The organism is Rhodovulum visakhapatnamense (assembly GCF_004365965.1).
Taxonomy (GTDB): Bacteria; Pseudomonadota; Alphaproteobacteria; order Rhodobacterales; family Rhodobacteraceae; genus Rhodovulum; species Rhodovulum visakhapatnamense.
Genome location: NZ_SOEB01000011.1, coordinates 54496 through 137071 on the forward strand (window position 1 = coordinate 54496; position 82576 = coordinate 137071).

The window sequence follows — 82576 nt, forward strand, 5'->3', positions numbered from 1 at the left end:
GCCGGGCCGGGCGTGCGGCGCTCGACCGGCTGGCAGAGCGGGCCGGGGGGGACCCGAAGCTGGCCGAACAGCTTGCGGCGCTGGACGCCGCCGAGACCCGCGCCGATTTCGAACTGGCGCGGCGCGGCGCGGATAGTGCGGCCGACCGGGCCGCTCTGGCCCGGACGCTGCCGGTGCGCCCGGCCGGGGCGGCCTTGCCCGAGGGGTTCCTGTCGAGCCTGCGGTCCTGGGAGCTGCAGCAGATCGGCAAGGCCTGCAAGGCGCGCACGCCCCAGGGCAACCCGGCCTGCGTCGCGCTGCTGGCCGATCTTTCCCAGGACCGGCCCGGCGACGAGATCGTCATTCTGGCGCAAGGCCCGGGCGAGGGTCCCTTGCTGCGCGCCTATTTCGCCGATGGCGACAGTTTTTCGATGCGCAGTCCCGATTATGTCGGCGGCGACGATCTTTACCGCGACGCGGCGGCGGCCATCGACGCCCTGCTGGCGGGGCGCTACGACCTGCGGCCGATGCGCCTGAACGCGGTCGAGGTCGAGGGCCGGACCCTGTTTTTCGGTCGTTAAGTCCAGGTGCCGCAGCGGCAGTTCGGTTTCATTTGCCATTTCTTAAGGCGGCGCGCTGAGGATCGCCCAGGCCAATCATCCAGGAGTGGGCCAGTTCGTATGCACGGGCTGATCAATCGCGCTATTCATTTCTTTCTTGCCGACACCTACGGCCGTCAGGTGTGGGGAGAGATTGTGCGCGATGCCGGGCTGGAACGCCATGCCTTCGAGTCGATGCTGAGCTATGACGACAAGACCACCGATGCGCTTCTGATCGCGGCCAGCGCCCGGCTGTGTCTGCCGCGCGCCATGCTGCTGGAAGACCTGGGTACCTATCTCGTGTCGCATCGCGCGCTGGAACCGGTCCGCCGCCTGCTGCGCTTCGGCGGCGAGACATTTCTCGAGTTCCTGTTCTCGCTCGAGGACTTGCCCGACCGCGCCCGGCTGGCGGTGCCCGATCTCGACCTGCCCGAGCTGCGCCTGGCCGAAGACGTCTCGGACGGGTTCAAGCTCGACTGTCGCGGCGGCTGGCCCGAGGCCTTCTATATCCTGCAGGGCCTGTTGCGGGCGATGGCGGACGATTACGGCGCGCTGGTCCTGCTCGACCCGCTGGAAGAGCGGCCCGATGGCGGGCTTCTCGGGGTGCGCCTGCTGGATACCTCCTTCTCGGCCGGGCGCAGTTTCTCGCTGAAAGGGCCGATGGCATGAACCTGCCGCTCGATCCCCGGCCGCGCGACCGCGTGCTGGGCTTGCCCGGGGCCTCGCTCGACCGGCTGATGCCGATGCATGTCTGGATCAGCGCCACCGGCGATGTGGTCCGCACCGGACCGACCCTGCCGCGGCTGGCCGGAGGGCCGGTGACCCTGCGGCCCTGGACCGAGGTCGTGACCCTGCGCCGGCCGCGCCCGACGATGCGGCTGGAAGAGCTGTTGCGGATGCAGGGGGTGGCGCTGAAATTCACCCTGAACGCGGTGCCCGAGATCGCCCTGAAGGGGCTGGTGGTGCCCTTGCCCGGCGGGGCGGCGCTTTTGAACCTGTCGCTCGGGATCTCGCTGATCGAGGCGGTCGGGCGGTTCGACCTGACCCTGTCCGATTTCGCACCGACCGACCTGGCGGTCGAGCTCTTGTATCTCAACGAGGCCAAGACCGCCGTCGCGGGCGAATTGCGGCGGCTGGCGCTGCGGCTGAACGGGGCCCGCGTCACCGCCGAGGTGGAGGCCGCGACCGACACGCTGACCGGGCTGGCCAACCGGCGCGCCTTCGACGAGGCGCTGATGCGGCTTTCGGCCAGCGGGCTGCCCTTTGCGCTGCTGCAGCTGGACCTCGATCTGTTCAAGGCGGTCAATGACAGCCATGGCCATGCCGCGGGCGATGCCGTGCTGCGGGCGGTGGCCGCGGTGCTGCGCGGCCATTGCCGCGGCCGCGATGTGGTGGCGCGGGTCGGCGGCGACGAATTCGTGATCCTGATGGTCGATTTCACCGACAGGGCGAAGCTGTCGGACAATGCCGCGCGGCTGATCGCGCGGCTCGAACAGCCGATGCAGGTGCAGGAGACCGAATGCCGGATCTCGGCCAGCATCGGAATCGCGCTGGCGACCCGGCAACGCCATCCCTCGCCCGAGGTGCTGCTGCAGGAAGCCGATATCGCGCTTTACGAATCCAAGCGCCGGGGCCGGGGCCGCGTGACCTTCTACGACGACTGGCTGGAACGGCGCCGGTCGGCCAACGGCGACACCGGCTGACCGGACGGGTCGGACCGGTTCCCGGCCCATGAAAAAACGTCCGGTCCTGCGGCCGGGCGTTTCGTTGTCCTGGGGGCGGGCGCGCCGCTACTTGGCCATCTTGCCCCCGGCGATCTTGCGGATCGCGGTATAGAAGAGCGGCACGAAGAGCACCCCGAGGATGGTCGCGCTGAGCGTCCCGCCCAGAACCCCCGAGCCGATGGCGTTGCGCCCGCCCGAGCCCGCGCCCGAGCTCAGCACCAGCGGCAGGACGCCGAGGCTGAAGGCCATCGAGGTCATGATGATCGGGCGGAACCGCTGTTGCGCGGCCTGAACGATGGCCTCGAACAGGCTGTCGCCCGCCTCCTGCCGGTCGCGCGCGAATTCCACGATCAGGATCGCGTTCTTGCCGGTCAGGCCGATCACCGTCAGCAGCGCCACCTGGAAGAACACTCCGTTCTCGAAATGCCCGAGCCAGGCCCCCAGAAGCGCCCCCAGAACCCCGATCGGCATGGCCAGCATCACCGCGAAGGGGATCGCCCAGCTTTCGTAAAGCGCGGCGAGGCACAAAAACACCGCCGCCAGCGACAGCGTGTAAAGCAAGGGCGCCTGACTGCCGGATTCGCGCTCTTCCAGCGAGAGCCCGGTCCAGGCGATGGCAAAGCCCGGCGGCAGCTGGCTGGCCAGCCGCTCCATCTCGGCCATGGCCTCGCCGGTGGTCACGCCCTCGGCGGGCGAGCCCTGCAGCTGCATCGAGGGCATGCCGTTATAGCGGTTCAGGCCCTGGGGGCCGAAATCCCAGCTGGCAGTCGAGATGTTCGAGAAGGGCACCAGCCCGCCCGAGTCGTTGCGCACCCGCCACAGCTCGATGTCCTCGGGCGTCGCCCGGGCATCGGGCTCGCCCTGGACATAGACCCGCTTGATCCGTCCGCGGTCGACGAAATCGTTGACGTATTGCCCCGCCCAGGCGACCGAGAGCAGATTGCCCACATCGGTCGCCGACAGCCCCATCGCACCGGCTGCGCGCCAATCTATATCCAGATTGAACTGGGCCGCATCCTCCAGCCCGTTGGGCCGGATCGATCCGATCAGCGGGCTTTGCGCGGCCATGCCCAGCAGCTGGTTGCGCGCGGCCAGCAATTCCTCGTGGCTCTGGCCGCTGCGGGCCTGCAGGTAGAAGTCGAAGCCCGAGACGTTGCCAAGCTCGATCACCGAGGGCGGCACGATCGGGAACACCATCGCGTCCTGGATCTGGCTGAAGGCGCCGAAGGCACGCCCGGCGATGGCCTGCACGCTTTGCGACGGGTCCTGCCGGTCGTCCCAGTCCTTGAGCTGGACGAAGCCGATCCCCATGTTCTGCCCTTGGCCTGCGAAGGAGAAGCCGACGACCGTGAAGACCGAGTCGACGTTGTCGGCCTCGGCGGTCAGGAAGTGGTTCTGGATCTGCCTGGCAACCTCCTCGGTGCGCTGGGCGCTGGCACCGGTCGGTCCCTGGACCAGCGTGAAGAGGATGCCCTGATCCTCGTCGGGCAGAAAGCCGGTCGGCGTCCGGACGAAGAGCAGCGCCATCACCGCGGCCAGCGCGAGATAGACCACCCCCACCCGCAGCGGCCGCCGCACGATCCAGCCCACGGTGGACCCGTAGCCTCCGGCGAGCTTCTCGAAGAAGATGTTGAACCAGCCGAACGGGCCGCGATGGGTGTGGACCGCATCCTTCGAGCGCAGGATCGAGGCGCAAAGCGCGGGCGTCAGGGTCAGCGCGACCAGCACCGACAGACCCATTGCCGAGACGATGGTCACCGAGAATTGCTGGTAGATGACCCCGGTCGAGCCGCCGAAGAAGGCCATCGGAATGAACACCGCCGACAGCACCAGCGCAATGCCGACCAGCGCGCCGGTGATCTGGCCCATCGACTTGCGCGTGGCCTCGCGCGGCGTCAGGCCCTCTTCCTCGATGATCCGTTCCACGTTCTCGACCACGACGATGGCGTCATCGACCAGAAGCCCGATGGCCAGCACCATGGCCAGCATGGTCAGCGTGTTGATCGAATAGCCGAAGATCGACAGGATGCCGAACGTGCCCAGCAGCACCACCGGCACCGCAAGCGTGGGGATCAGCGTGGCCCGGATGTTCTGCAGGAACAGCAGCATCACCAGGAACACGAGGATGATCGCCTCGAACAGCGTCTTGACCACCTCTTCGATCGAGATCTTCACGAAGGGGGTGGTGTCGAAGGGGATCACATATTCGACGTTTTCGGGAAAGAACTCGGAGAATTCCTCGATCTTCGCCTTGACCCGTTCGGCGGTGTCGAGCGCGTTGGCGCCCGAGGCCAGCCGGATCGCCATGCCCGCCGCGGGCTGGCCGTTGCGGTTGGCGATGGTCGAGTAGTCCTCGGCACCGATTTCGACCCGGGCGACATCCTTCAGTAAAACAAGTCCCCCGTCGGTTTCGGCGCGCAGCACGATCTGTTCGAAATCCTCGGGCGTCGACAGAAGCGACTGCGCGGTGATCGTGGCGTTCAGCTGCTGGCCTTCGGGCGCGGGCAGTTCGCCGAAGGCGCCGGCCGAGATCTGCGCGTTTTCCGCCGAGACTGCCGAGACCACGTCCCCGGGCGTCATGTCATAGGCGGCCAGCTTGGACGGGTCGAGCCAGATCCGCATCGCGTATTGCGCGCCGAACACCTGGACCTCGCCCACGCCCTGGATCCGGGCGAATTCGTCGACGAGGTTCGATTCCATGTAGTCCGACAGATCGACCTGTTCGAGCGACCCGTCCTTGGAAATCAGCGCGACCACCATCAGGAAGCTGGCCGAGGACTTGCGCACCGTCACGCCCTGGCGCTGCACCGTGTCGGGCAGCAGCGCGGTGGCCTGCGACAGCTTGTTCTGGACCTGCACCTGGGCGATGTCGGGGTCGGTGCCGGTCTCGAAGGTCAGATCGATCGAGGAGGTTCCGGCCGAGGTCGAGGAGGACGAGATGTAGCGCAGCCCGTCGAGGCCGGTCATCTGCTGTTCGATCACCTGGGTCACGGTGTTGGCGACGGTCTCGGCCGAGGCGCCGGGATAGGTGGCCGACACCGTCACGTTCGGCGGCGCGATCTGCGGATACTGCGCGATCGGCAGCGACGAGATCGACAGCAGGCCGATCCCCATGATCAGGATCGCGATGACCCAGGCGAAGACCGGGCGGTCGATGAAGAAACGGGCCATGACTTGGGTTCCCTGCCGATCAGTTGCCTTGGGCCGGCTGGCCCTGGTCGTTCTGGCCGTCGCCGCCCTCGGGCGCGGCGCCGCGTTCCTGCGGGGTCACCGGCACACCGGGCTGGACCTTCTGCAGCCCCGCGACGATCACCCGGTCGCCATCGGCCACGCCGTCTGTCACGATCCAGTCCGTGCCGCTGTCGCGCAGCACGGTCAGGACGCGGGATTCGACCACGTTGTCGGGGGTGACGACCAGCGCGGTCGGGCGGCCGCGCGTGTCGCGGCCGACGGCTTCCTGCGGCACCAGGATCGCGTTCGGCACGACGCCCTGGGGCATTTCGGCCTGCACATACATGCCGGGCAGCAGCAGCCCCTCGGGGTTCGAGAAGTTCATCCTGAGCAGGATCACGCCGGTCTGTTCGTCGACATGGGGCTCGGCCGCGGTCAGCATGCCCTCATGTTCATAAGCGCTGCCATCGGGCAGGCTGAGCTGAACCGATACATCGGCATCGGCCAGCGCGGTCTCGGTATGTCCGCGGCGCCAGCGCACCAGTTCGGCCGCGGACATCGTCACGTCGACATAAACGGGGTCGAGCGTGCGGATCACCGCCAGCGGGGTGGACTGACCGGCGGTCACAAGCGAGCCCCGGGTGGTCAGCGACCGGCCGACCGTGCCCGACAGCGGCGCCTTGATCGTCGTCCGTTCCAGATCGATCTGCGCGGTCAGAAGCTGGGCCTCGGCCACCTGCAGCGCGGCCGCCGCCGAGTCGCGCTGGGCGACCGCGTCGTCCACCGTCTGTTCGCTGGCGACATTGCGATTGAGCAGCGCCTCGACCCGGCTCGCGTCCTTCTCGGCCGCCTTCAGATTGGCCTGGGCCTGGGCCACCGAGGCCTTGGCCGCGGCGACCTGCGCCTCGTAGGAGGCCGGGTCGATGGTATAAAGCGCGTCGCCCAGTTTGACCTCGGCGCCTTCCTCGAAGAGCCGGTCGATGATGATGCCGGCCACCTGCGGGCGCACCTCGGCCACGCCTGAGGCCACCACGCGTCCGGGCAGCCGGGTTCTGAGCGTGACGTCGCTGGCATGCAGCGTCACCACGGTCACCGCCGGCGGCGGGCGGTCGCCGCCGCCTCCGGGGGCCTGCGCCTGTGCCGCGGCCGCGCCGAGCGCCAGCACCACGGCAAGAAGGGGAAAGACGGCCCGGACGGGTCGCGGACAGGATCGCGGCATGGCGGAGCTCCTCTCGGGGCTGTGGAATTCTGTCGGACGGATTTACAAAACCTGCGAGTTTCGGTATTTGCTTCCGCGCGTTTCTGCAACATCAAACTGCAATGCCGATATGACAGGAACCTTAATCCGGGGACAGTGCCCTTGAACCGATGCGAAGATGCACCAAAGCGGGGCCGCCCGCTGCAGATGACCGCTCTCGAACGCGAGACGGTGATTCTGGATGCGGCCGAACGGGTGCTGCTGGAGCAGGGGCTGACCGGCACGACGATGGCCGCGGTGGCGGGCGCCGCCGGCATGTCGAAGCGGACGCTTTATGCGGTCTTCGACGGGCGGACCGCGCTGTTCGCGGGGGTGCTGCGGCGGCTCCGGGTCCGGGTGGTCCGGCCGCTCGATCCGCCGGATCTGGGGCTGCCGCTGCCGGATCGCCTGCGTCGGCTGCTGGGGCCGGATCTGGCGCCGGGCATCTGTGCGGCCCCGCTGGAATTGCTGCGCGCGACCCTTGCCGAGGCGACCAGTGACTCCGATCTGGTCGAATTGCTGCTGGAGGAGGGGCCGCGCACCTTCCGCCGCGAGATCCGCAAGGAACTCGACCGCGCCGTCAAGCGCGGCGAGATCCGGCTGAGCGATACCGGAAAGGCGGCCGAACTGCTGCTGGACATGGCGCTGCCCTGCACGCTGGAAGACCTGCTGTGCAAGGGCTGCGGCGTGGCCGACGAGGTCGGCAGCATCCGCGAGCGGATCGACCTCGCGGTCGATGTCTTCCTCTCGGGCGCGGACGGTCGCGTCTGAGCGCGCGGCGCCGGGTTTCCCCTGTCTCTTCCTGTCCTGCCGGTTTGGCGATAGCACTTGGTTAACGAATGCAGGACGCAAGGAGGCAAACGCGATGAAGCATATCCTGGCCATCGATCAGGGCACGACCTCGAGCCGGGCCATCCTGTTCGGCACGGATCTTTCCGTCACCGCCACCGCTCAGGAGGAATTCGAGCAGCATTACCCGGCCAGCGGCTGGGTCGAGCACGATGCCGACGATCTCTGGACCTCGACCGCGGGGACCAGCCGCGAGGTGATCGAGCGCGCCGGACTGGGGCCGGAGGATATCGCCGCCATCGGCATCACCAACCAGCGCGAGACGACGCTGGTCTGGGACCGCACCACCGGCCGCCCGGTGCATAATGCCATCGTCTGGCAGGACCGCCGCACCGCCGATCTGTGCCGGGACCTGCGCGAGCAGGGCTGCGCGGCGCAGGTGACCGAGATCACCGGGCTGCTGCTCGACCCGTATTTCTCGGCCACCAAGCTCAAATGGATCCTCGACACTGTCGAGGGCGCGCGGGCCCGGGCCGAGGCGGGCGAACTGGCCTTCGGCACCGTCGACAGCTGGCTGGTGTGGCGGCTGACCGGGGGCAGGGTGCATGTGACCGACGCCACCAACGCGGCGCGCACGATGCTGTTCGACATCCGCAAGGGGGTCTGGTCCGAGGACATGTGCCGGATGCTCGACATCCCGATGTCGATGCTGCCCGAGGTGCGCGACTGCGCCAGCGACTTCGGCATGACCCGGCCCGATCTTTTCGGCCGCGAGATCCCGATCCTGGGGATCGCGGGCGACCAGCAGGCGGCGACCATCGGTCAGGCTTGTTTCGCGCCCGGCATGCTGAAATCGACCTATGGCACAGGCTGTTTCGCGCTGCTGAACACGGGCGACGCGCCGGTCGTCTCGAAGAACCGGCTGCTGACCACCATCGCCTATCAGATGGACGGCAAGCGCACCTATGCGCTGGAAGGCTCGATCTTCATCGCGGGCGCGGTGGTGCAATGGCTGCGCGACGGGCTGCAGGTGATCCGCTCGGCGGCCGAGACGCAGGGGCTCGCGGAACGGGCCGATCCCGGTCAGGACCTGGTGCTGGTGCCCGCCTTCACGGGCCTCGGCGCGCCCTACTGGAACGCCGATTGCCGGGGCGGGGTCTTCGGACTGACCCGCAATTCGGGGCCTGCCGAATTCGCCCGGGCCGCGCTTGAATCGGTCGGCTACCAGACCCGCGACCTGCTGGAGGCGATGCGGGCCGACTGGTCGGCCGAGGGCGATACCGCGCTGCGCGTCGATGGCGGCATGAGCGCGTCGGACTGGGCGATGCAGTTCCTGGCCGACATTCTGGGCGCCCCGGTCGACCGGCCGAAGGTGCTGGAGACGACGGCGATGGGCGCGGCCTGGCTCGCGGGCCAGCGCGCGGGGCTTTACCCGGCGATGGCCGAGTTCGGCGAGACCTGGGCGCTGGACCGGAGCTTCACCCCGGCGATGGAAGCAGACGAGCGCGAGGCGCGCTACGGCCGCTGGAAACGCGCGGTCGCGGCCGTTCAGGCGGTCTGAGCGTGGCGGGTTTCGACTTCGCCGCGCCGGGGCGCATCGTTTTCGGCCGGGGCCGGGCGGCCGAGGCGGTGCCCGCGCTTCTGGGCTGGGGGCGGCGCATCCTTCTGGTGCGCGGCGGGTCGGTGGCCTTTGCCGACCGGCTCGCGGCCGATCTGGCCGGGGCGGGCGCCACGGTCTGCCAGATCCGCGGCCGGGGCGAACCCGATCTGCCGGGGCTTGAGGCGGCGCTGGCCGAGGCGCGGGCCTTCGCGCCCGAGGCGGTGGTGGCCATCGGCGGCGGTGCGGTGATCGATCTGGGCAAGGCGCTGGCGGCGCTGGTGCCCTCGGACCGGCCGGTGCTCGACCATCTCGAGGTGGTGGGCGCGGGCCTGCCGCTGCCGCGCGCGCCCTTGCCCTTGGCGGCCCTGCCCAGCACGGCGGGCACCGGGTCCGAGGCCACGCGCAACGCGGTGATCGGGGTGCCCGGGGCGGGTCGCAAGGTCAGCCTGCGCGATATCCGCATGCTGCCCCGTCTGGCGCTGGTCGATCCGGCCCTGACCGACGGCTGCCCGCGTGCGGTGACGCTGGCCTCGGGGCTCGATGCCATCGTGCAGGTGATCGAGCCCTATCTGTCCTGCCGCGCGACGCCCCTGACCGATGCGCTGTGCGCCGCGGCGATCCCCGAGGGGCTGGCGGCGCTGCCGCGGCTGATGACGGCCGAGGACCCGGCGGCGCGGGACGCGATGGCGCGGGTCAGCCTCACCGGCGGGCTGGCGCTGGCCAATGCCGGGCTTGGCGCGGTGCACGGGCTTGCGGGCGTGATCGGCGGGCGGACCGGGGCGGCCCATGGCGCGATCTGCGGCCGCTTGCTGGTGCCGGTTTTGCGCGCCAACCGCGCGGCGCTGGCCGGGGCCGGGGGCGATCCCGCCCGGATCGAACGGGTCCTGGACTGGATCGGCGCGGCCTTCGGCGGGCAGGGCGCGGAGGCGCTGGACCGGTTCGGGGACTGGATCGCGGCCTCGGGCCTGCCGCCCTTGCCAGAGATGGACCGCGCGGCGGTGGCGGCCGAGGCGCTGGGCTCGTCCTCGATGAAGGGCAATCCGGTGCCACTTTCGGCGGCGACGCTGGCCGCGGTGTTGGCCGAGGCCTGAGCGGGTCCGGGGCGGCCGGGGCAAGCCGGTCTGTTCGGGCCGGTCTGTTCGGTCCGGTCGGGTCTGGCCGATTGGTCCGGGGCGACTGGTGCGGGGCGGTCGGGTCTAGCCGGTCCGCCAATCTGTCGCCCGGGCAGTCTTGCGAACAGGACGTCCGGCGAACGGCACGTCCGGTGATCAGGCGGTCGGCCGGTCAGGCGGTCTGGCGCGTCTGATCCAGCGCGTAGGTCACCAGATCGGCCTCGCTCAGCGGGCGGGCGAACAGATAGCCCTGCAGCACGTTGCAGCCGATGCCGCGCAGGATGTCGGCATGGGCCTGGGTCTCGACGCCCTCGGCCACGGTGCCGATGCCCAGCGTTTCGGCGATCTCGACAATGGCGCGCACGAGGTTGCGGGCCTGCGGGTCGCGCGCGGCGGGCGAGACGATGCGCCGGTCGATCTTCAGCGCCGAGGGGCGGATCTGCATCACCCCGATGATCGAGGCATGGCCCGAGCCGAAATCGTCGATCTCGATATCGATCCCGGCCTCGCGGATCTTTTCGAGATGGAAGCGGAAGGCGTCGCTTTCCTCCTCGACCAGAATCGATTCCAGCAATTCGAAGGTCACCCGCGTGTCGGTGGCGGCGATGTCGAGCGCGCCCGAGACCAGATCGGGGTCATGCATCCGCCCGGAACTGACGTTGAAGCTGATCTTGGGAACCCTGAGCCCCTGCGCCTGCCAGCGATCGAGCGCGCCGCGTGCCTTCTGCATCATGATGCGGTCGATCTCGGGCACGATCCTGAGCTGTTCGGCCACATGCATGAAGGCGTCGGGCGCCAGCAGACCCTTGTGGGGATGGCGCCAGCGCAAGAGCGTCTCGACGCCCACCAGACGCCCGTCCTCGGCCGACACCTGGGGCTGGAAGAAGGGCACGAACTCGTCGTGCTCGAGCCCCTCCTGGATCTCGGCCGCAAGGCGCCGGTCGTTCAGGATCGACTGGTGCAGGTCGGAGGTGAAGAATTCCATCCGGTTCCGGCCCGCCTCCTTGGCGCGGTACAGCGCGGCATCGGCGAACAGCGACAGCTCGGCCCCGGTCTCGCGCAGATCCTCGGTATGGGCGATGCCGAAGCTCGCGCCGAAGCGGCAATGCCGCCCGCCATACATCAGCGGTGCGGCCAGCCGCGCCTGGATGCGTTCGACCGCCTCGCGCGCCTGGGCCGGCGTGACCCCGGCCCCGAGCAGGATCGAAAACTCGTCGCCGCCGATCCGCGCGGCGAAATCCGCGGGCCGCAGCGCGTAGCGCAGGACCTCGGCCACCCGGATCAGCACCTGGTCGCCTGCCTCGTGGCCCAGGGTGTCGTTGACATATTTGAAATGATCCAGATCCATGCGGATCAGCACCCCGTCGCGCGGGCCCCGGCCTTCGGCGGCGCCGCGCAGGCGGGCCGCCAGCTGCTGGTCGTAGGCGCGGCGGTTGGGCAGGCCGGTCAGCCCGTCATGCATCGCCTGATGCTCGTTCTCGCGGCGCATCCTGTCGGCCAGCAGATGCGCCGATTTCAGTTCGTTCTCGCGCTGCACGTCGCGGGTCACGTCCAGCAGCAGGCCGGTGAAGCAGACCGACCCGTCGGGCTCGCGCCGGGGCGTGGCCGAGCCCGACAGCCAGCGCTGGCCGTGCCGGACCGTCCGGATCCGGAACCGCCGACGCCAGGCGGTCAGCCGCCGGGCGCTTTCGTGGATGCTGGCGATGAAGGCCGGGCGATCCTCGGGGTCGATCTGCTCGAAGGCCATCGCCCGGGCATGGCCGGCCCGGGTCACCGGCGTATCGACCAGCTCGTCGAACTGGCCGCTGGTATACAGGAACTCGCTGCGCCCGTCGGGCAGCAGGCGGTATTCGAAGATCCCGCCGGGGGTGTTGTCGGCGATCGAGCGCAGCCGCTCATGGGCGTCGCGCACGGCCCGGGCGGCATCGGCGGCGCGGGTCGCGGCCTCCATGTTGTCGGTCACGTCCATCAGGTTGCCGAACCAGCTTTCGGTGCCGTCGGGCGCCTGGAAGCGCACCGCCGAGACCAGGATCCAGCGCATGCCGTGCCGGGGATGCAGCAGCCGGAACCGGTCTTCGAACCGGCTTTTGTCGCCATCGGCATCGTCGGCGCGGCGGCGTTCGCGGATGCGGTCGCGATCCTCGGGGTGGATGCGGGCATAGATGCACTCGCCATCGGCAGAGATCTCTGTCCGGGTCACGCCCATCAGCTCGGGCAGGCGGGCGCTGAAGTAGGGAAACCGGATCCGCCCGTCCGGCCCCTGCCGCCGCTCGTAAAGCGCGCCGGGCAGGTTGTCGGCGAGGGTCTGCAACAGCGCCCCGGCCTGGCGCGCGCTGGCGGCGGCCTCGGCCAGCATGCGCTCGCGCTCCTTGGTCTCGTCGATCAGGATCATCGCGCCCGCGATCAGATCGGCCAGCCCGCGGGCCGAGCGGTCGATCTTGCGCGCCACCGACCGGTACCAGTGATAGCTGCCGTCGCCATGGCGCTTGCGGTGATCGTGGACCAGCGTGTCGGTCCGCCCGGCCAGCATGTCGTCGAAGGCCGCCACGGCGCCCGGGCGGTCCGCGGGATGGACCAGCGCGTGCCAGTTCTCGACGGTCGAGGCAAAGGCCCAGGGCGCGTAGTTCAGCAGACGGTAGGTTTCGGCCGGGGCCCAGCCGGTCTGTTCGGCCGGGCAGACCGCCCAATGGCCGATCCCGCCCGAGCAGGCCGAGGTGCGCAGCATTTCCTCGCGCTCCCAGGCGGCATTGCGCGAGGCCTCGGCCTCGGCCAGCGCCTCGGCCAGACGCTGTTCGTTCCGTTTGCGCGCGGTGATGTCCTTGAGGCTGCCGCAGATCACCGGCGGGCGGCCCGGGCCTGCGGTGCGCACCGGGCGGGCGCTCGATTCGCACCAGATCCACGAGCCGTCGCGGTGGCGGACCCGGAAATCGGCATGATAGCTTTCGCGCCGCCCGGCGATCAGGTCGTCGATCCCGGCGATGGCGGCGGCGCGGTCCTCGGGATGCACGAGGCTCAGAAAGCTGTCCTGCGCGTCGGCAAGATCGCTGCGTTCGAGACCGAGGATGCGGTAGAAATGGTCGCTGCGGGTTTCGAGCCGCGTCTGGGGGTCCAGCATCCAGGGGCCGATGCCGCCGCTTTCGGTCGCGGCCCGGTGCAGCGCCACGGTGCGTTGCAGCATCCCACGGGCGGATTCGGCCTCGGACAGCGCCTCGGCCAGGTCGGCCGCCGCAGCCTTGTGCGCGGTGATGTCGATCAGGCTGCCGCAGATCATGGCGGGCACGGCCGGATCCTCGGCCCGGTAGCTCTGGGCGGTGACCTCGACCCATTTCCACGAATTGTCGCGGCAGCGCAGCCGGTAGCGCAGGCGGATCTGCGGCACCTCGGCGGCCACCAGGCGGTCGAAGGCCGCCACCGCCGCATCGAGATCGGCGGGATGGATGCGGGCGCGCACCCAGGCCGAGTCGAGCGCGACCGCGCCGGGGTCGAAGCCGAGCATCCGGTAATAGGGGTCGGTGGCCCACATCCGGCGCCGTTCCAGATCGAAATAGAACTGACCCACTCCGGCGGTTTCGGCGGCGATCTGAAGGACGCGGGCGTGATGGTCGGGGGGGATGCCCTCGCCGGTCGCCGGGCGCGGTGGCGGCGTGTCGGCCAGCGCGGGCCGGTCCGGGGCGGCGGCTTCGAGAATGATCGCCTCGATCCCGCCGGTGGCGTCGGGGACCGGGCGCAGGCAACAGTCGAAGACCCGTTCGGTTCCGTCGGCCGCCCGGAACCCCAAGCGCGCCCGCAGCCGTTCGGTGCCGGGCCGCTGCAGCGCCGCGCAGGCTTCGGTCAGGCGGGGCGCGTCCTGCGCGCAGACCAGCCCGTCGGCCCGGACCGGGGCAAGCGGGCGGTGCGGCTGGCCGAGGGCCAGCGCCATCGCCGGGTTGCCAGCCAGGACCCGCCCGTCCGGTGCGATCAGGAGCGCGGGGGCTGCGGCGTTTCCAAACAACCGGTGAAACGAGTTACGCGTCGAATCCATACGCCGTTCCGGAACCTGGGCATGGGGTGCCCTCGGATACGGTCTACGAAGCGAACCCCTAACAAGATCCTTAACGGCTCTGGTTCGGTCGCATTCGAAACGTTTTTCGGGCCGGTTCGGGGCGGTGTGCCACACTTCGCGCCGCGCGTGGCGCCCCCCCCGATCATGCGCAGGTCCGCTTGGGCGCCGAGGGGGGGGGGAGAAAAAGCCTCAGCCCGCGACCGGGGCCGGGGGCTCGTCCGAAATCCACAGGCGGGCTGCCGCCGCCAACACCGCGATGGTTCCGGTCAGCGAGAGGGTCGCGAGGGCCACCAGCCAGGACTGCGTCAGCAGAAGGGCCAGTCCCGCGCAGGCATACCCGACGGCCATTCCGACAAAGACCAGACCCAGCATGCCCGTTTCCCTTTCCCCTGCGGCGATTGTCACAGAAAAGGTGGGACTCGGGGCGAAAATAGGGCGGGGTCGGGGCGTTTTCGGTGCGGGGCCGCCGGTCTCAGACCGAGACGGCGCGGATCAGGCGGTCCTTTTCCAACTCGGCCTTGGGGCCCGACAGCGTGACCGCGCCGCGCTCCATCACGTAGAAGCGGTCGGCAAGGCCATAGGCGAATTCGAAATACTGCTCGACCAGCACGATGGCCATCCGGCCCTGGTCGCGCAGGTATTCGATCACCCGGCCGATCTGCTGGATGATGTTGGGCTGGATGCCCTCGGTCGGTTCGTCCAGCAACAGAAGCTTGGGCTTGGTGATCATCGCCCGGGCGATGGCCAGTTGCTGTTGCTGGCCGCCCGACAGATCGCCGCCGCGCCGGTGCGCCATGTCCCCGAGCACCGGGAAGAGTTCATAGATCTCGTCCGGCACGACGCGGTCGGGGCGGGGCAGGCAGGCGAACCCGGTTTCCAGATTCTCGCGCACGGTCAGCAGCGGGAAGATCATCCGCCCCTGCGGCACGTAGCCCACGCCGCGATGGGCCATGCCCTGGGCCGTAACCCGGCCGACGGCGGCGCCGTCCAGCTCGATCCGGCCGCCCGAGCGCGGATGGGTGCCCGAAATGGCCTTCAGCAGGCTGGTCTTGCCCACGCCATTGGTGCCCATGACGCAGGTCACCTCGCCCGCGCGGGCCTCGATATCGACCCCGTGCAGGATCTGCGAGCCGCCGTAATGCAGCGTCAGGCCGGTTGTTTTCAGCATCGCTCAGCGCCCCAGATAGACATCGATCACCTGCTGGTTCTTGGTGACATGGTCGAGACTGCCCTCGGCCAGGACCGACCCCTCATGCAGCACCGTCACCTTGCAGTCGAGCCGCCGCACGAAGTCCATGTCATGTTCGACGACCACCACGGCGCGGGTCTTCGCGGCCTCTTTCAGAAGGTCGGTGGTATGCTCGCGCTCTGCCAGGGTCATCCCGGCGGCGGGCTCGTCGACCAGCAGCAGCCGCGGCTCCTGCGCCAGCAGCATGCCGATTTCCAGCCATTGCTTCTGGCCGTGGCTCAGTTCGCCCGACTTGCGGTGAAGCTGGTCGCCAAGGCCGATTTCGTCGGCCAGCTCGGCCACCCGGGCGCGGTCCTCGGCGCTCTGGCGATAGGCCAGCACCTTCCAGGGCGCGCGGTCCTTCCGCAGCGCCATCAGCAGGTTGTCGAAGACCGACTGGTCCTCGAACACGGTCGGGCGCTGGAATTTGCGGCCCACGCCCGCGCGGGCGATCTGGCTTTCGCTCATCTTCAGAAGCGAGACCGAGCGTTCGCCCCAGAGCACCCGGCCGCTGTCGGGGCGGGTCTTGCCGGTGACGATGTCCATGAAGGTGGTCTTGCCGGCACCATTGGGGCCGATGATGGCGCGCAGCTCGGCATGACCGATCTCGAACGAGAGGTTGTTGATGGCGCGGAACCCGTCGAAACTGACCGAGACGCCCGAGACCTCGAGAAGGGCGGTCATTGCTCGGCCTCCTTCTCGCGGAACGACCCGGTATCGGGGCCAAGATCGGCGCCATGGCGCGCGGGCGCGCGGCGGCCCGAGACCAGATCGAAAAGCCCGCCGATGCCCTTCGGTGCGAACAGCGTGACCAGAACGAAGCCGAGGCCCAGCAGCACCTGCCACCAGTCGACCCATTTGATCGTGTAGATCCCCAGCGGCAGGTCGGGCACCTGCCCGCCGGTGAACCAGGTCGACAGAAGCGACACGACGCCCGCGCCGATCACGGCCCCGTAAAGCCGCCCGCGCCCGCCGATGGCGACCCAGACCGCCAGGTAGATCGAGGCGATGGGCGCCATTTCGGCGGGGTTGATGATGCCCGCCTGCGGATAGTACAGCGCGCCCGCGATGCCCGCGATCACCGCCGTCAGGGTGAAGACGAACAGCTTGTAGGACTCGACCGAATAGCCAAGGAACCGCACCCGGGCCTCGTCGTCGCGGATGCCCCGGATCACCGAGCCGAACTTGCCCGAGACGACGAAGGCCGCGATCACGTAGCCCAGCGCCAGTGCGGCGGCCGACCCCCAGAAGAACCAGATCGACAGCAGCGATTGCGGCACATCCGCCGCACCGGGGATGTTCTGCAGCCCCGAGAGGCCGTTATTGCCGCGCAGCCCGCTGTCGTTCTGGAACAGATACAGCGACAGCGCCAGCGTCATCGCCTGGGTCAGGATCGACAGATAGACGCCTGTCACGCGGCTTCGGAAGGCGAGCCAGCCGAAGACCAGCGCCAGCAGACCCGGCACCAGCACCACAAGGGCCAGTTGCAGCGGCAGCGAATGGGCGAAGGCCCAGATCGCCGGGAAGTCGGACCCGCCGACCACGCCGAAGATCTGGGTGCCGATGGCGTCGCGGATTTCCTGCGGCGTGGGCGGGATTTCGGCCTGGGCCAGCGAGGCGGCGACGATGGTTTCGGTCCGGGCATACATCAGCCACATGCCGATCATGTAGCCGCCAAGGCCGAAGAAGGCGAAATGGCCAAGCGACAGGATGCCGGTATAGCCCCAGACCAGATCCATCGCGATGGCGATCAGGCACAGGCACAGCGTCTTGCCCAGCGTCTTGACGAAGCTGGTCGAGATCAGGCCCATGCCGACGCCCTCGCCAAGGACCGTGACGGCGGCCACGAACGCCGCAAGCAGCCCGAGGAAGATCAGCACCGAGGGATTTCGGGCGAAGAGGCTGTCTTTCATGCGCGTGCCTCCATCGGGGTGACGGATTTCGGGGCGAGGGACTTGGTGTAATAGGCGCTGTGCGGGTCGAGCCGGTAGGCGCCGAACGGGCCGCAGGGATGGAAGCCCTGCCGTTCGTAAAGCGCGCGGGCCGCCGCGAAGGGCGCGGTCGCGCCGGTTTCCAGCCAGAGCGAGAGATAGCCCCGGGCCCGGGCCTCGGTCTGGATCGCGGCCAGCAGCGCCGCGCCGACCCCTTGCCCGCGGTGGGCGGCGGCGGTGTGCATCGACTTGATCTCGCCCGCTTCGGGCGAGAGCGCCTTCAGCGCGCCGATGCCTGCAAGCTCGGGGCCGTCCCAGGCGGCCCAGACCGTGACCTCGGGGACGTCGAGCCCCTCGAGGGGCAGGAAATGACAGCTTTCAGGCGGGCTCGTCGCCGCGCAGAACGCGGCATGGGTGGCCAGAAGGCCGCGGATCGCCGGGTCGCACAGGTCGGCCAGAGCGATGCGAAGGGCCATGGTGTCAGTCTCCTGCCGCGCGGCCCCGCAGCGCGATGATGCCGCGCGGCCGGACCTGGATGAAGAGGATGATGAAAAGGATCATGTAGGTCTGGGCGGCCAGCGTGTTGCTGGGGTTCAGCCACTCGATGCCCTTCTGCAGGAAACCGATCAGCGTGGCGCCCAGCAGCGTGCCCCAGATGTTGCCGACGCCGCCCACCACGACGGTCATGAAGCTCTGCACGATATAGTCCTGCCCCAGTTCCGAGGTGACCTTGGCGTAAAGCCCGATGGCGACGCCCGCGACGCCCGCGATCCCCGATCCCAGTCCGAAGGTCAGCATGTTGATGCGGTCGGGATTGATCCCCATCGAGGCCGCCATGCGCGGGTTCTGGGTCACCGCGCGCACCTCGAGCCCGAGCCGGGTCCGGCGCATGATGAAGACGAAGAGCGCGAGGAACAGAAGCGCCAGCACGAAGATCGCGATCCGGATATAGCTGATCGAGACCACGTCGTTGAGTTGCAGCGCGCCGTCGAGCCAGGAGGGCGAGGTCAGCGGCCGGGCCTGGGTGCCGAAGATGTTCTTGGCCAATTGCTGCAGCGCGATCGAGATGCCGAAGGTTGCAAGCAGCGTTTCCAGCGGCCGGTTGTAGAGCCAGCGGATCACCAGTCGCTCCATCGCGACGCCGGCCGCGAAGGTGACGGCAAAGGCCAGCGGCAGCGCGATCAGGATCGAGACGGTGTAGTTCGGCACGATCTGCTGGACCACATAGCCGGTATAGGCGCCCATCATGATGAATTCGCCATGGGCCATGTTGATCACCCCCATCACCCCGAAGGTGATGGCCAGCCCGATGGCGGCAAGGAAATAGATCGAGGCCAGCGACAGCGCGTCGAGCGAAAGATCGGCGACCTGGTTCAGCCCCACCTTGAAGGCGATGGCGTCCAGCGCGTCCTCGGCCGCCGCGGTCACCGCCGGGTCGGGTTCGGCATAGCGGTCGTAGAAGCTGTGGGCGTCAAGAGCCGCCTGCACCCCTTGGGCGGTGGCGGTGGGCGGCACGAGGCCCCGGGCCGCAAGCGCCGCATAGGCACGGTCGCGGGCCTCGTCGCTGTTCAGGTCTTCCAGCGGAATGCCCGCGACGGTGCCGTTCTCGATATGGGCCGCCAGCGCGTTGCGCTTGTCGGCGGGGCTGATGCGGGGCCGGGCCAGACCGGCCGCGACCAGCAGACGGTAGGCCTCGGCCTCGGGCAGGGCGTCGCTGCCGGGGGTCAGGCGGCGGGCGACATTCTCGCCCTCGGGCGGCGTGCCGGGGGCGACCGCGCGGGTGGTGGCGACCAGCGGGTTCAGCGCGGCGCGCACGTCGACGCCCAGATCGCCCGCGAAGCTGTCGATGGCCGCGATACGCGCCGCGGGGTCGGGATCGTAGGCGATGGTCAGCAGCCGTTCGAGCCGCGCCTTGCGGGCCTTCAGCCCCGGATCGGTCTCGGACGCGATGGCGCCGCGCAGCGCCTGCAGATGATCGGGCTCGGCGTCCCGCCCGATGGCATCGAGCGCCGCCGCGCGCCGCGCCGGGTCGGGATCGGACAGCTGGAACTGCACCAGCGCCGCGCCGATCAGCCCGCGGATGCCGCTGTTGGGCTTGAGCTGGTCGACCTCGTCGCGCGCGGCCTCGCCGGTCGCCTCGCCGGTCGCGATGTCGATCAGCCGAAGAGTGCCGCCGTCCGCGGGCTCGGCAAAGAAGAACAGCCCGTCGGACTTGCGCTGGTAAAGCGCCTTGTCCTGCCATTTCTCCAGCACGCTCTGGGCGGCGGGCAGGCCGCTGTCGCGCAGCGCCGCGATGGCGGGTCCTATGGTTCTGCGCGAACTTTTCTCGATAAGTTCTCGGTTTTCCTGAAGAATGCTCTGGATCGGGCTGGTCTGGTCCGGGCCAGATTCGACCTCGGCCCCGACCGGGCCGGACTGCGCCAGCGCGGGTCCCGCGTCCAGAGCCGCGAAAACCACCGAAACCACCACAAGGCAGGCGAAAAAGACGGAGAAAAGGCGCATGGGGGACCCTGCTCGGAGAGGAAGGGGGGCGGACAGGCCCGCCCCCGGTCCGGATCAGTAGTTCGACTTGATCTGCACGCAGGTCTTGGTTTCGGTGTTGTACATGCCGCAGTCGAGGTCCTTCCAGTCCGAGGTCAGGACCGCCGATTCCGGCAGGTAGTCGGTCCAGGCGTCGCCCGGCACCGGATCGGTCTCGCTGATGATGTCGAACTGGCCGTCGGCGCGGATCTCGCCGATCAGCACCGGTTTGGTCAGGTGGTGGTTCGGCAGCATCTCGGCGGTCGAGCCGGTGAGGTTGGGATGGGTCTGCCCGATCATCGCGTCCGAGACCGCGCCGACGTCGGTGGTCCCGGCCTCTTCGACCGCATCCACCCACATGTTGAAGCCGATATAGGTCGCTTCCATCGGGTCGTTGGTCACCCGGTCCTGACCCATCCGTTCCTTCCACTTGGCCACGAAGGCCTCGTTTTCAGGCGACTCGGCGGATTCGAAGTAGTTCCAGGCCGCGAGGTGGCCGACCAGGTTCGAGGTGTCGAGGCCCGACAGTTCCTCCTCGCCGACCGAGAAGGCCACCACGGGGATGTCCTCGGCCGAGATGCCCTGCGCCGCCAGTTCCTTGTAGAAGCCGATATTGGCATCGCCGTTGATGGTCGAGATCACGCCGACCTTCTTGCCGTCGGCGCCCAGCGCCTTGACGTCCGAGACGATCTTCGACCAGTCGGAATGGCCGAAGGGGGTGTAGTTGATGAAGATGTCGCTTTCCGGGATTCCCTTCGATTTCAGATAGGCCTGCAGGATGTTGTTCGTGGTGCGCGGATAGACATAGTCGGTGCCCAGAAGCGCGAATTTCTCGACCCCCAGCTCGTCGAGGAAATAGTCGGTCGCGGGGATCGCCTGCTGGTTCGGCGCGGCGCCGGTATAGAAGACGTTCTTCGAGCTTTCCTCGCCCTCGTACTGCACCGGATAGAACAGCAGCCCGTTCAGTTCCTCGATCACCGGCAGCACCGATTTGCGGCTGACCGAGGTCCAGCAGCCGAAGATCACGTCGACATCCTGCACCGTCAGCAGCTCGCGCGCCTTTTCGGCGAACAGCGGCCAGTCGGAGGCCGGGTCGACCACGACCGCCTCAAGCTGCTTGCCCAGCAGCCCGCCCTTGGCGTTCTGTTCGTCGATCATCATCAGGACCGTGTCCTTCAGCGTCGTTTCCGAAATCGCCATCGTCCCCGACAGCGAATGCAGCACGCCCACCTTGATCGTGTCCTGGGCCCAGGCGGGCAGCGAGAACGCGCTGGCCGCGACCGCGCCAAGCAGGATTTTCTTCATGGATGTCATGGTCTACCTCCGGACGTCCCCGGCCCGCGCCCGGCCCTGCGCCTGACGCGCGGGCGGCTCTGGCCTGATCGCCACCTCTGTTGTTGCGTCCCGCGCGGCGCCTTCGGTCTGTCCGTCCCCCAGGCCGCCGCACACCCGCCTCGATCGACCCCGGTCGCCGGTGTGGGCGAGCGAAGGTTTTCCTCGGGCAGGCGGACTCGCAATCGCGACCCCGGGGCCGGGCGGAGAATTCCCCGGTGGACGTGGAGAACAGCCCAGGAAACGGGCTCTATCGAAGTTGGTGATTAAATTTTGGGCTTAACAATATCCGCCTCCTTGGCTCGCGCCGAAAATCCGTGCAGAGCGGGCGGGGATGCGGGAAAAACCGGGCGGACAGGATGCACGCTTCGGGAAGGGGCAGGGACATCGCCTTTCATGACCCATCGGCCGCGGGCTTCGCGTCGGCCTCCGCGCCTTGCGCGCCGTCCCAGCCGCGCGCCCAGGGCGAGGTGCGGCTGTCGTCCAAGCCCGGCCCGCGCGGATCGGTCCTGGCCGGGCTACGGCAAAGCGGGGCCTTCAAGGCGGTGTTTCCGCGCCCGGCGCCCTTGCCCGGCGGCCCGCCGCTTGACGCGGTGCTGGTCAACACCGCGGGCGGGATCACCGGCGGCGACCGGTTTTCCTGCACACTCGAGGCCGGGGCGGGCAGCCATCTGCGCGTCACCACCCAGGCGGCCGAGCGCGGCTATCGCGCCCAGCCGGGCGAGACCGGGTGGGTCGCGAACCGGCTGACGGTCGCCGCGGGCGCGCGGCTCGACTGGCTGCCGCAGGAAACGATCCTGTTCGAGGGCTGCTGTCTGGACCGGAGCCTTGTCGCCGATCTTGCCCCCGGCGCCCGGCTTTTGCTGGTCGAGCCGCTGGTCTTCGGCCGCGCCGCGATGGGCGAGACCCTGCGTGCCGCGCGCTTCCGCGACCGGATCGAGATCCGGCGGGATGGCGTGCCGCTTTATCTCGATGCGCTGCGCTTCGAGGGCGATGTGGCCGCGCAGCTGGCCCGTCCGGCGGTCGCGGCGGGGGCCGGGGCGCTGGCCAGCCTCGTTCTGGTCGCGCCCGAGGCGGCGGCGCATCTGGCGCCGATCCGCGCGCTGCTGCCCGCAACCGGCGGCGCCAGCCTGCTGGCCGAGGATGTATTGGCATTGCGTCTGCTGGCGCCCGACAGTTACCACATGCGCAAGGTGCTGATCCCGGTGCTGACGCGCCTGACCGAAGCCCTGCCAAGATCATGGATGACCTGACATGCAACTGACACCCCGCGAAAAAGACAAGCTTCTGATCGCCATGGCCGCCGAGGTCGCGCGCAAGCGCCTGGCGCGCGGCGTCAAGCTGAACCATCCCGAGGCGATCGCCCTGATCACCGATGCCGTGGTCGAAGGCGCCCGCGACGGCCGCTCGGTCGCCGACATGATGGAGGCGGGCGCCCAGGTCGTGACTCGGGATCAATGCATGGAAGGCGTGCCCGAGATGATCCACGAGGTGCAGGTCGAGGCCACTTTCCCCGATGGCACCAAGCTTGTCACCGTCCACAACCCGATCCGCTGAGGTGCGCCGATGATCCCCGGAGAGATTTTTCCCGCCGAAGGCGAGCTGACCTTGAATGACGGCCGCGAGTCGCTCACCCTGATGGTGGCGAATACCGGCGACCGGCCGGTCCAGGTCGGCAGCCACTATCATTTCGCCGAGACCAACCCCGCGCTCGATTTCGACCGGGACGCCGCGCGGGGCCTGCGGCTCGATATCGCCGCGGGCACCGCGGTTCGGTTCGAGCCCGGCCAGCGCCGGGAGGTGCGGCTGATCCCGATCTCGGGACAGCGGCGCATCTTTGGCTTCAATCAGAAGGTGATGGGCGCCCTTTGAGACGCGCCCGCATCGAACGCCCCATCAGAAGGAAGTGTTGCGATGACTTTCACATCCCCGGCCTTTTCCGCCGCCAATCCGTTCCTGGCGGCGACTGTGATGTTCGATCAGCAGATGCGCCTTTATCAGGCCGCCACCGACATGATGCTGCGCGCCAACCCCTGGCTGGCGATGATGATGCGGACCAGCGGGTTCGACCCACTGACCGCGGATTCGGGGCTCAGCGCGGCCGACAGCGTCGATGAGATGCCGCTCGATGCCGGGGTGGCGTCCGAGACCGCTCCGGCGGCCATGTCGGGTCCGGCAGCCACGGCCAAGCTCGCACCCGCAAGGCCTGCGCCCGAACCTGCGCCCGAACCTGCGCCCGAACCTGCGCCGCAGCCCGCCGAGGCCGCCACCGTGACGGCCTTCGCGCCCGCCGCACCCGAGGCCGCGCCCAAGCGTTCGCCGGCGCCCTCCGAGGCGAAACCGGAGGCCGCGCCCGCCCCGGCCGCCGCCGCATCCGGGCCGAAATCCGCGGCGAAATCCGCGCCGAAATCCGGGGGGGCTCCCGCCGACAAGCCCGCCTCAAGACCCGCATCGGCCGCGCCCCGCACGGCCCGGTCCGCGCGTCCGGCGACGCCCGGGCGGGCCCGCCGCAAACCATCGGCGCCGCCCGCCCCGCCCTCGGGCGGCGATGCGCCCGAGGGCGGATCGTGACGGCGCGTGGCGCGGTGGCGGTCCTGCTGATCGCCGCGGCTCTGCCCGGGCTGGCAGGCGCCGCCTGTCCGGGCAATACCCAGATCGAGATGAACGACTGTGCCGCCTCGGCCTATCGCAATGCGGACGCCCAGCTGAACGCGGTCTGGCCTGCGGCCCGGGCGGCGGCGGCCAGCTGGGGCGGCGACGGGATGCTGCTTGATGCGCAACGCAAGTGGATCGCCTTTCGCGATGCCGCCTGCGCTGTCGAAGCCGCCCAGTATCAGGGAGGCAGCATCCAGCCGCTGGTTCATGCCGAGTGTCTTCGTCGCCTGACCGAACGGCGCACGGCCGACCTGCGCGGGGTGTTGCCGCAATGACCGCCCCCGCTCTCCGGCGCATGGCGCGGTGCTGCGGCCGCGCCGGGGACTGCGGGCGTCTGCGTTCTTTCCCAGTTCCCGGCGGCGCACCCGGCGCCGCCCCCCTGTCCATCCGCAAGAGGTTCTAGATGCCTGCCACGATTTCCCGCGCGGACTATGCCGCGATGTTCGGCCCGACCACCGGCGACAAGCTGCGTCTGGCCGATACCGACCTGATCATCGAGGTCGAACGCGATCTGATCGCCGAGCGGGCAGGCGCGGCCGGTAACGGGCCGGTCTATGGCGAAGAGGTCAAGTTCGGCGGCGGCAAGGTCATTCGCGACGGCATGGGCCAGTCGCAGGCGACCCGCGCCGAGGGCGCGGTCGATACCGTCATCACCAATGCGCTGATCCTCGACTGGACCGGCATCTACAAGGCCGATGTGGGCCTCCGGGATGGCCGGATCGCGAAGATCGGCAAGGCCGGCAATCCCGACACCCAGCCCGGCGTCGACATCATCGTCGGCCCCGGCACCGAGGCCATCGCGGGCGAGGGCAAGATCCTGACCGCGGGCGGCTTCGACAGCCATATCCACTACATCTGTCCGCAACAGATCGAGGATGCGCTGCATTCGGGCCTGACGACCATGCTGGGCGGCGGCACCGGGCCTGCCCATGGGACGCTGGCCACCACCTGCACCCCGGGCGCCTGGCATCTGGGGCGGATGCTGCAGGCGGCCGATGCCTTCCCGATGAACCTCGCCTTCGCGGGCAAGGGCAACGCCTCGCTGCCCGCAGCACTTGAGGAACAGATCAAGGCCGGCGCCTGCGCGCTGAAGCTGCACGAGGACTGGGGCACCACGCCCGCCGCCATCGACTGTTGCCTGTCGGTCGCCGATGCGATGGACGTGCAGGTGATGATCCATACCGACACGCTGAACGAATCGGGCTTCGTCGAACACACCGTCGCCGCCATGAAGGGCCGGACTATCCACGCCTTCCATACCGAGGGCGCGGGCGGCGGCCATGCCCCCGACATCATCAAGGTTTGCGGCGAGGAATTCGTGCTGCCCTCGTCCACCAATCCGACGCGGCCCTTCACGGTCAACACGCTCGAGGAACATCTCGACATGCTGATGGTCTGCCACCATCTCGACAAATCGATCCCCGAGGATGTGGCCTTCGCCGAAAGCCGGATCCGGCGCGAGACCATCGCCGCCGAGGACATCCTGCATGACATGGGCGCCTTCTCGATCATCGCGTCCGACAGCCAGGCCATGGGCCGGGTCGGCGAGGTGATCATCCGCACCTGGCAGACCGCCCACAAGATGAAGGTCCAGCGCGGCCGCCTGGCCGAGGAACAGGGCGCGAACGACAACCTGCGGGTCCGCCGCTATGTCGCGAAATACACCATCAACCCGGCCATCGCCCACGGGATCAGCCACGAGATCGGGTCGATCGAAGAGGGCAAGCGCGCCGATCTGGTGTTGTGGAGCCCCGCCTTCTTCGGGGTGAAGCCGGAAATGGTGCTGATGGGCGGCACCATCGTCTGTGCGCAGATGGGCGACCCGAATGCCTCGATCCCGACGCCGCAGCCGGTCTATACGCGGCCGATGTGGGGCGCCTATGGCCGCTCGGTCGAACAGTCGGCCGTCACCTTCGTCTCGGAGGCGGCTCTCGCCGACGGCATTCGCAGCAAGCTGGGCCTTGCCAAACAGACCGTCGCGGTCCGCCATACCCGCGGCATCGGCAAGCGCGACCTGAAACTGAACGACGCGATGCCCAAGGTCGAGGTGAACCCCGAGACCTACGAGGTCCGCGCCGATGGCGAGCTGCTGACCTGCGCGCCCGCCGAGGTGCTGCCGATGGCGCAACGCTATTTCATGTTCTGAGGCGAGAATGATCAAAGTGCCGGTTTGCGCTGCAATGCAGCAAAATAAGGGCGCCCGGGCATTGAATGCTCTGGGGCGGGCCGTATGTAAGCCCTATTTTAAGGGGAAAGGGGGGAAACCATGCCTGTGGACACAGACGGAGGTTTCCGATGGCGACTCCATTCATGACGGTCAAGTCCGTGCCCGGCGGCATGGCGGAACGGCTGGACCTGTTCTTCGCGGGCCTCGGTCTGGGGGTGAATCCCTATGGGCTCCGGCGCGCGCGGATGCGGGAGATCCAGAACCTGAATGCCTGTTCCGACGCGCAGCTGGCCAAGCTTGGCATCACCCGGGACGAGATCCCGCGCTATGTCTTTCGCGACCTCTTCAACTAGGGGATTGCGCACCGGAGGCGGCGGCATGAGCGGGCTTCCGGTGGCGCTTGAGATCCGGCCCGGCGCAGGCGCGGGTGCGGACAGCGTGACGCTTGACTATGATGCGCGGTTCCTGCGCCGCAAGCGGCTGGTCAGCGATGGCGGGCTCGCCTTCCTGCTGGATCTGGCCCATACGACCTCGCTGGCCGAGGGCGATCTGATCGTGCTGGAAGACGGGCGCGGCATTGTCGTGAAGGCCGCGGCCGAACCCTTGCTGGAGGTCACGGGCACCGATCTGGCCCGGCTCGCCTGGCATATCGGCAACCGTCACACGCCCTGCCAGGTCGAAGAGGCGCGGCTTTTGATCCAGCGCGATCACGTGCTTCTGGACATGCTGGGCCGGATCGGCGCGACCGTGCGCGAGGTGGTCGAGCCCTTCACGCCCGAAGGCGGCGCCTATGGCCACGGCCGCACCCATGGCCATTCCCATGGCGACGCCCATGGGCATTCGCACGACCAAGGCCACGGGCACGATCATGACCACGGGCATGACCACGGGCATGACCACCACCACGCGCATGACCACGATCATGGGCATGACCACGACCACCGCGACGGGCACGATCACCCCCATCACCACGACCATGGCCACGCCCACGACCATACCCACGGGGCGGCGGACCATCTGCACGCGCATGACCCCGACCACGACCATGGGGCCGAAGGCTGCTGCGGCGGGTCGGGGCAGGGCGGCTGCGGCTGCGGCGGTCACGATCATGGCCCCCATGGGTCCGCGTCCGGACGCAGGACGGGCGGCTGCGGAGGCGGGGGCTGCTGCGGGCATGGCCACTGACGGCCAGATCCTGCGACTGGCGCAATGGCTTTCGCCCGCCTATCCGGTGGGGGCCTTCGCCTATAGCCACGGGCTGGAATCGGCGGTCGCGACCGGCGCGGTCGCGGACGGCGCCGCGCTGACGGACTGGCTGGCCGATATCCTGCGCTTCGGTGCCGGGCGGTCCGACACGATCTTCCTCAGGGCCGCCTATGAGGCGCCGCCCGAGGACCTGCCCCGGATCGACGCGCTGGCCTGCGCTTTCCAGCCTTCGGCCGAACGGCGGACCGAGACCACGGCCCAGGGCGCGGCCTTCGCCCGGGTCACCGCCGCGGTCTGGCCGGACGATCTGCCCGATTTCACCTATCCGGTGGCGCTTGGCCGCGCCGCGCGGTTGCACGATTTGCCGCTCGGGCTGACCGCGCGGATGTATCTGCAGGCGTTCGTGTCAAACCTCGTCTCGGCGGGCATCCGTCTGATCCCCATCGGCCAGACCGAGGGGCAGAGGGTCCTGACCGCGCTGCAGCCGCTCTGCGAAGAGGTGGCCGGACTGGCGCTGAGCGAAACGCTCGACGATCTTGCCGGGACGAGTTTCCTGGCCGATATCGCGTCGATGACGCATGAAACCCAGTATTCGAGGCTTTTCCGCACATGACTTCCCCGCATGGCCCCCTTCGCATCGGCATCGGCGGCCCCGTCGGCGCCGGCAAGACCACGCTGACCGCAGCGCTGGCCCGCGCCTTTTCGAAGACCCACTCGATCGCGGTTGTCACCAACGACATCTACACCCAGGAAGATGCCGAGGCGCTGATGCGGATGCAGGTGCTGCCCTCGGACCGGATCAAGGGGGTCGAGACCGGCGGCTGTCCGCATACCGCGATCCGCGAGGATGCCTCGATCAACCTCGCGGCCATTGCCGAACTGACCGCCCGCTTTCCCGATCTGGAAATCGTGTTGATCGAGTCGGGCGGCGACAATCTTTCGGCGACCTTCAGCCCCGAGCTGGCCGATGTGACGGTCTATGTGATCGACGTCGCCGCAGGCGAGGAGATCCCCCGAAAAGGCGGGCCCGCGATTACCAAGTCCGATCTGCTGGTCATCAACAAGACCGACCTCGCGCCTTATGTCGGCGCCGATCTGGGGGTGATGGATCGCGACGCCAAGCGCATGCGCGGACCGCAGCCGACCGTTTTTGCCGCGCTGAAACAGGGCGAGGGCGTCGGGGCCATCGTCCGGCTGCTGTGCGAAATCGGCGGTCTGACCGAACCGGCCTAGGCCTCGCCCTGCATCCGGAACGGCCCGGCGCGTCGGCTTGGGCCGATGCCGCAGGCGCTGCCCGCGTTTCCGTGGTCATGGCCGCCGCAGCCGCACCCGCCCTGCCGACCGGCTTGCCCGCCATGGCCGCCGCAACCGCCCTGCGCCTGCCCGCCGTGACCATGACCGCCGCAGCCGCAACCGTGACCATTCCCGTGCCCGTGCCCGTGCCCGTGCCCGTGCCCGTGCCCATGCCCGTGGCCGCCCGCATTGAAGACCGGGTTGATGACCGGGCCGCGCAGGCTGGGGATATAGCCGAGCAGGAACAGCCCCCAGCCCGCGCAGAAGGCAACGGCCGTGGCATCGAGAAGCGGCTCGTACAGCGAGGGAACCGCAGGGGCTGCGAGCCGCAGCCAGACCGCGCCCCAGATCAGCGCAAAGCCTGCCTTGTGGACCGGACCGATGCGCAGGAGCCTCCCCGCGCGCCGGGCCGCCGCCCGGGCCGCGATCGAGAAGGCAAGCCCCGACATCGCGCCCATCATCAGCGCGTGCACCGCGTCGGCCTCGCGCCAGGGCAGGGGCACCAGCGCCGCCAGCCCGGTCAGCGCCAGTCCCAAGGGCGCCCAGGCGAAGGCCAGCACCAGCATCAGCGCGGGTGCGTAGCCGAAGGCCGAGACGCTCCGCCAGTGCCGCATCCGCCAGAGCTGCGCCGCCCCCGCCGCGATCAGCAGCGCCGATCCGGCGGTCACCGCGCCGCCCAGCGTCAGTGCTATCGCGGCCAGCATCAGGACAAGCCCCGCGCGGCTGGCCATCGGATCGACCTCGGGCAGGCGGCCGCCCGTGCGCCCGACCCAGCCCGCGATGAAGGCGGGGGCCATGGTGCCTGCGATGATCGAGACCTTGATCGCGAAGAACAGCACCAGCACCCGGGTCATGGCGGCGTCGCCCGGAAAGCTCAGATACCCCAGCGCGGTTGCAAGGAAGGCCGCATCGGCCAGCCCCAGAAAGGCGATGGCGGCCGGGATGGCCCAGCGGTCCCAGCGCCTTTGCGAGACCACGGCGCGGGTATAGGCGGCCGTGAACAGCGCATAGAAGGCCAGGCCCGGCGCCAGCACCACCGCCAGCGGCAGCACCTGTCCCAGGGCGGCCGCCAGCCGCGCCAGCGCCCAGAGCCCGGCCAGCCCCATCAGCCCCCGCCCGGTCACCCGCCGCGCCCCGGTCCAGTTGGGCATCGCGGTGAGGAAATAGGCCGCCATCGCCGCGCCGCCGACGCCCACCGTCATTTCATGCGCGTGCCAGAGCGTCGTCGTCCCGAGCGCCGGGACCGGCAGCCCGATCCGGTCGCCAAACCGCCACCAGACCACCGCCAGCACCGCCCAGAGCGCCGAAAGCGCAAAGAACGGCCGGTGCGGCGACAGCCAGACATCGCGGACAAGCCGCCCTGTGGCGATCTCGGTCAGGGACGCGCCCCGGCCGCCGCGCCTGCGGGGCCGGATCTCGGGGACGGCATCGGTCATGGCAGAGTCCTCGGCTGGAATAAAGGTGAGTCTTGCGCTCAGGTTTACGCCCGACACGGCGCATGGGGCAAGAGGCCCGGATCAGGCCAAGGCTCAGGCCAAGGCTCAGGCCGGGGCGATGGCGACCGAAACATCGGCAGGCTTGGCGTAATAGGGCGAGGATGTGACCAGAACCTGCATGCCGGTCGCGGCATAGGCGGCGGCATTGGCGGCAGTGATGCCCCCGGCCGCGGCCAGACAACCGGTCCAGCCCGCCAGCGCGCGGGCGGCGGCGGCAGCCTCGTCGGGGGTGAATTTCTCTAGCTGAAGCACATCGGCCCCGGCCTCGGCGGCGGCCTCGGCCTCGGTCAGGGTCTTGACCTCGACCACCACGCGGCGCTCGGGGCAGGCGGCGCGCAGCCGGGCGATCTGGGACGCCAGCGCGTCCGGGCCGCCGAAGGCGCGGTGTTCGGGAAACAGCAGCACCGTGTCCGACAGCCCGGTGCGGTGGATCTCGGCGCCGCCCGCCACGACCGCCTTCAACGACAGCGCGCGGGTGCCGGGCACGGCCTTGCGGGTGCAGGCGATGCCGATGCCGGGGGTCACGGCGCGGGCCGCGCCGACCAGGGCAGCGGTGGCGCTGGCTATGCCCGAGGCCCATTCGGTCAGGGTCTGCGCGACCTTCCAGCCCAGAAACAGCGCTAGGGCCGGGCCGGTGGCTTCGGCAAGCAGCGTGCCTGCCGCGACCGCTGTGCCGCTTGGGGCCGCGATCTCGGCCCGGGCGCCCAGAAGGGCGAAGATCCGCGCGGCCTCTTCGCTGCCGCAGACGGTCATCGGCCCGCGTGCGCGCATCGTCAGTTTGGCCCCGGATGCGCCGAAGCCGAGGCTTCGGGTGGTCAGATCGCCATAGGGGGCGTCTTCCTTCAGAAGGCCAAGCAGGGTGGCGTCGTCGAGCGGCAGCATGGCGATGGGGTCCTTTCGTTTGGGGCGCCCGGGCGGAGCGTCGCGGCCGCGAGTGGGGAGGGGCCTGCCCGGCCGCCTTCTGCCGCGTCGGCGGGGGGCTGGGGCGTGCCCCGCTTCCGGCATGCGCGGTCCTCACCCCCGGCCCTCAGCGAAAGCGGGCGGCGCCAGCGCGGCCGATGGGGCGGGTTCGGCCAGCGCCACGGCCTTGAGCCGCGCAACCACCAGCTCGCCCGGCTTCAGCGCCAGCCGGTCCCAGGATTTCAGCGAGACCCGCGCCAGAAGGGCTGCCCCCCGCCCGTCGGGACCAAGACGCAGGCGCACGGTCATCTGGTGGCCGCCCGCAGGCTCGGCGCCCTCGATCCGGGCGGGCAGGGCGTTCAGGATGGTGGTATCGAGCGGTGCGTGGCGCCCGAGGCTGACATCGCTGGCGGGAATGCGCAGCCGCCGCCTGAGGCCGGCCGGCCCCAGATCGCCCGGCACGACGACCACGCCGCCCGGCACCCGCACCTCGGAGAGGCCGTATTTCGTATCGCGGCCCACGACCTCGCCGTCGATCACCGCGGCGGGCTGGGGCATGTGGATCAGGGGCAGCGCCGGATCGGCCAGCATCTCGGCCAGGGGCCCGGCGGCGCGGACCCGGCCCGCCTCGATCAGCACCAGCGTATCGGCCAGCCGCTCGACCTCGGCGATATCGTGGCTGACATAAAGCACCGGGATCGACAGCGCCGCATGCAGCCGTTCGAGATAGGGCAGGATCTCGTCCTTGGAAAACCGGTCGAGCGCCGAAAGCGGCTCGTCCATCAACAGCAGTTCGGGTTGCGACAGCAGCGCCCGGCCGATGGCGACGCGCTGGCGTTCGCCGCCCGACAGCATCCGGGTCGGCCGGTCGAAGAGCGGCGCGATACCCAGCAATTCGGCCACCTCGTCCTCGCCGATCCGCACCGGTCCCTTCACCCGGGACAGCCCGAAGGTCAGGTTGGCGCGAACCGAGAGATGCGGGAAAAGGCTTGCCTCCTGAAAGACATAGCCGATGGCGCGGCGATGGGTCGGGCGGAACTGTCGGCCGTCCTGCCAGGTTTCGCCATTCACGCTGAGGCGGCTGCCCGGCAGGCGCAGAAGCCCCGCGATGGCGCGCAGCACGGTGGTCTTGCCACAGCCCGAGGGGCCGAACAGCGCGGTGATGCCCTCGCCCGGGGCGGTGAACTCGGCCGCCAGCGCAAAGCCGCCCAGCTGGCCGCGAAACTCGGCCTCGATCATCGTCGGCCTCCGTTCAGGCGCCGCTCGATCAGCATCATCGCCAGGATCACGACGAAGGACATCGCCAGCATGCCGCCCGCCAGCACATGGGCCTTGGGCCATTGCAGCGTCTCGACATAGTCGAAGATCGTCACCGACAGCACCTTGGTCCGGCCCGGAATGCCGCCGCCGATCATCAGCACCACGCCGAATTCGCCGACAGTATGGGCAAAGCCCAGGATCGCGCCGGTCATGATGCCGGGGCTTGCCAGCGGCAGGGCGACGCTGACGAAAGCGTCGAGGGGGGCGGCCCGCAGCGTCGCCGCGGCCTCCATCGGGCGCGGGCCCATCGCCTCGAAGGCGTTGCGGATCGGGTTCACGACGAAGGGCAGGGAATAGATGACCGAGCCCAGAACGAGCCCGGTGAAGGTGAAGGACAGCTGCCGCCCCAGCAGCGCGGTCAGCGGGCTGTGCGGCCCCATCGCGATCAGCAGATAAAAGCCCAGTACGGTCGGCGGCAGCACGATCGGCAGCGCGACCACGGTGGCGACGATCTCTTTCCAGACCCCGCCGCCCCGCGCCAGCCACCAGGCCAGCGGCGTCCCCACCAGCAGCAGCACGACCGTGGTGATGCCCGCGAGCCGAAGCGTCAGCAGGATCGTCTCGATCATCGCCGCGTCGAAGAGGGGGGACGCCGTCATCGCCTAGTCCTCGGTGCCGTAGCCGTATTTCCCGATGATGGCGAGCGCCTCGGGGCTTTTCAGGAACTCGACATAGGCCTTGGCGGCCTCGCTGTCGGCGCCCTTCGTCAGCAAGACTGCATCCTGCCGGATCGGGGTGTAAAGGTCCTGCGGCACCAGCCAGCGCGACCCGGTGTCATCCGCGATCACCTGCGACAGCGCGACGAAGCCCACCGGCGCGTTGCCGGTCGCGACGAACTGATGGGTCTGGCTGATGCTCTTGCCCTGCACGATCCTGGGCTCCAGCGTCCCGTAAAGCCCCAGCGCCTTCATCGTCTCGACCGCCGCCGCGCCATAGGGGGCGGTTTCGGGATTGGCGATGGCGACATGGGTCAGGTCGGGGTCTTTCAGCGCAGCCGGGCTGTCGTCGATGGCCTCGGGATCGGTGCTGAACAGGACGAGCTTGCCGACCGCATAGGTAAAGCGGCTGCCGGGCACGGCCAGTCCTTCGGCCTCGGCCTTTTCGGGGCGGGCCTGGTCGGCGGCGAGGAACACCTCGAAGGGCGCGTCCTGGGTGATCTGGGTGTAAAGCTGGCCGGTCGAGCCGAAGCTGTAGGTCACGTGATGGCCGGTCGCCGCCTCGAAGGCCGCGCCGATTTCGGTCGCGGCATCGGTGAAGTTGGCGGCAACGGCGGCAATGGTGTCGGCGGCGCGGGCCGGGGCGCTCAGGGCAAGGGCTGCCAGAAACGCCGCAGAGCCCGCGCGCAGGGCGGTCAGACGGAAGGTCATGATGGGTCCTTTCATGGAAGAAGACGGGGCCGGGTGTCGGGCAGGGGGACGGGACGGGTCACGGCATGGCGACGATCACGTGACTGGCCTTGAACAGCGCGGTCGCGGTGCTGCCGACGGCGAGGTCGAGCGCATCGGCGCTGGTGCGGGTGATGATGGCGGTGATGGTCTTGCCCTCGCCCAGATCGAGCGTGACCTCGCTGTTCACGGGGCCGTCCTCGCGCGCCGAGACGGTGCCGGTCAGCCGGTTGCAGGCCGAGATGTTCGCGGGCGCCTCGCCCGCGGCCAGCATCACGAAGGTCGCCTTGATCAGGGCGAAGACCTCGGAGCCCTCGGCCAGCCCCATGTCGGCGGCGCTGCGTTCGGTGATGACGGCGGTCAGGGTGTGGCCGTCGGTCAGCGCCATGTCGACCTCGGTGCTGACGGCGCCGGGCGTGATCCGGGTCACGGTGCAGCGGAACGTGTTGCGGGTACTCGTTTGCATCATCAGGCTCCAAAGTGTGTTCACCGCGCCGCCCGGCGAGGTCTTCAATCCTGTGTCGATGGCGGCCAGCGCCTTGCCGAGCGAGGCCTCCAGCATGGAAAAACAGGCGATCAGGGCATGGCCCGCGCGAGTGACGCGCGCGCCGCCGCCGGTCCGCCCGCCCGGCGCGGCCTCGACCAGGGGCCGGGCGAAGAGGTTGTTCATCGAGCCGACCGCGTCCCAGGCCGCCTTGTAGGACAGCCCCATCTCGCGCGCGGCGCCCGCGATCGAGCCATTGGCGTCGATGGCCCGCAGAAGCCGGATGCGGTCGCCGCCGATCCGGGGGTCGCCCTCGCGCTGCAGCGTCAGGGCCGCTTTCAGGGATGGGTCCGACATCTGCCGGGCTCCTGTCGTCGCTGTGTTTCGCTATGTATAAAGACGACATAACGGTGACGGTCGGAGCCTCGCAAGGCTGAACATTAACAAGTCAGACTTTATAGCGGATTTGCGGGGGCGGGGGCCGGAATGGCGCGATCTGTCGCAGCGAGGCGGTTGGAATGCCGTCCAATTTCTGGGCGATGGCAGCAGTGGCGCCCAAAAGGGCAGCAAGGCGACGGGCGGCGGAGCGAGTCGCAGGCGCATCGCCCGCCCTCCGCAGGGCGATGCCGCGCCGGCCCCGGGACCGAAGGCCGGACCGGGCGGGACCGGGATCAGAGAAACAGGAAGTCGTCGATCCCGACGAGATCGCTGTCGATGCCGATCAGCTCGAGCTGGTTGCCGCCCGCGATCCGCTCCACCGCATCGCCCGCCACATCCAGTACCGGCACAGCGGTGGCGCTCAGGCCCTCGCCCAGCACCACCAGGTCGATCCCCGGCTCGAAACCGTGGATCCGGTCATAGCCGGTGGTGCCGTCCAGCGCGAACCGGTCCGCCCCGGCGCCGCCCCAGTTCTGGTCGTTGCCCTGGCTGTCGTGGAAGGTGTCGTCGCGCGCGGCCCCAAAGCCTGTCATCGCCGAAGGCGTCGTCGATCTGGTCGTTGCCCGCACCCGCGTCGAGCCTGTCATGGCCCGCGCCGCCCCGGAGGATGTCGTGCCCGCCATGCCCCTGCAGGCGGTCGTCGCCGTCAAGCCCGTTCAGGCAGTCGTCTCCGGCCCCGCCGGTCAGAAAAGGTCCGCCCCCGCCGTGCCGTCGCTGAAGACCGGCAGTGCCGGGCTGCAGCCCAGCGGCCCGCTCACCGCTCCGGCCCAGTCGGCGAGTACGGGGATCGCGGCCGAGGTCCTGGCCATCACCGGCCGGTTCCCCTGGCGGTCCCCGGTGAGCGTCAGCCACAGTGTATCTTCCGAGATCTGCGGCACCAGAGCCTGCCGCAGCCCGGTTTCGTAGAGCCGCGCCTCGGGGCTTTCGTCGACCCCGGGCGTGTCGGGCATGCCGTAGCCTGTGCGCCGGTCGGGGGCCAGCCCGGCGGTCAGGCTTTCGGCCCCGACATGGGCGAAGCCGCCCGCGATACCGCCCGTATCCAGCACCGCCGGGACCGGCCCCTCCGTGCCAGGATCGCCCGCCATGAGGAAGATCACGATCCGGTCCTCGGCCTCGAAGACATGCTTTGCACCGTCTCGGCCTCGGCCGCCTCGTCGGCGGGGGCCGAGACCCGCCGGGTGCCGGTCAGGCTTTCGCTCATCATCCGCATCATGGCGGCGGCGATGAAAGTTTCGAACCGGTCCGTCAGATGCCCGGCATGGCCCATGTCGATCCCGCAGACCGCGCCCCGTTCACGCCCGAGTTCGGCGCGGCTGGCCAGCGTCTCCAGCATCAGCCGGGCCCGGGCCAGCCCGTAGTCGCGCGCGGCAAGCCCCGCGTCGAGCGCCACCGCCTGCCCGTCGGGGCCGGTGACGATGCCGCTTTGCCAGAAGGTTTCGAAGGCCACGTCGCCGCGCGCGTCGAGGCCGATGGAGCCGGGGTCGATTTCCAGCCCGAAAAGCGGCGCCTGGGCCGCGACAAACCGATCGAGCGCCTCGCTTCGGGTCAGGCTGTCGACGGTCCAGGCCGACAGGACCAGCGTCGGCGCGGAGCCGCCTGCCGCCTCGACCGCATCGGCCCAGGCGGCCAACGCCCCGGCCGCCGCGTCGGCGCGCTGATCGGCCCGGCACAGGCGGGGGCAAAGCGGTGGATCGCCAGCTCGTCGATCTGAGCCACCGCAAGCGGGCTCATCCGGCCCCTGATCGCGGCATCCTCGGCGGTCGTCCGGCCCGCCTGAACCGCGACCGACACGTCGACGAGCCCGGGATTGACGGCCGCATCGAAGACCGGGCGCGAGATTTCTTCGGCGGCGGCATTGGCGAGCCGACCTGAAAGCGCGGGGGCGTCGGCAAGGCTGTCCCGGGCGCAATATCCGTTGCCGAGTTCCTGGGTGAATTCCCGCGGCAACGGGCCGAACGCGCCGTCCAGAAGCCGCGCCATGAACCCGGCCGCCGCCGCGCGAAGACCCGCTTCGTCCCCGGCACAGGCCGCAAGCGGCAGGATCATCGAAAAGCTGGCATCGGCGGCGCGGGCAAGGGCCAGCACCTCGGTCAGCCCGGCGCGGCTCGCGGTCGGGGCCACGAAGTCTTCGACGTCGAGGCCATAGCGGTCGGCGCGGGTCGCGGCCATGGGGCCGCCGGGCCAGCGGATCGCCTGCAGTCCCATGGCCTGATAGGCCGCGTCGAACCGCGCGAGATTTTAGCAGGACAGATAAAGCCCGCCGAAGACATCGCGGTCGAGCGCACCGGACAGAAAGCCGGTGCCGGTCTGCAGCGACAGGGGGACGGTGCCGTCGGGCATCGGGCGGACCTCCGGGCAGTCTTTCCCGGTCTGGCTGTGCCGGATCGGGTGGAGCCTGCGAACCTTGGAAATGTGTCGTTTCCGGTCTTGCAACAATTCCGGGGCCGGATCGCAAGGCCGGTCTTGCGGCGGCGCGCGGGCGGGCTAGACTCGGCGCATGAGTACGCCTTCCGCTCTCTGGACCGCCCGGTCTGGCCGCGACCGCGATGACGGGCCGGTGCCGGTCGTCATCGGCTGCGAAGCGGTGGTGCCTGTTGGCACGGTTCTGCTGGTGCATGGCCGCAATGGTGCGCCGGACCAGCCGCAGATCGCCGAGATCGCCGAGGCCTATCTGGCGCGCGGCTGGCGCGTCGTGGCGCCGGAACTGCCCAATTCCATCGCGCTGCCCGCTTCGGGGCCTGCCGACCGGCTGACCATGGACGGGCTGCGCCGTGCCGCCGCCGAGGTCATGGTCTGGACCCGCGCGCGCTGGCCGGACGTGCCGCTGGCACTGGCGGGCCACAGTCTGGGCGGCTTCGCCATCGGCCATCTGGCCGCCGATCTGGGCGATCCGCATCATGTGCTGGGCGTCTCGCCGGTGCTGTCGGGGGCGCGGCTGCTGGCCGCGCGCGTGGCGATGGGGCCGCCTGCCGTCGCCGCGCTGGAGCGCGAGGTGCCGCTGATGCGCGCGGGCATGGAAGCCGAGGATGCCGCGCCCGCGCTGGCCCGGGTCGCGGCACCGCTGGGCGTGATCACCGGGGCCGAGGATGGCATCGTGCCGCTGACCGATGCGCGCGCCTATTTCAACACGGCGCCGAACGGGCGGTTCTTCGGGGCGCTGCCGGGGCAGAACCATTGCCCGGCCGGGCCCGACGTGGCCGCGATGCTGGGCGTCGCGCTGGCCGCGCTGGGCGCGTGAGCGCGGGGCCGGACCCGGGCTGGGTCGCGGCCCGGCGCGGGGCGGCCGCGCGGGCGCTGCGCCGGGCGGTTTCCGCCACGGGGCTTTCGCGCCACCGCGCGGGCTTCGGCTGGACGGTGGTGCCCGCGCCGGGGTCGATCCTGGCCTCGGCACGGGTGGCCTCATGGGACCCCGAGCCCGACTATTTCCACCACTGGACCCGCGATGCGGCCATTGCGCTTGCCGCCATTCCCGAGGCGATGGCGGCCGAGCCCGGGGCGGCGGGGTTCTGGCGGCAGGCGGTGGCCGATCATGTCCGCTTTTCGCTGGCGATCTCGGACCCCGACCGGCGCGGGCCGCCGGTCAACCCTTTGAAAGACAGCGCGACCGGGGCCTTCCGGCCCTATCTGCGCCCCGATGCCGAGCTGGCCGCCCTGACCGGCCCCGCCTGGCTGGCCGAGCCGCGCTGTGCCGCCGATGGCGGCCCCGATCTCGAACGCTGGGGGCGGCCGCAATATGACGGCCCCGCGCTCAGGGCCGCGGCGCTGATGCGGCTGGGCGCGGCGATGCCCGAGGCGCGCGGCGAAAAGGCCGACCGGCTGATCGCGCGCGATCTCGACTTCACCCTTTCGGTGGCGGGGCAGCCCTGCCTCGGCCCCTGGGAGGAAGAGCCCGCCCGGCGCAGCGGCTTCACGCTGATCGCGCAATGGGATGCGCTGGAGCTGGGGGCACGGCGTCTCGGGCGGGCGGATCTGGCCGGGGCGGCCGAGACGGTCGCCGATTTGATCGCCGAAGCCGCCGATCCGGTCACGGGCGGCTGGCGCGAAAGCCTTGAGGCGACGCCGGGGGGGCTCGACAGTGCAACGGTGCTGGCGCTGGTTCAGGCCGGCCGCAGCGATGGCCCCTTTGCCCTGACCGCGCCCCGGACCCGGGCGACGATGGCGGCGCTCGAGACGCTGTTTGCCGGGCTCTATCCCCTGAACCAAGGCCGCGCGGCCCCCGCGCTGGGGCGCTGGGCGGGGGATGTCTTCTGCGGCGGCAACCCGTGGTTCCCGGTCACGCTGGGCTTTGCCGAGGCACATTACCGGATCGCGGCGGCGACCGGCGAAGCGGCCGAATTCGACCGGGCCGAGGCGCTGATGGCGGTGGTCGAAGACCTCGCGCCAGAGGGCGACGACCTGCCCGAACAGGCCGACCGCGAGACCGGCGCGCCAACCTCGTGCCTCGGGCTCACCTGGTCGGCGGCGGCCTTCCTGATGGCGGCGGCCGCGCGCGATCAGGCGCTGGCGGCCAGATAGGGCGCGGAAAAGCCCAGCCGCAACAGGCCCCGCCGGATCTCGGGGCGGCCCGAGACCAGCCGCCAGATCAGCCCCGAGCGGTGGTTTTCCAGCCCCACCACGATCGGCCCCTGATCGATGGCCAGACGGCTTTCCGCCACCCAGTCGCCGCCGGGGCAGAAGGCATCGACAAAGCCCGCCTCGCCCCAGATCCGGTCGCCCAGATCGTCATGCAGATGGCGCAGAACCGGCATCGCCTCGGCGGGCGCATAGGGGAAGGACGAGAGCGCCGCCGTGGGGGTGATGACGCCGGTGTCGTGGGTCGGCGAATGGGCGGCATAGCCCTTGGGGTCGTCGCTGGCCGTGAGGCCCCAGCACGCGGCGCCATAGCCCGCATGGCCCCTGGGATTCGCCAGGCAATGGGCGCGGTTGACCAGCGCATGGGCGCGGGCCTGGGCGCCGTAATCGGCATAGGCGTCGGTCAGCCCGCGCGGGTCGATCCCGAGGAAGGGATATTGCGAGAGGAACAGCGGCCCGCCCCAGTCGGGACCCAGCGGCAGCACCGTGCCGTCATAGCTGCGGCCGTTGAGAAAGGTGGGCGTCCGGACCCAGCTTTGGTGATAGCTTTCGGGCGGGATCGGATGGGTGTCGGACCCGGCGCCCAGGACGAAGACCGGCATCGCCTCGTTCCAGCCCCGGATCGGCAGGGCGTTCGGGGCAAAGGGCCGGTCGGGATGGCGGTGCCACATCACCGCGCCATCCTCGCGCAGATGCGCGGCCCAGTTCACCGCGTCGAAAAGCGCCTCGATCCGGGCGCCGATCCCGGGGGCCTCGGTGAAGAAGGCGGCCGCGCCCAGCAGGCCGGTCATCAGGAAGGCGGTCTCGACCAGATCGCCGCCATCGTCGCCCGCCATGAAGGGCAGGACGCGGCCGGTGCCGCCATGCAGGAAATGCGGGAACACGCCGTCGAAGCGGTCGGCGGTTTCCAGAAAGCCCACCAGCCGTTCGACCCGGTCGAGGATTTCGCGCCGGGGGCGCCAGCCGCGCTCGGCCGCGACGATCTGGGCCAGAAGCCCGAAGCCGGTGCCGCCGGTGCAGACCGTGTCTTCGATGTCATAGCCGAACGCGCCCGCGCTGCGTTCGCGCGCCATGCCGCTGACCGGATGGCTCCAGTCGAGGAAATACCCCGCCGTCGCCTGCGCGATGCGGTCGCGCAGCGCGGCATCGTCCAGGCCCCGGATCACGCCCGCCATGTCAGCTCCACCGGGCGGGTGTCGCGGCTGTTCGGTCCGACATGCAGGACGATCCGGCCGGGGTCGCGGACCCAGCGCGCGGTTTCGAGCGAGGGCGCCAGCGGATAGCGCGCCAGGTCCGCCCCGATCTCGAAGACGACCTCGCGGGTGGCGCCCGGCGCCAGATCGACATGGCGGAACGCCACCAGATGGCGGGCGGGCCGGGTGATCCGCGCCTCGGGGTCGGACAGGTAGACCTGAACCGTTTCGGTCGCGGGGCGGGGGCCGGTATTGGTCAGGGTCACGCTGAGGCGCACCCGGTCTTCCGGCCCGGCCTCGGCCGCCGACAGGCGCGGGGGGGCGTAGTCGACCTCGGTATAGGACAGACCGAAGCCGAACGGGTAGGGCTGGCGGTCGCCCGGCAGATCCAGCCAGCCGGTGCGGAACTTGACGAAGCGGCCGGTCCAGGGGCGGCCGGTCGGGTCCTCGGCATGGCTGACCGGGGTCTGGCCGGGGGCGGCGGGCAGGGTGACGGGCAGCCGCCCCGAGGGTTCGGCGCGGCCGAAGATCAGATCGGCGACCCCCTCGGGCCCGGCGATGCCGCCATGCCAGGCGTAAAGCAGCGCGCCGCAACGCCCGTCCACGCCACCCAGCGCCAGCGCCCGGCCCGCGAAGACCGCGACGACCAGCGGCGTGCCGGTCGCGGCGAGCGCGTCCAGCAGACGGCGCTGCGGCGCGGGCAGGTCGGGGCAAAGCCGCGACGAGGATTCGCCCGCATGTTCCTTGGCCTCGCCCAGGGCGACGACGACGACATCGGCCGTCTGCGCGACCGCGACCGCCTCGGCCAGCATCTCGGCCTCGGGGCGGGGGTCGCGGGTCACGGTGACGCCATGGACGTTCAGCCGGTCGACCAGCCAGTCCTCCTCGATCAGATTGCAGCCCGGGGCATGGGCGGGCGGGCGTCCGGCGATGGCGGTCATGGCCTCGAACAGCGGCGTCACGTCGGCGGCCCGCCCCGACACCGACCAGGTGCCCAGCATGTTCGCCCGGTCCCGCGCCAGCGGCCCGATCAGCGCGACCCGCGCGGCCGGATCGTGCGGCAGGAGCCCGTCATTCTTCAGGAGTACCGCCGAGCGGGCGGCGGCCTTGCGGGCCAGCGCCCGGCCCTCGGCCCGGTCGGGGGCGGGCGGGCTGCCGGTCAGCCCGCGCCAGGGATCGTCAAGCAGCCCCAGCCGCGCCTTGAAGCCCAGCACCCGGGCACAGGCGCGGTCGATCAGGGCGCGCACCCGCTCGGCCGGGACGGACAGCCCGGCCTCGGGCGCGTCGAGCCCGGCCTCGGCCAGGGCGGGCAGATGGGCCAGGTAATCCTCGCCCACCATGTCCATGTCGATGCCCGCCGCCAGCGCGCGCAGCACGACGGTTGCCGGGCTGCCCAGCCCGTGGGCGGTCAGCTCGCGGATGCCGGTATAGTCCGACACGACAAGCCCGTCGAAACCGGTCGTGCCGCGCAGCCAGCCCTCGATCAATGGCTCATGGGCATGCATCGGCAGCTTGTTGACGGCGTTGAAGGCGGCCATGACCGAGGCCGCGCCCGCCGCCACACCTTGGGCGAAGGGCGGCAGGTAGGTCTCCAGCAGGTCCTCCCAGGCCAGCGAGGCATTGTCGTAGTCGCGCCCCGAAAGCGGCGCCCCATAGGCCACGAAATGCTTGAGGCAGGCCGCGACCCGGCCGGGCGATGCGGGGTCGTCGCCCTGCAGGCCGCGGGTCATGGCGGCGGCGATGGCGCCCGCCAGATGCGGGTCCTCGCCCGGGCTTTCGGCCATCCGGCCCCAGCGCGCGTCGCGGGACACGTCGATCATCGGGGCATAGACCTGATGCAGCCCCTCGGCCGAGGCCTCGGCGGCGGCGAAACCGGCGGTCGCCTCGATCAGCGCCATGTCCCAGCTTGCGGCCAGCGCGATCGGCAGCGGAAAGACGGTGCGGTGGCCGTGGATCACGTCTTCGGCGAAGAACAGCGGGATCTTCAGGCGCGAGCCCGCCAGCGCGCGGTCCTGCAGGTCCCGCGCCGAGGCCAGCGACTTGGTGCCGAAGATCGCGCCGACCTGTCCCGCGTCAAGCCGTTTGGCCAGCGGCGTCGCGGTGGCGGCTCCGGTCACCAGACCCTCGCCCGCGGCCAGAAGGTTCAGCTGGCCGATCTTTTCCGCCAGCGTCATCTGCGCCATCAGCCGGTCGACGGTCTCGCCCCCGCGTCTGCGGTCCATGCGGGTCCCTCCCCCCCTTGCGCCGGGTGCCTGCCCGTGTGCGACGCCCCGTCTGCTTTGTGCCGACGGCTCTGGGCCGTCTATTCCGCAGCGTGGCGGGCGGCGGCCAGACCCGGCGCCAGCACCGGACGGACCTGTCCGACGCCCTCCGCGATGTCGAGCACCGCGGCATAGAAGGGGCGGCCGTCCGGGCCGTAGGGCGCGGTTTCGCCATGCAGCACCGCAATCACCGCGGTCCGTGGCAATTCCTCGCACAGCGCGTCGTGGAAATCTACCGCAGCGTTTGCGTCGAGCGCCGAGGTCGCCTCGTCGAGCAGCAGGATATCGGGGCGCGTCAGCAGGATGCGGGCCAGCACGAGGCGCTGTTTCTGTCCGCCCGACAGCACCGTGCGCCAGGTCTTGCCGTGATGCAGGTCGTGATGGAGCGAGGTGATGAACTGCCCCAGTCCGGCCCGGTAGAGGACGCGGGCCACCACCAGATCGCCGTGCTTCTCGGGAGCCTCGGGATAGCAGACCAGCGTCTTGAGGCTCATCCGTTCGGGCAGGTCGGGTTCCTGCCCGGCGAAGAACATCCGCGCGCCCCCGGCCAGCGCCACCCGGCCCTCGCCATAGGGCCAGAGCCCGGCCACGGCCTTCAGCAGGCTGCTTTTTCCGCAGCCATTGGCGCCGCGCAGGTAGATCCGGTCACCGCGGTCGAGCCGCAGGCGCGGCACGGTCAGGAAGGGTTCGGCATCGTGGCCGCGATGGCAGAGCGCAAGATCCCGGATCTCGACCAGCGCGCCCCGGGCGTCGCGGCGCCGGTCGAAGCGGCTGATCCCGGTTTCCGCATAGAAGTCCTGGCGCGCGCGCACGCGCTCGACCGCGCGGGCCAGTTCGGTCAGCCGCCCGGCATTGGCGCGCAGCGTCGCGATTTCCGGCATCACGTTGATGAACCACGAAAGATCGCCGATCAGCCCGGCGGTCAGCTCGCTGCTGGCGGCAAAGGTCTTGAAGCTCATATGCCCGGCCATGAAGGCGGGCAGGGCGGGCAGATAGGCCAGCAGCCGGTGCGACAGGAAGTTGTAGAGATCGGTGAACAGCATCATCGCCGCGCCAAGCCCGTTCTGCCGGCCCCAGGTCCGGTCGAGTGCTGCATAAAGCCGGGCGTTGATCCGGCGCTGGGCGCGTTCCCCGCGCGAGGCGGCGATCTGCCCGACCCGGTGCAGCAGCCCGCCCAGCTCGCCCCGCCAGGCGCCGTCGCGGCGCTGGCGCTGCAGCTTCTGGCGTTCGAGGATGCGCCCGAGGCGCCAGGCGATCCAGGTGATCGCGGGCACGTAAAGCAGGATCAGCCCGGCAACCAGCAGGGCCGTGCCATGGGCGCCGGGCACCAGATCGACCCGGGCGGCGAGGGCGGGGCCGAACTGGGCCTCGATCCAGGCATTGGCCGAGGCGCCCCAGCGGTCAAGCTGCGGCACCGGCTGGCTGCGTTCGAGGATCGCGGCCGAGACGAACCAGACCGAGGTGATCGCGCCCCAAAGCCCCATGGTCAGCCCGATCAGCCCGCCATAGAGCCCGATCGAGCATTCGTCGATCCGCTGGTCGATGGCATCGGGCAGGCGGGCGCCAAGTTCGGTTTCGCTGCGGTCGCTCATCAGATCGAGTGCGATGCGTTCGTCGGCCAGGATCGCCGCGTCGAAGCGGCCGACCAGCCAGGCGCGGGCGCGGCGGTGAAGCGTCGTGGACAGGAAGTGGCGGCAGGCGACGCCGCAGGCCCGCGCGGCGTAGATCCCGACCAGGGCCGCGGCGGCGGTCAGCAGCACCTCTGCCGGGTCGACGCCCGCCTCGGCGCGGTGGAAATTGGCCAGGGCTGCAAGGAAATCGGCGCTGGAGGTCGCGACCCAGACGCTGGCCTTGCTCAGAAGCGTCGTCAGTCCGAAGACCACGACGGTGAGGACCCAGGCCTCTTTCCAGCGGGAGGAGACCCAGTAGGCTGTCACCAGCCCCCAAAACCCAGTCAGTCTACACACAACCGCTCTCGCCCCGTTCGCGCGCACCTTCCCCGTGACGTGCCAGCCCCTTTCAGGCGGCCGCCCCGACAAGACGCCCTTGATTGTTTGTGTGGCGCCAGGGAGGCCGGATGGTTCCCCTTTCCGATTGCGCCGCGTTAACTGTCGGCGAAAAGTCGCCGAAAGTCCAAAAAATTCTCTCTTCGAAACGTGGATAATTCCCTACCCGGGGGCAGGGTGGGCGTCGTCGCGCCCGGCCGGGGGCGCGCTGGCGCCGGGCCGGTCGGTCCCGGAGAATCGGAAATGACGTATTTTCAAGTGGCTAGAGGTGGGCGATCCAAAATGCCTGGATGATTCCAATTCGGCGAAGATGTTGCTTGTTTGTCGCGTTCCGGTTGTCAATGGCGATCGCCGCCGCAGCCGGGGACTTGACGTCGCTGCAGTCCCGGTCGGCCAGTCGGTCGGGCGCAGAGATCCGCGGCGCAGGGTTGCTGGCCAGTCTTGCGCCGGTCGTCGGGAGGAAGGTGGCGGGGCCGGGACGCGGCGGGCGCGTCCCGGGGCTCGGGCCTCAGATCGACTTGAGATATTCCAGCAGGGCGCGCTTGTCCGCCTCGCTCAGAGTCGTGCCGTAATCGTGGCCGCAGCGGCTGTTGCCGGAGCTGATCTGGTCGCAGCCGGTGGTCTCGATCACGTGGTCGAAGGCGGTCTGCCCGGCGGCCATGCCGACCGCGTCGATGTCATAGGCAGGGCCGGGCGTGAAGGCGGCGGTACGCTCGGCGGGCGGGGTCAGCAGATCGCGCAGCGTGGGGACCGAGCCGTTATGCAGATAGGGCGCGGCCGCCCAGATCCCGTCCAGCACCCGGGATTCGTAGGCGCAGGCCGGGGCCGCCGTTTCAAGCGTGACGCCATCCGGTCCGCTGGTCGGGAAGGCGCCGCGCAGGTCGTCGAACCTGCCCATGAAGTCCTCATCGGTCGCAAGATCGGCGTGGGCCGCCGAGGCGAGGTCGCCGGTCGCGCGAAAACCGGTCGCGTGCTGGATGATCGCCCCGATCACCGACAGCCCGAGCAGGTCGAAGGCGGCGGCCTCGGCGCCAAGCGTCTTGCCCGACAGCGGCACCTTGGCGCCTTCCAGCACGCCGGTCTTGGCGGTGCGGGTCAGGATCTCGCATTCGCGTTCGTCGGTGCCCGCAGGCAGGATCGGCGTGGCCCAGGTCGAATGGAAGATCGACCGGAACGCGCCCTGTTTCTTGCCATGGCACTCGACGCAGCCGCCCTGGTCGGTTGCGCGGTCGAAGACGGTGCGGCCCTGTTCGGCCAGATCCTCGTCCAGCGCCCAGGGCCAGCGCGGCGCGCCGATCTTCCAGATCGCGTCCTCAAGCGATTTCAGCCCCTCCCAGTTCGCCGAATTGTCGGTGACATAGTCGCGGTCGAACAGAAGCCCGGGCTTGGCCGTCGGGTGGAACTCGCCGAAGACGCCATAAACCTCGCCCAGATTGCGGGCGAGCCCCAGAAGGTCGTTGCCATTTTCGGCAAAGCCGGGCCATTGGGTCATGTCCTGGCGCGCCGCGTTCCACAGGAACGGATAGCGCGTGGGCGCATTGGCGATCAGGATGTTCTCGGGGATCAGATAGGCGTCTTCGGGCGCCCCGAGATCGAGCCCGGTCAACCGGTTGAAGATCATCGACACGGCATCCAGCCGGGCCGGACCCCAGGCCGGATCGGGCAGCGAGCGGGCGACGAGGGTGTGGAACCGCTTGCTCCAGGTCTCGACCTCGGCGCGCAGGTCGGCGCGATCGCCCGCACCGCCCGCCACCTTGTCGGCAAAGGCGTCGAAGGCCGCGTCATCGGCCAGAACCGCCAGCACCGCGGCATCGAGATCCGCGAGGAAGCTCTGGAAATCGACGATGGCCGGGCCGCCGTCGATCCGGTAAGCGGTGCCGCCGACCTCGATCTGGCGGGTATGGCAGGCGGCACAGGTCATGCCGATGGCGGTGCCGTCCGCGCTTTCGTTGGTGGTGAAGCCGACCGGCAGGCTCGTGTCGTCGTCGCGGTCGGGCATCGGCAGATAGCCATAGCGCGCCAGACTGTCCGCCAGGAACGGCGTCCCGTCGGGCCCGGTCAGCGCCTGCATCCAGGCCAGCGGCATGATCCGCGAGCCCTGATCCTGGGTGAAGAAGGCCGAGCGCAGCGCGCCGGTCCAGCTGTCGCCCTGATCGACATAGACGGTCTGGGCCCCGAGGGGCGCGGCGACGGATAGCAAGAAAGCGGAAAAGACGGATCGAGCAAGCATTTGGTCCTCCCAAGGTTGAATGCCTTCGATCCTCTCATTCCTTGCGTGTGGTTTCCACAAGTTTCCGTAACGTCAAGAGTGGCACCGTCGGGCCGGGCCTTGCGTCAGGGGGCGGCGGTCCCGGCCCCGTGCCGGGCGCTGCCCGGTTCGGCGACGATCTGCACCACCCGGCCGAAGACCGGCGAGGGCGTGGCCCCGTCGCCGATGCCCAGCACCCCAAGCCGCGCCAGCCGCCCCTGCAACAGCGCCTCGATCCGGGTCAGCGCCTCCGGGTCGAGCTGGTCCAGCACATCGTCCATCACCAGCCAGTCGGGACAGCGCAGCAAGGCCCGGGCGAAGACCAGACACTGCTTGTCGCTCTGGCCCAGCAGCTGGTCCCAGCGCCCCGACTCGCCCAGCGCGGCGGACAGATGCCCAAGCCCCACCGCGTCGAGCGCCGCCACCATCTGGTCATGGCCATAACGCTCGGCCGGTTCGGGGTAGCACAGCGCCAGATCGAGCCGCCCCGGCGGCACATAGGCCCGCGTCGGCAGGTACATCACCCGATCGGGCGGGGGCATCGCGATGTGGCCCTCGGCGCGGGTCCAGAGCCCGGCCAGCGTGTCGAAAAGAAGCGTCTTGCCCGAGCCCGAGCCGCCATGCAGCAGCACCCTCTCGCCGGGGCCGACGATCACCTCGGGCGGATCGAGCCGGACCCCAACCTGCGGGGTCACGACATGGAGCCCCGCGATCTCGATCCGGCCCGCGTCCTCGCGCCGGTCGATCCGCGGCCCGGCCGCTTCGGCCGCGGCTTCGGCGCGGTCGACCGCCAGCACCGCGCGGTGAAAGCTCGTGACCCGGAACAGCGTCGCGCGCCAGGTCGCGATCACGGCGAAATTGCTGACGAACCAGCGCAGCGATCCCTGCACCTGGGTGAAGGCGCCCGCCACCATCATCAGCTCGCCGATGCTCATGTCCGAGGTGAAGTAGAAGGGCGCGGCCACCAGGATCGGGGCGACGAGCGTGAACCAGCCATAGCCCGCCGTCACCCAGGTCAGGTTGGCGGTGGCCAGGATCACCGCCTCGACGATGCCGACGACGCCCGCGAAGCTGGTCTCGATCCGCGAAGTTTCGGCCCGCTCGCCGCGTTCGAGCGCGATCCGCCCCGCGGCCTCGCTGATCCGGACCAGATCGAAGCGCAAGACCGCCTCGCGGGCGGATTCCTCGGCCCGAAGCGCCACCAGCGGCCGGCCGACGCGCCAGCTGAGCCAGGAGGCCGCGACCGCGTAGAACAGCGCGCACCAGACCATGAATCCGGGGATTTCATGGCTTTGGCCGCCGAAGCTCAGGCTGAACCCCTCGGATTTCCGCCAGAGCACGCCGATGAACGACCCCAGAAGCAGCGTCGCCTGAAACAGCCCGATCCCCAGCGCCGCGCTGAGATCGGCCAGCTGGTCGACATCGGCCTGCAATCGCTGATCGGGGTTCTCGCCGATCTTGCCCGCCCGCGACAGCCTCAGCGCGCGGCCCGGCGCCATCCAGTCGCGCACCAGCGCCCGGAACAGCCCGCGCCTCAGCGTCAGCTTCATGGTCTGGTCCAGCCAGAGCTGGCTGACATTCAGCACCAGAAGGACGCCCGCCAGCACCGCGAAGACCCCAAGCTGGGTCACGAAGGCCGCCATGTCCTTGCGGGTGAGGGCGTCGTAGAAGGGCTCGTTCCAGGCGTTCAGCCGGATCTGCATATAGGCGGTCAGCCCGATCACGCCGACCAGCGCCGCCACCAGAAGCGCCGCCCGTCGCCCGAAGCCCGAGCTGCGGAAAAGGCCCAGCGTGTCGCGGATCTGGGCGCCCAGCCGCGCGGGCGGGGCTGTCGTCCCGGTCCGCTCAGCCAAGATCCTGCGCCCGTCCATGGGGGGGCTTGCTCACCTGCGATCTCCTCTGGGTCGGGTCCGCTCGTGCCCTTTCCGATACGGGCGGCGGCCGGGGTTCGCAAGCGTCGGCCACGTCCGGCGGGCGCCGGGGGCTCAGCGTGCCAGCGCCAGCAGCGCGTCGAGGTCCAGATCGGCCTCGATCTCGTCGGCCAGCCGGTCGAGCGCGGCCTCGACCCGGTCAGGGCCAGCCTCGGCGGCGGTCGCGCCCATCGCGGCAAGCCAGGCCGCGCGGAACCCGTCGGCGCCGAACAGCCCGTGCACATGGCTGCCCCGGACGCGGCCATCGGCCGAGACCGCGCCTTCGGGCTGGCCGTCAAGCCGCAGCCAGGGCCGGTCGGTTCCCGGCCCCGAGACGCGCCCGGCATGGATCTCGTAGCCGGTGACGCGGGTGCCGCTGAGCGTGTCCCGGGCATCGACCGCCACGAGCCGCTTGTCGCCGGTCATCACCGTCTCGATATCCAGAAGCCCGAGCCCCGGTGTTTCGCCAGGCGGTCCCTCGATGCCTTCGGGGTCGCGCACGACGCGGCCCAGCATCTGATAGCCCGCGCACAGCCCCAGCACATGCCCGCCCCGGCGCAGATGGGCGCGGATGTCGATGTCCCAGCCCTCGGCCCGAAGCGCCTCGAGCGCGGGCCGTGTGGTCTTGGACCCCAGCAGGATCACCGCATCCGCATCGCCCGGCACCGGCTGGCCGGGTTTCAGCCAGCGCAGGTCTACCTCAGGTTCGGCTGCCAGCGGGTCGAGATCGTCGAAATTGGCGATCCGGGGCAGTTCGGGCACCGCGATCACCAGCCGACCGGCACGGCCATCGCGCCGCCCAAGACCCAGCGAATCCTCCTCGGGCAAGGCGCGCGCGGCCTCGGACCAGCGCAAAAGCCCCAGCACCGGCCAGCCCGTTTCGGCGCGGATCTCGGCGGCGGCAGGGGCGAAGACGGCCGGATCGCCGCGGAACTTGGTCACGATGACGCCCGCGACCCGCGCCCGTTCGGCCTCGGTCCAGAGCCGGTGATGCCCGGTCACGGCCGCGGTCACGCCGCCGCGGGACTCGTCGCCCAGCAGGACCACGGGCAGGTCGGCGGCCTCGGCAAGGCCCATGTTCGAGATGTCCTGCGGGCGCAGATAGCGTTCGGCCCCGCTGCCCGCGCCCTCGATCAGCACCAGATCATGGGACGCCGACAGCCGGTTCAGGCTGGCCACGACCTCGGACCTCAAGGTCGGTTTGAGCGCCTGATAGGCGCTGGCCGACTGCCGCCCCAGCACGCGGCCGCGCAGCACCACCTGACAGTCGATATCGGTTTCGGGCTTCAGCAGCACCGGGTTCATGTCGACCGACAGGGGCACGCCCGCCGCGCGGGCCTGCAGCGCCTGTGCCCGGCCGATCTCGCCGCCATCCGCCGTCACGGCGGCATTGTTCGACATGTTCTGCGCCTTGAAGGGCGCGACGGTCAGACCGCGCCGGGCATAGGCGCGGGCGAGCCCCGCGACCAGCAGGCTCTTGCCCACGTCCGAGCCGGTGCCCAGAACCATGAGGCGCCGGGCGGTCATCGGGCCAGCGTCAGCAGGGCATCGAGATCGAGATCGCTCTCGAGCTGGTCGGCCAGCGCCTCCAGCGTGGCCTCGATCCGGGCGGCATGGTCAAGCCCCGAGGCGCGGCCGCCCATCGCCGTCAGCCAGTGCCGCCGGAACCCGTCGGCGCCGAAGATCCCGTGCACATAGCCGCCCATCACCCGTCCGTCGGCCGACAGCGCGCCTTCGGGTCGGCCGTTCAGCATCATCCAGGGCCGCTCGAGGCCCGGACCGCGGGTCACGCCCATATGCATCTCGTAGCCGGTGACCCGGGCGCCGCTGACGGTGTCGAGGGCCGCGACCTCGGCCAGGCGCTTTTCGGGGCCGATTTCGGTCTCGATGTCGAGAAGCCCCAGCCCCGGCGTCTCGCCCGGCGGGCCTTCGAGGCCCTGCGGGTCGCGCACGGTGCGGCCCAGCATCTGGAACCCCGCGCAGATGCCCACGACCCGCCCGCCGCGGCGCAGATGCGCCTGAATGTCGATGTCCCAGCCGTTGGCGCGGATCGAGTCGAGCGCGGGCCGTGTGGTCTTCGAGCCCGGCAGCAGCACGACATCGGCCTCGGCCGGAATGGGCTCGCCGGGCCGGACCCAGCGCAGATCGACGCCCGGTTCGGCCGACAGCGGGTCGAGATCGTCGAAATTGGCCATCCGCGCGATATGGGGCACCGCGATCACCAGCCCCTGCCCGGTGCCCGAAGCGGGCCGTTCCAGCGCCAGCGCATCCTCGGCGGGCAGGCGCGAGGCCGCGTCGAACCAGCGCGCGACCCCCAGAAGCGGCCAGCCGGTGATCTCGGTGATGCTGCGGCAGGCTGGATCGTAAAGCGAGAAATAGCCGCGGAACTTGTTCACCAGAAAGCCCGCGACACGCGCCCGCTCGGGCTCGGTATGCAGCAGCCACGAGCCCACGACGGCGGCCATGGCCCCGCCCCGGTCGTTGTCGGTGACCAGCACCACCGGCAGGTCGGCGGCCTCGGCAAAGCGCATGTTGGCGATGTCGCTTTTGCGCAGATAGGTCTCGGTGCCCGAGCCCGCGCCCTCGACCAGCACCAGATCGGCCTCGGCGGCGATGCGGTTGAAGCTGTCCATCACCGCGGGCAGGAGCTTCGGCTTGAGTTCGTGATAATGGCGCGCGGGCCAGTTCCCCAGCGCGCGTCCCCGCAGCACCACCTGCGAGCCGACCATGGCCTGAGGTTTCAGCAGCACCGGGTTCATGTGGATCGAGGGGGGCAGACCCGCCGCCCTTGCCTGCAGCGCCTGGGCCCGGCCGATCTCGCCCGGAGGGGCCACGCCATCGGGGCCGGGGGGCAGGTCGCTGTCGGCGGCGACAGCGGCGTTGTTCGACATGTTCTGCGCCTTGAAGGGCGCCACCTTCACGCCGCGCCGCGCATAGGCGCGGCAGAGCCCGGCGACCAGCAGGCTCTTGCCCACATCCGAACTGGTGCCCTGGAACATCAGTGCCTTCGCCCGGCGCGGCGGGGCCGGGTCGAGCATCGGCACCGAGATCTCCGGCATCGGCGGCGCGGCATCGTCGGGGGGCAGGTCGGAAGGCGGGCTCGGGGTCCTGTGGGATGTCATCGGGGCTCCTGCGGCGTTCGGCAGGGGTGTCGGACGGGGCTTTCCGGATGTCAAGCGCGGCTCAGAACTCGACCCCCGGCTGGCCCTTGATGCCCGACCGGAACGGATGCTTGACCAGCGTCATCTCGGTGACCAGATCGGCGGCCTCGATCAGCGCCTCGGGGGCGTTCCGGCCGGTCAGCACGACATGGGTCAAAGGCGGCTTCTCGGCCTGCAGGAAGGCCACAACCTCGGCCGGATCCAGATAGCCGTAGCGCAGCGCGATGTTGATCTCGTCCAGCAGCACCATGCGGATCGCGGGATCGCGGATCAGCTCTTTGGCCTTCTCCCAGCCCTTTTCGGCCGCCGCGATGTCGCGGGCGCGGTCCTGGGTTTCCCAGGTAAAGCCCTCGCCCATCGCATGGAACTGGCAGAGATCGCCGAAATGCGAGGTCAGAAGCCGCCGCTCGCCGGTGTCCCAGGCGCCCTTGACGAACTGGACGACGGCGCAGGGCATCTGATGGGCGATGCAGCGCAGGATCATCCCGAACCCCGCCGAGGACTTGCCCTTGCCGGTACCGGTATGCACGAGAATCAGCCCCTTCTCGCCGCTCTTGCCGGCCATGATCTTGTCGCGCGCGGCCTTCTTCCTGGCCATCTTGCTGGCATGGCGGGCGTCGTCGGCAGCGGTATCGGGGACGGTCTCGTCGGTCATGGGGGCTCCTTGCGCGTGTCGGGGACAGATTAGCGGGCGGGGCGGCCGCGTCAAACCCGCGCCGCGCCGCGGCGGTCGCGCCGATTGACAAGGCCCGAGCCGCTTGCAATGACGGAGCCGTGACCGGTTCGCCCGGGCCCCAAGGGTCCGGACGTGAAATGGGAACGCGGTGCGCCCCCGCAAGGGGCAAGTCCGCGGCTGCCCCCGCAACTGTAAGCGGCGAGCACGGCTGAGAACGCCACTGGGGATGACCCCCGGGAAGGCCAGCCAAGCTGAGACCCGCGAGCCAGGAGACCTGCCGGCCGCCCGTTTTCCCGCAAGGGGAGGCGGTTTCCACCGGACGCCGGGGTGCGCGTCTGGCCCGGATCGGCTGCGTTGCGGCCCGTTCGAGCCTCTCCTCCCCTCGTCCTTTCACCCGCGGCCCGTCCGGCCGCTCTTGTTGAAAGGCAACGACCTTGATCTTCCACGGCAATCTCCTGACCGCCGCGCTGGCGCTGACCCTTGTTCCCGGGGTGGCCGCCGCGCATTTCCAGCTGGCCTATACCGAAGAAAGCCTGATCGACGCGCCCGGCGACGTTCCGGTCAAGCTGATCTTCTGGCACCCGCAGGAAAGCGGCCCGGTCATGGACATGGGCGAACCGCTGGAATTCTACGCCATCCATCGCGGCGAAAAGATCGACCTTCACGCGACGCTCAGCCAGACGGTCTTCCGCGGCCCGACGAACGAGGCCGTGGCCTGGGATGGCAGCCTGCCGGTCAAGCGGATGGGCGACTACGTGCTGGTGACGGTGCCCGCGCCCTATTACGAAGAGTCCGAGGACATCTATATCCAGCAGATCACCAAGACCTATCTCAATCGCGGCCAGATGCCGACCGACTGGGACAGCCCGCAGGGGCTGAAGACCGAGATCGTGCCGCTGGTCAAACCCTATAACGTCATCGCGGGATCGACCTTCACCGGGCGGGTGCTGTCGGCGGGCCAGCCTGTCGCGGGCGCCGAGATCGAGATCGAATACATGGCGGCCGAGCCCGACATGGCGACGGGCGCGCCCAAGCCCGCGACCGCCGGGCCGCTGCCGGGCGGCGCCATCGTCGCCGTGTCGGACGAGAACGGCTATTTCACCTTCGGCGTGCCCAAGGCGGGCTATTGGGGCTTTGCCGCGCTGGGCGTGGGCCCCGATACCGAACATGACGGCAAGGAGCTCAGCCAGGATGCGGTGCTCTGGATCCGCGCCTTCGATCTGAAATAGGGGCAGGCCCATGCATATCGTGGACGGGGCGCTGGCGGCGCCCGTGGTGATCGGCGGCGCGGTGCTGGCGGCGGGGGGCGTGGCGCGCGGCCTGCGCGACCTGACGCTGGAAAAGACCCCGGCGGCCGGGATTCTGTCGGCCAGCTTCTTCGTGGCCTCGCTGATCCATGTGCCTATCGGCCCGTCCTCGGTGCACCTGATCCTGAACGGTCTGGCCGGGCTGGTGCTTGGCTGGGCCGCCTTTCCGGCGCTCTTCGTGGGGCTCTTGCTGCAGGCGGTCTTCTTCGGCTTCGGCGGGCTGACGGTGCTGGGGGTCAATACCCTGAACATCGCGCTGCCCGCGGTGATCGTCCATTACCTCTGCCGCCGGGGCCTTGCGCGCGGCACGCCCCGGATCGCGGCGCTTTGGGCCGGGATGGGCGGGGCGCTGGCCATCGCGCTGACGGCGCTTTGCGTCGGTCTCGCGCTGGCGCTGTCGGGCGAGGCCTTCCTGCCCGCGGCCAGGCTGGTCTTTCTGGCCCATATCCCGGTGATGGCGGTCGAGGGCCTTTTGACCGCCGCCGCCGTCTATCTTGCCGCCCAGGTGAAGCCCGACCTCTTCACGACAGTTCAAGGACCTCAACGATGATCCGTCCCCTTGCTTTGATGCTGGCGCTTGCGATGGCGCCGCTGCCTGCGCTGGCCCATAAGGTGGTTGGCGGGGCCTATGCCGATGGCGCGCTGATCGAGGGCGAGATCGGCTTTTCGAATGGCGACATGGCCGCCGACGCCCTGGTCGAGGTCTTCGACCCGGCGGGCACGCGGCTGGGCGGGACCCGGACCGATGGCGACGGCATCTTCACCTACCGCCCCACCGCCGCCGTCGCCCATGTCTTCCGCGCCGATCTGGGCGCGGGCCATGTTGCCGAATTCACCATGAGCGCCGAGGAGGTCGCCGCGATCCTCGACAGCCCCGCCGCCCGGGCCGCAGCGGAAACCGGACAGGCCGCCGCCCCGACTGAAGCCGATGGCGCGGCCGGGATGGCAGGCAACCCCTCCACTTTCCCGCTGGGCCCGGGGCCTGCCGCGACTGCGGCCGCCGCACCGGGGCTGAGCGACGCCGACAAGGCCGCCATCGCCAAGATCGTCCGAGACGAGATGCGTCCGCTCAGGCGCGAGATCGCGGCTTATCGCGAGCAGAACGACCTGCAGTCGATCCTGGGCGGGATCGGCTATATCGCGGGGCTCTTCGGATTCGGGTTTTACATCGCCGCGCGCCGGCGTCTGAAGGCCTAGGGGCATGTCCGATATCCTGATGCAGGACCGCGCCGGGCCGGAGGGCGCCGCGCTTGACGCGATCGACCCCCGTGCGCGGCTGATCGGGGCGGCGGGGTTTGCCTGTGTGACCGTCGCCTGTTCCTGGTTGCCGCTGCTGCTGGCCGCGCTGATCCTTGCCATTGCCGTGATGGTGCTGTCGGGGCGGGCTGTCGGCCCGACGCTTCGGCGGATGGCGGCGATGGACGGGTTCATCTTCCTGCTGATCGCCATGCTGCCCTTCACCACGCCCGGCGATCCTGTCTTCACGCTTTGGGGATTTGCCGCCTCGCGCGAGGGCATTGTCCATTCGGCCGAGATCCTCTTGACCGCCAATGCCGTGGTGCTGGCGCTCCTGTCGCTGGCGGGCACGCTGGAACCGGCGGTGATGGGGCAGGCGCTGCACCGGCTGGGCACGCCAGAGAGGCTGGTGCATCTGCTGCTGTTCACCATCCGCTATATCGAGGTGCTGCGCGCCGAACACCTGCGGCTGCGCCGGGCGATGAAGGTCCGGGGCTTCCGGCCGGGCACGTCCTGGCACACCTATCGCAGCTTGGGCTATCTGGTCGGCATGTTGCTGGTCCGCGCGGTCGAACGGTCCGAACGGGTGCTGGCGGCGATGAAATGCCGGGGCTTTTCAGGCCGGATGCCGGTCCTGTCCGCCTTCGCCTACGGCCCCCGCGATGCGGTCTTCGGCGCGGGGCTGGGGGCGGTGCTGATCGCGATGATTGCCGCCGAGGTCGCCCATGGCGCTTTTTGAACTCGACGGGCTCGTCTTCGGCTATTCCGGCCGGCCCGCGATTCTGCAGGGCGCCAGCCTGACGCTTGAGGCGGGCCAGCGGCTGTCGATCACGGGCGCGAACGGGTCGGGCAAGTCGACGCTTCTGCAGCTGATGGTGGGGCTTCTCGTCCCGCAATCGGGGCAGATCCGCGCCTTCGGGCAGGCGCGCCGGGCCGAGCCCGACTTCCACGAGGTGCGCCGCCGGGCGGGGCTGGTGTTCCAGGACCCCGACGACCAGCTGTTCTGCCCGACCGTGGCCGAGGACGTGGCTTTCGGCCCGCTCAATCTGGGGCTCGGGCGCGCGGCGGCGATGGAGCAGGTCGAGGCGGTGCTGACCCGGCTTGACCTCATGCACCTGAAGGACCGGGTCACCCACCGGCTGTCGGGCGGCGAAAAGCGGCTGGTTAGCCTTGCCGCCGTGCTGGCGATGGAGCCCGAGGTGCTGCTGCTCGACGAGCCGACCAATGCGCTGGATGAAGAGAATGCCGGGCGGCTGGTCGCGATCCTGCAAGGGTTGCCGCAGGCGATCCTGCTGGTGACGCATGACGCCGAGATGCGCGCGCAGGTCGCGCCTCAGGGGCTGGGGATGACGGCCGGGCGGCTGGTGCCCGCGTAAGCCGCCGGACCCCGCATCAGCGCTCCGCTCGCGCGTCAGCGGTCCGCCCCGGTGTCAGCCCTGCTTTTGACGTCGGCGCATCAGGTAAATGTCCATCAGCCAGCCATGCCGGGCGCGGGCCGCCTCGCGGGCTGTCAGGATCTCGGGTCCCGCCTCGGCCAGCGGCCCTGACAGGGCGATTTCCTCGGCCATGCCCAGATAGGCGCCCCACCAGATCCGGATACCCTCGGGGGCCAGGGTCTGGAAGGCGCAGCCGCCATCGAGCATCGCGACCACGGTATCGGCCCCTTCGGGCCAGCCATGGTCGCGGATCTGCCGCCCGGTGGTGATGACGACCGGCGCCCCGATCTCGTTCAGCGGAATGCGATGGGCGGCACAGAGCGCCTGGATCGCGGTGATGCCCGGAATGACGGTGATCCTTGGCGCAGGGACGAGCCGTGACGCGATCCTCAGCGAGCTGTCGTAAAGCGAGGGATCGCCCCAGATCAGCAGCGCCACCTTCTGCGGCGCGGGGCTGGCGGCGGCGACCGTCTCGGTCCAGACCCCGGCAATGGCATCGTGCCAGTCCAGAACGCCGGCGCGGTAATCGCCCGAGGCGTCACGGACGGGCAGGTCGAACTCGGCGATCCTGTCGCCTGCGTCCTCGCCCAGGACGCGCGCGCAGATCTGGCGGCGCAGGTCGGCGAGGTCGGCCTTGTCGGCCCCCTTGCGCGGGATCAGGATCAGATCGGCGCCCCGGATCGCCTCGGCGGCCTGAAAGGTGATGTGATCGGGGTTGCCGGTGCCGATGCCGATCAGGAACAGCTCATGCATCGGGGGCCTCCTCGACCAGCGGCCCGAACAGGATCAGCCCCGGCGCGGCCGAACCCGGGGCCTCGGCCAGACGTGCCGCCAGCGCCGCGACCGTGGTCCGGGTCAGCGCCTGATCGGGGGTGCCCACGCCCTCGGCCAGCAGCGCGGGCGTGGTTTCGGGCAGGCCGCGCGCGATCAGCGCCCCGGCCAGTGCGGGGAAGGTGCGCTTGCCCATGTAGACCACCGTCGTGGCATGTTCGTCGGCCAGCGCGGCCAGGTCGATGTCGCGGGGCAGATCGCCGGTCACGTCATGGCCGGTGACGAACTGCACCCGCCGCGCGGTCAGCCGCCGGGTCAGCGGAATGCCCGCCGCCGCCGCCGCCGCACAGGCCGAGGTGACGCCGGGGATGACCTCGTAGCCGATGCCCGCCGCCCGCAGCGCGGTGATTTCCTCTTCGAGCCGTCCGAAAAGGCCCGAGTCGCCCGATTTCAGCCGGACGACCCGTTGCCCCGAGGCGGCATAGTCCACCAGCAGGCGGCTGACATGGTCCTGTTTCGGCGAGGCCCGGCCCGCGCGCTTGCCGACGCCGACCAGATCGGCGCCCGGCCGCACGTGGCCGAGGATCGGGCCTGACGAGAGATCGTCGAAGAGAACCGCATCGGCCTTGGACAGCCGGTCGACCGCCTTCAGGGTCAGAAGCTCGGGATCGCCGGGGCCGGAACTGACGAAGCTCACGAAACCGCTCATCTTGGGTCCTCCGCGATCAGGTGAAAGAAGCTGCCCGTGACCGGGCCGCGCCGCGATCCGGTCTCGGCCACATCCGCGCCATTGGCATCGGTGACGCGGGCCAGCGCCGCGTCGGGCTGGGAAAGGATCGTCGAATAATGGAATTCATGGCCCCGCAGCCGGGTGCCGGGGGCATGGCCCGGCATCGGCGCCAGCAGTTCTGCCCGGCGATAACCCAGATGCAGGCGGCGGCTCTCGAAGCTGGTGACAAGGCCCAGAAGCCCCGCCATTGCGTGCGCCGTGCCGTCCTTGTCGATCAGGGTCTCGCCCAGCACCATGTAGCCGCCGCATTCGCCATGGATGGGGCCGGTTCTGGCATGGGCGCGGAGGCCCGCCAGAAACCGCGTGGCCCCGGCGATCCGGCCCGCATGCAGCTCGGGATAGCCGCCGGGCAGCCAGACCAGATCGGCACCTGCGTCAGGCGCCTCGTCGGCCAGCGGCGAGAAGGGCAGGATTTCGGCGCCCGCGCGGCGCCAGCCCTCCAGCAGATGCGGATAGGCGAAGGAAAATGCCGCGTCCCGCGCGATGGCGATGCGCTGGGCCGGGGGGGCGGGCCAATTCCCGGCTGTGCCCGGAGCCCCGGGCCGGGCGGCGGCGCGGAGCGCGTCAAGGTCCACATGCTCGGCCACGAACCGGCCGATGGCGTCGATCCGCGCCTCCAGATCGGCCTGCTCGCCCGCCTGCACGAGGCCCAGATGGCGTTCGGGCAGCGTGAGGTCGGGGCGGCGGGGCAGGGCGCCGAGGGTCGCGATGCCGAGCCGGTCCATTTCGGGGCGGATCATCGCCGCGTGCCGCGCGCCCGCGACGCGGTTCAGGATCACGCCCGCAAGGGGGGGCGCGTCGGGATGGCTGGCAAAGCCATGGGCCACGGCCGCCGCCGATTGCGCCTGGCCCGAGACGTCGATCACCAGCACCACCGGCCAGCCGAAGCGCCGCGCCAGTTCGGCGCTGGTGCCGTGGCCCGCCACGCCACGCGTGAGGGTGCCGTCATAAAGCCCCATCGCGCCCTCGGCGATCACCAGATCTGCGCCTTGGGCCTCGGCCGCCAGCGTCGCCAGCAGGCCCTCGTCCATCGCCCAGGGGTCGAGATTGTAGGAGGCCCGTCCCGAGGCGCGGGCATGGAAGGCCGGGTCGATGTAATCGGGGCCGTTCTTGAAGGGCTGCACGGCGACACCCGCCGCGCGGAGGGCGCGCAGCAGCCCCAGCGTGACGGTGGTCTTGCCGCTGCCCGAGGCGGGCGCCGCGATCACCAGACCGGGCGGTCTCTCAGCCATCGCTGCCCGCCCGGGCAGAGCGCGGCCGGAACCGGCGGTCGTAATCGGGATCGTAAAGGCAGCTTTCGTCGAAGCCTTCGGCGCCGAGGCTGCGGCCGACAAGAATCAGCGCGGTGCGCTCGATCTCGTCGGGCAGGGCGGCTTCCAGCGTGGCAAGCGTGCCGCGCAGGATCTGCTGGTCGGGCCAGCTGGCGCGGTAGACGATGGCGGCGGGGCAGTCCGCGCCGTAATGCGGGGCAAGATCGGCGACCACCTTCGCGAGGTTGTGGATCGACAGGTGAATGGCCAGCGTCGCGCCGGTGGCGGCGAAATTGGCAAGGCTCTCGCCCTCGGGCATCGACGAAGCACGGCCGGGCGTCCGGGTCAGCACCACCGACTGCGCCAGGCCCGGCAGGGTCAGCTCGGTGCCGAGCGCCGCGGCGGCGGCGGCAAAGGAGGGCACGCCCGGGGTCACGCTGACCGGGATGCCTTCGGCCTTCAGGCGGCGGATCTGCTCGCCCATGGCCGACCAGACCGAAAGATCGCCCGAATGCAGCCGCGCCACGTCCTGCCCGGCCTCATGGGCGCGCTTGCATTCGGCGATGATGGCATCGAGATCCAGCGGCGCGGTGTTCACGATCCGCGCGCCCTCGGGGCAATGGCCGAGGATCTCTTCGGGGACCAGCGATCCGGCATAAAGACAGACCGGGCAGGCGGCGATCAGGTCGCGGCCGCGCAGGGTCAGAAGATCGGGGGCGCCGGGCCCGGCACCGATGAAATGGACGGTCATGGCAGGTCTTTCGTTGCGATGGCGCAGGTGGACATCCGGTCGTTCGATACCTTGCGCGGGGTCAGAAGGCGAGCCCCCTCGCCACAGGCCGCAAGGGCCGCGGCTTCGGCGACCGATCCGGTCCCGCGACGGCCGAGGCTCTGCGCCGATCGGGTCGGCGTGGCGGGGCGGTGCAGCGCGTCGGCTGCGACCGGGCATATGGGCAGGGCCAGCCGCGCGGCCAGTGCCGTCAGGCCGGGGGCAGAGGCCTTGTCGGCGGGGGCGGCCAGCGCCGTCAGCCCGGCCGGGCCTCCCGCGCGGTCCAGCGCGTCCGTCAGGCTCGCCTCGGTCGCGGCGGCGCGAAAGCCAAAGCCCGCGACCCTCACCGCCGGACGGTCCATTGCACGACCGGGAAGGCTGCGCGCCAGCCGCGCCTGCGGCCCAGCGGGCGGGCCTCGGCCAGTTCGATCCGGAGCAGCTCGCCACCATGGGCGGCGTGCCAGAGGGCCAGCAGCGATTCCGATTCGAGCGTGACCGCATTGGCGACGATCCGCGTGCCGGGGGCGAGCCGGTCCCACAGCGTCTGCAGCAGCTCTTGCGAGAGCCCGCCGCCGACGAAGACCGCATCGGGGGCGGCAAGCCCCTCCAGCGCCTCGGGCGCGCGGCCGGTGACGACGCGCAGCCGCTCGACCCCGAGGGCGGCGGCATTGGCGGCGATGCGTTCGGCGCGGACGGGCTCGGCCTCGATCACGCTGGCCTGCATTCTCGGATGACGGGCGAGCCATTCGATGGAAATCGAGCCCGACCCCCCGCCGATATCCCACAGATGCTCGCCCGGCAGCGGCGCCAGCGCCGAAAGCGTCAGCGCGCGGACGGGCCGCTTGGTGATCTGCCCGTCATTGTCGAAGAAGGCGTCGGGCCAGCCCGAGGCGGCGGGGATCGCGGGGCCGTCGCCTGCGGCCTCCAGCGCCACGGCGACGGGATGGGCGATGGCCTCCAGATCCATGGCGCGGGCGGTTGTTGCCCGGATGCGCTCGCGCGGCCCGCCAAGCGCCTCAAGCACGTGCAGGCGGCTGTCGCCGAAGCCCGCCCCGGTCAGGAAGGCCGCGAAATCCGCGACCGCGGCGCCGTCCCGAAGGGTCACGAGGGCGGTGAAGCCCGGCGCCAGCAGGGGACGCAGCCGGGCGAAGGGGGCGGCATGCAGCCCCGCGCAATGGGTGGCCTCCAGCGGCCAGCCGAGCCGCGCGGCGGCCAGCGAAAAGACCGAAGGGCCGGGCAGGGCACGCCACTCATGCGCGGCGAAGCTCCGAGCGATCACGCTGCCCGCGCCGAACCAGAACGGATCGCCCGAGGCCAGCACCGCAACCCGGCGCCCGCGCAAGCCCTGCAGGAGCGGCAGCCCGTCGGCGAAGGGCACGGGCCAGTCGATCTTGTCGGCCGCCAGATCCGGCAGAAGCGCCAGATGCCGGGCCGGACCCATGACGATTTCGGCCTCTTCCAGCGCGGCACGGCTTGCGGGCGGCAGCCCGTCCGGGCCATCTTCGCCGAGCCCCACGATGGTCAGCCAAGGAGTCTCAGCCATGCGTCCCACCCTTCTGATCCTTGGCGGCACCACCGAGGCCACGGCGCTGGCCGCGCGGCTGGCCGGCACCGGCCTCAAGGCCACGCTGTCGCTGGCAGGCCGGGTCGAGACGCCGAAGGCCCAGCCCATTCCGATGCGGGTCGGCGGGTTTGGCGGCGTGCCGGGCCTGATCGCCTATCTGCGCGCCGAGGGCGTGACCCATGTGATCGACGCGACCCATCCCTTTGCCGCGCAGATGAGCCGGAACGCGGTCGAGGCCTGCACGGCCCTCGGCCTGCCGCTGGTCGCGCTGACCCGTCCGGCCTGGATGGCCGGGCTGCTCGACACCTGGCGCCATGTGCCCGACATCGCGGCCGCGGTCGCGGCACTGTCCGGGCCGCCCCGGCGGGTGTTCCTGGCGGTGGGGCGGATGCATCTGGAGGCCTTCGCGGCCCAGCCCCAGCACCGCTATCTGCTGCGTCTGGTGGATGCGCCGAAGGGGCCTCTGCCCTTGCCGCAGGCCGATGTCGTCGTCTCGCGCGGGCCCTTCACCGAAGCGGGCGACCGGGCGCTGATGGAGGGGCATGGCACCGAGCTCGTCGTGTCGAAGAACGCGGGCGGGACAGGCGCGCGGGCCAAGATCGATGCGGCCCGGGCGCTGGGCCTGCCGGTCCTGATGATCGACCGTCCCGTCCTGCCCGCGCGGCGGGAACTGGCGCATCCCGACGAGGTTCTGGACTGGCTCGCTCATTCCGGGGCGGATCTGGGGGTGTAGACCAGCGGCCGGTCGCCCGCGCGCAGCACCCGGGTCAGCGAGGACCCGACCAGCACCACGGTGCGCATGTCGGCCATCTCGGGGCGGGCTTCGGTCAGGGGCACCACGGTCAGCTTTTCCTCGGGCGTCGAGACCGCGCGGGCGAAGATCACCGGGCGGTCGTCGCCGCAGGCCGCGCGCAGGACCTCCAGCACCCTGGCGAAGCCCTCGGGGCGGGCTTTCGAGCGCGGGTTGTAGAAGGCCATGGCGAAATCGGCCTCGGCCGCCAGCCTGAGGCGTTTTTCGATAAGGGCCCACGGCTTGAGATTGTCCGACAGGTTGATCGCGCAGAAATCATGGCCCAGCGGCGCACCCGCGCGCGCGGCGGCGGCCAGCATCGCGGTGATGCCGGGCAGGACCCGGATGTCGAGATCGCGCCAGTCGGGCGCGCCCGCCTCCAAAGCCTCGAAGACCGCGGCGGCCATGGCGAAGACGCCCGGATCGCCCGACGAGACCACGACGACGCGGCGGCCCTCGGCGGCCATCTGCAATGCATGGCGGGCGCGGTCGACCTCGACCCGGTTGTCGGAGGCATGGAGCGTCAGCCCCGGCCGGTCCGCGACCCGCGCCACATAGGGGATGTAGCCCACCACGTCGGTGGCGTCGGCGAGCGTCGCGGTGACCTCGGGTGTGACCAGAGCCTCGGCGCCCGGACCAAGGCCTGCGATGGCGACCCAGCCGGTCACGGCCGCCGCCCCCGCCCGTGGATCAGGGCAATCGAGAAATAGGGGGCCGAGGTGCCGGGATAGTCCTTGAGCCGGGTCACCGTCTGGCCTTTCATCGAGGCATATTCGACGATCCAGGCCTCGTCGGCCCGGCCCGCCATCAGCAGCGCGCGGCGGAGCTTGCCCAGATGGCGGCCCATCTTCATCACCACGACCGCATCGGCGGCGCGCAGGCCCCGGATCAGGTCCTCCTCGGGCAGGGTGCCGGGCAGCACCGACAGCACGTCGTCGCCCCAGGTGATCGGCGCGCCGGTCGCCGTCCAGGCCGCCGACATGCCGGTGATGCCGGGCACGACCTCGACCGGGACATCGTCCTTGAGGCGGGTGTAGAGATGCATGAACGAGCCGTAGAAGAACGGGTCGCCCTCGCACAGCACGACCACGTCCTCGCCGGTCTCGGCCAGCGCCTTCAGATGCGCGGTGCAGTCGGCGTAGAAGCTTGCGAGGATCTCGTTGTAGCGCGGATTGTCGAAGGGGATCTCGGTCGTGACCGGGTATTCCATCGGGTGCTCGGCGGCGCCCTCGGGGATCAGGTCGGCGACGATGGACCGGGCCTGGCCCTCGCAGCCCGCCTTGCGGAAGAAGGCCACATGGCGCGCGCCCCGCAACAGTCGGTCGGCGCGGACGGTCATCAGATCGGGGTCGCCGGGGCCGAGGCCCAGGCCGTAGACGGTGCCCATGGTCATTCCTTGCGGCTGGCCATCGCGTTGATGGCGGCGACGGTGATGGCGCTGCCGCCCAGACGCCCCTCGACGATGCAGCAGGGCACCGGCTGGTCGGCCCAGAGCGCCTCCTTCGATTCGGCCGCGCCGACAAAGCCCACCGGGCAGCCGATGATGGCAGCGGGGCGCGGGCAGGCGGGGTCTTCCAGCATGTTCAGCAGATGGAACAGCGCGGTCGGCGCGTTGCCGATGGCGACCAGCGCGCCTGCGAGATGCGGGCGCCACAGTTCCAGCGCGGCGGCCGAGCGGGTATTGCCCATGGCGGCGGCGCGCTCGGCGATGCCCTCGGCCTGCAAGGTGCACAGGATCTCGTTCCCGGCGGGCAGGCGCTTGCGGGTGATCCCTTCGGACACCATCCGCGCATCGCAGAGGATCGGCGCGCCGCCTTCGAGGGCCGCGCGGGCGGTTGCCACCATGCCGGGCGAGAACCGGATATGCGGCGCCAGCTCGACCATGCCCGCGGCGTGGATCATCCGGACGGCCACCTGCTCCTCGTCGGCATCGAAACGTGCCAGATCGGCCTCGGCCCGGATCGTGGCGAAGGAGTGCAGGTAGATCGCCGCGCCGTCCTTTTCGTAGTCATGAGGCATTCGGTGTCTCCAGATCTGTCAGCGCGGCGGCGATCGAGTTGCGGCGGGTCTGCCAGAGCCCGTCCCGCGCCAGCGCCGCGAATTCGGCCCGCATCGCCGCGAGCGCCTGCGGGTTGGCCTCTTCGAGGAAGGCCGTCAAGCCCGGATCGGCCAGGGTGGCCTCGAAATAGAGGTCGAAAAGGTGATCGGGCACGACCCCCGCCAATCGGGCGAAGGCCGCCATGTGGTCGAGCGTCGCGGCGATCTCGGCCGCGCCGCGAAAGCCGTGCCTTTGCATCCCCGCCAGCCAGGCCGGGTGGGTGGCCCGGGCGCGGACGACGCGGGCGATCTCTTCGGTCAGGGTCCGGGTGCGGGGCCGGGCGGGGTCGGTATTGTCCAGATGGTAGATCGCGGCGCGGCCTCCGGTGACATCTTGCGCCGCGGCAAACCCCGCCTCGTGGCGGGCATAATCGGCCGCCAGAAGCAGGTCGGTCTCGGGCAGGTCCTGGGCATGAACGAAGGCCTCGGCCCCGGCCACGCGGTCGCGGATGCCTTGCGCATCGCGCCGTGCCTCGGCCCCGTCCAGCGCCCAGGCGCTGGCGGCAAGCCAGGCGGCCCCGGCCGCCTGACGGCCCGCCTCGGGTGTTTCCATGCCGATCCCGTAAAGCCCCGGCGCGGGGCCGTAGACGCGCGGGGTTTCGGGGCGGCCCGCATAGGGGTTCCAGTCGGGGGCTTCGTCGCGCTGGGACAGCGCGCGGATGGCCTTCTGATAAAGCGCCGAGAGCGCGGGGAAGACATCGCGGAAGAGCCCCGAGACGCGCAGGGTCACATCGAGCCGGGGCCGGTCGAGCAGCGCGACGGGCAGCACTTCGATGCCCGAGACGCGGCCCGAGCCCTCGTCCCAGACGGGTTTCACGCCCAGAAGGTGCAGCGCCATGGCGAAATCCTCGCCCGCGGTGCGCATGGTGGCCGAGCCCCAGAGATCGACCACCAGCTGCCGGGGCCAGTCGCCATGGTCCTGCAGGTGGCGGCGCACCAGATCCTCGGCCAGCCGCACGCCCTGGGCATGGGCGGACCGTGTCGGCACCGCGCGCGGATCGGTGGTGAAGAGGTTCCGCCCCGTCGGCAGCACGTCGCGCCGCCCGCGCCAGGGCGAGCCAGAGGGGCCGGGGGCGACCGGGGCGCCCTGCAGCGCGCCGAGAAGGGCGGCGCTCTCGGCCGCGACGGAGGGAGCGGTGTCGAAGTCCGAGGCGGCCTCGGGGGGGCGGCCGAAGACATGCAGCCCGTCGCCGAACTGGCTTTCCTTGACGTCGCAGACGAAGCGGTCGATGCGGGTGATGGCCTCGGCGGGCGAGAGCCCCGGGGCCAGCCCCAGATCGGCCTCGACACCCAGCGCCTGCGCCTCGGCGCGGATATCGGCCATCAGCCGGTCGCGGCGGCGCGGGTCGAGCCCGTCGGCATTGGAAAACTCGTCGAGCAGCGTCTCGAGCCGGGCCAGCCGTTCCGGGCTGCCCGCCTGCCGTTGTGGCGGCGGCAGATGGCCGATCGTGACGGCACCGATCCGGCGCTTGGCCTGCGCCGCCTCGCCGGGATCGTTGACGATGAAGGGATAGATCACCGGCAGATCGCCGATCAGCGCCTCGGGCCAGCAGGCATCGGACAGCGCCACCGCCTTGCCGGGCAGCCATTCCAGCGTGCCATGCGCGCCCATATGGATCAGCGCATCGCAGCCCATGGCGCGGCGCAGCCACAGATAGAAGGCGACATAGCCATGGCGCGGCACCCGCGACAGGTCGTGATAGTCGCCCTCGCGGGCCTCGGGCGTGCCGCGCTCGGGCTGAAGTGCCACCAGCGCCGCGCCGCGCCGGGTCGCCGCGAACTGAAAGGCACCGTCGCGGCAGGCGGGATCGGCCTCGGGCGCGCCCCAGACATCCGACAGGGCGTCACGCAGGGGGGCGGGCAGGGCGGCCAGCGCGGTCTGGTAATCCGCGAGAGGCCAGCTCAGGGTCTCGCGGCCGAGGGTGTCGGCCAGATCGCCGGTCGGTTCTTCCGCAGGGGCGCCGGGCAGCCCGGCCTGGGCCAGATCCTCCAGCACCGCCTCGGCCGAGGCCAGCGCGTCGAGCCCGACCGCATGCGCCATCTGCCAGGGGCGTCCGGGATAGGTCGACAGCACCAGCGCCGGGCGGCGCCCGGCCAGCGGCGCCCGGGCGAGGCCCACCCAGGCCATCACCCGGTCGGCGATGGCCGCGATCCGCGCCGGATGGGGCCGGTGGGCGATGCGGGCGAATTGCAGGCCGGGGTCGCGCGCGCCCGCCTCCTTGAAGGACGCCACGCCCGCGAAGATCCGGCCATCGACCTCGGGCAGGACCACATGCATGGCAAGATCGGCCGGCGAGAGCCCGCGCTCGGCCTCGGCCCAGGCGGTTTCGGGGGCCGAGGACAGCGCCACCTGGAAGACCGGCGCCCCGGCGGCATCGAGCGGCGATGTGCCATCCTCGCCCTTGCCGGAAAAGGCGGTGGCGTTGACGATGGCGGCGGGGGCGAGGGCCGCGATCTGCCCGGCCAGCCAGCGCGCCGCCTCGGGCGCCTTCAGCGAGGGCACGAACAGCCCGGTGACGGTGCAGCCGCGGGCCCGGAACGCGTCGAAAAGCGCCTCGACGGGGCCGAGATCGGCGGCGGTGACATAGGCCCGGTAGAAGGTCAGGACGATCCGGGGGGCGTCTGTCGGCGACAGGTCGGGCGCGGGCACGGCGCCGCCCTCGGGGCTCCAGGCGCCCATCTCGGGCACGGTCTTGGTGCCGATCACCGGGGCCGCGTAAAGCCCCGCCGCCAGCGCAAGCTGCGCAAGCGCTGCCTGGGCCGCGACCGCGCCGCCCTCGTCGCACAGCTCGGACAGGCGCCTGAGCGTCGAGACCGGCAGGGTCGAGGCGGCGTCGAGCCGGGGATCGGGGCGGCCGTCGGCGGGCAGGACGGCCAGCGCGATACCCCGCGCGCGGGCCAGCGCCTCGATCTGGGTCAGCCCGTACTCCCAATAGGCGCGCCCGCCGATCAGCCGGATCAGGATGCCCTTCGCGCCCGACAGCGTGCGTTCGGCATAGGTATCGACCGAGAGCGGATGGAGCAGCGCCGCCAGATTGGCAAGCCGCAGCGTCGGCATCCGGCCTTCGGAGCCGCCGCCCCGATGCCAGCCCGCCGCGAAGGCCCCGAGATCGCTGTCGGAAAAGGACAGCACCGCCAGATCGGCCGGATCCTGACCCAGATCCGTCGGAACGGCGGTTTCCTCGAGCCCGTGGCTTTCGCGGAAGACGACATGCATGGGCGCGGCCTCAGGCGCTCAGAGCCGCACGGATCGCGCCCTCGTCGATATCGTCATGCTCGGCGATCACCACAAGCCGGGTGGAACGGGTCTCGTCCGGGGCCCAGGGGCGGTCGAACTGATGCCGCACCCGCGCGCCCACCGCCTGCACCAGCAAACGCATCGGCTTGCCCGAAACCGCGACATGACCCTTCACCCGCAGGATGTTCCGGCTGCGCGCCAAGGCCTCGATCCGGGCGGCCAGCGCCTCGGGGTCGTCCTGTTCGGGCAGGTCGATCACCACGCTTTCGAAGTCGTCATGGTCGTGATCGGCGGCACTGTCGTGATGGCTGGGCCGCGCGTCGAGATCGTCTTCGGCGGCCGCGCCAAGCCCCAGGATCACACGCGGATCGACCGCGCCCTCGGTCACCTCGACCACCGGCAGCTTGCGCGGCGCCTCGGCCTCGATCGCGGCGCGGGCGGCAGCCACGCCTTCGGGGCCGGCCAGATCGGGCTTGGTCAGGAGCACGATATCGGCGCAGGCGATCTGGTCCTCGAAGACCTCCGACAGCGGGGTTTCGTGATCGATGCTGTCATCGGCCGCGCGCTGGGCATCGACGGCGGCGACATTCGGCGCGAAGCGGCCCGCGGCCACGGCCTCGGCATCGGCGACGGCGATCACCCCGTCGACGGTGATGCGCGAGCGGATCGCGGGCCAGTCGAAGGCCTTCAGCAGAGGTTTCGGCAGCGCCAGCCCCGAGGTCTCGATCAGGATATGGTCGGGGCGCGGATCAAGCTGCAAGAGCGCCTCCATGGTCGGGATGAACTCGTCGGCGACGGTGCAGCAGATGCAGCCATTGGCAAGCTCGACCACGTTCTCGGCCGGGCAGTCGGGCAGGGCGCAGCCCTTCAGGATCTCGCCATCGACGCCCACATCGCCGAATTCATTGACGAGGACGGCCAGCCTGCGGCCGCCCGCATTCTGCATCAGGTGGCGGATCAGCGTGGTCTTGCCCGAACCGAGAAACCCGGTGACGACGGTGACGGGAAGTTTGGCGAGATCGGTCATTTCAGGGCCTCCATGGGCGGGATACGGGCGATACAGTTCTTGCGGAAATGCTCGGGGCGCTCGCGCCAGGGCACAAGCCCGTCCGGCGCGTCGCGATAGGCGCGGGCGCCCTCGGCGAGGATGGGCGCGCCGGTCGTCTCGTCGAGATTGCCATAGACATAGGTCCAGCGGCCGGGACCCCGCAGCGCCACGGAGCAGCCCGAGGAACAGGCCGAGAGGCATTCGACGGGCACAAGGCGCACGCCTTCGGGCAGGCCATGGGCGCGGACGGCCTCGTGAAGCAGGCTGCCCGGGCGGGGGGCATCGGGATCGGCGGGCTGGCGGCGCTTGCAGGTGGTGCAGACCAGCAGCTCGACCGGGGCGGGTTCGGGCGCGCTCAAGCCGGACAGGCCCGGCGGCAGAAGGAAACGGAAACACTCATCGTCGGGCCTCACGGGGTCGGGGGACAAGGGCGAAGCGCGGGCAGAGCCGAAGCCGGACCCGACACTGGAACACCCCGTCCGGTTCACGTCGTTCGGGCTGGCAGGTCTCCCGGCTTGCGGATGTCAGAGGCGGGGCCTCTGGCGGCGGCCCTGCCTTCCCGGCCTCATCGGGCCAGTGGCAGCGGGCGGCCTCTCCGGTCACGGTCGCGGGGGCGGCTGCGCTTGAAGGCCCGATGCATCGACTCCGGCCTCTGGCGCATTCCCTTTTCACCCGTCCTGAGGCGGGCACCAGCGCCGCGTGTCATGCCTGCCCCGCGCGGGTCTTGTCAAGCGCGATGGTCGGGGCCGGGGCGGCGGGCGGCCTCTTCGCCCGCATGGCGGATCAGCGCGAGGCTGCGAAACCCGCCATGGCCGAGCTTGCCGAAAGGCAGCGCCAGCACCAGCCCCAGCACCGCGCCCAGATGCAGTGCCAGCATCAGCCCCATGGCGGCGCCGTCGCGCAAGGCCAGAAGCGCAAGGCCCGAGGCGGCGACGATGGCAAGCTGCGCCCGAAGCCCGCGATTGGCGGCCCGCATGCGTGCCGCGGCCGGGCGGCGGTCGGCGGTCCGGTGCCAGCGTTCGAACCCGGCGAGCCCCGCCAGCATGGCGATGCCGCCGAGGCTGCCCAGCAGCACGGGCGCGCTGGCCACCGGATAGGGCGCCAGCGCGCCGCTCAGATGCAGGACGGCTCCGGCAAGGGTTGCGAGCGCGGTCAGCGCGGTGCCTGTGACCAGCAGGTGGTGGCTCCAGCGCCGCGCCCGCCCGACCGGACCGTGCGCCCCGTCGCAGGCGCGCGCGGCCCCGAGATTGGCGAGCGTCAGTGCATCGCGACACCCTTGCCAGAGGCTTTCAAGCGACGGCCGGGCGGTCGGGCCGCCGGTTGCGCGCCAGAACCGCCAGAGCCGCAGCCCGAGGCCAAGACCGGCCCCGGTGAAGGCCAGGGCCGCGCCGCCCGCCATCGCCGCGTGTGGGATCACCGCGTAGAAGGCGCCCGGCCCGGTTTGGGTGGAAAAAAGAACCCCGGGCGGGAGCAGGATCAGGGCGGCCAGCGGCAGGCCGATCAGGCATAGCAGGAAGATCAGGTCGGGCAGGCGCGGGGGCAGCCCGGCCGCGTGATCGGCGGCGCGTGCGGCGGCCAGCGCCGCGGGCAGGTTGACGTCCAGTGCATGGGGCGGCGCGTATTGGCAGTCGTAATGGCAGGACCGGCAGTCATGGCAGAGATGGGCCAGATGGCGCAGATCGCCCGCCGCGAGGTTTGGCCTCCGCTGGGCCGCCGGAAAGACCGCGCAAAGCCCGGTGCAGAAGCCGCAGGTATTGCAGATGTTCAGCGCGCGGGCGGCCTCGGCCCAGGGTTCGGGCGCTGGAGGAACGGGCTCGGTCGCCGCCGGGGCCGGAACGGCGGCGGGGCGCGGGCGGTTGGCGGCGGGGCCTGCGCACGCGGCCGCGCCCGCCCCGGCGATGCGGCCGAAGACGCCGCCGACGGTCAGCCCGGTGCCCGAGAGATAGCCCTCGCCCAGCACCGCGCCGGTCATCGCGGCGCCTGCGGCAAAGACCCGGTGCGCGGTGCCGCCGCCCGCGAGCCGGACCCGGGCGGTCGCGTCGACCGCGACCCCGTGGCGGGTGAAGCCGAGCCCGGGCACCAGCGGGATCGCCGCGACGGGCGACCCGGTGAGCGGCACGCCGTCGGAGCGGCTTCGGGGCGGGTCGAGCGGGGCGTCTTCCGTTGCTGCCTGCAGCGTCCGGGTCAGCCCCTCGGCATCGATGCCACAAAGCCGGGCGAGTTCGGCGGGGCTGTCGGCGGCCAGCGGCGGATATAGGAGCGGTGGCAGCCGCCCGGTGCCCTCGGCATCGAGGATCAGCCAGGCGCGCGGATCGGCGCGCTCTGCCAGCGCCCGGCCCCAGACCGAGTAGCGCGCGGATCCGGTCTCGGCGCCCTCGTCGCGGAACCGCCGCCCGGTGGCGTCGACGACAAGGCCGACCTGCATCCCGTCTGCGCGGCTGACGATGCCCGCGTCGTCCCGGGGCGCGCGCGCATCGACGGCGACGAGATGCCCGTCGCCGGGCCGCCCGGCCGTCTCGGCGCCATGGGCCATCAGCCACAGAAGCGGTGCGCCCTGCTGATACGGCGTGCCGCGATTGGCGAAGACGGCCGCGCCGGGGCCGAGATGGCGGATCAGTTCGGCCCGGTTGGCCCCGTAGCCGCCCGAGGCGAGGATCAGCGCTTCGGCCTCGATGGGGTGGGGGCCATCGGGGGTGTCGGCGGTCAGCGCCAGCGCGCGATCCTCGGCCCAGCCGGGGGGCAGGGTGTCGATCCGCCAGCCGCAAAGGATCTCGACCCCCAGCCCTTCGGCGCAACGGACAAGCGCGTTGGTCAGCGCCTGGCCGCCGCCCCGGAAGAAGGCGGTGCGGCGCGAGAAGGGCAGGTTGCCCTCGGCCCAGGGCTCGAAGGCGACGGCCCGGGCGGCCAGCCAGGGACCGAGCCCGGCCGAGCCCTCGGCCAGAACGGCCCCGAGCCCGGTTTCGGGCGGGGAAAGCCGCGCCAGATCGGTGGCGAACTCGGCCGCCGGATAGCTGCCCCGCTGCCAGGGCGTCTCGCGGTCATGAACCAGGCGGATGTTTCGGCAATGGCGGGTATTGCCGCCCAGAAGGGGCGGCGGGGCCGGGTCGATCAGCGTCACCGCCGCGCCGTGCAGACGCGCCTCGATGGCCGCGACGAGGCCCGCAAAGCCCGCGCCCGCGACCAGCACCCCGGTCGCGAGCGGGGCGGGGCGGGCGCCCGCGATCGGGGCGGCGGGGTCGGGGTCGGGCATGGCGGAACCTTCGCGGGGCCGGGTCGGACCCCGTTGAACCCGCCCGGGGCCGCAAGATCAAGCCGGAAGATCGGGCGCGCCCGCCGGGCGGGGCATCGTGACCGGACGGGCGAGGCGGGCGGCGCAGGGCGCGCCGCCCGGGCCGGGTCACTCGGTGGCGATGCGCCCGTCGAGACGGGGCGTATAGGGCGCCTGGGCGGCCAGATAGTCGGCCGTCACATCGGCCAGATCGGGGCCGAAATCATAAACCTCGCGCGCGTCGAGGAACATGGAATAGCCGTCGCCGCCGTTCCGGACATAGTTGTTCGACACCAGCCCGTAGGACCTGTCGGGATCGAGCGGCAGCCACGCGCCGCCCTCCTGCACCTCGACCTTGCGCAGCCGCTGGCCGGGCTCGGCCTCGGGGTTCCAGGTAAAGCGCAGACCCGCGACCTGCGGGAAGCGGCCCGCGCCCTCCTCGACCTGGCTCAGCCCGTGTTCGAGCGCCGCGCGCACCGTCGCGCCGGGGACGTGGAACGTGGACAGCGTGTTCTGGAAGGGCAGCACGGTCAGCACCTCGCCCATGGTCACCGGGCCTTCGTCGATCGAGGCGCGCACGCCCCCGCCATTCTGAAGCGCGATCTGGATGCCCTGGCTGCGCACCCGGTCGAGCATCGCCTCGGCCACCAGATTGCCCATCGCGCATTCGCCCGCGCGGCAGGAGCCGCGTTCGCCGTCGATGGGGGCGGCGGTTTCGGCCACGACCTTCTGGCGGATCTCTTCCAGCGGCTGCGCCAGTTCGGCCACCCGGGCCTTGACGCCCGCGTCCTCGGCGACCGAGGCGTCGAGCAGGATCGGCGCACCCTCGGCCGAAACCAGCTTGCCCGCGTCGTCGAAGACCACGTCCAGCCGGCCCAGATACTTGCCGTAGCCATAGGCCTGCACGATGGCGGTGTCGCCCACCATGGTCGGGTAGGGGCCTGCAGCCGTGTCATCGGTATTCGACAGAAGTGTGTGGCTGTGGCCGCCGACGATCACGTCGACGCCCGTGGTCCCGGCGGCGATCCGCTTGTCGGCCTCATAGCCCGAATGGCTGAGCAGGACGATCTTGTCGATGCCCTCGGCGGCCAGGCGGTCGACCTCGGCCTGCACCGCGTCGAGGGGATCGGTGAAGACAATATTGGGGCCGGGGCTGGCCAGTTCGGGATTGTCGCGGGGGGTGAGGCCGATCACGCCGATCCGTTCGCCCGCTTCCTCGATCACCACCGATTTCCGGATCTTGTCCTTCAGCTGGGGCTCGGCCGAGAGATCTGCATTGGCCATCAGAAGCGGCATCGTCAGCCGGGCCGCAAACCCGGCCAGCACCTCGGGGCCGTCGTCGAATTCGTGGTTGCCGACAGCCATCGCGTCATAGCCCAGCCGGTTGACCATCTCGGAGGCGGCCTTGCCCTTGTAATAGGTGTAGAACAGCGTGCCCTGGAACTGATCGCCCGCATCGAGCAGCAGGCTCGGCCCGCCCTCGGCCCGGGCTGCGGCGATGGCGGTGGCCAGCCGGGCCGCGCCCCCGAAGCAGTCCCCGGCCCGGTTGTCCTCTTCGGGGCAGCCCGAATCGTATTTCGAGATCGGTTCCAGCCGGGCATGCACATCGTTGGTGTGCAGCAGGGTCAGCGCGAACTCGGCCTGTGCCGCGGCGCCGGACAGCAGCGCCAGCACCGCCGCCGAGGAGAGGATGCGCATGGTCATCGGTCAGGGTCTCCATCTGGGTTGACGCGGGCCAGAGTGGCGCGGTTCGAGGGGGCTGTCAAAGCCCGCCGCGCTTGACCCGGGGCGCGGCAGGGGGCATGTCGGGCACATGCTGATCTACAAGATTTTCCGCCGCGCCGAATGGGACGCGCTCCGCGAGCGGGGCGCCAGCCACGGCGCGCCCGTCGATCTGGCCGATGGCTTCATTCACCTGTCGACCGCCGAGCAGGTGACCGGCACCGCAGAAAAGCATTTCGCCGGGGAAAGCGATCTGGTGCTGGTCGCGGTCGAGGCCGAGCGGCTGGGGACCGACCTGAAATGGGAACCCTCGCGCGGTGGCGCGCTGTTTCCGCATCTTTACCGCGAACTGCGGCTTGCCGATCTGGTCTGGGACAAGTCGCTGCCGCTGGGCGCGACGGGCCATATCTTTCCCGAGGGGGTGGTATGACGCCGCTCGAACGTGCGGGTCTTGCGGTGTTTCACCGGATGGACCCCGAACGGGCCCATGCGTTGTCGCTGACGGCGCTGCAAAGCGGGCTCGTGCCGTTGCCGGGGCGGCTGACCGGCCCGCGGCTGGCCACCGATCTGGCCGGGCTTGCGCTGCCCAATCCGGTGGGACTGGCGGCGGGCTATGACAAGAACGCGGTGGCGCTGGGCCCGCTGATGCGCGCGGGCTTCGGCTTTCTCGAAGTGGGGGCCGCGACGCCCCGTCCGCAGCCCGGCAATCCGCGGCCGCGGCTGTTCCGGCTGGTCGAGGACCGGGCCGCGATCAACCGCTTCGGCTTCAACAATGACGGGATGGAGGTGATCCGCGCCCGGCTGGCGGCGCGCCCCGAGGGCGTGCCGGTGGGGCTGAACCTCGGCGCCAACAAGGACAGCGCCGACCGGGCGGCCGATTTCGCCCGGGTGCTGTCGGCCTGCGGCGCGCATGTCGATTTCGCGACCGTGAATGTGTCCTCGCCCAATACCGAAAAGCTGCGCGATCTGCAGGGGCGCGAGGCGCTGTCGGCGCTGCTGGCAGGCGTGATGGCGGCGCGGGCGGAACTTTCCCGCCCGATCCCGGTTTTCCTCAAGATCGCGCCGGATCTGACCGACGCCGAGATCGACGATATCGCTCAGGTGGCGCTGGAAGCCGGGGTTTCCGGCATCGTCGCCACCAACACGACGCTGGCCCGGGCCGGGCTGAAAAGCCCGGAGGCCGGGCAGGCCGGCGGGCTTTCCGGCGCGCCGCTTTTCGCCCGGTCGACCCGGGTGCTGGCGCGGCTGTCGGCCGCGACAGGCGGCCGTCTTCCCCTGATCGGGGTGGGCGGCGTGGGCTCGGCCGAAGAGGCCTATGCCAAGATCCGCGCGGGCGCCTCTGCGGTGCAGCTTTACACCGCGCTCGTCTATGGCGGCATGAGCCTCGTGCGCGACATCGTCGACGGGCTCGACCGGCTGCTGGCGCGGGACGGCTTTGCGCATGTCGCCGAGGCCGTGGGCTCTGGACGAGAGGATTGGGAATGACCGGCATCGTTATCTGGCACAACCCGCGCTGTTCGAAATCGCGCGAGGCGCTGCGGCTTCTGGAAGAGACGGGCGCCGAGCCGACCGTGCGGCGCTATCTGGACGTGCCGCCGACCGAAAAGGAACTGCGCGAAACGCTGGACATGCTGGGCGGGTGTGCCATCGGCATGATGCGCACCGGCGAGGATCTCTTTTCGGAACTCGACCTCACCAAGGACGCGCCCGACGAGGTGCTGATCGCCGCGATGGCGGCCCATCCCAGGTTGATCGAGCGGCCGATCGCGATGGCCGATGGCCGTGCCGTTCTGGGACGCCCGCCCGAACGGGTGCTGGAGCTTCTGGAAGACTGAACCCGGAGGCGGGTGGGGACGGGGCCGAGGTGGGGAAGGGGGCCGAAGCCCCCCTGTGAAACCCCTGTCCGGTCAGGCTTGCTTGCGCTCGGCCATGGCGTCCGCGAAGCGTTCGAACAGGTAATAGCTGTCCTGCGGGCCCGGGCTTGCTTCGGGGTGATACTGCACCGAGAAGACCGGGCGGTCGCTCATCCGGATGCCGCAGTTGGACCCGTCGAACAGCGACACATGGGTTTCCTTGACGCCCTCGGGCAGGGTCTGGCTGTCCACGGTGAAGCCGTGGTTCATCGAGGTGATCTCGACCTTGCCGGTTTCCAGGTCCTTCACCGGATGGTTCGCGCCGTGATGGCCGTGGTTCATCTTGACGGTCCTGGCGCCCAGCGCCAGCGCCAGCATCTGGTGGCCGAGGCAGATCCCGAAAAGCGGCACGTCCTTTTCCAGGACCTTGCGGATCATCGGCACCGCATAATCCCCGGTCGCCGCCGGATCGCCCGGGCCGTTCGACAGGAACACGCCTTGCGGGTCAAGCGCCAGCACGTCCTCGGCGGTCGCGGTCGCGGGCAGGACGGTCACGTCGCAGCCCGCCGAGGCGAGGCAGCGCAGGATGTTACGCTTGGCGCCATAGTCGATGGCCACGACCCGGTGGCCGGGCTCGGTCCGTTTGGCGTGACCGTCGGGCCAGGCCCAGCGCATTTCGTCCCAGCGATAGCTCTGGGCGCAGGTCACGTCCTTGGCGAGGTCAAGCCCGACAAGTCCGGACCAGCCGCGCGCCTTGGCGACCAGCTTCTCGATGTCGAACCTGCCCTCGGGGTCATGGGCGATGGCCACATGCGGCGCGCCCTGCTGGCGGATCGCCCGGGTCAGCCGCCGGGTGTCGAGCCCGCCGATGCCGATCCGGCCGCGCCGGGCCAGCCAGGTCTTCAACTCTTCGGCGGCGCGCCAGTTCGAGGGCTCGGTCGGGTCCCATTTCACCACCATGCCCTCGGCGACCGGCTCGGCGGTCTCGTCGTCCTCGTCATTGACGCCGACATTGCCGACATGGGGGAAGGTGAAGGTCACCACCTGGCCGGCATAGGAGGGATCGGTCATGATCTCCTGATAGCCGGTCATCGCCGTGTTGAAGCAGAGCTCGGCCACCGTTTCTCCCACGGCACCGAAGCCCTGGCCGTAGAAGACGGTGCCATCTGCAAGGGTCAGGCAGGCGGTCGGGCGGGGCATGGCGGCGGGCATCGGGATCTCCTGGGCGCTGGTCGCGCGGACACTAGGTCGGTGCCAAGGAAGAATCAAGAGCCAGCGGCAAATTGTAGAACCGCGCGATTTCAAGGACTTGGCGCGGGTCTTCCCGGGTTGTCACGGCAAGATCCTGCCCTTATCTTGCCCAACTTGACCTGGGCAATGACACGAGGCACCCGATGGACCTGCGCACCCGCATCTCGGCGGCGCTGAAGGCGGCGATGAAGGACAGGGAGGCCGACCGGCTGGGAACGCTGCGGCTGATCAATGCCGCGATCAAGGATCGCGACATCGCGGCGCGCACCGAAGGCGGCGAGGACGGCGTCGGCGATGCCGAGGTCCTGGCGATCCTCGCGCGGATGGTCAAGCAGCGTCAGGAAAGCGCGCGGGCCTATGAAGAGGGCGGGCGGCTCGACCTGGCGGAACGCGAACGCGACGAGATCGGGGTGATCGAGGACTTCCTGCCCCGCCAGCTGACCGAGGACGAGGTCGACGAGGCGATCGGCGCCGCCATCGTCGAGACCCAGGCCAATTCGATCCGCGACATGGGCCGGGTCATGGCGCTGCTGAAAGCCGAATATGCCGGGCGGATGGATTTCGCGGCCGTGGGCCCTGCGGTGCGGCAGCGCCTGGCCTGACCGAGGTGACGCGGACGGCCCTGCGGCAACCTGTGCCCGTTTTTTCGGCGGAGCCTGTCCTGTAAGTCTTGTGTCGCGCGCCTGCGGGGCCATCTGGAAAGCGATTTGGTAACGGATCGGCGGATAGGAAGGATCTGCGGGCACTTCCTCCCGGACCCGAGGGGAGATAACGTGGACGCTTACACGGAGGCGGGGACCAGCTCATGTTCACTTACCTGAAGAAAGTCAGACCGGAAGACTGGCCAGCTCTGGCGTTGCGCGCCGGAGCGCTCCTGCTGATCACGGTGCATCTGATCGTCTTCCTCTTCATCTATCAGCACCCGCTGTTCATCCTGTCCGCGCTGGTGATGGGGCTTTTGCTGGCGCGCGAGATGTACGAGGATCTGTCGCAGCGGTTCTTCCGCCTGAAGGCCGAGGAATACGAAAAGGAACTGCATGGCGCCCAGGAGGACGCTCCGCAGACCGAGCGCCATCCGCTGCTGATCGAAGGCGCGGCCTCGCTGAAAGACATCTCGACCCGCTCGACGCGGCACTGACCGGCCGCCGAAACACGATATCCAGCGGAGGGGCCTCGGATCCGGGGCCCGTCCGCTTGCGAAGAGGCGGCTATCCCGTCGCCGTCCGGCGCGCGGGCAGCGGGCCGAACACCCGGGCGAAGCTGCGCTTCAGTGCCACGTCGACATCGCCCATCGTCACCGGAAGCCCCAGATCGACCAGACTGGTGACGCCATGGTCATGGATGCCGCAGGGCACGATGCCGTCGAAATGGCCGAGATCGGGATCGACATTGATCGCCAGCCCGTGAAAGCTGACCCAGCGGCGCAGCCTCACGCCGATGGCCGCGATCTTGTCCTCGCGCGGGGCGCCGTCGGGGCCGGGGGGCAATTCGGGCCGCACCACCCAGACCCCGACCCGGCCCGGGCGCCGTTCGCCCCGGACGTTGAATTCGGCCAGGGTCTCGATCACCCACTCCTCGAGCTGCCAGACGAAGCGGCGGACGTCATGGCCGCGCTGGCCGACATCGAGCATCGCATAGACCACCCGCTGGCCCGGCCCGTGATAGGTGTATTGCCCGCCCCGGCGCGTCTCGAAGACCGGAAACCGGCCGGGATCGGTCAGATCGGCGGGCCGGGCCGAGGTGCCCGCGGTGTAAAGCGGAGGATGTTCGATCAGCCAGATCGCCTCGCCCGCGCGACCGGCAGCGATGGCATCGGCGCGCGTTTCCATCGCGGCAACAGTTTCCAGATACGGAGAAAGCTGTTCGAATTCAATCCATTCCGGCTCCATCTTGAGGCCTTCCTTGCTTGACAGGTATCGCGGTGCGCCCGGACAGTGGAGGGCATTCTGGTGCCTTCCGGGTGGGGCGGGTGCCTTCACGGCATTGCAGGAGAGACATGTCGGCATGAAGACGAAAGTTGCAATGGCCTGCCTCGCGGCCAGCCTCGCCCTCACCCCCGCCACCCGGGCCGCCGCCGATGGCGGCGATGTCGTCGGCGGACTGATCGCCGGGATCATCGGCGGCGCCATCCTCAACGAGGCCAGCAAGGGGCGGCAGCACCGTACCGGCCAGCACCGGACCTATGCCGACCCGGCCACGGTGGCGCAGAATCGCGAGGTCCAGACCTCGCTGAACTATTTCGGCTTCCCGGTCGGCGCCGTCGACGGCGTTCTGGGCAGCCGGTCGCGCACGGCCATTTCCGAGTATCAGGCGACCATGGGGTACCCGGTCACGGGACGGCTCCAGCCCTATGAGCGCGATTTCCTGACCGGTTCCTATCGCCGCGCCATCGCGGGCGGCCCGGCCACCGCGCAGATGATCGCCGGCGACCCGATGGGGCCGCGCGGTCTGCTGCGCACCTATCAGAAGCAGGCCGCGGGCATTGCGCCGCCGCCTGCGGTGCAGCCGGTGCCGAACACCACCGTCGTCATCGCGCCCGCCGCGCCTGCGCCAGCCCCGGTCCCCGCGACGATCCCGGTGGTGAATGCCGCGCGCGCTCCGGGTCCGGGCGGCACGGCGCTGCCCAATTTCCTCGGGGCGGGCACCGGCAAGTCGCTGGCCTCGCATTGCAACAAGGTCAGCCTGCTGACCAGCACCAATGGCGGTTTCGTCACCTCGGCGGCGATGACCGACCCCTCGGTCGCGCTGAACGAACAGTTCTGCCTCGCGCGCACCTATGCCATCGCCTCGGGCGAGGACATGGCGGGCCGGGTCTCGACCCTGTCGCAGGATCAGATCGCCGCGCAATGCGACCGCCTCGGGCCGGTGCTCAAGCCCTATGTCTCGGCGCTGTCCTTCCGGCCGCGTGCCGAGGTGATGTCCGATCTCGGCGGCTTCGTGCAGGGCTCGGGCATGTCGCCCGAACAGCTCGCGGGCACCGCGCGGATCTGCCTGTCGGTCGGCTATCGCACCGACAACATGGATGTGGCGCTGGGCTCGGCGCTGCTGTTGAACGTGCTGGGCGAGGCCGTTTATGGCGAACTGCTTGGCCACCATCTGAGCCAGGGATTCGGCACCGCGACCCGGGCCGATCTGGCGCTGGACTGGTACGATGCGGGGCTCGATGCCGTGGCGCGGGGCGCCGCACCGGTCTTCGCCCCCGGCCAGCCCGAGCGGTCGGAACTGATCCGCCAGGCCGCCTACCGGATCGGCGGGCGCAGCGACGGGACCGCGTTTGCGGCGCCCGCGCCCGTTGTCTCGGGGCAGGTGGCCATGCCTGCGCTGCCGGCGTTTTCGGTCGCGGACTAGGTGTCCGCGAGGCCGGGTGTCGCACGTCTGCGGGACCCGGCCGTTGCGCCGCACCCGATGGGGCGAAAAAGGCAAGAATCCCCCTTCACATCCCCGAACCGACTCGCTATGAACCCCGGCACTACCAGACACGTGCGGTCGTGGCGGAATTGGTAGACGCGCAGCGTTGAGGTCGCTGTGGGGTAACTCCCGTGGAAGTTCGAGTCTTCTCGACCGCACCATAGTCCAAGCAAAATCAAGGGCTTGGCTCTATTTTTCCGGTTAGTCCCCCATCTAGTCCCCCAAGGGCGCTGCGGAAATCAGGGCGACCTGAGCATATCGACTTCATGCGTCGCCCCTTTCGAGCCAGGCTTGGACATCCTCGAATCTCGCGAGCCTCACGTTCCCGCGTTTGATGGTGCGCCACTCATCTCCGGCACGGTTCATCCATCGGTGAAACGTCGATGTGCTGACCCCGAGCAAAGCAGGGGCATCCTTCGGACGAATGTAGATCGGTGCGGCTTGCGACGTATTCTCAAACATCGGTCTTTCCTTCCTTCATGACAGAATAAACCAGCTCGGCGACGGCCTCGCGGAACGCTTCGGCCGCAGGCTCTTCGACCGGTTTGGGCATGGCGTCTGGCGCGGAGTAGCTGCCGCCGCAGACGGTCTTGTCGTTCACCGGCGCGCCGCAGTCTTGTGAGAGCGGGGTCTCGCCCTGCGACCGCCCGGCGTCCATATCCCCAAGCAGAAGCCGCTCGGCGCGCCTCGGATCCCCGGCCAGGCGAAGGCGCCGCATGGTCTCGCATGCGGCCATCACGCCCGCGCGGTACCGCAGATCCTCGCCGAGCCTGGCCTCGATCCGTTGGAGGCCCCAGCGGAGGGCGCGCTGCATGTCAGGGCACCAGCTGCCGCCCAGAAGCGTGCTGCGAACCAGATCGCGGCCGAAGAGCCGGATCACGGTCGCACCGTCCCTGCTGATTGTCAGGCGGGCTTCGGTCGGGACGGTTTCGGCCTCGAACCGGCCGAAGCTGGCGCGGAGCGTGTCAGCCATTGTCCGGGTCCCCGTGGTGGCGGGCGGCATCAATCGCCGCATCGAGATCTTCCAGGTTCAGCACGAGGTTTTCGGGCGTCCTGCCCGCGAAGATGCCCCCGGAGTGGATCGTGTCCAGATCCCGGGCGCGCAGCCACCGATAACGGCCTGCGTCCTCCCGCAGCCGCCCGAGCTCGGCGCGGAGCCGGTCGCGTTCGGCCTCTGCGGCCTCGGCCCGGGCGCGCGAGGCGATCAGCATTTCGCGGTGGTAGCGATCCGCGCTGTCGACGATGTCGCCGTCGACGTAGCGGTGGAACGCGCAATCGCGGTCGCTGTCGCCTTCGAAGCGCGAGACAGTGGCGTGGTCCGAAAAGACGTGTCTGCCCTCTGCATCGTCCGGCTCGGGTTGGGCGGCCCAGATCTCGCGGGGCCATTCGGTTTCTGGCATCACGCGGCCTCCCGTCTTGCGTCGCCGCCCCATTGGGCGGCCGCGGCGGCGGCGAGGCCCTCGAACGTACGGGATCTGATCTTCCAGCGGTCGGGGCCGGGCGGCGCCCGGTGGACCGCGCTCCAGCGCTTGTGCGCCTCGGTGCCGGGCGCGGGCGGGGTCAGGCGGTCCGGTGGCGCTCAGCGGCGCAAGGCCGCGCAAATAAAGCCCGGTCGCCTTGAAGAACGGCTCGCCGAACCACCACGGCTGGACGATCTGGGGTTTCGGCAGGTCCGCGGGCAGGCGGGCGCGCCCGTGCCGGTGCATCACCGGGTTCTCGACCGCGACACGCGGGATCGGCGCCCGCCAGCAGGCCGAGAAGAGCGCGGCCCCCTCGTCGAGCAGCCGCCACATGATCGCGCGGCGGGCCTCTTCGGGCAGGCCGGGCCAGGCGGCGCGCTCGTCCGGGTGCGCCTCGGCCGGGGCGTTGGTCGGCGGCACATGCAGCCAGCGGACGCCGGAATTGCAGAGCCGGGTGCAGGGCGGGTGCATGATGGCCAGCAGATCCCAGCCCAGATCCAGCACCTCGCGGATATCGCAGATCATGTGGCGGTTGGTGGCATCCTCGGCGGGCAGCAGGTCGCAGGACCAGACATCGTGCCCGCGCGCGGCGAAGGCCCGGCGCATCACGCCCGAGGTCTCGCAGCCGATCAGGATCCGAAGGGGGCCCGACATTCGCCTCAGACCAGGCTGAAGCGCGCGCG

At 70.4% G+C, this 82576-nt stretch carries 77 protein-coding genes, 1 tRNA gene, 2 pseudogenes and 2 riboswitches (1 of these 82 cut by a window edge); of the genes and pseudogenes, 31 read left to right on the forward strand and 49 right to left on the reverse strand.

Going from position 1 to position 82576, the window contains the following annotated elements; translation table 11 throughout:
• The 3 genes from EV657_RS11405 to EV657_RS11415 form a co-directional block, all read left to right on the forward strand.
• On the forward strand, positions 1-560 hold the end of the coding sequence (locus tag EV657_RS11405) for a DUF4153 domain-containing protein (RefSeq protein ID WP_134077942.1). The gene continues 1210 nt to the left of window position 1, outside the view; only the last 560 of its 1770 coding nucleotides appear in the window; its start codon lies off the left edge, out of view; it ends in the stop codon at positions 558-560.
• 99 nt (positions 561-659) lie between these two features.
• Positions 660-1247, forward strand: coding sequence for a heme NO-binding domain-containing protein (locus EV657_RS11410; protein WP_075785528.1), 588 nt, complete (start codon positions 660-662; stop codon positions 1245-1247).
• Entirely contained in the window at positions 1244-2281 is a 1038-nt protein-coding gene (locus EV657_RS11415) for a GGDEF domain-containing protein (RefSeq protein ID WP_134077943.1), read from the forward strand. Before EV657_RS11410 ends, EV657_RS11415 begins: the two co-directional genes overlap by 4 nt.
• A gap of 87 nt (positions 2282-2368) precedes the next feature.
• Here the strand turns inward: EV657_RS11415 and EV657_RS11420 are convergent, their stop codons facing one another.
• Together EV657_RS11420 and EV657_RS11425 are read right to left on the reverse strand one after the other, a co-directional pair.
• Complete coding sequence (locus EV657_RS11420) at positions 2369-5473, reverse strand: efflux RND transporter permease subunit (RefSeq protein WP_134077944.1); 3105 nt, start codon at positions 5471-5473, stop codon at positions 2369-2371.
• A gap of 19 nt (positions 5474-5492) precedes the next feature.
• On the reverse strand, positions 5493-6692 hold the full coding sequence (locus EV657_RS11425; RefSeq protein ID WP_134077945.1) for an efflux RND transporter periplasmic adaptor subunit: 1200 nt from the start codon (positions 6690-6692) through the stop codon (positions 5493-5495).
• A gap of 186 nt (positions 6693-6878) precedes the next feature.
• On the opposite strand from EV657_RS11425, the gene EV657_RS11430 reads away from it, so the two are divergent.
• The 3 genes from EV657_RS11430 (at position 6879) to EV657_RS11440 (ending at position 10190) form a co-directional block, all read left to right on the forward strand.
• A complete protein-coding gene (locus tag EV657_RS11430; protein ID WP_113670506.1) occupies positions 6879-7481 on the forward strand; it encodes a TetR family transcriptional regulator in 603 nt (200 codons plus the stop codon).
• A gap of 94 nt (positions 7482-7575) precedes the next feature.
• Entirely contained in the window at positions 7576-9060 is a 1485-nt protein-coding gene (gene glpK / locus EV657_RS11435) for a glycerol kinase GlpK (protein ID WP_075785533.1), read from the forward strand.
• A gap of 2 nt (positions 9061-9062) precedes the next feature.
• Complete coding sequence (locus EV657_RS11440; protein WP_134077946.1) at positions 9063-10190, forward strand: iron-containing alcohol dehydrogenase; 1128 nt, start codon at positions 9063-9065, stop codon at positions 10188-10190.
• 193 nt (positions 10191-10383) lie between these two features.
• Here the strand turns inward: EV657_RS11440 and EV657_RS11445 are convergent, their stop codons facing one another.
• From EV657_RS11445 to urtA, 8 genes are all read right to left on the reverse strand, one after another.
• Positions 10384-14232, reverse strand: a complete 3849-nt coding sequence (locus EV657_RS11445; RefSeq protein ID WP_134077947.1) for a PAS domain-containing protein — start codon at positions 14230-14232, stop codon at positions 10384-10386.
• A 210-nt stretch (positions 14233-14442) separates the two neighbouring features.
• Entirely contained in the window at positions 14443-14625 is a 183-nt protein-coding gene (locus EV657_RS11450) for a hypothetical protein (RefSeq protein ID WP_075785536.1), read from the reverse strand.
• A gap of 100 nt (positions 14626-14725) precedes the next feature.
• Positions 14726-15421: an urea ABC transporter ATP-binding subunit UrtE gene (gene urtE, locus EV657_RS11455; protein WP_134077948.1), complete on the reverse strand. Its 696-nt coding sequence runs from the start codon at positions 15419-15421 to the stop codon at positions 14726-14728.
• Between the two features lie 3 nt (positions 15422-15424).
• Positions 15425-16165, reverse strand: coding sequence for an urea ABC transporter ATP-binding protein UrtD (gene urtD, locus EV657_RS11460; RefSeq protein WP_134077949.1), 741 nt, complete (start codon positions 16163-16165; stop codon positions 15425-15427).
• Complete coding sequence (gene urtC / locus EV657_RS11465) at positions 16162-17394, reverse strand: urea ABC transporter permease subunit UrtC (RefSeq protein WP_134077950.1); 1233 nt, start codon at positions 17392-17394, stop codon at positions 16162-16164. The genes urtD and urtC overlap by 4 nt, the downstream gene beginning before the upstream one ends.
• Positions 17391-17888, reverse strand: coding sequence for a GNAT family N-acetyltransferase (locus EV657_RS11470; protein ID WP_113670512.1), 498 nt, complete (start codon positions 17886-17888; stop codon positions 17391-17393). Before EV657_RS11470 ends, urtC begins: the two co-directional genes overlap by 4 nt.
• Positions 17889-17892: 4 nt before the next feature.
• Positions 17893-19914: an urea ABC transporter permease subunit UrtB gene (gene urtB, locus EV657_RS11475; RefSeq protein WP_134077951.1), complete on the reverse strand. Its 2022-nt coding sequence runs from the start codon at positions 19912-19914 to the stop codon at positions 17893-17895.
• A 54-nt stretch (positions 19915-19968) separates the two neighbouring features.
• Positions 19969-21246, reverse strand: coding sequence for an urea ABC transporter substrate-binding protein (gene urtA / locus EV657_RS11480; RefSeq protein WP_113670514.1), 1278 nt, complete (start codon positions 21244-21246; stop codon positions 19969-19971).
• Between the two features lie 377 nt (positions 21247-21623).
• On the opposite strand from urtA, the gene EV657_RS11485 reads away from it, so the two are divergent.
• The 10 genes and pseudogenes from EV657_RS11485 to ureG all read left to right on the forward strand — a co-directional run bounded on the left by EV657_RS11485 (position 21624) and on the right by ureG (position 28525).
• A complete protein-coding gene (locus EV657_RS11485; RefSeq protein ID WP_081382098.1) occupies positions 21624-22517 on the forward strand; it encodes an urease accessory protein UreD in 894 nt (297 codons plus the stop codon).
• Position 22518: 1 nt separating this feature from the next.
• Entirely contained in the window at positions 22519-22821 is a 303-nt protein-coding gene (locus EV657_RS11490; RefSeq protein ID WP_075785543.1) for an urease subunit gamma, read from the forward strand.
• Between the two features lie 9 nt (positions 22822-22830).
• Positions 22831-23136 carry an urease subunit beta gene (locus EV657_RS11495; protein WP_075785544.1) on the forward strand — a complete coding sequence of 102 codons (306 nt, stop codon included), beginning with the start codon at positions 22831-22833 and terminating at the stop codon, positions 23134-23136.
• 42 nt (positions 23137-23178) lie between these two features.
• Positions 23179-23835: a hypothetical protein gene (locus tag EV657_RS11500; RefSeq protein ID WP_134077952.1), complete on the forward strand. Its 657-nt coding sequence runs from the start codon at positions 23179-23181 to the stop codon at positions 23833-23835.
• Complete coding sequence (locus tag EV657_RS11505) at positions 23832-24194, forward strand: lysozyme inhibitor LprI family protein (protein ID WP_207802486.1); 363 nt, start codon at positions 23832-23834, stop codon at positions 24192-24194. The genes EV657_RS11500 and EV657_RS11505 overlap by 4 nt, the downstream gene beginning before the upstream one ends.
• 128 nt (positions 24195-24322) lie before the next feature.
• Positions 24323-26065 (forward strand): urease subunit alpha, encoded by a 1743-nt coding sequence (gene ureC, locus EV657_RS11510; RefSeq protein WP_134077953.1) that lies wholly within the window; start codon positions 24323-24325, stop codon positions 26063-26065.
• Positions 26066-26214: 149 nt separating this feature from the next.
• The gene (locus tag EV657_RS11515; RefSeq protein ID WP_220086802.1) at positions 26215-26439 is read left to right on the forward strand and encodes a hypothetical protein; all 225 of its coding nucleotides are present in this window, start codon (positions 26215-26217) and stop codon (positions 26437-26439) included.
• Between the two features lie 25 nt (positions 26440-26464).
• Positions 26465-26962: pseudogene (locus EV657_RS22185) on the forward strand (urease accessory protein UreE); the annotation flags it as partial.
• Between the two features lie 298 nt (positions 26963-27260).
• Positions 27261-27905, forward strand: coding sequence for an urease accessory protein UreF (locus EV657_RS11525; RefSeq protein ID WP_134077954.1), 645 nt, complete (start codon positions 27261-27263; stop codon positions 27903-27905).
• Positions 27902-28525, forward strand: a complete 624-nt coding sequence (ureG, locus tag EV657_RS11530; RefSeq protein ID WP_075785550.1) for an urease accessory protein UreG — start codon at positions 27902-27904, stop codon at positions 28523-28525. The genes EV657_RS11525 and ureG overlap by 4 nt, the downstream gene beginning before the upstream one ends.
• Here the strand turns inward: ureG and EV657_RS11535 are convergent.
• The 11 genes from EV657_RS11535 to EV657_RS11580 all read right to left on the reverse strand — a co-directional run bounded on the left by EV657_RS11535 (position 28522) and on the right by EV657_RS11580 (position 36813).
• On the reverse strand, positions 28522-30021 hold the full coding sequence (locus tag EV657_RS11535) for an NnrS family protein (RefSeq protein WP_134077955.1): 1500 nt from the start codon (positions 30019-30021) through the stop codon (positions 28522-28524). The genes ureG and EV657_RS11535 overlap by 4 nt on opposite strands.
• Positions 30022-30126: 105 nt before the next feature.
• Positions 30127-30963 (reverse strand): ModD protein, encoded by an 837-nt coding sequence (gene modD, locus EV657_RS11540; protein WP_134077956.1) that lies wholly within the window; start codon positions 30961-30963, stop codon positions 30127-30129.
• A gap of 132 nt (positions 30964-31095) precedes the next feature.
• Positions 31096-32220: a molybdenum ABC transporter ATP-binding protein gene (modC, locus tag EV657_RS11545; protein WP_134077957.1), complete on the reverse strand. Its 1125-nt coding sequence runs from the start codon at positions 32218-32220 to the stop codon at positions 31096-31098.
• Positions 32217-32900, reverse strand: coding sequence for a molybdate ABC transporter permease subunit (gene modB, locus EV657_RS11550; RefSeq protein ID WP_113670522.1), 684 nt, complete (start codon positions 32898-32900; stop codon positions 32217-32219). The genes modC and modB overlap by 4 nt, the downstream gene beginning before the upstream one ends.
• Positions 32901-32903: 3 nt before the next feature.
• Positions 32904-33668, reverse strand: coding sequence for a molybdate ABC transporter substrate-binding protein (gene modA, locus EV657_RS11555; protein WP_113670523.1), 765 nt, complete (start codon positions 33666-33668; stop codon positions 32904-32906).
• 58 nt (positions 33669-33726) lie between these two features.
• On the reverse strand, positions 33727-34527 hold the full coding sequence (locus EV657_RS11560) for a TOBE domain-containing protein (protein ID WP_134077958.1): 801 nt from the start codon (positions 34525-34527) through the stop codon (positions 33727-33729).
• A 314-nt stretch (positions 34528-34841) separates the two neighbouring features.
• A complete protein-coding gene (locus tag EV657_RS11565; RefSeq protein ID WP_134077959.1) occupies positions 34842-35141 on the reverse strand; it encodes a calcium-binding protein in 300 nt (99 codons plus the stop codon).
• Entirely contained in the window at positions 35026-35379 is a 354-nt protein-coding gene (locus EV657_RS22725) for a hypothetical protein (protein WP_243837567.1), read from the reverse strand. The genes EV657_RS11565 and EV657_RS22725 overlap by 116 nt, the downstream gene beginning before the upstream one ends.
• Entirely contained in the window at positions 35292-35705 is a 414-nt protein-coding gene (locus EV657_RS22190; RefSeq protein ID WP_134077960.1) for a hypothetical protein, read from the reverse strand. Before EV657_RS22190 ends, EV657_RS22725 begins: the two co-directional genes overlap by 88 nt.
• The gene (locus EV657_RS11575) at positions 35702-36238 is read right to left on the reverse strand and encodes a hypothetical protein (RefSeq protein ID WP_134077961.1); all 537 of its coding nucleotides are present in this window, start codon (positions 36236-36238) and stop codon (positions 35702-35704) included. Before EV657_RS11575 ends, EV657_RS22190 begins: the two co-directional genes overlap by 4 nt.
• Positions 36154-36813 carry a hypothetical protein gene (locus EV657_RS11580; protein ID WP_134077962.1) on the reverse strand — a complete coding sequence of 220 codons (660 nt, stop codon included), beginning with the start codon at positions 36811-36813 and terminating at the stop codon, positions 36154-36156. Before EV657_RS11580 ends, EV657_RS11575 begins: the two co-directional genes overlap by 85 nt.
• A 292-nt stretch (positions 36814-37105) precedes the next feature.
• Between EV657_RS11580 and EV657_RS11585 the strand changes: the two genes are divergently transcribed.
• On the forward strand, positions 37106-37846 hold the full coding sequence (locus tag EV657_RS11585; protein ID WP_134077963.1) for an alpha/beta hydrolase: 741 nt from the start codon (positions 37106-37108) through the stop codon (positions 37844-37846).
• Positions 37843-39123 (forward strand): glycoside hydrolase family 15 protein, encoded by a 1281-nt coding sequence (locus EV657_RS11590; protein WP_134077964.1) that lies wholly within the window; start codon positions 37843-37845, stop codon positions 39121-39123. The genes EV657_RS11585 and EV657_RS11590 overlap by 4 nt, the downstream gene beginning before the upstream one ends.
• On the opposite strand, the gene EV657_RS11595 is transcribed toward EV657_RS11590, so the two are convergent.
• The 8 genes from EV657_RS11595 to cobO form a co-directional block, all read right to left on the reverse strand.
• Positions 39102-40355, reverse strand: a complete 1254-nt coding sequence (locus tag EV657_RS11595; RefSeq protein WP_134077965.1) for a glucoamylase family protein — start codon at positions 40353-40355, stop codon at positions 39102-39104. The genes EV657_RS11590 and EV657_RS11595 overlap by 22 nt on opposite strands.
• Positions 40343-42595, reverse strand: a complete 2253-nt coding sequence (locus EV657_RS11600; RefSeq protein WP_134077966.1) for a glycoside hydrolase family 3 N-terminal domain-containing protein — start codon at positions 42593-42595, stop codon at positions 40343-40345. Before EV657_RS11600 ends, EV657_RS11595 begins: the two co-directional genes overlap by 13 nt.
• A gap of 80 nt (positions 42596-42675) precedes the next feature.
• Positions 42676-44601: an ATP-binding cassette domain-containing protein gene (locus EV657_RS11605; protein ID WP_166673696.1), complete on the reverse strand. Its 1926-nt coding sequence runs from the start codon at positions 44599-44601 to the stop codon at positions 42676-42678.
• A gap of 547 nt (positions 44602-45148) precedes the next feature.
• A complete protein-coding gene (locus EV657_RS11610) occupies positions 45149-46870 on the reverse strand; it encodes a di-heme-cytochrome C peroxidase (RefSeq protein ID WP_134077968.1) in 1722 nt (573 codons plus the stop codon).
• A 104-nt stretch (positions 46871-46974) separates the two neighbouring features.
• A complete protein-coding gene (locus EV657_RS11615; RefSeq protein WP_166673697.1) occupies positions 46975-48741 on the reverse strand; it encodes an ABC transporter ATP-binding protein/permease in 1767 nt (588 codons plus the stop codon).
• Between the two features lie 132 nt (positions 48742-48873).
• Positions 48874-50325 (reverse strand): cobyric acid synthase, encoded by a 1452-nt coding sequence (locus EV657_RS11620; protein ID WP_134077970.1) that lies wholly within the window; start codon positions 50323-50325, stop codon positions 48874-48876.
• Positions 50322-51836: a cobyric acid synthase gene (locus EV657_RS11625; RefSeq protein ID WP_134077989.1), complete on the reverse strand. Its 1515-nt coding sequence runs from the start codon at positions 51834-51836 to the stop codon at positions 50322-50324. The genes EV657_RS11620 and EV657_RS11625 overlap by 4 nt, the downstream gene beginning before the upstream one ends.
• Positions 51837-51981: 145 nt before the next feature.
• Positions 51982-52614 carry a cob(I)yrinic acid a,c-diamide adenosyltransferase gene (cobO, locus tag EV657_RS11630; protein WP_075785567.1) on the reverse strand — a complete coding sequence of 211 codons (633 nt, stop codon included), beginning with the start codon at positions 52612-52614 and terminating at the stop codon, positions 51982-51984.
• A 107-nt stretch (positions 52615-52721) separates the two neighbouring features.
• Positions 52722-52931, forward strand: a riboswitch (cobalamin riboswitch).
• 138 nt (positions 52932-53069) lie between these two features.
• On the opposite strand from cobO, the gene EV657_RS11635 reads away from it, so the two are divergent.
• The 5 genes from EV657_RS11635 to EV657_RS11655 are packed head-to-tail and all read left to right on the forward strand — an operon-like array spanning position 53070 to position 56554.
• Positions 53070-53864: a DUF4198 domain-containing protein gene (locus tag EV657_RS11635; RefSeq protein WP_237399934.1), complete on the forward strand. Its 795-nt coding sequence runs from the start codon at positions 53070-53072 to the stop codon at positions 53862-53864.
• 10 nt (positions 53865-53874) lie between these two features.
• Positions 53875-54492 (forward strand): cobalt transporter CbiM, encoded by a 618-nt coding sequence (cbiM, locus tag EV657_RS11640; RefSeq protein WP_075785568.1) that lies wholly within the window; start codon positions 53875-53877, stop codon positions 54490-54492.
• On the forward strand, positions 54489-55139 hold the full coding sequence (locus tag EV657_RS11645) for a cobalt ABC transporter permease (protein WP_165828169.1): 651 nt from the start codon (positions 54489-54491) through the stop codon (positions 55137-55139). Before cbiM ends, EV657_RS11645 begins: the two co-directional genes overlap by 4 nt.
• Positions 55140-55143: 4 nt before the next feature.
• Complete coding sequence (gene cbiQ / locus EV657_RS11650; RefSeq protein WP_113670534.1) at positions 55144-55917, forward strand: cobalt ECF transporter T component CbiQ; 774 nt, start codon at positions 55144-55146, stop codon at positions 55915-55917.
• Positions 55904-56554 carry an energy-coupling factor ABC transporter ATP-binding protein gene (locus EV657_RS11655; RefSeq protein WP_113670535.1) on the forward strand — a complete coding sequence of 217 codons (651 nt, stop codon included), beginning with the start codon at positions 55904-55906 and terminating at the stop codon, positions 56552-56554. Before cbiQ ends, EV657_RS11655 begins: the two co-directional genes overlap by 14 nt.
• Positions 56555-56608: 54 nt before the next feature.
• On the opposite strand, the gene cobF is transcribed toward EV657_RS11655, so the two are convergent.
• From cobF to cbiE, 6 genes are read right to left on the reverse strand one after another with little or no spacing between them, the layout of a single operon-like run.
• Positions 56609-57367, reverse strand: a complete 759-nt coding sequence (gene cobF, locus EV657_RS11660; RefSeq protein ID WP_113670536.1) for a precorrin-6A synthase (deacetylating) — start codon at positions 57365-57367, stop codon at positions 56609-56611.
• Complete coding sequence (cobA, locus tag EV657_RS11665; RefSeq protein WP_075785573.1) at positions 57360-58094, reverse strand: uroporphyrinogen-III C-methyltransferase; 735 nt, start codon at positions 58092-58094, stop codon at positions 57360-57362. The genes cobF and cobA overlap by 8 nt, the downstream gene beginning before the upstream one ends.
• The gene (locus EV657_RS11670; RefSeq protein ID WP_134077971.1) at positions 58091-59407 is read right to left on the reverse strand and encodes a cobyrinic acid a,c-diamide synthase CobB; all 1317 of its coding nucleotides are present in this window, start codon (positions 59405-59407) and stop codon (positions 58091-58093) included. Before EV657_RS11670 ends, cobA begins: the two co-directional genes overlap by 4 nt.
• Positions 59400-60176 carry a precorrin-4 C(11)-methyltransferase gene (cobM, locus tag EV657_RS11675; RefSeq protein WP_134077972.1) on the reverse strand — a complete coding sequence of 259 codons (777 nt, stop codon included), beginning with the start codon at positions 60174-60176 and terminating at the stop codon, positions 59400-59402. The genes EV657_RS11670 and cobM overlap by 8 nt, the downstream gene beginning before the upstream one ends.
• Positions 60173-60556, reverse strand: coding sequence for a cobalamin biosynthesis protein (locus EV657_RS11680; protein WP_341800926.1), 384 nt, complete (start codon positions 60554-60556; stop codon positions 60173-60175). Before EV657_RS11680 ends, cobM begins: the two co-directional genes overlap by 4 nt.
• A complete protein-coding gene (gene cbiE / locus EV657_RS11685; RefSeq protein ID WP_134077973.1) occupies positions 60538-61737 on the reverse strand; it encodes a precorrin-6y C5,15-methyltransferase (decarboxylating) subunit CbiE in 1200 nt (399 codons plus the stop codon). Before cbiE ends, EV657_RS11680 begins: the two co-directional genes overlap by 19 nt.
• On the opposite strand from cbiE, the gene EV657_RS11690 reads away from it, so the two are divergent.
• A complete protein-coding gene (locus EV657_RS11690; RefSeq protein ID WP_134077974.1) occupies positions 61736-62491 on the forward strand; it encodes a cobalt-precorrin-6A reductase in 756 nt (251 codons plus the stop codon). The genes cbiE and EV657_RS11690 overlap by 2 nt on opposite strands.
• Here the strand turns inward: EV657_RS11690 and cobJ are convergent.
• The 8 genes from cobJ to EV657_RS11730 all read right to left on the reverse strand — a co-directional run bounded on the left by cobJ (position 62464) and on the right by EV657_RS11730 (position 73903).
• The gene (gene cobJ, locus EV657_RS11695) at positions 62464-63216 is read right to left on the reverse strand and encodes a precorrin-3B C(17)-methyltransferase (RefSeq protein ID WP_113670541.1); all 753 of its coding nucleotides are present in this window, start codon (positions 63214-63216) and stop codon (positions 62464-62466) included. The genes EV657_RS11690 and cobJ overlap by 28 nt on opposite strands.
• Positions 63213-63941, reverse strand: a complete 729-nt coding sequence (gene cobI, locus EV657_RS11700) for a precorrin-2 C(20)-methyltransferase (RefSeq protein ID WP_075785579.1) — start codon at positions 63939-63941, stop codon at positions 63213-63215. The genes cobJ and cobI overlap by 4 nt, the downstream gene beginning before the upstream one ends.
• Complete coding sequence (locus EV657_RS11705; protein WP_075785580.1) at positions 63938-64567, reverse strand: precorrin-8X methylmutase; 630 nt, start codon at positions 64565-64567, stop codon at positions 63938-63940. Before EV657_RS11705 ends, cobI begins: the two co-directional genes overlap by 4 nt.
• A complete protein-coding gene (gene cobN / locus EV657_RS11710; protein WP_113670542.1) occupies positions 64557-67862 on the reverse strand; it encodes a cobaltochelatase subunit CobN in 3306 nt (1101 codons plus the stop codon). The genes EV657_RS11705 and cobN overlap by 11 nt, the downstream gene beginning before the upstream one ends.
• Before the next feature lie 10 nt (positions 67863-67872).
• On the reverse strand, positions 67873-68910 hold the full coding sequence (gene cobW, locus EV657_RS11715) for a cobalamin biosynthesis protein CobW (RefSeq protein WP_134077975.1): 1038 nt from the start codon (positions 68908-68910) through the stop codon (positions 67873-67875).
• The gene (locus EV657_RS11720; RefSeq protein WP_075787548.1) at positions 68907-69290 is read right to left on the reverse strand and encodes a DUF1636 family protein; all 384 of its coding nucleotides are present in this window, start codon (positions 69288-69290) and stop codon (positions 68907-68909) included. The genes cobW and EV657_RS11720 overlap by 4 nt, the downstream gene beginning before the upstream one ends.
• Positions 69291-69414: 124 nt before the next feature.
• Positions 69415-69637: riboswitch (cobalamin riboswitch) on the reverse strand.
• Between the two features lie 21 nt (positions 69638-69658).
• Positions 69659-72181 (reverse strand): FAD-dependent tricarballylate dehydrogenase TcuA, encoded by a 2523-nt coding sequence (gene tcuA, locus EV657_RS11725; protein WP_134077976.1) that lies wholly within the window; start codon positions 72179-72181, stop codon positions 69659-69661.
• Positions 72182-72328: 147 nt separating this feature from the next.
• A complete protein-coding gene (locus EV657_RS11730; RefSeq protein ID WP_134077977.1) occupies positions 72329-73903 on the reverse strand; it encodes a bifunctional metallophosphatase/5'-nucleotidase in 1575 nt (524 codons plus the stop codon).
• Positions 73904-74012: 109 nt separating this feature from the next.
• Here EV657_RS11730 and EV657_RS11735 point away from each other — a divergent pair, with 109 nt between their 5' ends.
• From EV657_RS11735 to arsC, 3 genes are read left to right on the forward strand one after another with little or no spacing between them, the layout of a single operon-like run.
• Complete coding sequence (locus tag EV657_RS11735; RefSeq protein ID WP_134077978.1) at positions 74013-74351, forward strand: DUF952 domain-containing protein; 339 nt, start codon at positions 74013-74015, stop codon at positions 74349-74351.
• Positions 74348-75406 (forward strand): quinone-dependent dihydroorotate dehydrogenase, encoded by a 1059-nt coding sequence (locus EV657_RS11740; protein WP_134077979.1) that lies wholly within the window; start codon positions 74348-74350, stop codon positions 75404-75406. The genes EV657_RS11735 and EV657_RS11740 overlap by 4 nt, the downstream gene beginning before the upstream one ends.
• Complete coding sequence (gene arsC / locus EV657_RS11745) at positions 75403-75756, forward strand: arsenate reductase (glutaredoxin) (RefSeq protein ID WP_075785587.1); 354 nt, start codon at positions 75403-75405, stop codon at positions 75754-75756. Before EV657_RS11740 ends, arsC begins: the two co-directional genes overlap by 4 nt.
• A 72-nt stretch (positions 75757-75828) precedes the next feature.
• Here arsC and carA read toward each other — a convergent pair whose 3' ends face one another.
• On the reverse strand, positions 75829-76986 hold the full coding sequence (carA, locus tag EV657_RS11750) for a glutamine-hydrolyzing carbamoyl-phosphate synthase small subunit (protein WP_134077980.1): 1158 nt from the start codon (positions 76984-76986) through the stop codon (positions 75829-75831).
• Positions 76987-77168: 182 nt separating this feature from the next.
• Between carA and EV657_RS11755 the strand changes: the two genes are divergently transcribed.
• Entirely contained in the window at positions 77169-77627 is a 459-nt protein-coding gene (locus EV657_RS11755; RefSeq protein WP_075785589.1) for a GatB/YqeY domain-containing protein, read from the forward strand.
• Between the two features lie 203 nt (positions 77628-77830).
• Positions 77831-78163, forward strand: a complete 333-nt coding sequence (locus EV657_RS11760; protein WP_133260463.1) for a hypothetical protein — start codon at positions 77831-77833, stop codon at positions 78161-78163.
• 70 nt (positions 78164-78233) lie between these two features.
• Here the strand turns inward: EV657_RS11760 and lipB are convergent, their stop codons facing one another.
• A complete protein-coding gene (gene lipB / locus EV657_RS11765) occupies positions 78234-78914 on the reverse strand; it encodes a lipoyl(octanoyl) transferase LipB (protein WP_134077981.1) in 681 nt (226 codons plus the stop codon).
• A gap of 115 nt (positions 78915-79029) precedes the next feature.
• Between lipB and EV657_RS11770 the strand changes: the two genes are divergently transcribed.
• A complete protein-coding gene (locus tag EV657_RS11770; protein WP_166673698.1) occupies positions 79030-80373 on the forward strand; it encodes a peptidoglycan-binding domain-containing protein in 1344 nt (447 codons plus the stop codon).
• A 134-nt stretch (positions 80374-80507) separates the two neighbouring features.
• Positions 80508-80594: transfer RNA gene (locus tag EV657_RS11775), tRNA-Leu, on the forward strand.
• 103 nt (positions 80595-80697) lie between these two features.
• On the opposite strand, the gene EV657_RS11780 is transcribed toward EV657_RS11775, so the two are convergent.
• The 4 genes and pseudogenes from EV657_RS11780 to EV657_RS11795 all read right to left on the reverse strand — a co-directional run bounded on the left by EV657_RS11780 (position 80698) and on the right by EV657_RS11795 (position 82547).
• On the reverse strand, positions 80698-80895 hold the full coding sequence (locus tag EV657_RS11780) for a helix-turn-helix transcriptional regulator (RefSeq protein WP_134077983.1): 198 nt from the start codon (positions 80893-80895) through the stop codon (positions 80698-80700).
• Positions 80888-81406, reverse strand: a complete 519-nt coding sequence (locus EV657_RS11785; protein WP_134077984.1) for a hypothetical protein — start codon at positions 81404-81406, stop codon at positions 80888-80890. Before EV657_RS11785 ends, EV657_RS11780 begins: the two co-directional genes overlap by 8 nt.
• Positions 81399-81833 carry a hypothetical protein gene (locus EV657_RS21885; protein ID WP_134077985.1) on the reverse strand — a complete coding sequence of 145 codons (435 nt, stop codon included), beginning with the start codon at positions 81831-81833 and terminating at the stop codon, positions 81399-81401. Before EV657_RS21885 ends, EV657_RS11785 begins: the two co-directional genes overlap by 8 nt.
• Positions 81833-82547, reverse strand: a pseudogene (locus tag EV657_RS11795) (hypothetical protein). Before EV657_RS11795 ends, EV657_RS21885 begins: the two are co-directional and overlap by 1 nt.
• Between the last annotated feature and the right edge of the window lie 29 nt (positions 82548-82576).

Excerpts from the sequence above, each read along its gene's own strand:
- EV657_RS11410 (WP_075785528.1), top strand. The coding sequence starts at position 660 with ATGCACGGGCTGATCAATCGCGCTATTCATTTCTTTCTTGCCGACACC.
- EV657_RS11415 (WP_134077943.1), top strand. The coding sequence starts at position 1,244 with ATGAACCTGCCGCTCGATCCCCGGCCGCGCGACCGCGTGCTGGGCTTG.
- EV657_RS11420 (WP_134077944.1), bottom strand. The coding sequence starts at position 5,473 with ATGGCCCGTTTCTTCATCGACCGCCCGGTCTTCGCCTGGGTCATCGCG.
- EV657_RS11425 (WP_134077945.1), bottom strand. The coding sequence starts at position 6,692 with ATGCCGCGATCCTGTCCGCGACCCGTCCGGGCCGTCTTTCCCCTTCTT.
- EV657_RS11430 (WP_113670506.1), top strand. The coding sequence starts at position 6,879 with ATGACCGCTCTCGAACGCGAGACGGTGATTCTGGATGCGGCCGAACGG.
- glpK (WP_075785533.1), top strand. The coding sequence starts at position 7,576 with ATGAAGCATATCCTGGCCATCGATCAGGGCACGACCTCGAGCCGGGCC.
- EV657_RS11445 (WP_134077947.1), bottom strand. The coding sequence starts at position 14,232 with ATGGATTCGACGCGTAACTCGTTTCACCGGTTGTTTGGAAACGCCGCA.
- EV657_RS11450 (WP_075785536.1), bottom strand. The coding sequence starts at position 14,625 with ATGCTGGGTCTGGTCTTTGTCGGAATGGCCGTCGGGTATGCCTGCGCG.
- urtE (WP_134077948.1), bottom strand. The coding sequence starts at position 15,421 with ATGCTGAAAACAACCGGCCTGACGCTGCATTACGGCGGCTCGCAGATC.
- urtD (WP_134077949.1), bottom strand. The coding sequence starts at position 16,165 with ATGACCGCCCTTCTCGAGGTCTCGGGCGTCTCGGTCAGTTTCGACGGG.
- urtC (WP_134077950.1), bottom strand. The coding sequence starts at position 17,394 with ATGAAAGACAGCCTCTTCGCCCGAAATCCCTCGGTGCTGATCTTCCTC.
- EV657_RS11470 (WP_113670512.1), bottom strand. The coding sequence starts at position 17,888 with ATGGCCCTTCGCATCGCTCTGGCCGACCTGTGCGACCCGGCGATCCGC.
- urtB (WP_134077951.1), bottom strand. The coding sequence starts at position 19,914 with ATGCGCCTTTTCTCCGTCTTTTTCGCCTGCCTTGTGGTGGTTTCGGTG.
- urtA (WP_113670514.1), bottom strand. The coding sequence starts at position 21,246 with ATGACATCCATGAAGAAAATCCTGCTTGGCGCGGTCGCGGCCAGCGCG.
- EV657_RS11485 (WP_081382098.1), top strand. The coding sequence starts at position 21,624 with ATGCACGCTTCGGGAAGGGGCAGGGACATCGCCTTTCATGACCCATCG.
- EV657_RS11490 (WP_075785543.1), top strand. The coding sequence starts at position 22,519 with ATGCAACTGACACCCCGCGAAAAAGACAAGCTTCTGATCGCCATGGCC.
- EV657_RS11495 (WP_075785544.1), top strand. The coding sequence starts at position 22,831 with ATGATCCCCGGAGAGATTTTTCCCGCCGAAGGCGAGCTGACCTTGAAT.
- EV657_RS11500 (WP_134077952.1), top strand. The coding sequence starts at position 23,179 with ATGACTTTCACATCCCCGGCCTTTTCCGCCGCCAATCCGTTCCTGGCG.
- ureC (WP_134077953.1), top strand. The coding sequence starts at position 24,323 with ATGCCTGCCACGATTTCCCGCGCGGACTATGCCGCGATGTTCGGCCCG.
- EV657_RS11515 (WP_220086802.1), top strand. The coding sequence starts at position 26,215 with ATGGCGACTCCATTCATGACGGTCAAGTCCGTGCCCGGCGGCATGGCG.
- EV657_RS11525 (WP_134077954.1), top strand. The coding sequence starts at position 27,261 with ATGGCCACTGACGGCCAGATCCTGCGACTGGCGCAATGGCTTTCGCCC.
- ureG (WP_075785550.1), top strand. The coding sequence starts at position 27,902 with ATGACTTCCCCGCATGGCCCCCTTCGCATCGGCATCGGCGGCCCCGTC.
- EV657_RS11535 (WP_134077955.1), bottom strand. The coding sequence starts at position 30,021 with ATGACCGATGCCGTCCCCGAGATCCGGCCCCGCAGGCGCGGCGGCCGG.
- modD (WP_134077956.1), bottom strand. The coding sequence starts at position 30,963 with ATGCTGCCGCTCGACGACGCCACCCTGCTTGGCCTTCTGAAGGAAGAC.
- modC (WP_134077957.1), bottom strand. The coding sequence starts at position 32,220 with ATGATCGAGGCCGAGTTTCGCGGCCAGCTGGGCGGCTTTGCGCTGGCG.
- modB (WP_113670522.1), bottom strand. The coding sequence starts at position 32,900 with ATGACGGCGTCCCCCCTCTTCGACGCGGCGATGATCGAGACGATCCTG.
- modA (WP_113670523.1), bottom strand. The coding sequence starts at position 33,668 with ATGACCTTCCGTCTGACCGCCCTGCGCGCGGGCTCTGCGGCGTTTCTG.
- EV657_RS11560 (WP_134077958.1), bottom strand. The coding sequence starts at position 34,527 with ATGTCGGACCCATCCCTGAAAGCGGCCCTGACGCTGCAGCGCGAGGGC.
- EV657_RS11565 (WP_134077959.1), bottom strand. The coding sequence starts at position 35,141 with ATGACAGGCTTTGGGGCCGCGCGCGACGACACCTTCCACGACAGCCAG.
- EV657_RS11580 (WP_134077962.1), bottom strand. The coding sequence starts at position 36,813 with ATGGGACTGCAGGCGATCCGCTGGCCCGGCGGCCCCATGGCCGCGACC.
- EV657_RS11585 (WP_134077963.1), top strand. The coding sequence starts at position 37,106 with ATGAGTACGCCTTCCGCTCTCTGGACCGCCCGGTCTGGCCGCGACCGC.
- EV657_RS11595 (WP_134077965.1), bottom strand. The coding sequence starts at position 40,355 with ATGGCGGGCGTGATCCGGGGCCTGGACGATGCCGCGCTGCGCGACCGC.
- EV657_RS11600 (WP_134077966.1), bottom strand. The coding sequence starts at position 42,595 with ATGGACCGCAGACGCGGGGGCGAGACCGTCGACCGGCTGATGGCGCAG.
- EV657_RS11610 (WP_134077968.1), bottom strand. The coding sequence starts at position 46,870 with ATGCTTGCTCGATCCGTCTTTTCCGCTTTCTTGCTATCCGTCGCCGCG.
- EV657_RS11620 (WP_134077970.1), bottom strand. The coding sequence starts at position 50,325 with ATGACCGCCCGGCGCCTCATGGTTCTGGGCACCGGCTCGGACGTGGGC.
- EV657_RS11625 (WP_134077989.1), bottom strand. The coding sequence starts at position 51,836 with ATGCTCGACCCGGCCCCGCCGCGCCGGGCGAAGGCACTGATGTTCCAG.
- cobO (WP_075785567.1), bottom strand. The coding sequence starts at position 52,614 with ATGACCGACGAGACCGTCCCCGATACCGCTGCCGACGACGCCCGCCAT.
- cbiM (WP_075785568.1), top strand. The coding sequence starts at position 53,875 with ATGCATATCGTGGACGGGGCGCTGGCGGCGCCCGTGGTGATCGGCGGC.
- EV657_RS11645 (WP_165828169.1), top strand. The coding sequence starts at position 54,489 with ATGATCCGTCCCCTTGCTTTGATGCTGGCGCTTGCGATGGCGCCGCTG.
- cbiQ (WP_113670534.1), top strand. The coding sequence starts at position 55,144 with ATGTCCGATATCCTGATGCAGGACCGCGCCGGGCCGGAGGGCGCCGCG.
- EV657_RS11655 (WP_113670535.1), top strand. The coding sequence starts at position 55,904 with ATGGCGCTTTTTGAACTCGACGGGCTCGTCTTCGGCTATTCCGGCCGG.
- cobF (WP_113670536.1), bottom strand. The coding sequence starts at position 57,367 with ATGCATGAGCTGTTCCTGATCGGCATCGGCACCGGCAACCCCGATCAC.
- cobA (WP_075785573.1), bottom strand. The coding sequence starts at position 58,094 with ATGAGCGGTTTCGTGAGCTTCGTCAGTTCCGGCCCCGGCGATCCCGAG.
- EV657_RS11670 (WP_134077971.1), bottom strand. The coding sequence starts at position 59,407 with ATGGCTGAGAGACCGCCCGGTCTGGTGATCGCGGCGCCCGCCTCGGGC.
- cobM (WP_134077972.1), bottom strand. The coding sequence starts at position 60,176 with ATGACCGTCCATTTCATCGGTGCCGGGCCCGGCGCCCCCGATCTTCTG.
- EV657_RS11680 (WP_341800926.1), bottom strand. The coding sequence starts at position 60,556 with ATGGACCGTCCGGCGGTGAGGGTCGCGGGCTTTGGCTTTCGCGCCGCC.
- EV657_RS11690 (WP_134077974.1), top strand. The coding sequence starts at position 61,736 with ATGCGTCCCACCCTTCTGATCCTTGGCGGCACCACCGAGGCCACGGCG.
- cbiE (WP_134077973.1), bottom strand. The coding sequence starts at position 61,737 with ATGGCTGAGACTCCTTGGCTGACCATCGTGGGGCTCGGCGAAGATGGC.
- cobI (WP_075785579.1), bottom strand. The coding sequence starts at position 63,941 with ATGACCATGGGCACCGTCTACGGCCTGGGCCTCGGCCCCGGCGACCCC.
- EV657_RS11705 (WP_075785580.1), bottom strand. The coding sequence starts at position 64,567 with ATGCCTCATGACTACGAAAAGGACGGCGCGGCGATCTACCTGCACTCC.
- cobN (WP_113670542.1), bottom strand. The coding sequence starts at position 67,862 with ATGCATGTCGTCTTCCGCGAAAGCCACGGGCTCGAGGAAACCGCCGTT.
- cobW (WP_134077975.1), bottom strand. The coding sequence starts at position 68,910 with ATGACCGATCTCGCCAAACTTCCCGTCACCGTCGTCACCGGGTTTCTC.
- tcuA (WP_134077976.1), bottom strand. The coding sequence starts at position 72,181 with ATGCCCGACCCCGACCCCGCCGCCCCGATCGCGGGCGCCCGCCCCGCC.
- EV657_RS11730 (WP_134077977.1), bottom strand. The coding sequence starts at position 73,903 with ATGACCATGCGCATCCTCTCCTCGGCGGCGGTGCTGGCGCTGCTGTCC.
- EV657_RS11735 (WP_134077978.1), top strand. The coding sequence starts at position 74,013 with ATGCTGATCTACAAGATTTTCCGCCGCGCCGAATGGGACGCGCTCCGC.
- EV657_RS11740 (WP_134077979.1), top strand. The coding sequence starts at position 74,348 with ATGACGCCGCTCGAACGTGCGGGTCTTGCGGTGTTTCACCGGATGGAC.
- arsC (WP_075785587.1), top strand. The coding sequence starts at position 75,403 with ATGACCGGCATCGTTATCTGGCACAACCCGCGCTGTTCGAAATCGCGC.
- carA (WP_134077980.1), bottom strand. The coding sequence starts at position 76,986 with ATGCCCGCCGCCATGCCCCGCCCGACCGCCTGCCTGACCCTTGCAGAT.
- EV657_RS11755 (WP_075785589.1), top strand. The coding sequence starts at position 77,169 with ATGGACCTGCGCACCCGCATCTCGGCGGCGCTGAAGGCGGCGATGAAG.
- EV657_RS11760 (WP_133260463.1), top strand. The coding sequence starts at position 77,831 with ATGTTCACTTACCTGAAGAAAGTCAGACCGGAAGACTGGCCAGCTCTG.
- lipB (WP_134077981.1), bottom strand. The coding sequence starts at position 78,914 with ATGGAGCCGGAATGGATTGAATTCGAACAGCTTTCTCCGTATCTGGAA.
- EV657_RS11770 (WP_166673698.1), top strand. The coding sequence starts at position 79,030 with ATGAAGACGAAAGTTGCAATGGCCTGCCTCGCGGCCAGCCTCGCCCTC.
- EV657_RS11780 (WP_134077983.1), bottom strand. The coding sequence starts at position 80,895 with ATGTTTGAGAATACGTCGCAAGCCGCACCGATCTACATTCGTCCGAAG.
- EV657_RS11785 (WP_134077984.1), bottom strand. The coding sequence starts at position 81,406 with ATGGCTGACACGCTCCGCGCCAGCTTCGGCCGGTTCGAGGCCGAAACC.
- EV657_RS21885 (WP_134077985.1), bottom strand. The coding sequence starts at position 81,833 with ATGCCAGAAACCGAATGGCCCCGCGAGATCTGGGCCGCCCAACCCGAG.